Origin of the sequence: Viridibacillus sp. NPDC096237 (assembly GCF_050278625.1) — a bacterium.
Lineage (GTDB): Bacteria > Bacillota > Bacilli > Bacillales_A > Planococcaceae > Viridibacillus.
In genome coordinates this window covers 288,358-403,700 of the sequence record NZ_JBNNTI010000001.1, presented here as the reverse complement: position 1 = coordinate 403,700, position 115,343 = coordinate 288,358, and the positions used below count along the sequence as shown (strand labels likewise).

115 protein-coding genes (2 of these 115 only partly in view) are annotated in these 115,343 nt (G+C 37.3%); all 115 read left to right on the top strand.

The window, feature by feature from the left end; translation table 11 throughout:
• Positions 1-267: the final stretch of a DAK2 domain-containing protein gene (locus tag ACQKMD_RS02095; RefSeq protein WP_427749011.1), read on the top strand. It extends 1,395 nt beyond the left edge of the window; 267 of the gene's 1,662 nt are visible here — the last part of the coding sequence; its start codon lies off the left edge, out of view; the stop codon is at positions 265-267.
• 177 nt (positions 268-444) lie between these two features.
• The gene (gene sdaAB, locus ACQKMD_RS02090) at positions 445-1,107 is read left to right on the top strand and encodes an L-serine ammonia-lyase, iron-sulfur-dependent subunit beta (RefSeq protein ID WP_427749009.1); all 663 of its coding nucleotides are present in this window, start codon (positions 445-447) and stop codon (positions 1,105-1,107) included.
• An 11-nt stretch (positions 1,108-1,118) separates the two neighbouring features.
• On the top strand, positions 1,119-2,015 hold the full coding sequence (gene sdaAA, locus ACQKMD_RS02085; RefSeq protein WP_427749008.1) for an L-serine ammonia-lyase, iron-sulfur-dependent, subunit alpha: 897 nt from the start codon (positions 1,119-1,121) through the stop codon (positions 2,013-2,015).
• Positions 2,008-4,056, top strand: a complete 2,049-nt coding sequence (gene recG / locus ACQKMD_RS02080) for an ATP-dependent DNA helicase RecG (protein ID WP_427749006.1) — start codon at positions 2,008-2,010, stop codon at positions 4,054-4,056. The genes sdaAA and recG overlap by 8 nt, the downstream gene beginning before the upstream one ends.
• 128 nt (positions 4,057-4,184) lie before the next feature.
• Complete coding sequence (fapR, locus tag ACQKMD_RS02075) at positions 4,185-4,760, top strand: transcription factor FapR (protein WP_427749004.1); 576 nt, start codon at positions 4,185-4,187, stop codon at positions 4,758-4,760.
• Positions 4,761-5,747 (top strand): phosphate acyltransferase PlsX, encoded by a 987-nt coding sequence (gene plsX, locus ACQKMD_RS02070; protein WP_427749002.1) that lies wholly within the window; start codon positions 4,761-4,763, stop codon positions 5,745-5,747. It begins immediately after the preceding gene.
• A 2-nt stretch (positions 5,748-5,749) separates the two neighbouring features.
• Entirely contained in the window at positions 5,750-6,712 is a 963-nt protein-coding gene (gene fabD, locus ACQKMD_RS02065) for an ACP S-malonyltransferase (protein ID WP_427749000.1), read from the top strand.
• Positions 6,693-7,439, top strand: coding sequence for a 3-oxoacyl-[acyl-carrier-protein] reductase (gene fabG, locus ACQKMD_RS02060; RefSeq protein WP_427748998.1), 747 nt, complete (start codon positions 6,693-6,695; stop codon positions 7,437-7,439). Before fabD ends, fabG begins: the two co-directional genes overlap by 20 nt.
• Before the next feature lie 58 nt (positions 7,440-7,497).
• The gene (locus ACQKMD_RS02055; RefSeq protein ID WP_038183995.1) at positions 7,498-7,734 is read left to right on the top strand and encodes an acyl carrier protein; all 237 of its coding nucleotides are present in this window, start codon (positions 7,498-7,500) and stop codon (positions 7,732-7,734) included.
• A 130-nt stretch (positions 7,735-7,864) separates the two neighbouring features.
• The gene (gene rnc / locus ACQKMD_RS02050; RefSeq protein WP_427749309.1) at positions 7,865-8,626 is read left to right on the top strand and encodes a ribonuclease III; all 762 of its coding nucleotides are present in this window, start codon (positions 7,865-7,867) and stop codon (positions 8,624-8,626) included.
• Between the two features lie 2 nt (positions 8,627-8,628).
• The gene (smc, locus tag ACQKMD_RS02045; protein ID WP_427748997.1) at positions 8,629-12,195 is read left to right on the top strand and encodes a chromosome segregation protein SMC; all 3,567 of its coding nucleotides are present in this window, start codon (positions 8,629-8,631) and stop codon (positions 12,193-12,195) included.
• Between the two features lie 14 nt (positions 12,196-12,209).
• Positions 12,210-13,484 carry a signal recognition particle-docking protein FtsY gene (ftsY, locus tag ACQKMD_RS02040; RefSeq protein ID WP_427748995.1) on the top strand — a complete coding sequence of 425 codons (1,275 nt, stop codon included), beginning with the start codon at positions 12,210-12,212 and terminating at the stop codon, positions 13,482-13,484.
• A 167-nt stretch (positions 13,485-13,651) separates the two neighbouring features.
• A complete protein-coding gene (locus ACQKMD_RS02035) occupies positions 13,652-13,987 on the top strand; it encodes a putative DNA-binding protein (protein WP_427748993.1) in 336 nt (111 codons plus the stop codon).
• 12 nt (positions 13,988-13,999) lie between these two features.
• Positions 14,000-15,355 (top strand): signal recognition particle protein, encoded by a 1,356-nt coding sequence (gene ffh, locus ACQKMD_RS02030; RefSeq protein WP_427748991.1) that lies wholly within the window; start codon positions 14,000-14,002, stop codon positions 15,353-15,355.
• Positions 15,356-15,459: 104 nt separating this feature from the next.
• Positions 15,460-15,732, top strand: a complete 273-nt coding sequence (rpsP, locus tag ACQKMD_RS02025) for a 30S ribosomal protein S16 (RefSeq protein WP_427748989.1) — start codon at positions 15,460-15,462, stop codon at positions 15,730-15,732.
• Between the two features lie 14 nt (positions 15,733-15,746).
• A complete protein-coding gene (locus ACQKMD_RS02020) occupies positions 15,747-15,980 on the top strand; it encodes a KH domain-containing protein (RefSeq protein ID WP_427748988.1) in 234 nt (77 codons plus the stop codon).
• Positions 15,981-16,089: 109 nt separating this feature from the next.
• A complete protein-coding gene (gene rimM / locus ACQKMD_RS02015; RefSeq protein WP_427748986.1) occupies positions 16,090-16,605 on the top strand; it encodes a ribosome maturation factor RimM in 516 nt (171 codons plus the stop codon).
• Positions 16,605-17,336 carry a tRNA (guanosine(37)-N1)-methyltransferase TrmD gene (trmD, locus tag ACQKMD_RS02010; protein WP_427749307.1) on the top strand — a complete coding sequence of 244 codons (732 nt, stop codon included), beginning with the start codon at positions 16,605-16,607 and terminating at the stop codon, positions 17,334-17,336. The genes rimM and trmD overlap by 1 nt, the downstream gene beginning before the upstream one ends.
• 125 nt (positions 17,337-17,461) lie before the next feature.
• The gene (rplS, locus tag ACQKMD_RS02005) at positions 17,462-17,806 is read left to right on the top strand and encodes a 50S ribosomal protein L19 (protein ID WP_038184017.1); all 345 of its coding nucleotides are present in this window, start codon (positions 17,462-17,464) and stop codon (positions 17,804-17,806) included.
• A 108-nt stretch (positions 17,807-17,914) separates the two neighbouring features.
• Positions 17,915-18,478, top strand: coding sequence for a signal peptidase I (gene lepB / locus ACQKMD_RS02000; protein ID WP_427748985.1), 564 nt, complete (start codon positions 17,915-17,917; stop codon positions 18,476-18,478).
• An 18-nt stretch (positions 18,479-18,496) separates the two neighbouring features.
• Positions 18,497-19,357: a ribosome biogenesis GTPase YlqF gene (gene ylqF, locus ACQKMD_RS01995; RefSeq protein WP_427748983.1), complete on the top strand. Its 861-nt coding sequence runs from the start codon at positions 18,497-18,499 to the stop codon at positions 19,355-19,357.
• A 98-nt stretch (positions 19,358-19,455) separates the two neighbouring features.
• Positions 19,456-20,229 (top strand): ribonuclease HII, encoded by a 774-nt coding sequence (locus ACQKMD_RS01990; RefSeq protein WP_427748982.1) that lies wholly within the window; start codon positions 19,456-19,458, stop codon positions 20,227-20,229.
• 6 nt (positions 20,230-20,235) lie between these two features.
• Positions 20,236-22,350 (top strand): hypothetical protein, encoded by a 2,115-nt coding sequence (locus ACQKMD_RS01985; protein WP_427748980.1) that lies wholly within the window; start codon positions 20,236-20,238, stop codon positions 22,348-22,350.
• Positions 22,347-22,637 (top strand): EscU/YscU/HrcU family type III secretion system export apparatus switch protein, encoded by a 291-nt coding sequence (locus ACQKMD_RS01980; protein ID WP_427748978.1) that lies wholly within the window; start codon positions 22,347-22,349, stop codon positions 22,635-22,637. The genes ACQKMD_RS01985 and ACQKMD_RS01980 overlap by 4 nt, the downstream gene beginning before the upstream one ends.
• A gap of 180 nt (positions 22,638-22,817) precedes the next feature.
• Positions 22,818-23,978 carry an ADP-forming succinate--CoA ligase subunit beta gene (sucC, locus tag ACQKMD_RS01975; RefSeq protein WP_427748976.1) on the top strand — a complete coding sequence of 387 codons (1,161 nt, stop codon included), beginning with the start codon at positions 22,818-22,820 and terminating at the stop codon, positions 23,976-23,978.
• An 18-nt stretch (positions 23,979-23,996) separates the two neighbouring features.
• Complete coding sequence (gene sucD, locus ACQKMD_RS01970) at positions 23,997-24,899, top strand: succinate--CoA ligase subunit alpha (protein WP_427748975.1); 903 nt, start codon at positions 23,997-23,999, stop codon at positions 24,897-24,899.
• 70 nt (positions 24,900-24,969) lie between these two features.
• Positions 24,970-25,860 carry a DNA-processing protein DprA gene (dprA, locus tag ACQKMD_RS01965; RefSeq protein ID WP_427748974.1) on the top strand — a complete coding sequence of 297 codons (891 nt, stop codon included), beginning with the start codon at positions 24,970-24,972 and terminating at the stop codon, positions 25,858-25,860.
• Between the two features lie 188 nt (positions 25,861-26,048).
• On the top strand, positions 26,049-28,124 hold the full coding sequence (topA, locus tag ACQKMD_RS01960) for a type I DNA topoisomerase (protein ID WP_427748972.1): 2,076 nt from the start codon (positions 26,049-26,051) through the stop codon (positions 28,122-28,124).
• A 28-nt stretch (positions 28,125-28,152) separates the two neighbouring features.
• Positions 28,153-29,466, top strand: coding sequence for an FADH(2)-oxidizing methylenetetrahydrofolate--tRNA-(uracil(54)-C(5))-methyltransferase TrmFO (gene trmFO / locus ACQKMD_RS01955; RefSeq protein ID WP_427748970.1), 1,314 nt, complete (start codon positions 28,153-28,155; stop codon positions 29,464-29,466).
• A gap of 347 nt (positions 29,467-29,813) precedes the next feature.
• Positions 29,814-30,713, top strand: a complete 900-nt coding sequence (gene xerC / locus ACQKMD_RS01950; protein WP_427748968.1) for a tyrosine recombinase XerC — start codon at positions 29,814-29,816, stop codon at positions 30,711-30,713.
• A gap of 20 nt (positions 30,714-30,733) precedes the next feature.
• Positions 30,734-31,276 (top strand): ATP-dependent protease subunit HslV, encoded by a 543-nt coding sequence (hslV, locus tag ACQKMD_RS01945; RefSeq protein ID WP_427748966.1) that lies wholly within the window; start codon positions 30,734-30,736, stop codon positions 31,274-31,276.
• A 2-nt stretch (positions 31,277-31,278) separates the two neighbouring features.
• Positions 31,279-32,673, top strand: coding sequence for an ATP-dependent protease ATPase subunit HslU (gene hslU, locus ACQKMD_RS01940; RefSeq protein WP_427748965.1), 1,395 nt, complete (start codon positions 31,279-31,281; stop codon positions 32,671-32,673).
• A gap of 88 nt (positions 32,674-32,761) precedes the next feature.
• Positions 32,762-33,541 carry a GTP-sensing pleiotropic transcriptional regulator CodY gene (gene codY / locus ACQKMD_RS01935; RefSeq protein WP_427748964.1) on the top strand — a complete coding sequence of 260 codons (780 nt, stop codon included), beginning with the start codon at positions 32,762-32,764 and terminating at the stop codon, positions 33,539-33,541.
• A gap of 701 nt (positions 33,542-34,242) precedes the next feature.
• Positions 34,243-34,635 carry a flagellar basal body rod protein FlgB gene (gene flgB / locus ACQKMD_RS01930; protein WP_427748962.1) on the top strand — a complete coding sequence of 131 codons (393 nt, stop codon included), beginning with the start codon at positions 34,243-34,245 and terminating at the stop codon, positions 34,633-34,635.
• 2 nt (positions 34,636-34,637) lie between these two features.
• Positions 34,638-35,099, top strand: coding sequence for a flagellar basal body rod protein FlgC (gene flgC, locus ACQKMD_RS01925; protein ID WP_038184088.1), 462 nt, complete (start codon positions 34,638-34,640; stop codon positions 35,097-35,099).
• A gap of 69 nt (positions 35,100-35,168) precedes the next feature.
• The gene (gene fliE / locus ACQKMD_RS01920) at positions 35,169-35,429 is read left to right on the top strand and encodes a flagellar hook-basal body complex protein FliE (protein WP_427749305.1); all 261 of its coding nucleotides are present in this window, start codon (positions 35,169-35,171) and stop codon (positions 35,427-35,429) included.
• A gap of 62 nt (positions 35,430-35,491) precedes the next feature.
• The gene (gene fliF, locus ACQKMD_RS01915) at positions 35,492-37,093 is read left to right on the top strand and encodes a flagellar basal-body MS-ring/collar protein FliF (protein WP_427748960.1); all 1,602 of its coding nucleotides are present in this window, start codon (positions 35,492-35,494) and stop codon (positions 37,091-37,093) included.
• Between the two features lie 14 nt (positions 37,094-37,107).
• On the top strand, positions 37,108-38,121 hold the full coding sequence (gene fliG, locus ACQKMD_RS01910; RefSeq protein WP_038184093.1) for a flagellar motor switch protein FliG: 1,014 nt from the start codon (positions 37,108-37,110) through the stop codon (positions 38,119-38,121).
• Entirely contained in the window at positions 38,105-38,893 is a 789-nt protein-coding gene (gene fliH / locus ACQKMD_RS01905; RefSeq protein WP_427749304.1) for a flagellar assembly protein FliH, read from the top strand. The genes fliG and fliH overlap by 17 nt, the downstream gene beginning before the upstream one ends.
• Complete coding sequence (gene fliI, locus ACQKMD_RS01900) at positions 38,893-40,218, top strand: flagellar protein export ATPase FliI (RefSeq protein WP_427749303.1); 1,326 nt, start codon at positions 38,893-38,895, stop codon at positions 40,216-40,218. The genes fliH and fliI overlap by 1 nt, the downstream gene beginning before the upstream one ends.
• Positions 40,219-40,668 carry a flagellar export protein FliJ gene (gene fliJ / locus ACQKMD_RS01895; protein ID WP_427748958.1) on the top strand — a complete coding sequence of 150 codons (450 nt, stop codon included), beginning with the start codon at positions 40,219-40,221 and terminating at the stop codon, positions 40,666-40,668.
• The gene (locus ACQKMD_RS01890; protein ID WP_427748956.1) at positions 40,625-41,266 is read left to right on the top strand and encodes a MotE family protein; all 642 of its coding nucleotides are present in this window, start codon (positions 40,625-40,627) and stop codon (positions 41,264-41,266) included. The genes fliJ and ACQKMD_RS01890 overlap by 44 nt, the downstream gene beginning before the upstream one ends.
• 30 nt (positions 41,267-41,296) lie before the next feature.
• Positions 41,297-42,637 carry a flagellar hook-length control protein FliK gene (locus ACQKMD_RS01885; protein WP_427748954.1) on the top strand — a complete coding sequence of 447 codons (1,341 nt, stop codon included), beginning with the start codon at positions 41,297-41,299 and terminating at the stop codon, positions 42,635-42,637.
• 4 nt (positions 42,638-42,641) lie between these two features.
• Complete coding sequence (flgD, locus tag ACQKMD_RS01880; protein ID WP_427748952.1) at positions 42,642-43,355, top strand: flagellar hook assembly protein FlgD; 714 nt, start codon at positions 42,642-42,644, stop codon at positions 43,353-43,355.
• Between the two features lie 14 nt (positions 43,356-43,369).
• A complete protein-coding gene (locus ACQKMD_RS01875) occupies positions 43,370-43,756 on the top strand; it encodes a TIGR02530 family flagellar biosynthesis protein (RefSeq protein WP_427748950.1) in 387 nt (128 codons plus the stop codon).
• A gap of 81 nt (positions 43,757-43,837) precedes the next feature.
• On the top strand, positions 43,838-44,632 hold the full coding sequence (gene flgG / locus ACQKMD_RS01870; protein WP_427748948.1) for a flagellar basal body rod protein FlgG: 795 nt from the start codon (positions 43,838-43,840) through the stop codon (positions 44,630-44,632).
• Positions 44,633-44,703: 71 nt separating this feature from the next.
• Positions 44,704-44,925: a flagellar FlbD family protein gene (locus tag ACQKMD_RS01865; RefSeq protein ID WP_427748946.1), complete on the top strand. Its 222-nt coding sequence runs from the start codon at positions 44,704-44,706 to the stop codon at positions 44,923-44,925.
• Entirely contained in the window at positions 44,915-45,340 is a 426-nt protein-coding gene (fliL, locus tag ACQKMD_RS01860) for a flagellar basal body-associated protein FliL (protein WP_427748944.1), read from the top strand. The genes ACQKMD_RS01865 and fliL overlap by 11 nt, the downstream gene beginning before the upstream one ends.
• A 30-nt stretch (positions 45,341-45,370) precedes the next feature.
• On the top strand, positions 45,371-46,369 hold the full coding sequence (fliM, locus tag ACQKMD_RS01855) for a flagellar motor switch protein FliM (RefSeq protein WP_427748943.1): 999 nt from the start codon (positions 45,371-45,373) through the stop codon (positions 46,367-46,369).
• The gene (gene fliY, locus ACQKMD_RS01850) at positions 46,362-47,543 is read left to right on the top strand and encodes a flagellar motor switch phosphatase FliY (RefSeq protein ID WP_427749302.1); all 1,182 of its coding nucleotides are present in this window, start codon (positions 46,362-46,364) and stop codon (positions 47,541-47,543) included. The genes fliM and fliY overlap by 8 nt, the downstream gene beginning before the upstream one ends.
• 22 nt (positions 47,544-47,565) lie before the next feature.
• The gene (locus tag ACQKMD_RS01845; protein ID WP_427748941.1) at positions 47,566-47,928 is read left to right on the top strand and encodes a response regulator; all 363 of its coding nucleotides are present in this window, start codon (positions 47,566-47,568) and stop codon (positions 47,926-47,928) included.
• A 5-nt stretch (positions 47,929-47,933) separates the two neighbouring features.
• Positions 47,934-48,611 carry a flagellar biosynthetic protein FliO gene (locus tag ACQKMD_RS01840; RefSeq protein WP_427748940.1) on the top strand — a complete coding sequence of 226 codons (678 nt, stop codon included), beginning with the start codon at positions 47,934-47,936 and terminating at the stop codon, positions 48,609-48,611.
• Positions 48,608-49,273, top strand: a complete 666-nt coding sequence (gene fliP, locus ACQKMD_RS01835) for a flagellar type III secretion system pore protein FliP (RefSeq protein ID WP_038184132.1) — start codon at positions 48,608-48,610, stop codon at positions 49,271-49,273. Before ACQKMD_RS01840 ends, fliP begins: the two co-directional genes overlap by 4 nt.
• A 13-nt stretch (positions 49,274-49,286) precedes the next feature.
• A complete protein-coding gene (gene fliQ, locus ACQKMD_RS01830; protein ID WP_427748938.1) occupies positions 49,287-49,556 on the top strand; it encodes a flagellar biosynthesis protein FliQ in 270 nt (89 codons plus the stop codon).
• Between the two features lie 4 nt (positions 49,557-49,560).
• Positions 49,561-50,337 (top strand): flagellar biosynthetic protein FliR, encoded by a 777-nt coding sequence (fliR, locus tag ACQKMD_RS01825; protein WP_427748936.1) that lies wholly within the window; start codon positions 49,561-49,563, stop codon positions 50,335-50,337.
• A gap of 1 nt (position 50,338) precedes the next feature.
• Positions 50,339-51,424, top strand: a complete 1,086-nt coding sequence (flhB, locus tag ACQKMD_RS01820; RefSeq protein WP_427748935.1) for a flagellar biosynthesis protein FlhB — start codon at positions 50,339-50,341, stop codon at positions 51,422-51,424.
• A gap of 23 nt (positions 51,425-51,447) precedes the next feature.
• Positions 51,448-53,481, top strand: coding sequence for a flagellar biosynthesis protein FlhA (gene flhA / locus ACQKMD_RS01815; protein ID WP_427748933.1), 2,034 nt, complete (start codon positions 51,448-51,450; stop codon positions 53,479-53,481).
• Positions 53,478-54,596, top strand: a complete 1,119-nt coding sequence (gene flhF / locus ACQKMD_RS01810) for a flagellar biosynthesis protein FlhF (RefSeq protein WP_427748932.1) — start codon at positions 53,478-53,480, stop codon at positions 54,594-54,596. Before flhA ends, flhF begins: the two co-directional genes overlap by 4 nt.
• Positions 54,593-55,468, top strand: coding sequence for a MinD/ParA family protein (locus ACQKMD_RS01805; protein WP_427748930.1), 876 nt, complete (start codon positions 54,593-54,595; stop codon positions 55,466-55,468). Before flhF ends, ACQKMD_RS01805 begins: the two co-directional genes overlap by 4 nt.
• A 51-nt stretch (positions 55,469-55,519) precedes the next feature.
• A complete protein-coding gene (locus tag ACQKMD_RS01800) occupies positions 55,520-56,617 on the top strand; it encodes a protein-glutamate methylesterase/protein-glutamine glutaminase (protein ID WP_427749300.1) in 1,098 nt (365 codons plus the stop codon).
• A 13-nt stretch (positions 56,618-56,630) separates the two neighbouring features.
• On the top strand, positions 56,631-58,694 hold the full coding sequence (locus tag ACQKMD_RS01795) for a chemotaxis protein CheW (protein WP_427748929.1): 2,064 nt from the start codon (positions 56,631-56,633) through the stop codon (positions 58,692-58,694).
• 26 nt (positions 58,695-58,720) lie between these two features.
• Positions 58,721-59,167, top strand: coding sequence for a chemotaxis protein CheW (locus ACQKMD_RS01790; protein ID WP_427749298.1), 447 nt, complete (start codon positions 58,721-58,723; stop codon positions 59,165-59,167).
• A gap of 16 nt (positions 59,168-59,183) precedes the next feature.
• Positions 59,184-59,816: a chemotaxis protein CheC gene (locus tag ACQKMD_RS01785; protein ID WP_427748927.1), complete on the top strand. Its 633-nt coding sequence runs from the start codon at positions 59,184-59,186 to the stop codon at positions 59,814-59,816.
• A 1-nt stretch (position 59,817) separates the two neighbouring features.
• Positions 59,818-60,315 (top strand): chemotaxis protein CheD, encoded by a 498-nt coding sequence (locus tag ACQKMD_RS01780; RefSeq protein WP_427748926.1) that lies wholly within the window; start codon positions 59,818-59,820, stop codon positions 60,313-60,315.
• Positions 60,312-60,656: a hypothetical protein gene (locus ACQKMD_RS01775; protein ID WP_427748924.1), complete on the top strand. Its 345-nt coding sequence runs from the start codon at positions 60,312-60,314 to the stop codon at positions 60,654-60,656. Before ACQKMD_RS01780 ends, ACQKMD_RS01775 begins: the two co-directional genes overlap by 4 nt.
• 92 nt (positions 60,657-60,748) lie before the next feature.
• Positions 60,749-61,519 carry a FliA/WhiG family RNA polymerase sigma factor gene (locus tag ACQKMD_RS01770; protein WP_427748923.1) on the top strand — a complete coding sequence of 257 codons (771 nt, stop codon included), beginning with the start codon at positions 60,749-60,751 and terminating at the stop codon, positions 61,517-61,519.
• A 15-nt stretch (positions 61,520-61,534) separates the two neighbouring features.
• Positions 61,535-61,846 carry an RNA polymerase subunit sigma gene (locus tag ACQKMD_RS01765; RefSeq protein WP_427748922.1) on the top strand — a complete coding sequence of 104 codons (312 nt, stop codon included), beginning with the start codon at positions 61,535-61,537 and terminating at the stop codon, positions 61,844-61,846.
• 8 nt (positions 61,847-61,854) lie between these two features.
• The gene (locus ACQKMD_RS01760) at positions 61,855-62,427 is read left to right on the top strand and encodes a hypothetical protein (protein ID WP_427748921.1); all 573 of its coding nucleotides are present in this window, start codon (positions 61,855-61,857) and stop codon (positions 62,425-62,427) included.
• A gap of 155 nt (positions 62,428-62,582) precedes the next feature.
• A complete protein-coding gene (gene rpsB, locus ACQKMD_RS01755; protein ID WP_427748919.1) occupies positions 62,583-63,302 on the top strand; it encodes a 30S ribosomal protein S2 in 720 nt (239 codons plus the stop codon).
• Positions 63,303-63,401: 99 nt separating this feature from the next.
• A complete protein-coding gene (gene tsf / locus ACQKMD_RS01750; protein ID WP_427748917.1) occupies positions 63,402-64,286 on the top strand; it encodes a translation elongation factor Ts in 885 nt (294 codons plus the stop codon).
• 86 nt (positions 64,287-64,372) lie between these two features.
• Positions 64,373-65,098 (top strand): UMP kinase, encoded by a 726-nt coding sequence (pyrH, locus tag ACQKMD_RS01745; protein WP_038184190.1) that lies wholly within the window; start codon positions 64,373-64,375, stop codon positions 65,096-65,098.
• Positions 65,098-65,655: a ribosome recycling factor gene (gene frr / locus ACQKMD_RS01740; protein WP_427748915.1), complete on the top strand. Its 558-nt coding sequence runs from the start codon at positions 65,098-65,100 to the stop codon at positions 65,653-65,655. The genes pyrH and frr overlap by 1 nt, the downstream gene beginning before the upstream one ends.
• A 139-nt stretch (positions 65,656-65,794) precedes the next feature.
• On the top strand, positions 65,795-66,580 hold the full coding sequence (locus tag ACQKMD_RS01735; RefSeq protein ID WP_427748913.1) for an isoprenyl transferase: 786 nt from the start codon (positions 65,795-65,797) through the stop codon (positions 66,578-66,580).
• 3 nt (positions 66,581-66,583) lie between these two features.
• Entirely contained in the window at positions 66,584-67,378 is a 795-nt protein-coding gene (locus tag ACQKMD_RS01730; protein ID WP_427748911.1) for a phosphatidate cytidylyltransferase, read from the top strand.
• A gap of 17 nt (positions 67,379-67,395) precedes the next feature.
• Positions 67,396-68,541, top strand: a complete 1,146-nt coding sequence (locus tag ACQKMD_RS01725; protein ID WP_427748909.1) for a 1-deoxy-D-xylulose-5-phosphate reductoisomerase — start codon at positions 67,396-67,398, stop codon at positions 68,539-68,541.
• Positions 68,542-68,588: 47 nt separating this feature from the next.
• Positions 68,589-69,848 (top strand): RIP metalloprotease RseP, encoded by a 1,260-nt coding sequence (rseP, locus tag ACQKMD_RS01720; RefSeq protein WP_427748907.1) that lies wholly within the window; start codon positions 68,589-68,591, stop codon positions 69,846-69,848.
• A gap of 37 nt (positions 69,849-69,885) precedes the next feature.
• Complete coding sequence (locus ACQKMD_RS01715; protein ID WP_427748905.1) at positions 69,886-71,592, top strand: proline--tRNA ligase; 1,707 nt, start codon at positions 69,886-69,888, stop codon at positions 71,590-71,592.
• Between the two features lie 71 nt (positions 71,593-71,663).
• Positions 71,664-75,998, top strand: coding sequence for a PolC-type DNA polymerase III (locus ACQKMD_RS01710; RefSeq protein WP_427748903.1), 4,335 nt, complete (start codon positions 71,664-71,666; stop codon positions 75,996-75,998).
• Positions 75,999-76,131: 133 nt separating this feature from the next.
• On the top strand, positions 76,132-76,614 hold the full coding sequence (rimP, locus tag ACQKMD_RS01705) for a ribosome maturation factor RimP (protein WP_427748901.1): 483 nt from the start codon (positions 76,132-76,134) through the stop codon (positions 76,612-76,614).
• 20 nt (positions 76,615-76,634) lie between these two features.
• A complete protein-coding gene (gene nusA / locus ACQKMD_RS01700; RefSeq protein ID WP_427748899.1) occupies positions 76,635-77,777 on the top strand; it encodes a transcription termination factor NusA in 1,143 nt (380 codons plus the stop codon).
• A gap of 83 nt (positions 77,778-77,860) precedes the next feature.
• Positions 77,861-78,139 (top strand): RNase P modulator RnpM, encoded by a 279-nt coding sequence (rnpM, locus tag ACQKMD_RS01695; protein ID WP_427748898.1) that lies wholly within the window; start codon positions 77,861-77,863, stop codon positions 78,137-78,139.
• Positions 78,136-78,447 (top strand): YlxQ family RNA-binding protein, encoded by a 312-nt coding sequence (locus ACQKMD_RS01690; RefSeq protein ID WP_427748897.1) that lies wholly within the window; start codon positions 78,136-78,138, stop codon positions 78,445-78,447. Before rnpM ends, ACQKMD_RS01690 begins: the two co-directional genes overlap by 4 nt.
• 14 nt (positions 78,448-78,461) lie before the next feature.
• On the top strand, positions 78,462-80,954 hold the full coding sequence (gene infB / locus ACQKMD_RS01685; RefSeq protein ID WP_427748895.1) for a translation initiation factor IF-2: 2,493 nt from the start codon (positions 78,462-78,464) through the stop codon (positions 80,952-80,954).
• Positions 80,951-81,229: a DUF503 domain-containing protein gene (locus ACQKMD_RS01680; protein ID WP_038184231.1), complete on the top strand. Its 279-nt coding sequence runs from the start codon at positions 80,951-80,953 to the stop codon at positions 81,227-81,229. The genes infB and ACQKMD_RS01680 overlap by 4 nt, the downstream gene beginning before the upstream one ends.
• 19 nt (positions 81,230-81,248) lie before the next feature.
• Positions 81,249-81,599 carry a 30S ribosome-binding factor RbfA gene (gene rbfA, locus ACQKMD_RS01675; protein WP_427748893.1) on the top strand — a complete coding sequence of 117 codons (351 nt, stop codon included), beginning with the start codon at positions 81,249-81,251 and terminating at the stop codon, positions 81,597-81,599.
• 86 nt (positions 81,600-81,685) lie between these two features.
• Positions 81,686-82,600, top strand: a complete 915-nt coding sequence (truB, locus tag ACQKMD_RS01670) for a tRNA pseudouridine(55) synthase TruB (protein ID WP_427748891.1) — start codon at positions 81,686-81,688, stop codon at positions 82,598-82,600.
• Between the two features lie 15 nt (positions 82,601-82,615).
• Positions 82,616-83,563 carry a riboflavin biosynthesis protein RibF gene (gene ribF, locus ACQKMD_RS01665; protein ID WP_427749296.1) on the top strand — a complete coding sequence of 316 codons (948 nt, stop codon included), beginning with the start codon at positions 82,616-82,618 and terminating at the stop codon, positions 83,561-83,563.
• Positions 83,564-83,720: 157 nt separating this feature from the next.
• Positions 83,721-83,990 (top strand): 30S ribosomal protein S15, encoded by a 270-nt coding sequence (rpsO, locus tag ACQKMD_RS01660; protein WP_038184240.1) that lies wholly within the window; start codon positions 83,721-83,723, stop codon positions 83,988-83,990.
• 182 nt (positions 83,991-84,172) lie between these two features.
• Complete coding sequence (gene pnp / locus ACQKMD_RS01655) at positions 84,173-86,284, top strand: polyribonucleotide nucleotidyltransferase (protein WP_427748890.1); 2,112 nt, start codon at positions 84,173-84,175, stop codon at positions 86,282-86,284.
• A gap of 149 nt (positions 86,285-86,433) precedes the next feature.
• Positions 86,434-87,666, top strand: a complete 1,233-nt coding sequence (locus ACQKMD_RS01650; protein ID WP_427748889.1) for a M16 family metallopeptidase — start codon at positions 86,434-86,436, stop codon at positions 87,664-87,666.
• A gap of 103 nt (positions 87,667-87,769) precedes the next feature.
• Positions 87,770-88,039: a YlmC/YmxH family sporulation protein gene (locus ACQKMD_RS01645; protein ID WP_427748887.1), complete on the top strand. Its 270-nt coding sequence runs from the start codon at positions 87,770-87,772 to the stop codon at positions 88,037-88,039.
• Positions 88,036-88,851, top strand: coding sequence for an NAD(P)-dependent oxidoreductase (locus tag ACQKMD_RS01640; RefSeq protein WP_427748886.1), 816 nt, complete (start codon positions 88,036-88,038; stop codon positions 88,849-88,851). Before ACQKMD_RS01645 ends, ACQKMD_RS01640 begins: the two co-directional genes overlap by 4 nt.
• Positions 88,844-89,431 carry a dipicolinate synthase subunit B gene (locus tag ACQKMD_RS01635; RefSeq protein ID WP_427748885.1) on the top strand — a complete coding sequence of 196 codons (588 nt, stop codon included), beginning with the start codon at positions 88,844-88,846 and terminating at the stop codon, positions 89,429-89,431. The genes ACQKMD_RS01640 and ACQKMD_RS01635 overlap by 8 nt, the downstream gene beginning before the upstream one ends.
• A 75-nt stretch (positions 89,432-89,506) precedes the next feature.
• On the top strand, positions 89,507-90,550 hold the full coding sequence (locus tag ACQKMD_RS01630) for an aspartate-semialdehyde dehydrogenase (protein WP_427748883.1): 1,044 nt from the start codon (positions 89,507-89,509) through the stop codon (positions 90,548-90,550).
• 13 nt (positions 90,551-90,563) lie between these two features.
• The gene (gene dapA, locus ACQKMD_RS01625; protein WP_427748882.1) at positions 90,564-91,457 is read left to right on the top strand and encodes a 4-hydroxy-tetrahydrodipicolinate synthase; all 894 of its coding nucleotides are present in this window, start codon (positions 90,564-90,566) and stop codon (positions 91,455-91,457) included.
• A 113-nt stretch (positions 91,458-91,570) separates the two neighbouring features.
• Positions 91,571-93,238, top strand: coding sequence for a ribonuclease J (locus ACQKMD_RS01620; protein ID WP_427748881.1), 1,668 nt, complete (start codon positions 91,571-91,573; stop codon positions 93,236-93,238).
• A gap of 141 nt (positions 93,239-93,379) precedes the next feature.
• Entirely contained in the window at positions 93,380-95,629 is a 2,250-nt protein-coding gene (locus tag ACQKMD_RS01615; protein WP_427749295.1) for a DNA translocase FtsK, read from the top strand.
• A 180-nt stretch (positions 95,630-95,809) separates the two neighbouring features.
• Complete coding sequence (locus ACQKMD_RS01610; RefSeq protein ID WP_427748879.1) at positions 95,810-96,538, top strand: GntR family transcriptional regulator; 729 nt, start codon at positions 95,810-95,812, stop codon at positions 96,536-96,538.
• 48 nt (positions 96,539-96,586) lie between these two features.
• On the top strand, positions 96,587-97,654 hold the full coding sequence (locus tag ACQKMD_RS01605; protein WP_427748877.1) for a BMP family lipoprotein: 1,068 nt from the start codon (positions 96,587-96,589) through the stop codon (positions 97,652-97,654).
• Positions 97,655-97,840: 186 nt separating this feature from the next.
• On the top strand, positions 97,841-99,388 hold the full coding sequence (locus ACQKMD_RS01600) for an ABC transporter ATP-binding protein (protein WP_427748875.1): 1,548 nt from the start codon (positions 97,841-97,843) through the stop codon (positions 99,386-99,388).
• A 1-nt stretch (position 99,389) separates the two neighbouring features.
• A complete protein-coding gene (locus tag ACQKMD_RS01595; RefSeq protein ID WP_427748873.1) occupies positions 99,390-100,433 on the top strand; it encodes an ABC transporter permease in 1,044 nt (347 codons plus the stop codon).
• A 1-nt stretch (position 100,434) separates the two neighbouring features.
• Positions 100,435-101,394 carry an ABC transporter permease gene (locus ACQKMD_RS01590; protein WP_427748871.1) on the top strand — a complete coding sequence of 320 codons (960 nt, stop codon included), beginning with the start codon at positions 100,435-100,437 and terminating at the stop codon, positions 101,392-101,394.
• 171 nt (positions 101,395-101,565) lie between these two features.
• Complete coding sequence (yfmF, locus tag ACQKMD_RS01585; protein WP_427748869.1) at positions 101,566-102,837, top strand: EF-P 5-aminopentanol modification-associated protein YfmF; 1,272 nt, start codon at positions 101,566-101,568, stop codon at positions 102,835-102,837.
• Positions 102,834-104,165 carry an EF-P 5-aminopentanol modification-associated protein YfmH gene (gene yfmH, locus ACQKMD_RS01580; protein WP_427748867.1) on the top strand — a complete coding sequence of 444 codons (1,332 nt, stop codon included), beginning with the start codon at positions 102,834-102,836 and terminating at the stop codon, positions 104,163-104,165. Before yfmF ends, yfmH begins: the two co-directional genes overlap by 4 nt.
• Positions 104,165-104,893: an elongation factor P 5-aminopentanone reductase gene (gene ymfI, locus ACQKMD_RS01575; protein WP_427748865.1), complete on the top strand. Its 729-nt coding sequence runs from the start codon at positions 104,165-104,167 to the stop codon at positions 104,891-104,893. The genes yfmH and ymfI overlap by 1 nt, the downstream gene beginning before the upstream one ends.
• 42 nt (positions 104,894-104,935) lie before the next feature.
• Positions 104,936-105,193, top strand: coding sequence for a DUF3243 domain-containing protein (locus tag ACQKMD_RS01570; RefSeq protein ID WP_427748863.1), 258 nt, complete (start codon positions 104,936-104,938; stop codon positions 105,191-105,193).
• Positions 105,194-105,308: 115 nt separating this feature from the next.
• Positions 105,309-106,109 carry a DUF3388 domain-containing protein gene (locus ACQKMD_RS01565; RefSeq protein WP_427748861.1) on the top strand — a complete coding sequence of 267 codons (801 nt, stop codon included), beginning with the start codon at positions 105,309-105,311 and terminating at the stop codon, positions 106,107-106,109.
• A 7-nt stretch (positions 106,110-106,116) separates the two neighbouring features.
• A complete protein-coding gene (locus tag ACQKMD_RS01560) occupies positions 106,117-107,022 on the top strand; it encodes a helix-turn-helix domain-containing protein (protein WP_427748860.1) in 906 nt (301 codons plus the stop codon).
• A 49-nt stretch (positions 107,023-107,071) separates the two neighbouring features.
• Positions 107,072-107,650: a CDP-diacylglycerol--glycerol-3-phosphate 3-phosphatidyltransferase gene (pgsA, locus tag ACQKMD_RS01555; protein ID WP_427748858.1), complete on the top strand. Its 579-nt coding sequence runs from the start codon at positions 107,072-107,074 to the stop codon at positions 107,648-107,650.
• Between the two features lie 133 nt (positions 107,651-107,783).
• On the top strand, positions 107,784-109,040 hold the full coding sequence (locus ACQKMD_RS01550) for a competence/damage-inducible protein A (RefSeq protein WP_427748856.1): 1,257 nt from the start codon (positions 107,784-107,786) through the stop codon (positions 109,038-109,040).
• 175 nt (positions 109,041-109,215) lie between these two features.
• Entirely contained in the window at positions 109,216-110,277 is a 1,062-nt protein-coding gene (gene recA / locus ACQKMD_RS01545) for a recombinase RecA (RefSeq protein ID WP_427748854.1), read from the top strand.
• Between the two features lie 212 nt (positions 110,278-110,489).
• Entirely contained in the window at positions 110,490-112,046 is a 1,557-nt protein-coding gene (gene rny, locus ACQKMD_RS01540) for a ribonuclease Y (RefSeq protein WP_427748852.1), read from the top strand.
• Positions 112,047-112,184: 138 nt separating this feature from the next.
• Positions 112,185-112,982 carry a TIGR00282 family metallophosphoesterase gene (locus ACQKMD_RS01535; protein ID WP_038184310.1) on the top strand — a complete coding sequence of 266 codons (798 nt, stop codon included), beginning with the start codon at positions 112,185-112,187 and terminating at the stop codon, positions 112,980-112,982.
• Between the two features lie 90 nt (positions 112,983-113,072).
• On the top strand, positions 113,073-113,339 hold the full coding sequence (locus tag ACQKMD_RS01530) for a stage V sporulation protein S (protein WP_427748850.1): 267 nt from the start codon (positions 113,073-113,075) through the stop codon (positions 113,337-113,339).
• Positions 113,340-113,663: 324 nt separating this feature from the next.
• A protein-coding gene (locus tag ACQKMD_RS01525) for a 2-oxoacid:acceptor oxidoreductase subunit alpha (RefSeq protein ID WP_427748849.1) crosses the window boundary here: on the top strand, positions 113,664-115,343 show its 5' portion. The gene runs 72 nt beyond the window's last position; only the first 1,680 of its 1,752 coding nucleotides appear in the window; it begins with the start codon at positions 113,664-113,666; its stop codon lies off the right edge, out of view.

Here is a 115,343-nt window from a genome sequence, read left to right as displayed (position 1 = left end):
GTTGAAATCCATAAAGACGACTTTATGGCTATTTCTGAAGGTAAAATTGTAGAAGCAACAACTTCACTTGCATCAGCTTCGGAGACTTTAATTCGATCAATGATTGATGAGGATTCGGAAATTGTAACAGTTCTTTATGGACAAGATGCTGATAAAGCAGCAGTTGATACATTTACAAGTTTTATCGAAGAAAACTATCCAGATGTAGAAGTGGAAGTTTATAATGGTAAACAACCATTATATCCATTTATTATTTCTGTTGAATAATATATTTCGAGACGTTTCTTATAAAGTTTGAGTTTTTTATTTGAAGAATTATGCAAAAGTAGCGCGCTATTAAAGTGTGCTACTTTTTTGCGCTGTATCAAATACTTGGTACGGACTTAAATTATCATGTAGAATGGTGATACGACTAACAACGACTATGCAAGGGGGCAAATTTTTATGAAATATACATCGGTATTCGATATTATCGGCCCGGTTATGATTGGGCCGTCTTCGTCACATACGGCCGGTGCTGCACGAATTGGTCGCGTGGCACGTGATTTGTTTGGCCGCCAACCAAAATGGGCGAAAATACACCTATATGGCTCTTTTGCAGAGACTTATAAAGGGCATGGGACAGATGTTGCAATTATCGGAGGTCTACTAGACTACGATACCTTTGATGAACGTATTAAAACAGCTTTTGCAGATGCTGAAAAAGCTAACTTAACGTTTGAGTTTATTCCAGAAACTGCGCATACAGAACACCCAAATACAGCTCGTCTAGTAATTGGAGACGACGAAACAGAAATGTCGATGGTAGGTATTTCAATTGGTGGAGGAAGCATTGAAATTATAGAATTAAATGGCTTCCCACTTAGGTTATCTGGGGGGATGCCGGCAATTCTTGTTGTGCATGATGACCGAGCAGGCTGTATAGCAGCAGTTGCAAACTGTTTAGCAGGTTATAACATTAATATTGGTCATATGGAGGTTTCACGAAAAGAACGTGGCAATATGGCATTAATGGTTATTGAAGTTGACCAGAATATCGACAAATCCATTTTAGATGAAATGTCAACTCTACCGAATATTACTAAAGTAACGCGCATTAAAAACTAGGAGGTAGAAAAATGGAAGTATTATTTCATAATGTTAGAGAATTAGTAGCATTATCTGAGAGCGAAAACAAGCAAATTTCAGAAATTATGATAGAGCAAGAGATGATAATAACTGAACGTACACGTGAAGAAATTATGACTCAAATGACACGCAACTTAACTGTCATGGAAGAAGCTGTTGAACGCGGTCTAAAAGGTGTGCATTCTGTAACGGGATTAACTGGAGGAGATGCAGTTTTACTTCAGAAATACATTGCAACAGGAAAATCTTTAGCGGGGGATCTTTTATTAGATGCTGTTAGTAAAGCAGTTGCAACGAACGAAGTGAATGCAGCGATGGGTACTATTTGTGCAACACCTACAGCAGGCTCTGCAGGAGTTGTGCCAGGTACACTTTTCGCTGTAAAAAATAAATTGAATCCTACGAAGGACCAAATGATTCGTTATTTATTTACTTCAGGGGCATTCGGTTTTGTCGTAGCAAATAATGCATCCATCTCAGGTGCAGCAGGTGGATGTCAGGCAGAAGTAGGTTCTGCTGCCGCAATGGCTGCAGCTGCAATCGTTGAAATGGCAGGAGGAACTCCTCAACAAAGTGCGCATGCTTTTTCAATTTCATTAAAAAATATGCTTGGACTTGTTTGTGATCCTGTAGCAGGATTGGTAGAAGTACCTTGCGTTAAACGTAATGCTATGGGGGCAGCTAATGCAATTGTTGCTGCTGATATGGCATTAGCTGGTGTAACAAGTCGAATTCCAACGGATGAAGTCATTGATGCTATGTACCGTATTGGTCGTACTATGCCTTCTGCACTAAGAGAAACTGGACAAGGTGGCCTAGCAGCTACTCCAACAGGAAGAGCATTGGAGGCTAAAATCTTCGGAGGGGCAGTGCTGCAAAGTGAATGATCTTTTGCTCCAGCCTGTTACGAATTTAAAAGGTGTCGGAAAAGGAATGGGAGAAGCGCTTCATAGTATGGGTATTGAGACTTTCAATGACTTGCTATGGACCTTTCCTTATCGACATGAAGATTTTCGATTAAAGGATTTAGCAGAAACACCACATAATGAACGTGTTACGGTTGAAGGGCGTATTGAAAGTGAACCAGCTGCCCTTTTTTTAGGCAAAAACAAATCGCGCCTACAAGTGCAAATGCTTGTAGGGCGTCATTTAATAAAGGTCGTTTTCTTCAACCAATTATACTTAAAAAATAAAATGATACCTGGTTCTATTGCAACAGTAACAGGGAAATGGGACCGCGGTCGCCAAGTCATTAACGGCACCCAAATTACATTTGGTCCGAAAGTAGATCATGCTGACTTTGAGCCAGTTTATAGTTTGAAGAGCGGTATGCATCAAAAAAAATTCCGTAATTATATGCGTCAAGTACTAGATGAAGCGACGTCAGAAATTGTAGAAACTTTGCCAAATCGTTTACGTGCAGCCTATAAATTATTACCTATTGCAGAAGCGTTGGAAGGAGTACATTTTCCTGTAGATGCAAACCATTCTAAGCAAGCGAGAAGGCGATTTGTATATGAGGAGCTGTTGCAGTTTCAATTACGAATACAAGCACTACGTAAAATTCGTAAAGAACAAGAGCACGGTTTATCAATTCACTATGATTTGGAGAAACTAAAAGAATTCTTTCAAACTTTACCATATGAATTAACGAATGCGCAAAAACGTGTTGTCAACGAAATATGTCGAGATTTATTAGAGCCTCATCGCATGAATCGCCTGTTACAAGGGGATGTTGGTTCTGGGAAAACAGTTGTAGCGGCCATTGCATTATACGCTGCTGTGACAGCGGGTTTCCAAGGTGCTCTAATGGCTCCAACAGAAATTTTAGCAGAGCAACACGGAGAGTCACTCGATGAATGGCTGAGACCATTAGGAGTGGAAGTGGCGCTTCTATCTGGCTCAACGAAAACAAAGGCTCGTCGAATACTTTTGGAACAATTAAAAAATGGTGATATTGATATTTTAATTGGAACACACGCCTTAATTCAGCCTGATGTAGAATTTTATAAGCTTGGCCTAGTAATTACCGATGAACAACATCGATTCGGTGTAGAACAACGTCGTATTTTACGTGATAAAGGAGAAAGTCCGGATGTGCTCTTTATGACAGCAACACCGATTCCTCGGACTTTGTCGATTACTGCGTTCGGTGAAATGGATGTATCGATAATTGACGAATTACCTGCAGGGCGAAAAGAAATTCAGACAAATTGGGCTAAAAAAGAACAATTTAATCAAGTGTTGTCTCAGATGACTAAAGAACTGGCTATGGGGCGCCAAGCATATGTTATCTGCCCCTTAATTGAAGAATCAGATAAGCTAGATGTGCAAAATGCAGTTGATGTATACACGCAACTGACAACATTATTCCGCGAGAAATATAAAGTCGGACTTATGCATGGGCGTTTACCGGCAGAGGAAAAAGATGCGGTAATGCGAGAATTTAGTGAAGGAAAGTTGCACGTTCTAGTGTCAACAACAGTTGTAGAAGTTGGTGTGAACGTACCGAATGCAACATTCATGATAGTCTATGATGCAGAACGTTTTGGTTTAGCTCAGCTTCATCAACTTCGAGGTCGTGTTGGTCGAGGAGAATATCAATCCTATTGCGTGTTATTAGCAGATCCGAAGTCCGAAGATGGCAAAGAGCGAATGATTTCAATGACGGAAACAAATGACGGTTTCCGTTTGGCGGAAAAAGATTTAGAATTACGTGGCCCAGGTGATTTCTTTGGTAAAAAACAAAGTGGTCTGCCTGAATTTAAAATGGCCGATCTCGTACATGATTACCGAGCGTTAGAAGTAGCGAGACAAGACGCAGAGAAGCTCCTATCAACTGAAGAATTTTGGCAAGCAGATGACTGTGAACAGCTACGTATTATGTTAGCGGAGTCTGGTGTATTAAATGGCGATCGTATCGATTGATATGAATTTTTTATGTTGAAAAAGGAGAGAATGCTAAAAAGAGTTAAAAACAACTCTTGCATTCTCTTTTTTTAATTTATATACTGATGTTAGTACCAAGTGCTAATTTTTGAAAGGTGGCGAAAAAAATGAAGTACTCTAAAAAAGAACGACAAAAATTATTGCAGCAAACAATAATCGATAATCCATTCGTCACCGATGAACAGCTAGCTAGTCAATTTAATGTGAGCGTACAAACGATTCGGTTAGATCGAATGGAATTATCGATACCGGAATTACGAGAACGAATTAAAGGCGTGGCTGCTCATAATTTTGAAAATGATGTAAAATCTTTACCAATTGATGAAGTGATTGGTGACATAATAGATATCGAATTAGATGAAAGAGCCCTTTCCATTTTTGACGTAAAAGAAGAGCATGTCTTCCAGCGTAATGGCATTGCAAGGGGGCATCATCTGTTTGCCCAAGCAAACTCACTTGCAGTAGCAGTGATTGATGATGATTTAGCCCTTACTGTGCATTCAGAAATCCACTTTGTAAAACCAGTGCGAGCAGGTGACAGAGTAATTTCAAAAGCACTTGTCACAGGCAAGGATGACAGCAAAAGTCGAACATTTATCGAATTAACCTCTACTGTTGAAAACGAAGTTGTTTTCGCTGGGAAGTTCGAAATGTACCGTACGAAAGAAAAAGGTGAAAAATAAATGAGAATCGCAATAGACGGCATGGGTGGAGACAATGCACCACAAGCCATTATCGAAGGCGTATATAAAGCGTTAGAAGCTTCTGCAGATATCGAAATCCAATTATATGGTCAACAACAGGCGATGCAACCTTTCTTAAAAGGTCATGCACGCTTAACTGTAGTTAACTGTGAAGAAGTAATTGAAGGTGACGACGAACCAGTTCGTGCAGTACGCCGTAAAAAAGATGCTTCAATGGTTAAGATGGCGGAGGCAGTAAAAAATGGTGAAGCAGATGCTTGCGTATCAGCAGGGAATACAGGTGCTTTAATGGCTGCTGGATTATTTGTAGTTGGTCGTATTAAAGGTATTGATCGGCCTGCATTATCAACAACTTTGCCAACTTTAGATGGTAAAGGGTTTGATATGCTAGATCTTGGCTCGAATGCCGATGCAAAACCTGAAAACTTAGCTCAATTTGCAATTATGGCTAGTATTTATGCACAACAAGTACGTGATATTCCAAATCCAACTGTCGGATTATTGAATATTGGTACTGAAGATAAAAAAGGGAACGAGCTTACGAAAGAGGCTTTTGGTTTATTACAAGAAGCACCAATTAACTTTATCGGTAATGTAGAAGCGCGTGAATTATTAAATAGTGCCGCAGACGTTGTCGTCACTGACGGATTTACGGGTAATATGGTGTTAAAGACAATCGAAGGTACAGCTGGTAGCATCTTTTCTATGCTAAAAGAAGCATTTATGGCTTCTGGTAAAACTAAAGTTGCTGCGTTAATGATGAAAAGTAATTTAAAAGAAATTAAAACAAAAATGGACTACACAGAGTATGGTGGAGCCGCGTTATTCGGTTTGAAAGCACCAGTAGTAAAAGCGCACGGTTCATCAAATGCCAATGCTTTTGCAAGTGCTATTCGCCAAGCAAATATTATGGTTAAACACAACGTATGTGCAACGATTGATTCTACAATTTCAAAGGAGAACTAATCATGACGAAAATCGCTTTTATCTTTCCAGGACAAGGTTCACAATCAGTTGGTATGGGGGCAGAATTTGTAGCTGAGCAACCAGCATGCAAAGCCTACTATAACAAGGCAGATGAATTATTAGGTTATTCATTATCAAAGTTAATGCTCGAAGGACCGGCCGAAGATCTGACGTTGACATACAACGCCCAGCCTGCATTGTTAACGACAAGTGCTATGATAGTAGATAAACTAACAAGAGCAGGGATTACACCAGATTACACAGCAGGACATAGCTTAGGTGAATATACAGCACTAGTGGCATCTGGTGTAATGTCATTCGAGGATGGCGTACAAGCCGTACATAGTCGAGGAATGTTCATGAACGAAGCGGTACCAGCAGGTAAAGGCGCTATGGCTGCTATTTTAGGCTTAGATCGCGATGCGCTGAAGGCTGTGACGGATGAAGTTACGGCATCAGGAGAAGTTGTACAGCTTGCCAACTTAAATTGCCCAGGGCAAATTGTTATTTCTGGTACAAAGGCTGGGGTAGATGAGGCAAGTGTGAAGGCGAAGGAAGCAGGTGCAAAACGTGCTCTTCCTTTAGTTGTAAGTGGACCTTTCCATTCGGAATTAATGCGTCCAGCGGCTAGCAAGTTGCAGGAAAATTTACAACGAAAAGAAATGAAAGATGCTGAAATACCAGTAATCTCAAATGTTACGGCTAAACCTGTGACAAAACAAACTGAAATTCAACAACTATTAGTTGAACAATTATACTCACCTGTATTGTGGGAAGATTCTATTCGAAAAATGATCGACTTAGGTGTGGACGTATTTATCGAATGTGGTCCTGGAAAAGTATTAAGCGGACTTGTAAAAAAAGTAGACCGTCAAGTGAAAACGTATTGTGTATATGATGAAGTAACGTTTGAACAGGTTGTAGAAGCGTCGAAGGAGTGGGCTCATGAAGAAGCTAGAGGGTAAAACAGCTGTTGTAACAGGTGCTTCAAGAGGAATAGGTCGTGCAATTGCATTAACATTAGCAGAACAAGGTGCACGAGTTGTTGTCAACTACAGTGGAAGCCAATCAAAAGCTGAAGAAGTAGTAGCAGAAATTACTGAAAATGGTGGAGAAGCAATTGCTGTACAGGCAAATGTGGCTGATGCTGACGAAGTAACAGCTTTAATGAAAGTTGCAACAGAGACATTTGGTTCATTAGATATTCTCGTAAATAATGCTGGGATAACACGCGATAATTTATTAATGCGTATGAAAGAACAGGACTGGGATGACGTGATGAATACTAACCTAAAAGGTGTATTCTTATGTACGAAGGCTGTCTCACGTCAAATGATGAAGCAACGTGCAGGTCGCATTATTAATGTTGCATCAATTGTTGGTGTTTCTGGTAATGCTGGTCAAGCGAACTATGTTGCAGCAAAAGCAGGTGTTATTGGTTTAACAAAAACATCTGCAAAAGAATTAGCAGCACGTAATATTTATGTTAATGCTGTAGCACCTGGTTTTATTGCGACAGAAATGACAGATGAACTGCCAACTGAAGTAAAAGATCAAATGCTTGGACAAATTCCATTAGCGAAACTAGGGGATCCAAAAGACGTTGCAAAAGTTGTACTATTTTTAGCGTCGGATGATGCAAGTTATATTACAGGACAAACAATCCATGTAGATGGTGGAATGGTTATGTAATTTATATCTATGAACAAACGGGCTTTTTATGTATAATCATTGAGGGGAGGTGACAGATTTGGCAACTGTTATAGAACGTGTAACTAAAGTTGTTGTTGACCGTTTAGGTGTCGACGAGAGCGAAGTGAAATTAGAAGCTTCTTTCCGTGATGATTTAGGTGCGGATTCACTAGATGTAGTAGAACTAGTTATGGAACTTGAAGAAGAATTTGATATGCAAATTGACGACGAGGATGCAGAGAAAATTGCAACTGTTGGTAACGCGGTATCATTCATCGAAAGCAAAATTGGCTAATTATACATTGCTAGGGGCACTTCTTTCATATTTTTGAAGGAAGTGTCTCTTTTTGCTTTTGCACATTGTTGTAGAAAAAGGTAAACTAAACAGGAGTATCAAAAGGAAAATAAGAAGGTTGATGACGATGATGAAAAAAAAGGGACTCTCACACAAAAATGGTGCAATTTCAGAGAAAGCACGCCTCCAATTTGAGGAGTTATTAAATAATTTAGGATTGCATTTTGAAAATGCAAGTTTACTTTACAATGCATTTACGCATTCATCATATGTGAATGAGCATCGTCGTAAACTATTTGAAGATAACGAACGACTAGAGTTTTTAGGAGATGCAGTGTTAGAACTATCTGTCTCTAAATTTCTTTTCCTTAAATTCCCGAAAATGAGCGAAGGTGAACTGACAAAATTGCGTGCAGCAATCGTTTGTGAACCATCACTAGTTATTTTTGCAAATGAATTAAATTTCGGGAAATACGTTTTACTAGGAAAAGGTGAAGAATTAACAGGTGGCCGAGAAAGACCTGCTCTTCTTGCAGACTGTTTTGAAGCATTTGTTGGTGCACTATATTTAGACCAAGGATTAGAAACAGTCGTTGGATTTTTAGAACGTGTCGTTTATCCAAAAGTAGAAATCGGTGCTTTTTCGCATGTGATGGATTTCAAAAGTCAGCTACAAGAAATGGTGCAACAAGCCAATTCTGGTGCGCTTCAATATGAGATTATTAATGAAAACGGACCAGCACATAACCGCACATTCGTATCACATGTTTTATTGGATGAACGCGAATTAGGCGTTGGTCATGGAAAATCGAAGAAAGAAGCTGAACAAAGAGCTGCTCAAAGCGCAATGATTAAATTGCAAAAACAGTCAGCTGACAATCAGGAGGTATAATTTTGTTTCTTAAACGGCTTGAAGTGATTGGTTTTAAATCTTTCGCCGATCGTATTGGTATTGATTTTGTGCCTGGAGTTACTGCTGTCGTTGGTCCAAATGGCAGTGGGAAAAGTAACGTAACGGATGCAATTCGATGGGTACTCGGGGAACAATCCGCAAAATCTCTTCGTGGTGCAAAAATGGAAGATGTCATTTTTGCTGGAAGTGACTCGCGCAAACCGCTTAACTTTGCAGAAGTATCATTGGTATTAGACAACGAGGATGAACGATTACCAATCCCGTATAACGAAGTAAATGTCACTCGTCGAGTATACCGGTCGGGCGATAGCGAATATCTATTAAACAAACAACAATGTAGATTAAAAGATATAACGGATTTGTTCTTAGACTCAGGTCTAGGAAAAGAAGCTTTCTCGATTATTTCACAAGGTCGAGTAGATGAAATTTTAAACAGTCGTCCGGATGATAGACGCTCTATTTTCGAAGAAGCTGCTGGAGTATTAAAATATAAGCAACGTAAGAAAAAAGCTGAGCATAAATTATTCGAAACAGAGGATAACTTGCATCGAGTGCATGATATATTGCATGAGTTAGACAATCGTATTGAACCTTTAAAAATACAAGCGTCTGCTGCAACAGATTATTTAAAGATGTCCAAAGAATTAAAAGACATTGACATAGCGGTTATCGTCCATGATTTACGTGTGTTGCAACAAGCACTTGAAACAATCATAGAGGATAAAAAGCAATTTACTGTAACTGAGCAAGAGCATATACACAATATGGAGAGTAAAGAGGCGCAAGTAGCTTCTATTCGAAAACAAATTACTAAGCTAGATGATTTGTTAGATCAAGCCCAACACCAACTTGTTGAAGCAAGTTCTGAAGTAGAGCGATGGGAAGGCCGTAAAGTATTGATGGCTGAAAAACGCCATAATGCTAGTGCTCAATTAGAAAAATTACAGCAATCACTTGAAAAAGCTCAAATCGCGGAGCGAGAGTGGCGTGTACAACAAGTAGATAAACAAGAACAATTAAAATTAAGACAAAGCACATTCCAATTATTAAAAAAAAGTGTAAAACAGCTTGAAGATAACTTAAATCGTTCTTCAACGGACATTGAAAAAGATATCGAAAATTGGAAGAACACATATATTGATCGCCTCAATGAGGAAGCGTCGGTTAAAAATGAATATAAAAATATTACACAACAGCTGGAGCAACAAGAACAAGCTTCGTTCAAAATTACTAACCAATCTTCAGAAATGGCTGAAGAATTAGCTCAGTTAACGAAAGAACAGCAGGTAATTGAAAGTAAATTAAACGTTGTGAAGAAACAGCTGGAAGAAAAACTGGCTGCTTATTCAGCTTGTCAATTAGAACTAGCGAGTGCGACGAAACAATTTGAAAGTAAACAAGATATGCTTTTTAAAGGTTATCAACATTTACAGCAATTAAAGTCACGTAAAGAAACGTTAGCGGAACTTGAGGCAGACTTCTCAGGGTTTTTCCAAGGTGTAAAAGAAATTTTAATTGCCAGAGAAAACAAAAAGCTATCTGGAATTCACGGAGCGGTTGCCGAGCTTATTCAAGTAAGTGGTGAATATACAAAAGCACTTGAAACAGCATTAGGTGCAACTTCGCAACATATTGTAACCGAGACACAACAGGATGCTCAAAAAGCAATTGCTTGGCTAAAAGAAAAACGAGCTGGCCGCGCAACGTTTTTACCGAAAAATGTTATGAAGTCCCGTAAAATATCTCGGGATGCGCTTGGAGCCGCTGCAACACATCCTTCGTTTATTAATACAGCAGATGAATTAGCGACATTTGACCCGGCATTCAAAACAATTGCAGAAAACTTATTAGGTAATGTATTAGTTGCAAAGGATTTACAAAGTGCAACACAAATCGCTAAATCATGTAATTATCGATATCGCGTCGTAACTTTAGATGGTGATATAGTAAATGCCGGCGGTTCACTTACAGGTGGTTCTACTAAACAACAAACATCGTTATTTAGTCGTAAAGCAGAACTTGAAGATCTAACTAGCCAGCTTGAGCAAATGCAAACTACAATCGAACAAGCTGAAAAAGTTGTTGCTGAGCAAAAAAACTCTGTTTCTGCTAGAACGGTAATGCTTGAAGACTTACGTAAGCAAGGTGAAGTATTACGTGATGAAGAGTTTGAACTTAGTGGGCATTTCCGTGAATTAGAAGCAACGACAAAACGACTTGCTCTACGTGTTACTTTAGTGGCTACTGAACAAGAAGATGCTACTGACCGTTCTTCAAACCTACAAGAAAATCAAATTTCTGCTAAGAAGCGTTTACAAGAATTAACAGAAGAACTAGCTGAGATTAATACTACAATAGAACAATTAAACAGACTTAAAGTACAAAGTGAAACAGCTCAAGATGCATTGAAAGAACAATATGCAGAGAAACGTTCAGAGCTTGCCGTAATTCAAGAACAAGTATCGCAATTAAAACAAGCTTCCGAAGAAGTAACAGTGCAATATGACAAGGCGAAACTGGAAGTCAATAATATCAGTCAAGAAATCAAATGGTTAACGAATGACGAAAGTCAAAATGGACCATCTGATGAAGAAATAACAACAAGTATTACTACTTGGCAGCTTAAAAAGACTGACCTAATTACGACCATTGCTGTAAGCAAGGAAGAAAGAACTCAGCTACAAGTTACTTTGGATAGCTGTGAAGTGGAACTGAAGGAATTGCAACGAGTGCATAAAGGCTTATTAGATGGCTTGCGCAATTATGATGTAAAACTTTCTCAACTTGAGTTTTCGAAGCAAGCTTTGTTAAATCAGTTAGCTGAAGATTATGAGCTTTCTTTAGACGAAGCTATACGGGGAGTAAATGAAGATATAGATGTTGAGATATCCAGAAGAAAAGTAAAATTATTAAAGCAATCTATTATAGAACTTGGTCCCGTTAACTTAAATGCTATAGAGGAATTCGAAACCGTTTCAGAACGACATACTTTTTTAACAGATCAAAGAACAGATCTTATGGAAGCGAAGGAAACGTTACATGAGGCGATTCGTGAAATGGATGAAGAAATGTCAGCACGCTTTAGTGAGACATTCTTGAAAATCCGTGAACACTTCCAAATTGTTTTCCGAGAATTATTCGGAGGTGGGCATGCAGATTTACAACTAGTTGATCCTGACGACTTGCTTGAAACAGGAATTGAAATTGTTGCACAGCCACCTGGTAAGAAGTTGCAAAGTCTGAGTTTACTATCAGGTGGAGAACGTGCTTTAACTGCAATTGCGCTACTCTTTTCTATTTTAAAAACTCGTCCTGTACCATTCTGTATACTAGATGAAGTAGAAGCTGCTCTTGATGAATCGAATGTTACTCGCTATAGTCAGTATTTGAAAAAGTTTAGCCAAGAAACACAATTCATCGTAATTACGCATCGCAAAGGTACGATGGAAGGTGCGGATGTATTGTATGGTATTACGATGCAAGAATCGGGTGTATCAAAACTAGTATCTGTAAAATTAGAACAAGAAGAACCTGTTCTAGTAGGATAAAGGAGCGAATAACAATGAGCTTTTTAAAGCGTATGAAAGAAAAACTAATGGGTACTAAGCCTGAAGAGATTGAAGTAAAACAGACAGAAAAAAAAATTGGAAATCAGGTTGATGATGTAGTCGAGACTACAGAGCAAGAATCGACTGTTCCATCTGTAGAATCTTCTAAAATTGTGGAAGAGCCTATAGTATCTGAACAATCTCTTCAGGTAGAGAAATTGCAACCTAGAGAACTGACTGCAGTTGAAGAAACAACTACTGAAGTTGTAGAATGCGTAGAACCTCAAGAAGAGAAAAAGACAAAATGGGGATTCTCAGCACTTTCAATTACAGAGAAATTTAAAGCGGGCTTAGAAAAAACACGTGATTCATTCACGTCAAAAGTTAATGATTTAGTAGCGCGTTACCGTACTGTTGATGAAGATTTTTTTGAAGAGTTGGAAGACTTGTTACTGCAAGCGGACGTTGGTTTTGAAACTGTGATGGAGCTAATGGATAAATTACGCTTTGAAGTTCAGCGCCAAAACATTAAAGATACGGCTGGTATCCAATCTGTTATTTCAGAAAAGCTTGTTGAAATTTACGAATCCAACGATGAAGAATCAATAGAGCTAAATATACAAGATGGTGAGTTAACAGTTATTCTTTTTGTTGGAGTTAATGGTGTTGGTAAAACAACGACAATTGGGAAATTGGCTCATCGCCTAAAACAAGAAGGGAAATCAGTAATACTTGCAGCGGGTGATACGTTCCGTGCTGGTGCAATAGATCAACTTCAAGTTTGGGGAGACCGCGTCGGTGTGGAAGTTATTAAGCAGGCAGAAGGATCAGATCCTGCTGCAGTAATGTATGACGCCATTCGTGCAGCCAAAAACCGTGGAGCGGATGTCCTTATTTGTGATACAGCCGGACGACTGCAAAATAAAGTTAATTTAATGAATGAATTAGAAAAGGTACATCGTGTGATTTCCCGGGAAATTCCGAATGCTCCGCATGAAGTTTTATTAGCGCTAGATGCAACTACCGGTCAAAATGCACTAGTACAGGCACAGACATTTAAAGAAGCAACAAATGTGACCGGTATTGTATTAACAAAACTAGACGGTACTGCAAAAGGCGGTATAGTACTTGCTATTCGTAACAAATTGCATATTCCAGTAAAATTTGTTGGTTTGGGTGAGAAAATGGATGATTTACAACCGTTTGATACAGAACGCTATGTATATGGTTTATTTGCGGATGCACTTGATCAACAGCTAGCAAAAGAAGAAGAATCAAGCGAGCAATAAATAGATAGATGAAGGATGCGTAGCTATTTTGGCTATGCATTTTTCGTCAATGCATATTTGTAATAAAAAAGAGTTTAAATGCATTTGGACAAGTATTTTTACTTGACAGAAAACCGATTATTCCTTATGATACTAAAAGAATGTGTAAAACAGGGGAGAGATTTCTTATGCTACTTGAAAAAACGACACGCATGAACTTTCTCTTCGACTTTTATCAAGCATTGTTGACAGATAAACAACGTAGCTATATGCAACTTTATTACCTAGATGACCATTCACTTGGTGAAATTGCTGAAGCTTATGAAGTATCGCGTCAAGCAGTTTACGATAATATTCGTAGAACAGAAGCTATGCTTGAAGAATATGAAGACAAACTTCGATTATTCGAGAAATTTCAAAACAGACAACAAATAATTGCAGAGCTATCAAAAAAAATTACTGATAATAGTTCCCCGCAAACTGTGTGGCTAGAACTTATTGAACAGTTAAAGCAATGGGATTAGGAGGCGGCATGCATGGCATTTGAAGGATTAGCGGAGCGACTCCAAGGTACGATTTCGAAGATTAAAGGCAAAGGGAAAGTGACGGAACAAGACGTTAAAGAAATGATGCGTGAAGTCCGTTTTGCCTTGATAGAAGCGGACGTTAACTTAAAAGTTGTAAAATCTTTTATTAAGCGCGTTAGTGAACGAGCAATCGGTCAAGACGTCATGAAAAGTCTAACACCCGGTCAACAAGTTATTAAAATCGTAAAAGATGAACTGACAGAATTAATGGGAGGAGAACAAAGTCCTATTAAGTTCTCTCAAAAACCACCAACTGTTATCTTAATGGTAGGTTTACAAGGTGCCGGTAAAACAACAACTACTGGTAAAGTTGCCAATGTTTTACGCAAAAAATACAATCGTAAACCATTGCTTGTAGCAGCGGATGTCTATCGTCCAGCAGCGATTAAGCAATTGCAAACATTAGGTGATCAGTTATCTTTGCCAGTATTTGCTCTTGGTACGGAAGTATCTCCGGTGGATATTGTCCGCCAAGCGCTGGAACACGCAAAAGAAGAGCATCATGATGTCGTATTAATTGATACAGCAGGTCGACTTCATATTGATGAAAACTTAATGCAAGAGTTGAAAGATATTCGCGGATTAAGAGAACCAGATGAAGTCTTCTTAGTTGTCGATTCTATGACAGGTCAAGATGCTGTAAACGTAGCTAATAGCTTCAATGAAGCAGTAGGTATTACGGGTGTTGTTCTAACGAAGTTAGATGGGGATACACGTGGTGGTGCGGCTTTATCAATCCGCTCTGTTACAGAAAAACCAATTAAATTTGTCGGTATGGGTGAGAAAATGGATGCTTTAGAGCCATTCCATCCAGAACGTATGGCTTCTCGTATTCTTGGTATGGGAGACATGATGTCTTTAATTGAGAAAGCGCAAGCGAACGTCGACGAAGAAAAAGCAAAAGAAATGGAAGAAAAGTTCAGAACACAGAGCTTTACTTTCGATGATTTCTTAGATCAAATGAGCCAAGTAAAAAAAATGGGACCTTTGGATGAAATTTTAAAAATGCTTCCAGGTGCCAATAAAATTAAAGGCTTAGAAAATGCGAAAATCGATGATAAACAAATTGGTCATATAGAGGCCATTATTCTATCGATGACTCCAGCTGAAAAAACGAATCCTGAGATCATCAACTCAAGTCGTAAAAAACGAATTGCAAAAGGGTCGGGTTGCTCTGTTCAAGAAATAAATCGACTTTTAAAACAATTTGAAGATATGAAGAAAATGATGAAACAAATGACGGGTATGACGCAAAAAGGGAAGAAAAAAATGAAACTTCCTGGCTTAGATTCATTGTTTAAATAATTTTTCAAACTAAAAATTAGTGTGTTAAGAAAAAACACTTTACAAACAATCCAAAGCTTGCTATTATACTATCTTGTGTGAAACTATTCGGAGGTGCAATTAAAATGGCAGTAAAAATTCGCTTAAAACGTATCGGGGCAAAAAAAGCTCCTTTCTATCGTATTGTAGTAGCAGACGCTCGCGCACCACGCGACGGCCGCTCAATTGAAACAATTGGTACATTCAATCCTTTAACTACTCCAGAAGAAGTTAAGATTGATGAAGAAAAAGCATTAGCATGGTTAGCAAATGGTGCAAAACCATCTGATACAGTACGTAACTTGTTCTCATCACAAGGCATTATGGAAAAATTCCATAACTCAAAAATGAGTAAATAATCGGAGGTGACAGCATGAAGCAGCTGATTGAAACAATCGTTAAACCTTTAGTCGATTATCCAGAAGAAGTTCATATTACAACCGAGGAGAGTACGAATCGAATTGTATATAAACTTTCTGTTCACCCTAGTGATATGGGAAAAGTAATTGGTAAACAGGGCCGTGTTGCAAAAGCAATGCGTACAATTGTTTATTCAGCAGCGGGCAGTCATCATAAGAAGAAGACATATGTCGATATTCTAGATTAGTCAAAAAGGAGGGAGCTTTTGTTCCTTCCTTTTTTGTTACGATTAAAATCAAATTCATCCTATAATAATGTATTAAGGATGTTCACATATTTATAAAGAGGTGATTTAGATGGAATGGTATAACGTAGGTAAAATCGTTAATACACATGGTATAAGAGGTGAGGTGCGTGTTATCTCACAAACGGACTTCCCTGAAGAACGCTATGTAGTAGGAGAACAAATTGCACTTTTTAAAAAAGATTCTAAAAAACCATTAAGACTAACAATCGCATCAGCACGTGCTCATAAAAATTTTATTCTACTATCATTTGAGGGATATCCAAATATTAATGATGTAGAAGACTTCCGTGACGGTATTTTAAAAGTATCTGAAAAGCAACTAAGTGAATTAGAAGATGATGAATACTATTACCATGAAATCATTGGCTGTACTGTTTTTGATGAAGAAGGTACAGAAATTGGACAAGTAAAAGAAATTTTCGAAACTGGTGCCAATGATGTTTGGACACTAAAAGGTGTCAATGGTAAGGATCAGTATATTCCGGTAATAGACGACGTCATTAAAGAAATCGATGTTGATGAGAAGAAAATCATCATTCATGTCATGGATGGTTTGTTATCATGATGAATATCCAAGTACTATCGCTATTCCCTAATATGTTTGAAGGCGTATTTGGTTCTTCTATTTTAAAAAAGGCTCAAGAAAAAGGGGCCGTTACGTTAGGTGTAACAGATTTTCGCGAATTTTCGATTAACAAGCACAACCAAGTGGACGATTATCCGTACGGCGGTGGAGCAGGTATGATATTAAAGCCGGAACCCCTTTTTAACGCCGTAGAAGCGCTTGTAAGCGAAGGTAAAAAGCCGCGTATCATTTTGATGTGTCCACAAGGAGAACGCTATACACAAGCTAAAGCAGAGGAATTAGCGCAAGAGGAAGACTTGATCTTCCTTTGTGGTCATTATGAAGGTTATGATGAGCGAATTCGACAGCATCTTGTAACGGATGAAATTTCTATTGGGGATTATGTCTTAACAGGCGGTGAGTTGGGGGCGATGACAGTGATTGATAGTGTCGTTCGTCTATTGCCTGGAGTTTTAGGAAATAACGATTCACCAGTATTGGATTCTTTTTCAACCGGTTTACTAGAGCACCCACATTATACTCGTCCTGCTGAATTCCGTGGTATGAGAGTACCGGATGTTTTACTTTCTGGTAACCATGCGAAAATTGACGAATGGCGTGAGCAACAATCTATTAAAAGAACGTTTGAGAGACGCCCGGATCTGCTTGATAAAATGGAGTTAAATCCAAAGCAACAAAAATACTTGAATATATTGAAATCGGGTAAATAATTATTGCACAGTAACGCAATTTATGATAATATTTAAAATGCATTTCTATGAGAAATGCCGAATTACGGTGTTCCGCTGTTTCATCAAGAAGAGTTACAAGAACATCTGTCTAAGGAGAGAAAATAATGTCAAACATCATTACAGAAATCACTAAAGAACAACTTCGCACAGACATTCCTGCGTTCCGCGCTGGAGATACTGTAAAAATCGACGTTAAAGTAGTCGAAGGAACTCGCGAACGTATTCAAGTATACGAAGGAGTAGTTATTAAACGTCGTGGTGGCGGTATTAGCGAAACTTTCACAGTTCGTAAAATTTCTTACGGCGTAGGTGTTGAGCGTACGTTCCCAGTTAACACTCCAAAAATCGCTAACTTACAAGTAGTACGTCGCGGTAAAGTACGTCGCGCTAAATTATACTACCTACGTAACTTACGCGGTAAAGCGGCTCGTATTAAAGAAATTCGATAATACATTTTTTTGCCGAAGAGAGAGCTTGTTTTACAAGCTCTCTTTCTTTTTGCTTGAAATGATAAATCCTTGTACAATAAGAACAGAATAGTCAAGGGGGACATCGAAATGGAAAAAACAAAAAAAGAGAAAAATGAGTTATGGGAATGGACAAAGGCATTAGTCATTGCTTTTGCATTAGCTGCAATTATCCGTTATTTTTTATTCACTCCTATTGTAGTAGATGGCGACTCTATGATGCCAACCCTTGAAAATGGCGACCGCATGATTGTAAATAAGATTGGCTATAAAATCGGTGACTTGCACCGTTTTGATATAGTTGTATTCCACGCACCGGAAAAGAAAGATTATATTAAACGTATTATTGGTTTACCAGGAGATCAGCTAAAATATAAAAATGATCAGCTTTATATCAATGGCAAGGCAATTGCGGAGCCTTACTTACAACAATATAAAGATGAACTTACAGATGAAGGTACATTAACTGAAGACTTTACACTTGCGGATATCGAACAGCTGGATAAAATTCCAGATGGTTATGTTTTTGTAATGGGAGATAATCGTCGTTATAGTAAAGATAGTCGTGTCATTGGGGTTGTATCAGTAGATGAAATTATCGGTAAAACAAGTATTGTTTTTTGGCCTTATGATCAAATTGGTACCGTGAAATAACGAATAGGAGTGAAACAAATGACCATTCAATGGTTTCCGGGACATATGGCGAAGGCTCGTCGTGAAGTAACTGAAAAACTGAAATTGGTTGATATTATTTTTGAATTGATTGATGCACGCTTGCCATTATCTTCAAGAAATCCAATGCTAGATGAAGTAATTCATCAAAAAACACGTTTACTTATTTTGAACAAAGCGGATATGGCTGATGAAGTTCAAACACGTAAATGGATAGATTATTTTGAATCAAAAGGGCACCGTGCTGTAGCTATTAATTCATTAGATGGTAAGGGACTTAACAAAGTAACAAAAGCTGCACAAGAGTTATTAGCTGAGAAATGGGATCGTATGCGCTCAAAAGGTATGAAACCACGTGCAATTCGTGCGATGATTGTGGGTATACCGAACGTAGGGAAATCGACATTGATTAATCGACTTGCCAAAAAGAATATTGCTAAAACAGGCAATACACCTGGTGTAACAAAATCGCAACAGTGGATTAAATTTGGCAAAGAACTTGAACTATTAGATACACCAGGAATTCTATGGCCGAAATTCGAAGATCAAGAAGTAGGCTATAAGCTTGCCTTAACTGGTGCTATCAAAGATACCATTACAAATATGGACGACCTAGCTGTATACGGGTTAAACTTCTTGAGTAAGCATTATAAAGGTCGTATGGAAGAGCGTTATAAATTTTCAGAAGTCAGCGAAGATCTTGTAGAGACATATAATCATATCGGTCAATTACGTAGAGTATATACAACAGGCGGTGAAATTGACTACGACCAAGTTGCTGAACTAATTGTACGAGATATTCGTAATCAGCAATTAGGTAAGCTGACATTCGACTTTGTAGAAGATATAATCGAAGAATAAAAAAGAACCTTTTTTACCTTATGGTGAAAAAGGTTTTTTTCTAGATTTTTTAGCAATAGTGCCGATAGTATAAATAGATACAAAAGGGAGTTCTAGTTTTGAAAACAATAAAAGACATTAAAGAAGTATTAAATAATGAGCAGCAATACCAATCTTGGATGGCGGAGGTAGAAGCGGATGAACGCTTGGGTGTACAAAAAGTGTGGCAACAATGGCTTAGAAAAAAAGCGAAGCTAGACAAACTATTAGCCGAGCATCAAGAGAAACTACAATTTGATAACTCTTATCGTACTCATCCATCTGCCTATATTGCAGGTACAGATGAAGCAGGTAGGGGTCCATTAGCGGGTCCTGTTGTTACCGCAGCGGTTATTTTACCAAATGATTGCCCAGAGCTTGTTGGATTAAATGATTCCAAACAGTTATCGAAAGAAACAAGAGAGTCATTTATTGCGAAAATTATGGAATGTGCTATCACGACTTCTATTCATTTTCAGTCTGCAGAAGTAATTGATAACCTCAATATTTACGAAGCGACAAAACAGTCCATGAAGGCCTCTATAGAAACGCTACAAGTGAAACCTGATTTTGTTTTAGCAGATGCAATGACTTTGCCAATTGATATTCCTCAAGATTCCATCATTAAAGGTGATGCTAAAAGCTTAGCTATCGCAGCTGCTTCTATATTGGCGAAAACTGCACGTGATTACTACATGGAAGAAATGGATGCTAAATACCCGCAATACGGTTTTGCGCAACATGCGGGTTACGGTACAAAACAACATCTAGAAGCTTTACGTGAATTTGGACCTACAGACATTCATAGAACAACATTTGAACCAATCAAATCAATGATTCTTGAGAAAGGGTGAAGAGTATTGGCTTATACTTCGTTTTCGTCCATACAAATGCAACAAAATCAAAGTATAAATACACAACAGCCAGTGGCCTTAAAACAAGGTCAAGTATTTCACGGCACGATTAAACAGCTTTTTCCTGACAACCAAGCAGAGGTACAGTTGGGTGGGCATCGTTTTATGGCAAAGTTAGAAGTGCCAATGCAAGCTGGCAATGCACATTATTTTCAAGTCACTGGCATAGAGCCGGACTTACAACTGAAAGTCGTATCTGGCCCAATCAATCAAACAGGTACATTAACACAACAAATTAATCAATTATTAGATTCTATGCAACTTCCGAAAACATCCGAAATGCAACAAATTGCTGCCTATTTCTTAAAAGAAAACGTACCGATGTCTAAAGAACAGCTAACGCAAGCAGAACAGTTAGTAAAACAATTACCTGCGGGTATTACGATGAAAGATGCCTTACAAGCCTTGCAAAAAATAATTGACTTAAAAATGCCTATGCAACAAGACACATTCCAAGCGCTAATACAAGGTGGGATGAAAGAAGGTTTCACTCAAACGTTAGATGCTTTACGGCAACTATTACAACAGGATACATCTTTATCGCCAGCTGTTCGTGAGAAATTGCTACAACAACTTCAATTGCTAGCTAAACCATTTGAAACTGAAACAGGTGGTGCAATTTTAGCGAAAATTATTCAATCTCTAACAGACGCAAATGCATCACCGACTGATAAGAACATTTTAATCCAAATGCTAAAAGAAGTGGGTATATTACCGAAAAACGCCAATATTTTTAACTGGACGACTAATGCTATGCAAGGGCCATCTGTATCAAATTTCAACTCACTAGGACAATTATTACAACAAATACAAATGGCAACACCAAAAGAAGCAGTGGTACTAATTCAGCAATTACAAACTGCCATTACGAAAAATGATAATTTGACAGATACACAAAAAGCAGAACTGCAACAGATTTTGACTAAATTCAATGCTGGTCAAACTTCACAGCAGACGTTACAAACGCTTGTGAAGGATGTTCAGGGACAATTAGGGAGAATGAGTCAAACACACTTTACAGAACCTTCTACGACGCAATTACTGCAAAATATTCAGCCTGGTAGTCAAAAGGACATGCCAGAGTTCATTGCACAGCTAAAAGGATCAATTGAATCACAAAGTTTAATGTCAGCACCACAGAAAGAAGCGCTTATTAATACCCTTGCAAATAGTACACAGCAATCTATGCAAGTCTTAGTTAAGGAATTACATGGTCAACTTATGAAAGTATTTAGCCAAATAGCTGAGCAACAGCCCTTCAAAACCGATGAACAAAATATAACAGCCAAACAACATTTAATGACATTAATGAATGTGGCTAATGCAACGGATGATATGAAACTTAGAGAATTAACACAAATCGCAAGTAAATCAGCAGAGCCTTTCATTCAGCAATTAGTATCACAAGCTGAGCAGAATGTTCATAATGCAATAGATAGTAAAGCTTTAGAATCAGCTATGAAACAAACTTTGCAACATCTAGGATTAAGCTATGAAGCAAAATTACTTAATAAAACAGCGGATATTCAGCAGCTTGCTGGGCAATTGAAACCGCAGTTATTATCATTACTACAAGATCCATCAGCTTCAGATACTACAAAAGCTGTGGCTGAGCAAATTGTTGCGCGTATGAATGGAATGCAATACTTATCTGGAGAAAATGGACCACAACATCAAATAATCATGCAAATTCCTTTGGAGTTTTTTGGGCGTAAAACAGATGCCACGTTACAATGGAATGGCCGTATGAAGGACGATGGTAAAATTGACGCAGATTATGCGAGGGTTTTATTCTATTTGCAATTGAATTCTCTACAAGAAACGGTAATTGATATGCAGGTTCAGAGTCGCGTCGTCACAGTAACTATTTATAACGAGAAAAATCAGTTGAAAGAATTAGCAGAGCCTCTTAAAAATGCGTTAAAAAAAGGATTATTATCTCATGATTATCAATTATCTGGTGTCTTTATGAAAAAATTCGCAGAAAATCAACCGATGAAATCAACGCTAACTGCAAAAAACTCAAAGGATGATAACGGGGGAGTTGATATTCGCATATGATTGAAGAAAAACAGTCACATGAACGCAAAGAAGCTGTTGCTCTTTCCTTTAATCCAAATGGGTTTGAAGCCCCAAAAGTGATTGCGAAGGGTAAAGGGAAAATAGCAGAAAATATTTTAGAACAGGCAAAAGATAATGATATTCCTATTCAAGAAGATCCAACCCTTGTCCAATTATTGGGACAGCTAGATTTAAATGAGTCGATTCCTGAGGAACTTTATCAGGCGGTTGCTGAGGTATTTGCGTTTATTTATCATTTAGATAAAAATTATGAAAATTCTAAATAATAGTCAAAAAAAGTCGATATTAGTCGCATTAAATCCGTTGGTACATGTATATTTCGAGCATATTTGCGGATAATTAAAGCGGAAAGTCGAAATAACAAGAATGTAGACATAGAGGATCAGATTATATACAATGGTTATGTAGTAGTAAAACTCTATGGGATTTTGATAGGAGGAAGTTAGATGAATATCCATGAGTACCAAGGAAAGGAAATTCTAAGACAATACGGGGTGTCAGTTCCAAATGGCCGAGTAGCGTTTTCACCAGAGGAAGCTGTAAAAGTAGCAAAAGAATTAAGTACAAGTGTAGTAGTTGTTAAAGCACAGATCCATGCAGGTGGAAGAGGTAAAGCAGGTGGCGTTAAAATTGCCAAAAATTTGGACGAGGTACGTTCGTATTCGAAAGAATTATTAGGTAAAATCCTGGTCACTCACCAAACTGGTCCAGAAGGTAAAGAAGTAAAGCGCCTCTACATAGAAGAAGGCTCTGATATTAAAAAAGAGTACTACTTAGGCTTTGTAGTTGATCGTGCAACTTCTAGAATTACTTTGATGGGATCTGAAGAGGGCGGAATGGACATTGAAGAGGTTGCTGAAGCAACCCCTGAGAAAATTTTCAAAGAAGTAGTTGATCCAGCTATTGGACTAACAGGTTTCCAAGCACGTCGTCTTGCGTTTAATATGAATATTCCAGACAAATTAATAAATAAAGCTGCATCACTTATGCTTGGAATTTACAAAGCATTTACTGAAAAAGATGCATCTATTTTAGAAATCAACCCACTTGTCGTGACAGGTGATGGTAATGTAGTGGCGTTAGATGCAAAGTTCAACTTCGATGGAAACGCTTTATATCGCCATAAGGATGTTGTTGAATTACGAGATTTCGAAGAAGAAGATCCAAAGGAAATTGAAGCTTCAAAATATGATTTAAGCTATATTTCATTAGAGGGTAGCATTGGTTGTATGGTCAATGGTGCTGGACTTGCTATGGCTACAATGGACACCATTAGTTATTATGGCGGATCACCCGCAAACTTCCTGGACGTTGGGGGCGGTGCAACTGCTGAAAAAGTAACAGAAGCCTTCAAAATCATTCTTTCTGATGCAAGTGTAAAAGGTATATTCGTTAACATTTTCGGGGGTATCATGAAATGTGATATTATCGCAGAAGGTGTTATTACAGCGGCCAAAGAGGTTGGCTTAAATGTACCATTAGTTGTTCGCTTGGAAGGTACGAATGTTGAACTTGGTAAAGCATTGTTAAATGAATCGGGTATTAATATCGTTACAGCAGATTCAATGGCTGATGGTGCAAGAAAAATTGTAGAACTTGTAGGCTAAGAAGGGCAGGGACTTGAAATGAGCGTTTATATTAATAAAGAAACTAAAGTGCTTGTACAAGGGATTACAGGGTCAACGGCTCTATTCCATACAAAGCAAATGCTAGAATATGGTACGAAAGTTGTAGCGGGAGTTACGCCTGGTAAAGGTGGTACAACTGTTGAAGGCGTATCGGTTTTTAACACGGTGGTTGACGCTGTTGAAGCAACAGGCTGTAATGTTTCTGTCATCTACGTACCAGCACCATTTGCAGCAGACGCAATTTTAGAAGCTGTAGATGCTAATTTAGATTTAGTTATTTGTATTACTGAGCATATCCCAGTATTAGATATGATTAAAGTGAAACGTTATATGGAAGGTAAGAAAACACGTCTTATTGGTCCGAACTGTCCAGGTGTTATTACTGCAGATGAATGTAAAATTGGTATCATGCCAGGTTATATCCATAAAAAAGGCCATGTAGGGGTAGTGTCACGCTCTGGTACTTTAACATATGAAGCAGTTCATCAACTTTCTCAAGAAGGTATCGGTCAAACAACGGCTGTTGGGATTGGTGGCGACCCAGTTAATGGTACAAACTTCATTGATGTTTTAAAAGAATTCAATGAAGACCCTGAAACTTATGGTGTCGTTATGATTGGTGAGATTGGCGGTACGGCAGAAGAAGAAGCAGCAGAGTGGATCAAAGCAAATATGACAAAACCAGTTGTAGGTTTCATTGGTGGACAAACTGCACCTCCTGGAAAGCGTATGGGCCATGCTGGTGCTATTATTTCAGGTGGTAAAGGTACAGCTGCTGATAAAATTAAAGCAATGAATGCAGCTGGAATTCAAGTAGCAGAGACACCATCTGTTATCGGTGAAACATTTATTAAAGTTATAAAAGAACAGGGCTTGTACGAAAAATGTAAAACTCATTAATATTGAAGGTGTAGCAAAGTCCTAATAGACAATGCTACACCTTTTAAGTAGTTATGAATGGAGGGCAATGATGAATGAAGCACTATTGACTCAGAGACTCTTGGCATTGCATTATGTATTTCCTGTACCTCTTAACAGGTTAGCACCCTTATTCAAAGAGGATATAGAACTTGTAGATATTGAACAAATGTCCACACAACAAATTGCAAAATTATTAAAACTCTCCTATGAAAAAGCTAATAGTTTAAAAACCGCTTATATAGAAGCAATGGAAACCCCCTTACTCCAAGCGTATGAGCAAAAGTCGATAACTCCTATCCCGTTCTTTCATCCCTTATTCCCTAAAACGTTATTCGAACTATATGATTCTCCTACATGTCTCTATGTAAAAGGAAAAGTAGATTTATTAGCTAATAAAAAGAAGATAGCTATAGTTGGCTCTAGAAAGGCGACGGTTTATACAGAAAATGCATTACAGTATATTATGCCAGCATTAGTGGAACATGATTATATCATCGTCAGTGGCCTTGCAAAGGGAGCCGACCGAATGGCCCATGAAAGTGCAATTGCAAACGGAGGAAAAACAATCGCAGTACTTGGACATGGATTATTTCACCTATATCCGAAAGAAAATGCAAAATTAGCCGAAATAATTGGCAAAGATCATTTGTTAATTACAGAATATCCGCCATATATCGAGCCGAAACGATGGTATTTTCCAATGCGAAATCGTATTATTAGCGGTATATCAAAGGCAATACTAGTCACAGAAGCTGCTGAAAAAAGCGGTACATCCAGCACAATGGACCACGCCTTAGAGCATGGGAAAGAAATTTTCATAGTTCCTGGAGATATTACATCAAAACTTTCTTTAGGACCTCATAAATTGCTTGCAGAGGGTGCTACACCAGTCTGGAATGGTTATCAAATAATTGCAGAATTAGAAAGATATTTTATTTGAAGATGAAATATAACTTGCAAAAATTTCTTTTCTGTTATACATTTTGCAACAGGTATTCTTTTGTAAACGCTTAGAAAAAAAGTTATAGTTGAATGGTAAGGTTTTTAACCATATTTACATGCACCTATTCAATTTTAACAAGTGAAACTAAAGAAAATGAAACTTCACCTCTATAAGGGGGAACTCACATGTCGGATTATTTAGTAATAGTAGAATCGCCCGCAAAAGCAAAAACTATCGAGCGATATTTAGGAAAAAAATATAAAGTGAAAGCGTCAATTGGTCACGTTCGTGATTTACCTAGAAGTACAATGGGAATTGACACGGAAAATAATTTTGAACCAAGATACATTACCATTCGTGGTAAAGGTCCTGTTTTACAAGATTTAAAATCCGCAGCTAAAAAAGCTAAGAAAATCTATCTCGCGGCCGATCCAGATCGCGAAGGAGAAGCTATTGCTTGGCATTTAGCAACAGCACTTAACATTGATATAAAATCGGACTGTCGTGTATTATTTAACGAAATCACGAAAGATGCTATAAAAGAGTCATTTAAGCATCCACGTCCAATTGATATGGATTTAGTTGATGCTCAACAAGCACGTCGTATATTAGACCGTCTTGTAGGATATAACATTAGTCCTCTTCTATGGAAGAAAGTCAAGAAGGGTTTATCTGCTGGGCGTGTACAATCAGTAGCACTACGTATGATTATCGACCGCGAAAACGAAATTAAAAATTTCCAGCCTGAAGAATATTGGACTATTGAAGGCAATTTTGAAAAAGGTAAAAAGCAATTTGATGCTATTTACTATGGAAATAGTAAAGAGAAAATTAAATTGTCCAATGAAGCGCAAGTAAAAGATGTCTTGAAGTTAATGAAGGGTGAAGATTTCGAAGTCGCAAAAGTAGTGAAACGCGAACGTAAGCGTAATGCAGCTCCCTCTTTTACAACGTCATCTCTACAACAAGAAGCAGCGCGTAAATTAAACTTCCGTGCAAAAAAGACTATGATGCTTGCACAACAATTATACGAAGGTATAGATGTCGGTAAAGAAGGTACTGTGGGTTTAATTACGTATATGCGTACAGATTCTACACGTATATCTGAAACGGCGAAAAAAGAAGCATTTGAATACGTTCAATCAACGTATGGTAACGAATATACAACGCCTCTTGATCAACAAGCAAAAAAATCTGAAAAAGCACAAGATGCACATGAAGCAATTCGTCCAACAAGCACAATGCGTACGCCAGATCAGTTAAAGGCCGTTTTATCAAGAGATCAACTTCGTTTATATCGTCTAATCTGGGAACGCTTTATAGCGAGTCAAATGGCATCTGCTGTATTAGATACAGTTACAGCAGACTTACAAAATGGTGAGGTATTCTTTAGAGCAACAGGCTCTCAAGTGAAATTCCCTGGTTTCATGAAACTTTATATTGAAGGATCAGATGACCAAAAAGAAGAAAAGGATAAACTATTGCCACCGATGGAAAAAGGCGATATTGTAAAATCCTTGAATATTGAACCGAAACAACATTTCACACAGCCACCGCCGCGCTTCTCGGAGGCACGTCTAGTGAAGACGATGGAAGAAATAGGGATCGGTCGACCATCAACTTATGCTCCAACTTTAGATACAATCCAAAAGCGTGGGTATGTCACATTAGACGCAAAACGATTTGTACCAACTGAATTAGGGGAAATTGTACATTCACTAGTATTGGAATTTTTCCCTGATATTATTAATATCGAATTCACTGCGAAAATGGAGCACGATTTAGATAGTATCGAAGAAGGAAATACAAAATGGGTAAATATAATAGATGAATTTTATCAAGATTTTGAAAAACATGTACAACATGCTGAAGTAGCAATGGAAAAAGTTGAAATAAAAGATGAACCCGCCGGTGAAGACTGTGAACATTGTGGCTCACCAATGGTTTTCAAACTTGGTCGCTATGGTAAATTCATGGCATGTAGTAACTTCCCTGATTGCCGTAATACAAAAGCTATTGTCAAAGCAATAGGCGTTACATGTCCAACATGTAAAGAAGGCGAAATCGTAGAACGAAAAAGTAAGACAAAACGTATTTTCTACGGTTGTAATCGTTATCCTGACTGTGATTTCGTATCATGGGATAAACCAATTAACAGACCTTGTCCAAAATGTAGTGAATTATTAGTCGAGAAGAAACTGAAAAAAGGCGTACAAATCCAATGTACGAAATGTGACTATAAAGAAACAGCATCACAATGATGAGTATAAGAAAGAGGTATATATTAGCATGACAACAATCGTAAATGTAATCGGTGCAGGTTTAGCAGGTAGTGAAGCAGCTTGGCAAATTGCAAAAAGAGGAATTCAAGTTCGCTTGTATGAAATGCGTCCAGTAAAACAAACGCCTGCTCACCACACAGATAAATTTGCAGAATTAGTATGTAGTAACTCTCTACGTGCCAATAATTTAACAAATGCAGTTGGCGTTATTAAAGAAGAAATGCGCATGTTGGATTCGGTTATTATCGAAGCCGCGGATCGCAGTTCAGTTCCAGCAGGTGGAGCGCTAGCTGTGGATCGCCACGAATTCGCCGGCTATGTAACAGAAAAAGTAAAAAACCATCCACTGATTGAAGTAATTAATGAAGAAGTAACGGAAATTCCTGAAGAAGGTATAACAGTTATTGCTACAGGTCCATTAACTTCAAAAGCATTAGCAGAACAAATTCAAGCTTTAACAGGAGAAGAATATCTTTATTTCTATGATGCAGCTGCACCAATAATAGAAAAAGACAGCATTGATATAAATAAAGTATATTTGAAATCTCGTTATGATAAAGGTGAAGCGGCATACTTAAACTGCCCAATGACAGAAGAAGAATTCAATCGTTTCCAAGAAGCATTGATTAACGCTGAAGTTGCACCATTAAAAGAATTTGAAAAAGAAAAGTACTTTGAGGGCTGTATGCCAATTGAAGTAATGGCAGCACGTGGTCCTAAAACTATGCTATTTGGTCCTATGAAACCAGTAGGCTTAGAAGATCCTAGAACCGGTAAACGTCCACATGCAGTTGTACAACTTCGTCAAGATGACGCTGCTGGTACACTTTATAACTTAGTGGGATTCCAAACACATTTAAAATGGGGGGCGCAAAAAGAAGTATTTAGTATGATCCCTGGTTTGGAAAATGTAGAAATCGTTCGTTATGGTGTTATGCATCGAAACACTTTTATTAACTCACCTAAAGCATTAGCGCCGACTTATCAACTGAAAAGTCGACCAAACATTTTCTTTGCTGGTCAAATGACGGGGGTAGAGGGTTATGTTGAGTCAGCGGGTAGTGGTTTAATTGCTGGTATTAATGCCGCACATCTTGCAATGGAAAAAGACTTATTAATCTTCCCTGCAGAAACAGCATTAGGAAGTATGGCGCGTTATATAACAGAAGCAGATTCAAAACACTTCCAACCTATGAATGTGAACTTCGGTTTATTCCCTAAATTAGGCGAGAAAATTAAATCGAAGCAAGAACGCGGTGAAAAACACGCAGAACGTGCTTTGGCTGCTATTCAAAACTTCAAAAATTCAACAAATATATAATTGTTTTAGCCCTTAAAATTGTTACAATTTTAAGGGCTTTTTTGTTTACAAATGAAGATGATTTCTCATAATTGAAAAGAAGATACAAATAGTGGTAATTTAGAAATAAGAATAATACATTTAAGTGTAACAAAGTTACCCAAAAGACGTGAATAAACCTTTCGATAAAAACTTTATGTTGACTTATGAACTGAAGTGTCGAACAATTCACATGAGTGTGTTATACTCATATGTGCCTTAAACAACTAGGATTAACATTAGCTCTAGTTTAGTAAGCGTTTTTGCTTTTTAAAAATGCTTAGAGTTAGATGGTTAAATTTGGAGCTTTTCATTAACGAGGTGTTCAAATGAACATACGATCTGAACAAGTACTTGAGCAATTTGTTATCTATATTCAATTAGAAAAAAATTTTTCACCATTAACAGTGCGAGAATATCAATCTGATTTACATGAATTTTTATCTTTCTTAAAAGTAGAAAGCGTAGAAGATTTAGCTGCTGTTGAATATATACACGCCAGACTTTACGTAACAAAATTGTACGAAGAAAAAAAAGCGAGAACAACTATCTCAAGGAAAATTTCTTCAATCCGTTCTTTTTTTCGTTTTCTAAATAAAGAATACGGATTAGATGATACAGGCTTTCAAGCTCTTTATCATCCAAAAAAAGAAGATAGATTACCGCGCTTTTTTTATGAAGAAGAGCTTGCCAGATTGTTTCAGGCAAACGAAGGGGAAGATCCGAAATCTTTACGAGATACAGCCATTCTTGAATTGTTGTATGCCACAGGAATTCGGGTTAGTGAATTGACATCTATTGAAATGAAAGATGTTGATTTTTCAATATGCATTTTACGTGTGATGGGGAAAGGGAGAAAAGAACGTTATGTACCATTTGGGCATTTTGCTTCGGAAGCATTGCAACAATACCTAGCAAATTCACGTCCTAAACTTATGAAAGGCCTTCAAAACCCTCAACTATTTGTCAATATGCGAGGTGGAGCCCTTACGGCAAGAGGTGTTCGTTATATTTTAAATGATATGATGAAAAATGCAGAGTTACATTCTAATATTTATCCTCATATGTTAAGACACACCTTTGCTACGCATTTATTAAACAACGGAGCAGATTTACGTACCGTGCAAGAATTACTCGGACACGCAAATTTATCTTCTACGCAAGTTTATACGCATGTGACAAAAGAACATCTAAGAAACACATATATGAATGCTCATCCAAGAGCGTAACAATTGGGAGGAGGGTTATTATGGTTGAAATGCACGCAACCACAATTTTTGCAGTACAACATAAAGGGCAGAGCGCGATGGCAGGTGACGGACAGGTGACTCTTGGTAATGCAGTTGTGATGAAACATACAGCTAAGAAAGTACGTCGTCTTTACAACGGTAAAGTATTAGCAGGGTTTGCCGGATCGGTTGCCGATGCGTTTACATTGTTTGAAATGTTTGAAGGGAAACTTATGGAGTTTGATGGGAACCTTCAACGTGCTTCAGTCGAAGTAGCAAAGCAGTGGCGCGGAGATAAAATGTTGCAAAAGCTAGAAGCAATGTTACTTGTAATGAATAGTGAAACACTACTACTTGTTTCTGGTTCTGGTGAGGTCATTGAACCTGATGACGGTATCTTAGCAATTGGCTCGGGAGGTAACTATGCGTTATCAGCTGGTAGAGCGTTAAAGCAGTACTCTGGTGATACATTAACAGCAGAGGAAATTGCGAAAGCATCGCTTGAAATTGCAGCAGATATTTGTGTATTTACGAACCATAATATTATCGTGGAGGCACTGTAACTATGACACAACAACAAACGCCTAGACAAATGACCGAGTATTTAGATCGTTATATCGTTGGGCAACGTGATGCTAAGCGTGCAGTAGCTGTTGCGCTTCGTAATCGTCATCGTCGTCAACTCTTAGATGAAGAGATGAAAAATGAAGTCATCCCAAAAAACATCTTAATGATTGGACCAACTGGAGTTGGTAAAACGGAAATTGCTAGACGTATCGCACGTTTAGTAAAAGCGCCATTCATAAAAATAGAAGCGACAAAATTTACTGAAGTAGGTTATGTAGGTCGTGATGTGGAATCGATGGTACGTGACTTAGTAGAAGTGGCTAACCGACTCGTGAAAGAAGAAAAACATGAAGAAGTAAAGGATCAAGCAGAGCGACTAGCTAATGAACAAATTGTGAAATTACTTGTGCCAAGTATGCGTAAAAAGCAATCAGCGTCAAATCCTTTTGAAATGTTTTTCGGACAAAATTCCGAGAAGGAAGAAGAAACAACTACAGATGATACAGAAGTACGTTTAAAACGTACACAAATTGCAGATGATTTAAAAGCAGGCAAGCTTGAAGAAGAGTGGATATCGGTGGAAGTGACGGAGCAAGCACCATCAATGTTTGGTGGTTTTCCAGGAGCTGGCATGGATATGGGTGGCAGTAACATGGGTGATATGTTATCAAGCTTAATGCCGAAACAAAAGAAAAAGCGACGTCTACAAGTAAAAGATGCTAGACGAATACTTATAATAGAAGAAGCTAATAATTTAATTGATTCTGATGAAGTTTCTCAAGAAGCGATTACGCGTGCTGAGCAAACAGGCATCATCTTTATCGATGAAATTGACAAAATTGCCAATAAGAATGGTAATTCTGGTTCTGCGAATGTATCAAGAGAAGGAGTTCAACGTGATATTTTACCAATAGTTGAAGGTTCTACTGTTAATACGAAGTATGGTCCTGTCAAAACAGATTATATGCTATTCATCGCTGCAGGTGCATTCCATATGTCTAAGCCATCAGATTTAATCCCTGAGCTACAAGGGCGCTTCCCAATTCGTGTAGAATTAGAAAAGCTTACGAAGGAAGACTTTGTTCGTATTTTAAAAGAGCCAGACCATTCATTAATTCTTCAGTATAAGGCATTATTAAATACTGAAGGTGTTGAAATTGAGTTTACAGAAGAAGCGATTGATCGTATTGCGGAAATTGCAACATTTGTAAACCAAGAAACAGATAATATCGGAGCACGCCGTCTGCATACGATTTTGGAACGTCTTTTAGAAGAGTTATCATTTGAAGCTGCAGATATCGCACCAGCTCACATCGATATTACACCATCATACGTAGATCAAAAACTTGGAGAAATTGCGAAGAACAAAGATTTGTCTCAATTTATTTTATAGTTTATAATCTAGGTTATTGTATGAAAATTTTAAAAGTTATGAAAATTAAATAAACTACGCAGAAAATATTACAGGAGGCTAAATAAACATGAATTTATTAGCTAAAACACGAAAAATTAACTCAATGCTTCAAGCATCTGCTGGGAAACCAGTTAACTTTAAAGAAATGGCGGACACATTAGGAACAGTCATCGAAAGTAACGTATACATCGTAAGTCGTAAAGGTAAATTACTAGGTATTTCAATTAATCAACAAATTGAAAACGATCGTCTTAACAAAATGTTTGAAGAGCGCCGTTTCCCTGAAGAATATACTCAAAATTTATATGACTTCTCTGAAACTGCTCCAAACCTTGATGTACATGACGAACATAGTGCATTCCCTGTTGAAAACAAAGAGCTTTTCAAATCGGGTCTAACTACAATTGTGCCGATTATTGGTGGTGGCGAACGCCTAGGAACATTGATTTTAGCTCGTCTAGCTGGTACTTTTGAGGATGATGATTTAATCCTAGCTGAATATGGTGCAACTGTAGTAGGTATGGAGATTCTTCGTGAAAAAGCTGAAGAAATCGAAGAGGAAGCTCGTAGTAAAGCTGTCGTACAAATGGCTATCAACTCATTATCATACAGTGAATTAGAAGCTATTGAGCATATCTTCGAAGAATTAGATGGTAGCGAAGGGTTGCTAGTCGCTTCTAAAATTGCTGACCGAGTAGGTATTACACGTTCAGTTATCGTTAATGCTTTACGTAAACTTGAATCAGCTGGTGTCATTGAATCACGCTCTTTAGGTATGAAAGGTACTTATATTAAAGTATTAAACGATAAATTCCTAAATGCATTAGCAGAAATCAAAATGCGCTAATAATTTCGAACTAACTATCCCGATGTCTAACATAGACTTTGGGGTAGTTTTTTTATTGCTATTAATCAACATTTGTACCTAATAAATAATGAACCTGTATTTGAAAAATCTTTAGAAAAAGATCGAAAATGCAAAAATATTGTGGAATCAAATGATGAATTTGAGAAATTGACTGAAAATGAATAATTCTTTTGTATGGAGTGGATACACAATGTATGGTTACCATTTCTCTGTTAAAAAGGACGGAAAGTGATAAAAAGGTAGTTATCTATAGAATATTTTAGTAAATTACTATTAATGTAAGTGAAGTCTGTTATAGTAATATTAAGTTAGATTAGTTGGGAATTGTACAAAATATATCAAATAAATATATACCTACATGGTATTATTAGGAGAAATTAACTTTCTAATATTATTGGAAAACTAAGAAATCCCTATATTCGCAATAGATGCACAAGTATTAGATAGTATAAATAATTAACCTCATTAACACTATTTTTATAGTGAATATTACCTTTACCCCTTATAGGATAAGGGGTTTAGAAGTTTTGGAGGAAAAGGGGAGTAAAGTTATAAAAATGGGTTTTTGTACCTATCAAAAAGACTCTAATACAGATAGACACTAGGTTACATCTCTAATACAATTAGATAGTGAAAATAAAATTGAAATTTGGTAGTTTATATCGAATTGGGGTGAAGTTTTGGATTTATTTAGTGGAACGATAAGTAATTTGGAAAGTGGCCTCTCTTATGCTGCGGTGAAAAATAAAACAATCGCTCAAAATATAGCGAATAATGACACACCAAACTATAAGGCTAAAGACGTTAGTTTCAAAAAGATGTTAACTGAGGCACAAAATACATATATACAAGCGAACAGAACAGATCAAAGACATTTTGATTTTACTACGAAGAATTCGACACCTGGTGTTTATAGCTATTCTAATCTACGTTACCGAGAAAATGGTAACGGAGTAGATATGGATAAAGAACAAGCAAGTTTGGCTGAAAACACAATTTTCTACAATGCCTTGATTGACCGCATTAACGGTAAGTTAAATACATTACAAACTGTCATTAAAGGGGGTAACTAATTTTGTCTATCTTCCATAGCATGAATACCACAGGCTCAGCGCTTACTGCTCAGCGTTTAAGAATGGACGTCATTTCGTCTAATATGGCAAATGTCGATACTACACGAGCAACAATGGAGAATGGCGAGTGGGTTCCGTATCGTCGTAAAACAGTAACACTAACGTCGAAAGAAGGACAATTTTCTAATTATCTAAATACAGCAATGGGTTCAACTAGTAAACAAGGAGTTGGCAATGGCGTTAAAGTAACAGGGATTAATAATGATACTGAAACACCATTCAAACTTATTTATGATCCAACACATCCAGATGCTAATGACGAAGGTTACGTACAAACTTCAAATGTTGATCCTTTAAAAGAAATGGTAAACCTAATATCTGCTACACGATCGTATGAAGCGAACGTAACGGTTTTTAATGCAAATAAATCGATGTTAACAAAAGCACTAGAAATAGGTAAATAATTTCAAAGAAGGAGGATGGGTTAATTGCCAGTATCACAAGTAACGGTAGCGCAACCAGTTCAACCAACCATGACACAAAGAGTGGCTGAATCAATGCCTACAGAATCAAAAGAGAGTTTCGGAACAATGTTAAAAGATGCTATCCAATCTGTAAACGATAGTCAAGTCGCTTCTGATGATATGACGACTAAGTTAATAAACGGTGATAATGTTGAACTTCATGATGTTATGATTAGCTCTCAAAAAGCAAGTATAACATTGAATACAGCATTACAAGTACGTAATAAAGTCGTAGAGGCGTATCAAGAAATTATGCGAATGACAGTTTAATTCGAACGGTTAGTGCGGATTTAACCACGTATTAGAACATTCACTATAACCGGAGGCTTAAAATGAATGAAAGACTGACAAAAATCAAAACCGACTCCACAAGGTTTTGGGGAAGTCGTACAAAAGCACAAAAAGGTACTTTAATAGGTTCTCTTCTTGGAATCGTTATTTTGGCAGCGGTTATTACATACTTTGCAACTCGAGTGTCGTATGCGCCACTTTATTCAGACTTATCGACTGCTGAAGTAGGGAAAATTAAAGAAACCCTTGATGCTCAAGGGACGAAATATAAGATTGCACCAGGCGGAACATCTATCTTAGTTCCAGAAAATCAAGTAGATCCACTATTAGTACAACTTGCGTCAGAAGGTTTTCCGCAATCTGGCAAAATAGATTACTCATTTTTCTCTCAAAACGCTGGGTTTGGGATGACTGATAATGAATTTAGCGTTCTGAAGTTAGCTTCTACACAAACAGAACTAGCAAACTTGATTAAAGGCATTAAAGGTGTAAAAGACGCGAAAGTAATGATTACTTTACCTGAAGCAGGTGTATTCGTAAGTGATACACAGCAGCCGGCAAGTGCATCTATAGTCTTGAACACAGAACCAGGTTATCAATTTACTGAAGCACAAATTCAAACACTATATAATCTGGCATCTAAAAGTGTTCCGAACTTAACTCCAGAAAATATCGTAATCACAAATCAATACTTTGAATATTACGATTTAAAGTCCACTAATACTGCAGCAGCGGGAGCTAATGGAGCGGATGTCAACCAACAATTGACACTTAAAAAGCAAATTGAACGTGATTTGCAACGCCAAGTACAAACAATGTTAGGTACTTTAATGGGAGCAGATAAAGTTGCCGTTGTTGTTACAACTGATATTGATTTTACCCAAGAGCAACGTGAAGAAAATTTAGTTGAACCAGTGGATAAAGAGAATATGGCTGGTATCCAAATTAGTGCACAGCGTATTAGTGAAACATTTACAGGTACTGGAGCAGCGGCCTCTGGTACACCAGAAGCTGAAAATGAAACTGATAATTTTACAAACTATCAATCTGGATCATCAGGTGATGGAGATTTCGAGAAAACAGAAGAGACGATTAATAACGAAGTGAATCGTATTAAACGTCAAATCGTAGAAAGTCCTTACAGAATTCGTGATTTAGGTATTCAAGTAATGGTAGAACCACCGACTGCTGATGACGCAACAACTTTACCAACGAATGTACAAAAAGATATTCAAAGTATGCTTGCATCTATCGTTCGTACTTCAATTGATAAAAACGAAGCAGGACAATTAACAGATACTCAAATCGATCAAAAAATTAACGTTACCGTTCAACAATTGAATGGTAAAGCCCAAATAGCTTCAACTGAAACAAGTAAAATTCCATGGTGGGTATATGTTATTGGCGGTATTTTAGTAGTTGCAATTATTTTACTAGCGTTCTTTATCTTACGTTCTAGAAAACAAAAAGAGATAGAAGAAAATATAATTCTTGAGGATCAAGATGAAATAGTTGAAATAGAAGATATCTCTACAGAAAAAGAAACAGAATCAACCGTACGACGTAAACAGCTTGAAAAGATGGCTAAAGACAAGCCAGATGATTTCGCGAAATTACTGCGTACTTGGATAACTGAAGATTAATGGGGGGAAAAGCTGTGTCAAGGAAAGAAAAAGGTTTATCTGGTAAACAAAAAGCAGCACTCCTGTTAATATCACTTGGACCAGAAGTGTCCGCTGCGGTATATAAACACTTAAGCGAAGAAGAAATAGAGCGTTTAACGTTAGAAATTTCAGGAGTTAAAAAAGTTGAACCAGAAATAAAAGAAGAAATTATCGAAGAGTTCCATAATATTGCACTCGCACAAGACTACATTTCTCAAGGTGGTATTGGCTATGCGAAAACAGTATTAGAAAAAGCTCTTGGATCGGATCAGGCTCAAACAATTATTAATCGATTAACATCTTCTCTACAAGTAAGACCTTTCGATTTTGCGAGACGCACAGATCCTGCTCAAATTTTCAACTTTATTCAAAATGAACATCCGCAAACAATTGCTCTAATACTTTCATACTTAGAGCCACAGCAAGCAGGTATTATACTTTCATCTTTACCTCAAGAGGTACAAGCTGATATAGCGAAGCGTATTGCAATGATGGATTCAACATCACCAGAAGTCATTAGTGAAATTGAATCAGTATTAGAACGCAAATTATCATCAACTGTAACCCAAGATTACACTGAAACTGGTGGCGTTGACGCAGTTGTAGAAGTCCTTAATGGTGTTGATAGACAAACTGAAAAAACAATTCTGGACGCACTCGAAATCCAGGATCCAGAACTTGCAGAAGAAATCAAAAAACGTATGTTTGTCTTTGAAGATATCGTTACACTGGATAACCGCTCAATTCAACGCGTTATACGTGATTGTGAAAACGAAGATTTACTCCTTGCAATGAAGATTTCAAGCGAAGAAGTAAAAGAAATCATTTTCAAAAATATGTCCCAACGTATGGCTGAGACATTTAGAGAAGAGATGGAAGTGATGGGACCAGTTCGTCTAAGAGATGTTGAAGATGCACAAATGAGAATCGTTGCAGTAACACGACGCTTAGAGGATGCAGGTGAAATCATTATCGCTCGCGGTGGAGGAGATGACGTCATTGTCTAGAATCATTCGATTCGATGATACTCTATCATCCAAAGAGAAAATTAGAACGATTAAAATACGCGAGCTAAGATTGTCCGATAACCAAGAAGAAGTTGTTGAAGACTATTCCTTAGAAGAAGTTTTAGCTGAAAGAGAACGTATTATCACTGAAGCACAATCTGAGATAGCTATTCAACAACAACAATTTATCGCTCAATGCGAAGAACAACAGAAGGCTCTTAATTTTGCGGAAGAGCAATGGGAACAAGATAAGCTCGTTCTTCAACAACAAGCATATGATGAAGGATTTCAACAAGGCTTAGAAGAAGGACGACTAAAAGCTGAAGACAATATGTTAGAAGCAGTTCATACGGCTAATGAAACTATTATCAGTTCAAAAGAAAATGCTCAACAATATTTAGAAAGTCAAGAAAGAGTCATTTTAGAACTGGCAATGAATGCAGCGACTCGTATTTTAGGAACAGCGTTAGAAGAGAATAGTGAACTATTTTTGAATGTGGTCCGCCGAGGTTTAAAAGAAGCCAGGGAGATGAAAGAGATTAAGTTGTATGTGTCACTTGCCTATCACAAACTTGTCTCAAACCATCGCGAAGAATTAGCCTCCATTTTCCCAGTGGATGTACCATTTATGATTTTCGTGAATGAAGAATTAAATGATACTGACGGCTATATCGAAACGAATCATGGGAGAATTGTCGTGAGTATAGATGAACAACTTAATGAATTACGATTAAAACTAATAGAAATATTAGAAAGCGTGGATCAGAAATGATGAAAGCGTCGAATTTAATTGAGCATATTCCATCAGTACAAACATTTAAAAAGTATGGTCGTATAACGCGTGTAGTCGGGTTGATGATTGAGTCTCAGGGTCCTGAAAGCTCTGTTGGCGATGTTTGTAAAATTCATGTGCAATCTTCAAAAAATGGACATTCAGAGATTTTGGCAGAAGTCGTCGGTTTTAAAGATGAAATAGTTGTTCTCATGCCATTTACATCAATTAGAGAAATTTCAATAGGTTGCTTAGTTGAAGGAACTGGATCTCCATTAGAAGTAAAAGTAGGGCCTGAACTAATTGGTAAAGTATTGGACTCAATGGGAATGCCAATTGATGGCCATAACTTACCAAAGGGTCTTGCTACTGTACAAACAGAGGAAAATCCACCAAACCCTTTAACTAGGCCACCGATAAATGAAACACTTGAAGTGGGTGTAAAAGCAATTGATGGCATGTTAACGGTTGGAAATGGCCAGCGTGTCGGTATATTCGCCGGTTCAGGAGTCGGTAAAAGTACACTCCTAGGAATGATTGCTAGAAATACAGAAGCTGATTTAAATGTTATCGCGCTTATTGGAGAACGTGGTCGTGAAGTACGTGAATTCATCGAACGAGATCTTGGCCCCGAAGGCTTGAAGCGCTCAATCGTTGTCGCAGCTACATCTGATCAACCTGCTCTGATGCGTATTAAAGGGGCATTTACAGCTACAGCCATTGCAGAGTACTTCAGAAATAGAGGACTAAATGTCATGCTTATGATGGATTCTGTTACTCGTGTAGCTATGGCACAACGAGAAATTGGGTTGGCAGTTGGTGAACCACCAGCAACGAGAGGTTATACACCTTCTGTATTCTCTATTTTGCCAAAGTTATTAGAACGAACGGGTACAAATGAACATGGTTCTATAACAGCGTTTTATACGGTTTTAGTAGACGGCGATGATATGAATGAACCAATCGCAGATACTGTTCGAGGTATTTTAGATGGACATATCGTGCTAGATCGTACACTTGCAAATAAAGGACAATATCCAGCTATTAACGTTCTAAAAAGTGTCAGTCGTTTGATGAATCATATCGTCTCCAAAGAACAGGTACAAGCTGCAGAACGGCTACGAGAACTTTACTATACTTATAACAAATCAGAAGACTTGATAAATATAGGTGCCTATAAGCGAGGAACTTCCAAAGAAATTGACGAAGCTATCCATTTTGAGCCACTAATTACAGCATTTTTGAAACAAGGCTATTTAGATAATGTTAGTATGCAGCAAAGTGTGAATGAATTAGTCAGATTATCAAATGGTGGTGGGCTATAAATGAGCGCATATACATATCGCTTTGAAAAAGTAATGACAGTAAGAGAGCAAGAAAAAAATGAAACAGAAATTGCTTATAAAGAATCTGTCAGAGTTTTTGAAGAAGTAGCAAGCAAACTTTATAATTTGCTAAAGAAAAAAGAAGATCTTATTGGTTTTCAACAACAACGAATGTCTACTGGTTCTAGTATCGATGAAATTCATCATTATTCAAGGTTTATTGATAGCCTTGAAAAAACAATTATGGATGCCCAGCAAAAGGTTATTCAAACTCGCTCTAAAATGGAGTGGCATGAACAGAAGCTGCTTGAAAAGTCATTGGAATTTCGAAAGTATGAAAAGATGAAAGAAAAAGACTTTGAAACTTTTAAAGAAGAACAAGAGAGACTTGAAGCAATTCGACTAGATGAATTATCATCAGTCGCATATTACAACAAAGAAATCAGGTGAGGGCATGGCGAAAAAAAATTTGGAGCGTACAAAAGCTCCGGAAATAAAAGCACCTAGTACGCTTCAAAGGCTATTTTATTGGGTGATTATACCATTACTATTTACAACCGCCGTTCTCCTGATCATTGCGCATTTATACAACGTAAATGTTTTTGAAAAAGCAAAAGAATGGACTAGTGGTACGGCCCAAAGTTCTAACGAGAAAGCGTTAAATGAAAAAGATACAAAAGAAAATGCTAAACAAATGGTAGACCTTAAAGCCCAAATTAAAGAAAAAGAAGCCCAAATTGCTCAATTACAAGGCCAAATAGAAGATTCCAAAAACGAAAAATCTAAGCTTGTTATTGAACAAGATCGACTAATAGCTGAAATTGATAAGCTAGAAAAGGGCAAGGTAGAAACAAAAAAAGAGTTTAGTAGTGTAGTTTCGACATTTGAAAAAATGACACCAAAAGCAGCAGCTCCGGTTATCATCAATATGAGTGATTCTGAAGCAATTAAAATCCTAGCTAGCTTAAAGCCTGAAACATTGGCGAAAGTTTTAGAGAAGATGCCAGCAAAGGATGCTGCCCGATACACTGTCTTGTTAGCAAAATAAAATTTCGTTTAGTTGGAAGGAGGTGAAATAATGAATATAGATTCGATACAAATAGAATCACCTAAAGCAAGTAGTCAATTAAATAATTCAAATGCTAGCTCGTCTGATACTAGATTTTCGGAATATTTGTTGTCTTCTAATAAAAATGTACCGCCAGCTTCATCTACAACAGATGCTAAGCAAAATAATGTGGATAAGTTGAATAGTCAGACCATTGAGTGTTCGACATTTAACTCAAATCGATTATCTATTGATTTATCAAGAGGTTTAGAAGGTTTGCTTGGACAAGTACTAAATAGTAAGAATGTTGAAAATCATGAACAAGCAATTACTATAGAAGACATGTCAAACATACTTAGTGTAACTTCTCTAACAGATTTAAATAAGTTACTAAAGAGCTCAATAGATGAAACTAGCTTAAGTTCTGAAGGAATTTCTCTAGAAAAGTTAGGTGAATTGTTAGGCGTAAATGTTGAAGATTTACAAACAACTATTCAGAAGTTAACAGGTGATGATACACAGGCAAAAGATGTTTGGGATTTACTTGCAGGTATTGATCAAAATGCCTTTGCATTTATGCAGAATTTGATGTCTTCTATTAGTGGAGATAAAGGTGCTACAGTCTCTCAAACCCATGCTTCAGATGTTCTTAAATTTTTGAAATTAGTTGAACTTGCAGCACCTAAAACGGATTTAGTATTAAATCAAGAATTACAAGTATTTCAAGTGAAAGAATGGACGTCTGCGATTTCTACAAAAGTAGAACAGCTTTTAACTCAAGCAAATAGCAGTCAACTTCCTCTCACGAAATCGAAAGATTTGCAACCATTAATGATTAATTTAACCGATGCTAGTACCAATACCAATGAAAGCGTCACAACAACTCTAGCAGAAACAAAAGGTACAGCTAACACAACTGTGACATTAACATTACCAACTAACAAAGCATCTCAAGCTGAAACTTTTGTAAAAGAGTTCCAAGCGATTATGAATCGTAGTCAAACTTCAAATGCACCAGGATTGACTAAACTATTAATCAAACTCTACCCAGAAAATTTAGGTACAATTCGTGTGGAATTAGTACAAAAAGATGGTGTTATGACAGCTAGATTGCTTGCTTCAACAGCTCTTGGTAAAGAGATGTTGGATAGCCAATTAAATTCATTAAAACAAGGTTTAGTCAACCAGAATATACAACTTGACCGCATTGATGTTACACAAGCTTTAAGTGATGCAAATCGTCAAGAAAAAGGGCAGCATCAATTCAACCAATCATTTAAGCAACAAGCACAAGATCAAGAAGATAAGAACAATGATAATCAGGAAGATGTACCCGCGTTTAGCGATTATTTAACGGAGATGGAGGTGTGAGTTTATGGCAGATACAACGAAAATTCCAGAAGGAAAGGGTATAACAGATGTTTATGGTGTTGATAATAAACCCTCTAAACAAAGGCAAACAGGTAATTCAACATTAGGTAAAGATGCATTCTTACACTTGCTAATCACACAATTACAAAATCAAGATCCAACAAACCCAATGGATGATAAAGATTTTATTGCACAAATGGCTCAATTCTCATCTCTTGAACAAATGACGAATATGACAAAAGCACTAGAGAATTTAACGCAATTACAACAACAATCGCAGTTGATTGAATTTAATTCATTCATCGGCAAAGATGTGAAATGGCATGAATTAACAGATGAAAAAGGTGAAGATGGTAAACCGATTATTAATGAAGGAACTGGTACTGTAGTTCGAGTTAAATACGATGGTGAGGGAGTTATCTTTGTATTAGCAGACGGAAAAGAATTAACACCTTCGAATATTTCAGAGGTTATCAATGGTGGTGCTACTGGTAGTGTTGGAGGATCGCTTGTAGAAGCGAGTATGTTAATAGGGAAAAATATTACGTACAAAGTGACTGAGGATAAAGATGATAATGAAGAATCTGAAGAAAAACCGAAAGAAATTACTATTGAAGCGACTGTCCAATCAGTTTCTAAAAAAGATGGACAAATCAAATATATCCTTAGTAACGGTGATGAAGTAACAGCTGATCAAATATTGTCTATATCTCAATAAGCTGAGGTGTTTTGATGGATAAAATAAGATTTCAGCAACATATACAACCGCTTCAACCAACATTAAGGCAACAACCGGTTAAAAGACCGAGTATTTCTACAAGTAAACAATCTTTTAGTCAAGAGTTAGAAAAAGCAACTAATCATCAGTTAAAAATAAGTAAACACGCATCAGCTCGTCTTAACGAACGCAATATTCATATTGATGAAAAACAATGGCAACGAATTACAGACAAAGTATTCGAAGCACGTTCAAAAGGCGTTATTGATTCACTTGTTTTAACTGATCAGGCTGCGCTCATAGTCAGTGCGAAAAACGCTACGGTTATTACAGCGATGGATCGTGATGAAGCACAAGATCAAATATTCACCAATATCGACGGCACAATTGTGCTGACATAAGGCAGGACCTTTAAAGGGTGCCTTAGTACTGCCAAATGACAGAAGCAGTACACTCTAAAATCGAAGGGAGAAAATTAAGTTATGCTACGTTCAATGTATTCAGGCATCAGTGGTCTTAAAAATTTCCAAACAAAATTAGATGTTATCGGTAATAATATCGCCAACGTAAATACTTATGGTTTCAAAAAAGGTCGTGTTGTGTTCAAGGATATGATGTCACAAACAGCTGCAGGAGCTTCAGGGCCAACAGGTACAACTGGTGGTACAAACCCAAAACAAATTGGATTAGGGTCTCAAATAGCAGCAATTGATACGATGCATGAAGGCGGGTCACTGCAAAATACTTACAGAGTTCTAGATTTAGCGATTTCTGGTGATGGGTTCTTTGTTGTTATGGATAAAAATGGGACGAATCAGAAATATACACGTGCAGGGAATTTCTATATGGATAAAAATGGTGATTTAGTTAATGCAGACGGTAAGTATTTAAAAGGAACTGGTGGAATAATAAATATACCTACAACTGCTCAAAGTATGTCTATCGGTAAAGATGGGACTGTAGATTATGTTGATGAAAATGGTGTATCGCAAAAAGCAGGTCAATTAGAATTAGCTAAGTTCCCAAATCCTGGTGGGTTGTCTAAGGAAGGTTCTAACTATTATAATGAAACACCAAACTCAGGGAAAGCGACAACAGGAACTGCTGGACAAAAGGGTATTGGTGAAATCGCATCAGGATCTCTTGAAATGTCTAACGTCGATCTATCAGAAGAATTTACTGATATGATCGTAGCACAACGTGGTTTCCAGGCGAATACGCGTATTATCACAACATCTGATGAAATTTTACAAGAGCTTGTTAACTTAAAACGATAAGTTTTAGCTAAAATAACTTTCATTAAAAGGAGGGGGCTGGGTCGGCTCTCTAGACTCGGCCCTTATTTCCTATGATTACAGTAACCAAATTAAATGGTAAACCATTCTCATTAAACGCTTTATACATAGAATCGGTCGAGGAGTTTCCTGATACGACGATTACGTTAACGACCGGACGAAAGTATGTTGTATTAGAGACTGAGAAAGAAGTGGGTAAACGTATGATTGCTTTTTATCACAGTGTACAACTCCTATCAAACCCGCACTTAAGAGGTGAAGAAGATGAAGAATAACAAGCTTTTAACCATTATGTTAATTATTTTAGTTTCGATTACACTGATTGGTGTGATTGCTTTGGTGACCGTCAATCAGTTGAACAAAGGAAGCGCCAAAGAACCAAGTATCGATGAAATCATCGAAGCTTCTGTAGATGTTCCTGAATTGACAACAAACCTTGCTGGAACAAATTTTGTTAAAATGTCATTGAAAATCCAAACTGATAGCAAAAAAGCAGGTAAAGAAATCGGTAAACGTGATTTCCAAGTGAAAAGTATTGTGATTGAAGAAATGTCAGAAATGACAAAAGAGGCTTTAGAAGGTAAAAAAGGAAAGAAAATGCTTGAAAAAACATTAAAAACAAGATTTAATGAACTGATGCAAGATGGTAAGGTACAAGAAGTTTACATTACTTCCTACATCATTCAGTAAAGTTAATTATTTTGAAAAGGAGGTGGGAAAATGGCAGGAGATGTGTTATCCCAGTCCGAGATTGATGCGCTTTTATCAGCGTTATCAACGGGTGAGATGACGGCTGATGATATTATGAAAGATGAAGAAGCTAGAAAAGTTAAAGTTTATGACTTTAAACGCGCCCTTCGTTTTTCAAAAGATCAAATCCGAAGTTTAACCCGAATACATGAAAACTTTGCACGTCTTTTAACAACATTTTTCTCAGCTCAGCTTAGAACATATGTGCAAATAACTGTAGCATCTGTGGATCAGATTCCATTTGAAGAGTTCATTCGTTCAATTCCGAATATGACACTCATAAATGTATTTGAAGTACCACCTTTAGACGGTAACATCCTGATGGAGATTAACCCTAATATTGCGTATTCTATGTTAGATCGTTTAATGGGTGGTTCAGGTGCAAGTCATAGTAACGTCGATAACTTAACTGAAATCGAAACGAAAATTATGACAAATTTATTTGAACGCTCATTCGATAACTTACGTGAAGCATGGGCAAATATCGCTGATATTGATCCAGCGTTATCGGAGCTTGAAGTAAATCCGCAGTTCTTACAAATGATTTCACCCAATGAAACGGTTGTTGTTATTTCATTCAATTCAATCATTGGTGAAACAAGTGGCATGATTAATATTTGTATCCCTCATGTCGTATTAGAGCCAATCGTACCGAATCTATCTGTTCGTTACTGGATGCAATCTAATAAAAAAGAAGTTTCGCCAGAACAAACTGCGATTCTTGAAAATAGTGTAAAACAATCTAATTTACCAGTAATAACAGAGCTTGGTAATGCGGAAATAACAATTGAAGACTTCCTTCTATTATTACAAGGTGATGTTATTCAACTGGATCAAAAAATTAGCCAACCACTTACACTAAAAGTTGGCGATGTACCTAAATTTACTGTTCAACCAGGGAAACTGAAGAAACGAATGGCTGTTCAAGTTATAGAGTCTTTGAAAGGAGGAGACGAAGTTGATGAGTGATGAAATGTTATCACAAGATGAAATTGAAGCCCTATTAAGAGGCGAATCTCCCGAACTAGAAAACAAAAAGTCTTCTCAAATTGAATATAAAGTAGAAGAATATTTAGATGCATTATCTCAAGATGCTCTAGGAGAAATCGGTAATATTTCTTTTGGTAGTTCTGCAACTGCGTTATCATCGTTGCTAGGCCAAAAAGTTGATATTACAACACCAACAATCAGCATGATTAATCGTGATAATTTGGAGGAAGAGTTTCCTCACCCATATGTAGCGGTTCAAGTAGAATATACTACAGGCCTTGTGGGTATGAACTTATTAGTCATTAAACAATCTGATGCAGCAATTATTGCTGATTTAATGTTAGGTGGGGATGGTGTTAGCCCTGCAGATGAACTTGGTGAGATCCATTTAAGTGCTGTACAGGAAGCTATGAACCAAATGATGGGTTCTGCTGCAACATCTATGTCTACGATCTTTAATAAAAAAGTTGACATTTCTCCGCCATCAATCGATTTGATGAATATTTCCAAAGATGAAGGTAAAGATAATATTCCTGAAGAAGATTTACTTGTTAAAGTTTCGTTCCGTTTAAAAATTGGTACTTTAATAGATTCAGATATTATGCAATTACTACCACTAGGATTTAGTAAGAAATTAGTCAATCAATTAATGAATCAAGATACTGATGAAGTTGCTTCAACTATGGTGGCACCAGCACCTGTACAACAAGCAGCACCAGTTCAAGCACCGCCGATACAACAAGAACCAGTAGCGCAACCTGCTCCGGTTCAAGAACAAATGTATCAACAATCTTATGCTATGCCTGAAAGACCAATGTATACACAACAGCCAGCAAATGTACAACAAGCACAATTTGCTAGCTTTGAAAATGCATCATTGAAACAAGCGGAAGCTAGAAATTTAAATATGCTACTTGACATACCACTGCAAGTTACTGTTGAATTAGGACGTACGAAGCGTTCCGTAAAAGAGATATTAGAACTAGCAAGTGGCTCTATTATTGAACTTGATAAACTTGCTGGTGAACCGGTTGATATACTAGTAAACAGCCGTCTCATTGCTAAAGGAGAAGTAGTTGTAATAGACGAAAACTTCGGTGTTCGTATTACAGATATTTTGAGTAAAGCGGATCGCTTAAACAATCTAAGATAGATAGTTATTGGAGGAGTTAAACATGTCTAAAAGGATTTTAATTGTGGATGACGCAGCTTTCATGCGCATGATGATCAAGGATATTTTGACAAAAAATGGTTTTGAAGTAGTGGGGGAAGCTGGAGATGGCGCTCAAGCTATTGAAAAGTTCAACGAATTAAAACCAGATTTAGTAACAATGGATATTACTATGCCTGAGATGGATGGAATTGCCGCATTAAAATCTATAAAAGAAAAAGATCCAAGTGCGATTGTTATTATGTGCTCAGCAATGGGACAACAAGCAATGGTAATCGATGCAATTCAAGCGGGTGCAAAAGACTTTATCGTTAAACCTTTCCAAGCTGATCGCGTTATCGAAGCAATCCAAAAAGCGTTAGGTTGATCAGAATGTTTTATAAAGCCTTATTGAAACTGATGTTGTGTGCATCATTAATTACCATTACATTTATCACCCCTATGTTAAACCCGACATCAGCTTTTGCTGATTCGGATGACAAGGTTGCTAAATGTTTAAAAGGCCCAGATGCATGTAAAGAGGATTCAACTACAGCTGTCGATAAAAACACACAATCGACAGCTGTCGGCTTGTCTCCATGGGATTATATTAAAATGATTTTAGCTCTTATTTTTGTTGTTGTGCTGCTATACGGAATGTTAAAATTCGTCAATAGTCGCAATCAAAAATATCAACATAATCAATTGATGCAAAATTTAGGAGGACTATCTTTAGGCCAACAGAAGTCTGTGCAGCTCTTAAAAGTAGGAGATTCGCTCTATCTGGTTGGTGTTGGTGAAGATGTACATATTCTTAAGGAAATCTCAAGTGATGTCGAAAAAGAGAGTCTAATGACCTTATACAACGATAAACAGGATCTAGCTAATCAAGTTCCATTTATCGCAGATCTTATTACTAGTTTAAAAGAAAAAGTACGACCTTCATCGAATGTAAATGCTAAGCCAAACGATGAATTTAAAGATATATTTCAAGAAAAAATCTCAAAAATAAAATCTGAACGTAGTAAAGATTTGAATGAGTGGAAGCAAAAGGAGAGCGATAAAGAATGAGTGATTTAGTTAATTATTTCTCAGACAGTAATCCATCCAATGTTTCTACCTCTGTAAAACTGATGTTAATGCTAACAGTCCTATCATTAGCGCCAAGTATTCTAATACTAATGACATCTTTTACAAGGATTGTTATAGTCCTATCGTTCGTACGTACAGCTCTAGCTACACAACAAATGCCTCCAAACCAAGTTATCGTTGGATTGGCACTTTTTTTAACATTCTTTATCATGGCACCAACATTCCAAGAGGTGAATAAAGAAGCATTACAGCCTCTTTTTGATGAAAAAATCACTTTGGATGAAGCTTACGACAAAGCTAGTGGACCATTTAAAGATTTTATGAGTCAGCATACAAGACAGAAGGATTTAGATTTGTTTTTAAAATATTCTGGTGCAGAACGTCCTGAAACGATTCAGGATATTTCATTAACTACTTTAGTACCTGCCTTTGCGTTAAGTGAGATTAAAACTGCTTTTCAGATAGGCTTCATGATTTTCATACCATTCCTCGTAATAGATATGATTGTCGCAAGTGTATTAATGTCTATGGGAATGATGATGTTACCACCAGTAATGATTTCTCTCCCTTTTAAAATCCTATTATTTGTTCTTGTAGATGGCTGGTATCTTGTAATGAAATCATTGCTGCAAAGCTTTTAGGGGATGAATCAATATGACAGGTGAAATGGTCATTTCAGTTGCAGAACGTGCCATAAAAGTTGTCCTACTAACTTCAGGGCCTTTATTACTAATTGCTTTGATTACTGGTTTAGCAGTCAGTATTTTCCAAGCAACAACACAAATTCAAGAGCAAACGCTTGCCTTTGTGCCGAAAATCATCGCTGTTTTAGTCGGTATTGTGTTTTTTGGGCCTTGGATGCTTACGCAAGTGACTTCGTATGCAACAGATATATTTGAAAATTTACTGCGATATGTAGGGTGAGTGAATGGAAGAACTAGTTCCTAAAGTAACGGTGTTCCTTCTCATTCTTGTGCGAATCTCAGCATTTTTTATAACGGTACCTTTGTTTTCTTATAAAACAATTCCGCCGAAAATGCGACTTACATTAGCGGCAGTACTTGCATGGATGATGTACTACACAATTGACGTTACTCCCTTGGAAGTAAACGGGGAATACATATTATTAGTTATGAAAGAAGCAATGGTTGGTTTAATAATCGGCTTAATCGCTTATATGATTATGTCAGCTATCCAAATAGCTGGAAGTTTTATAGACTTTCAGATGGGTTTTGCTATTGCGAATATAATAGATCCACAGACGGGGGCACAAAGTCCACTTTTAGGTCAATTCTTTAATACGCTAGCAATGCTTGTGTTACTTGGTATAAATGGGCATCATTTACTGTTAGATGGTATTTATTACAGTTATGAATATCTGCCGATTGGAGAAATGTGGCCATCCTTTGGCTCGGAAAACTCCACTGAATTTATCATTAAGATGTTTGCTACAGTATTTGGTATCGCTTTTCAAATGGCAATTCCAATTGTTGCAACTCTATTTTTAGTCGATATTGCGTTAGGGATAACAGCTAGAACCGTTCCTCAACTGAATATTTTTGTGGTTGGTTTCCCAATTAAAATCGGTGTGAGTTTTCTTGTACTTATAACAATGATGGGTGTAATGGTCTCAGTTATTCAAAAATTATTTAATATTATGATTGTTAGTATGCGTGACTTTATGGTTCTAATAGGTGGTGGATAAGATGCAATATATTCGTCTTGATTTACAATTTTTTGCGGGAGAAAAAACTGAAAAAGCAACACCGAAGAAAAGATTAGATGCCCGTAAAAAAGGTCAAGTTTTAAAAAGTCAGGATGTCACTAGTGCAATTGTCCTCCTATCAGTTTTTTTGTTTTTATTATTTGGCGCCGGATTTATGCGAGATAGCGTTATGGCATTTTTTAAACAAACATTTAGTCGATACTTGTTAGTTGAATCCATTTCGATTAGCTCGGTAATGGAAGTTTATAAAGAAGTTATGATTGAGATGGCAATTGTTTTATTACCGATTATGGTAATTGCGGTAATCGCTAGTCTCTCGGGAAACTTCTTTCAATTTGGATTGCTTTTTACAACGGAGTCATTAAAATTTGATTTAAAGAAGCTTGATCCCATTAAAGGGTTAAAGCGGATGTTCTCATTAAAAGCTATTATTGAACTACTAAAATCGGTTTTAAAAATAACCTTTATCGGATCGGTTACAACAGTTATTCTTCTCATGAACATAGATGATGTACTAAGTTTGTCTTTTAAATCACCATGGGTAACATTAATAACTGTTGGAAAATTAACAGTGATAATGGGGATTGCAGCTTCATTAACATTATTTTGTGTGGCAATCTTAGATTATTTCTATCAGAAGTTTGATTATGAAAAAAACTTAAAAATGTCCAAACAGGATATTAAAGATGAGTATAAAAATACAGAGGGTGACCCCCTCATAAAATCAAAAATTAAGCAACGTCAACGTGAAATGGCAATGCGCCGTATGATGTCAGAAGTGCCGAAAGCAGATGTTGTGATTACAAATCCAACCCACTATGCAATCGCACTACAGTATGATGAGGATAGTATGGATGCACCAAAAGTTGTTGCTAAAGGTACCGATTTTATCGCACAAAAGATTAAATTAATTGCTAAAGAAAATGATGTTGTGATGGTAGAAAATCGGCCATTGGCTAGAGCAATGTATGATCAAGTGGAAGTTGGGGGTCGCATCCCAGATGAGTTTTTCAAAGCGGTTGCAGAAGTTTTAGCTTATGTATACCGTATAAAACGCAAAATTTAAAGTTTTAAGCAGGAGGGACAAACATGAAAATTCGCGACATAGGGGTATTATCGGCAGTTATTTTAATTGTAGCGATGCTCATTATCCCTCTACCTCCGTGGATGTTAAGCTTTCTCATTATTGTTAATATATCGCTAGCATTATTGGTTTTATTAACAGCTATGAACATGCAAGAGGCACTTCAATTTTCAATTTTCCCATCATTACTTTTATTACTTACACTGTTTCGCTTAGGATTAAACGTTTCGACTACGCGAGCAATTTTAAGTGGTGGTGAAGCTGGGAATGTAGTTGAAACATTTGGGACCTTCGTTGTAGGTGGCAATATTCTTGTCGGTATAGTCGTATTCGTAATTTTAATTATTATTCAGTTTATTGTTATTACGAAAGGGTCTGAGCGTGTTTCTGAAGTTGCAGCTCGTTTTACATTAGATGCGATGCCTGGTAAGCAAATGGCGATTGATGCCGATTTAAATGCAGGTTTAATTTCTGAAACAGACGCTCGTCAAAGACGTGAAAAAGTAGGTAATGAAGCAGACTTCTACGGAGCTATGGACGGTGCCACAAAATTTGTGAAAGGGGACGCTATTGCAGGTATTATTATCGTCATCATTAACCTATTAGTAGGTATGATTATCGGTGTTGTGCAAATGGATTTAGAATTCTCTGAAGCAATACATTTGTTCTCTACTTTAACAGTAGGTGACGGTTTAGTATCACAAATTCCAGCTCTATTAATTTCTACTGCAACAGGTATCGTAGTAACGCGTGCAGCTTCTGATGGTAATTTAAGCGCAGATATTACTGGTCAATTACTTGCTAATCCGAAGTTGTTGTATATCGCGTCAGCTACAATTTTTCTGTTAGGAATTGTAACGCCAATCGAGTTAATCTTTACAGTTCCAGTGGCAGGGGTACTGGCATTCATTGCCTACCGTATTAGTCATCAAAAACAAGAAGAGATTGAAGAATTACAAGAAATTGAAGAAGAAGTGGCAACTGATAATCTGAAAAGTCCAGAAAATGTCATTAATTTATTAAATGTTGATCCAATTGAATTTGAATTTGGATATGGCTTAATACCATTAGTCGATACAGCACAAGGTGGGGACTTATTGGATCGGGTTGTAATGATTCGACGACAACTTGCTCTTGAGTTAGGGATAGTCATACCAGTTGTTCGTATTCGCGACAATATTCAATTACAACCGAATGAATATCGTATCAAAATAAAAGGAAACGAACTTGCGAATGGTGAACTGCTATTAGATCACTACTTGGCTATGAGTCCTGGAGATGATGATTCGATTGAAGGGATCGATACAGTAGAGCCATCATTTAGTTTACCTGCAAAATGGATTACGGAGCAAGTAAAAGAGGAAGCTGAAATGCTTGGTTATACAGTAGTGGATCCTCCGAGTGTCGTATCAACACATTTAACTGAAATTATTCGTGCAAATGCTTCTGACCTACTTGGTCGTCAAGAAACAAAACAATTAATCGATCATTTAAGAGAATCAGCACCAATTTTAGTAGAAGAATTAACACCAACACCATTATCAATTGGTGAGATTCAAAAAGTATTGGCGAAATTATTGGAAGAAAATGTTTCGGTTCGTAATTTACCAATCATTTTCGAGACATTAGCAGATTATGCGAAGTTAACATCGGATGTGGATGTGCTGACTGAGTACGTTCGCCAAGCTCTTGCTCGTCAAATATCTGCTCAGCATGCAGGCAATCAGCCGGAGTTAAAAGTATTAACTGTTGCTGCTAAAGTGGAAAAAATGATAGCAGACAGTATCCAACAAACGGATCACGGAAACTATTTGGCGATGGATCCACAAGATTCTCAAGCGATACTAGAATCGATTGCGAGAGAAATAGAACGTATTGCATTCTTTGAACAATCACCTGTGATTTTATGCTCACCTGCTGTTCGAATGTACCTACGACAATTGACAGAGAGATATTTCCCTCAAATTCCAATTCTTTCGTATAATGAACTGGAAGCATCAATTGAGATTCAAAGTGTTGGGGTGGTGAATGTTGAATGAAAATGAAAAAATATGTAGCACCGTCAATGCCAGCCGCAATGAAAAAAGTTCGTGCTGATTTTGGTGATGATGCAGTCATAGTCAATTCAAAAGTAGTGTATTCAAAAGGATTTTTAGGGTTATTTAAAAAGAAAAGTATTGAAGTGGTAGCAGGGCTAGATCGCGCAGAAGTAAGAGAATCTGCGCCTTTTCTAGCCCCAGTTCAGCCTGTGATTGAAAATAGTATTCATTCAGAACAAAATTCTGAAGAAATCAAAAAAGAAATAGCTGATTTGAAATTACTTATGCAATCAATGCAACGACACTCTGTAGGGGCCAAGTATCCAGATGAACTCTTACCTCTGATTGAACAACTAGAGAAACAGGAGCTAAATCAAGAGCTTGTCACACGTATTGGTGATGAGCTTTTTGCAATTATAAAAAATAGCAAAGGAGATTTATCGCAAGAGGAGCTTCTCAACCTAGCGAAAGAATCTCTAAAAGCTAGTATTGAGCAGCTTTCTTTCGGTGGTATTTCTTATGAAAAAAAATATATAAACGTTTTAGGACCAACTGGAGTTGGTAAAACCACGACAATTGCTAAAATGGCAGCTAGAGCGGTACTCGAAAAGAAACAAAAAATAGGTTTCATTACTACTGATACGTATAGAATTGCTGCGATCGAACAATTGAAAACATATGCGAATTTACTTCAAGCACCTGTAGAGATTGTTTACAACAAACAAGACTATGAGCAAGCACTGGAAAAATTTGATCATCTAGATTTAATCTTTATTGATACAGCTGGGCGAAACTATAAAGAAGTGAAGTACGTTGAAGATTTACAAGAATTAATAGACTTTGAAAAAGATATGGAAAGCTTTTTAGTCCTATCAATGACATCAAAAGAGCGTGATATGGAAACAATTATTCAACAATTTTTGGCATTTCCTATTACTAAATTGATATTTACAAAGCTTGATGAAACAAATTCTATTGGCTCAATGATTAATTTAATGGTTAAATATAATAAAGGACTTGCTTACTATACTACTGGTCAAGAAGTACCAGAAGATATTGAGGAGGCCTCATTTGAAAGTGTAGTTGAATTGTTCTTTCAAGGAGATAGGAAATGAGAGATCAAGCAGAATCTTTAAGGATGTATATGTTGCGTAGTCAAGGATTAATAGGGAAATCTATTGCAGTTGTAAGTGGAAAAGGTGGCGTTGGGAAAAGTAATTTTACAACGAATTTTTCTAATACTTTAGCCTCCCATGGAAAAAAAGTTGTTATTGTTGATATGGATATCGGAATGGGGAATATTCATATTCTTTTAGGTGAAAGCGCTCGGAAAAGTTTAAATGACTATTTACACGGAGATTGTTCATTACAAGATGTCATTTTTGAGGGGCCAAATGGTTTGCAGTATATTTCCGGTGGCACGGGGATGATTGGACTTATGGAATGGTCTGAAAAAATGTTTAATCGGTTGATTGAAGCATTTGAAATGTTGCAAAAGTCATTTGATTACATAGTATTCGATATGGGAGCAGGAGCAACTAATTGGTCTTTAGATTTGTTAGTGTCAGTTGAAGATATTATAGTTATTTCCACAACTGAGCCGACATCCATAACAGATGCGTATTCCATGATGAAGTATATTCATTATAAAGACCCGGAAAAAAAGTTTTACCTTCTGTGTAATCGTACTATGGATCAAGAAGAAGGTCCTGATGCTCTTAGACGATTAAGCCATGCTATGTCAAGATTTTTGTCAAAAGAAGTCACTATATTAGGGTCTTTACCCGAGGACCCACTTGTAAGACAAGCTGTGCGCAAACAAGTTCCCTTTTCAATTTTATTTCCAAATGCTCCAATTACAAAAACGTTACGAGATATAACTTATCGTTATATGGAAGATTGCATTGAAGAAGCACATGTACCGGCTAGGACGAATAACTTTTTGTCTAAATTGAAAAGTATTTTTTCGAAAGGTCGTGATGATTAGTTGAACATTTCTCAAACAAAAAAGTTACTCATCGTTGATGACTCTGCTTTTATGAGGAAGCTCATTTCAGATTTTTTTACGGATAGTAGTAAAGTACAAGTTATAGGCACTGCTCGTAACGGTAATGATGCAATACGCAAGATTAAAAACCTTAAGCCTGATGTTGTGACTTTGGATGTTGAAATGCCAGAAATGAATGGTTTAGAAGCTCTTAAAAAAATCATGGCAGAATCACCGGTACCTGTAGTTATGCTATCAAGTACGACAGAACGGGGTGCTGAATCGACATTAGAAGCAATGGCGAATGGGGCGGTTGATTTTATTGCTAAACCAAGTGGTACAATTTCGCTAGATTTACATAAAATCAAGAAAGACCTTGTATATAAAGTTGAGCATGCTGCTAATGTACAAGTTTCAAAACTTCGTCAACCAGTTGCCAAACCAAGTAAAACTAAAATAACTGGAGAATTGAGTAATTCTGGTCTTTTATCACGAAGGATGCCGAGAGTGCAGCAACAGGAAAGCATGGCTGAAACAGCTGCAACTCAAGTCAAAAAAGAATGGTCAGCACATTCTAAGAAAATGGTACTTATCGGTACTTCAACTGGAGGACCAAGAGCTTTACAAGAAGTCATAACTAAAATACCAGCAACCACCAAAGCACCAATCCTAATTGTACAACATATGCCTGCAGGTTTTACAAAGTCACTATCAAATCGTTTAGATCAACTGTCTGGTATTACTGTGAAAGAAGCTGAAAATGGTGATGTTTTGCAAAATGGAGTTGCTTACATAGCTCCAGGTGGCTATCATATGAAGCTTCGTAAAATAGGTATGTCTTATGGCATTGTATTAGATGATCAAGAGCCACCTCGTGGGGGGCATAGACCATCTGTCGACGTGCTATTTGAAGATATATGTCAATTCAGTGAGGTTGATAAAGTGGCTGTTATTATGACGGGAATGGGCGCTGATGGAACAAAAGGTTTAATTCAATTAAAGAATACTGGAAAAGTAATTGCTATAACTGAATCTGCTAATACATGCATTGTTTATGGCATGCCTAAAGCAGCTTTTGAAACAGGTTTAGTTGATGAAGTAGCGGATGTAGATGATATTGCAGAAACAGTAATGAAATATTTGCCTTAAAGGGGGCCATTCTATGGATACAAATCAATATTTAGAAGTGTTTATTGACGAAAGTAAAGAGCATCTTCAGTCTTGTAGTGAAAGTCTACTAGAATTAGAGAGAAACCCAGAAGATTTAGCAATTGTGAATGATATTTTCCGTAATGCGCATACATTAAAAGGTATGTCAGCGACAATGGGCTTCGAAGATTTAGCTGATTTAACTCATAAAATGGAAAATGTTTTAGATGCAATTCGTAATGAAAAGATTAAAGTAACTCCTGAAATTTTGGATGTTGTCTTTGAATCAGTAGACCATCTTGAAGAAATGGTTAACGATATTGCTAGTGGCGGAGATGGAAAAAAGGATGTAAGTGCAACTGTTGAATCTCTTAAGAAAATAGAATTGGGTGAATCACTTACTAATTCTACGTCAAATAACGAAGTGGCAGCAACGACAATTGTTGAATCCACAGTGTTACTTGAATACGATGATTTTGAATTAACAGTCATTCAACAATCACAAGAACAAGGCTTTATCACATATGAAATTTCAGTTCATCTACGTGAAGATTGTTTATTAAAAGCAGCACGCGTATATATGGTGTTTGAATTACTTGAAAAAATGGGTGATGTTATCAAGTCTTCCCCTTCTGTTGAAAAGCTTGAAGAAGAGCAATTTGATAATGACTTCTATATAGCCCTTATTTCAAAAGAGCCAGCTGAAGATATAGAGAAGAAGTTGTTGAAAGTATCTGAAGTAGATCGCGTTATTGTACAACCATTCGATTTCCAAGCCTTAAATCAAGCGATGGTTGGAGCAATAGAACCTCCACAAGTTGAACAATTCATTGTCGAACAACCACAGCAACAGGTAGTGAAGAAAGAATCAGATGATGCTCCTGCTGCCAAAAAGACTCCAGCCAAAAATAGCGGTGGTCACGCAACTAGTAAAACAATTCGTGTAAATATTGAACGACTTGATATTTTAATGAATCTGTTTGAGGAGTTAGTCATTGATCGCGGGCGTTTACAATCAATCGCGTCAGAGTTAAATCATAGCGAACTAAATGAAACTGTTGAAAGAATGTCCCGTATTTCTGGAGATCTACAAAATATTATTTTAACAATGCGTATGGTACCAGTGGAAACTGTATTTAATCGTTTCCCTAAAATGGTGCGCCAGTTAACGCGTGAATTAAATAAAAAAGTAAATCTAGAAATTGTCGGAGCTGAAACAGAACTAGATCGTACAGTTATTGATGAAATCGGTGATCCTCTTGTTCACTTAATTAGAAATGGCTTAGATCATGGTGTTGAAAGTCCTGAAGTACGTCGTGCAAAAGGTAAACCCGAAGAAGGTACAATAGTCCTTCGCGCATATCATAGTGGCAATCATGTATTCATCGAATTAGAAGATGACGGTGCGGGTATTAACCGTGAAAAAGTATTGTCTAAAGCAATTTCTAAAGGTGTCGTAACACCTGAAATTGCAGCAGCAATGACAGACAATCAAGTTAATGAATTAATCTTATCATCTGGGTTCTCAACAGCAGACGTTATTTCAGACGTATCAGGTCGTGGTGTAGGCCTAGATGTTGTTAAATCAACAATTGAATCTTTAGGTGGGAATATTACAATCGAATCGACTGAGGGTAAAGGTTCATTATTCTCGATTCAATTACCTTTAACATTATCTATTATTTCCGTAATGCTTGTGGAAATTGAAAAAGAAATCTATGCAATTCCTTTATCATCAATTATCGAAACATCAATTATTCGCTCTTCTGATATTATGAATGCGCATAATCAAAAAGTAATTGATTTCCGCGGTAAAGTTGTACCTTTAGTATTTTTAGAGGAAATCTTTGAAGTACCACGCAATGAAGCAATGGATGAAGAATTCCATTCGGTGGTTATCGTCCGTAAAGGTGAGAAAATGGCTGGATTAGTTGTTGATTCATTTATTGGTCAACAAGAAATTGTACTGAAAGCTCTAGGGAATTATTTAACAAATGTCTTTGCTATTTCTGGTGCAACAATTCTCGGTAACGGAAAAGTGGCTTTGATTGTAGATTGTAACGCGCTTATTAAATAATGAAATGATCGAAAGAGGTGTAAATGATGGTAAATACGCTCGATGTAGAAAGTTTGAAAGTAATTGTTTTTCAATTAGCAGATAAAGAGTACGCAATTCCCGTTAGTCAAGTTCAAGGAATTGAAAAAACAATGCATATTACACGTGTTCCAAAAACACCGAGATACGTGAAAGGTGTTATCAACTTACGAGGTGTTGTAACGCCAATCATTGATTTACGCGAACGCTTTGACTTGAATACTTCTTCGGATAATGAAACTACTAGAATCATTATTATTTCACTAGATGAAATGGAAGTAGGATTTATCGTTGATGCAGCAAATGATGTAATGGATATTCCGAAAGAATCCATTGAGCCACAACCTGAAGTGGTAGGTTCTTTAGAAGAGGAATTCATTTCAGGTGTTGCGAAAGTCGGTAAGCGCCTTCTTATTTTGCTTCATTTAGATAAAGTACTAAATACGTTAAAGTAAAGAAAGGTATGGACCTATGACATTTCATAATAAAATCACGTCATTACATTTAGATGTTTTAAAAGAGATTGGTAACATTGGAGCAGCGCATGCTGCTACCGCTCTTTCATCTTTATTAAATACAAAAATAGATATGCGTGTACCGAAAGTTGAAATGGTGTCATTTAATGAAATGATGGAAAGAGGTGGCGGTGCGGAACAAGTCGTCGCTGGTATCTATTTGAGAATTGAAGGAGATGCAAAAGGTGGGATGTTCTTTATTTTACCGATTGAACAAGCAAATCACTTCATTCAAAAATTAATTCGAGATGAAGGCTTTGATTTCCGTCAATCACCTATTCCAGAATTAGGTTTTTCCGCAATGCAAGAGCTCGGTAATATTTTATCAGGCTCATATTTATCAGCACTCTCGGATTTCACTAGTTTAAAAATTTATCCAACCCCACCTGCGTTAAGTATAGATATGTTTGGTGCTATTATCAGTTTTGGATTAATCGAAGTATCTCAAGTGAGCGATCATGTTATCGTGATTGATACAACGATTTATGAAGAAAGTATGGGAGATACAGAGACGGTTAGAGGACATTTCTTCTTGTTACCTGATCCCGACTCCTTTGAATCTATTTTTAAAGCATTAGGAGTTTCCTAATATGATAGATAGCCCTAGTGTAGTCAAAGTAGGAATAGCTCAGATGGATGTTGCAAAAGCACCTAATACAATCCGGACATCCGGATTAGGTTCGTGTGTAGGGGTAGTATTATATGATGAATCAAAAGGGGTAGCGGGGTTAATTCACGTGATGCTTCCAGATTCCCAACTTGGTAGAACAGACTCGATTAATGTGGCGAAATTTGCCGATACAGGTATTCCTGCCATGGTAAATCTACTGAAACAAGAAGGAATCCAACCTTTTAAGCTAAAAGCAAAAATAGCTGGAGGAGCGCAGATGTTCCAATTTACATCGAGTAGAGATTCTATGAGAATTGGACCTCGTAATGTAGAGGCAGTGAAGCTACAACTAAAAAAACTCTCGATACCTCTTATTGCGGAAGAGACTGGTGGTAGTAGTGGTCGAACGATTGAGTTTGATTTACAAACGACCAAATTAAATATTCGAACAGTAAATCAAGGAGTGAAAGATATATGATGGTTGGCTCAATTTTATGGAATTGTTGGGCTGCTTTGATTGGATTTTCGATTTATTTTTTCATGACATTCCAATCCTTTAAGACGCCAACGACGATATTATTTAACTCATTTATTATTGCTTTTGTCGTATTTTTAATAGCGTTTTTAGTACGTTTTATCATTGGATTTGTCTTTTTTTCACCACAATCAGAAGAATTTAACCTTTCTGAAGGTGAACTTGTAGTGAACAATGAACAAACAAAAGAGCAGCAGGCAAGTCAAATGAATAATAATATTGAAGAAAATGCTGAAGAAGTGGCAAAAGTAGTTCAATCCATGATGTTAGAAGACATCAAATGATCATGAATTGCTTGAAATAGCGGATTTTATACAGTAATGGATTGATATAATAGAGTTACAAATTGTACTTTACTAAATGGGAGGATTCGGCGATGCAACCAACTGTAAATGAAGAGCAGAAGCTTTGGAGTAGCTGGACTGCTGAACGAGATCCTCGTGCAGGAGACTTGCTAATACGAAAGTATATCCCATTAGTATCCTATCACGTACAGCGTATTAGTACCGGCTTACCTAAAAATGTTTCAAGGGATGAATTAACAAGCCTTGGAATGATGGGACTCTTCGATGCATTAAATAAATTTGATCCAACTCGAGATTTGAAATTTGATACATATGCATCATTCCGTGTTCGTGGTGCCATTATTGATGGTCTTAGAAAAGAAGATTGGCTTCCGCGTTCTGCCCGTGAAAAGGCGAAAAAATTAGATGCACAAATTGAATCGTTAGAGCAACGTTTAATGCGTCATGTAACACCAGAGGAAATTGCTGTTACTTTAGACGTACCTGTCGATGATATTTATCAAACAATGCAGGAACACTTTATTTCAAATGTATTGTCAATGGACGAGCAATCTCAAGAACAGGATGAACAAGAAGGGAAATCATTTGTTATCCGTGATGATTCTGTTAGAACACCTGAACAAGAAGTTGTGAAAATGGAATTGTTAGGGGATCTTGCGGACAATATATTAAAATTAAATGAGAAAGAGCAACTTGTATTAAGTCTGTTTTATACAGAAGAAATGACTCTTACAGAAATTGGGGAAATGCTAGAGCTTTCAACTTCGCGTATTTCACAAATCCATTCAAAAGCATTATTTAAACTGAGGAATCTATTATCATCTGAAATGCAAAATGCATAAATGGGGGCATGTTGTATGAGTTTAAAAGGTGTCGAGCTTCAAATAGCAATTCCAAAAACATTTGAAGCTGGTAAAATGGCTGATCAAGCACAACAACAAGTAAACACAAACCAAGACTTAGCTAATGCTGCTTTGCAACGCCAAATTGAACGCAATCGTACTTCTGTATTGGAATCCGAGAGTACAGATGAGATTAAAGATGAAGATCCATCTACGAACAGTCAAACAGGTAATGCCAAGAATGGTAAGAAGAAGCATGAGTCAGAAGAAGAGAACGAAAAAGCTAAACATCCATATAAAGGTCAATTTGTGGATTTTAGCGGTTAGGAGCAACAATGGTAGCTGCAATACTTGTCTTTTTATTTATGGCGCAAATCATCAGCTTCTTTTTAATTATCATGCTATATACTAAGCTTTCTCGTTTTAAAGATATCGAAATAAAACAAGAGCGCTTAAAAGATGATATGGATAACGCTGTTGGTGCCTATTTGGCTGAAATGCGTGATGAAAACAATCGATTAATCGAAGAACTTTCCAATATTAATATAATGGAAAAAGCAATCAATAGTGAACCGGTAGTACAGCTGATGGAAGAAAAAAAAGATGCAGTTGTACCTGTAAGCGGACAAGAGAAAAAAAGCGAAGAAGCTATTTTGCTACCAACATTTAGTGCATCAAAAAACGTTGCAGCAAAAGCATACATGCAGAACCAATCACAACCAACAAAAAAACAGCAACCTTTTGAAGAAGTTCATCGATCCGTAGAAGGGACCGCATCAAATATAGAACTTTCGGTAGAAGAACAAGTCCAAGAACTATATTCTCAAGGACGATCAATCGAAGAAATTGCAAAATACTTGCAAAAAGGTAAAACTGAAATCGAACTGTTACTTAAGTTTAAACGCTAAATTTGTTGCAGTTGAAAATAATGTGTGATATAGTAGCAAGTGGTGTTACAATACACACGTATTCTGATGTATGGAGCAGGTGCTCTTTTAATAGAGTTACTCTTACAAATGACGAATACGGAGGACAAAAAAACCATTTTCAGGAGGAAACACAAATGTCAGTAATTTCTATGAAACAATTACTTGAGGCTGGTGTACATTTCGGTCACCAAACTCGCCGTTGGAACCCAAAAATGAAAAAATTCATTTTTGTTGAACGTAACGGTATCTACATTATCGATTTACAAAAAACTGTTAAAAAATTAGAGGAAGCTTATGACTTCATGCGCCAAGTTGGTGCTGATGGCGGTAAAGTGCTTTTCGTTGGTACGAAAAAACAAGCACAAGAAGCTATCAAAGAAGAAGCAGAGCGTTCTGGTAACTACTATATTAACCAACGTTGGTTAGGTGGTACTTTAACTAACTTCGGTACAATTCAAAAACGTGTTGCACGTATGAAACAAATCGAAAAAATGGAAGAAGATGGCACTTTCGAAGTTCTTCCTAAAAAAGAAGTTGTTCAACTTAAAAAACAACACGAACGTTTAGTTAAATTCTTAGGCGGTATCCGCGACATGCAAGGTATCCCTGATGTTATGTTCGTAGTAGATCCACGTAAAGAACGTATTGCTGTTGCTGAAGCACGCAAACTAAACATCCCTCTTGTAGGTATTGTTGATACTAACTGTGATCCAGATGAAATCGACTACGTTATTCCTGCAAATGACGATGCAATTCGCGCTGTTAAATTATTAACTGCAAAAATGGCAGACGCTTTAATTGAGTCTAAACAAGGTGAAGAAGAAGCTCCAGCTACTGAAGCTGCAGCAGAGTAATTCACAAGTAAGAAACAGGTGATAAGCGGCTAAACCCTCTTATCGCCTTTTTTTGAGAAAATAAAATTCATAACATGATTACACAAGGAGGAACTAACAATGGCAGTAACTGCACAAATGGTAAAAGAATTACGCGAAAAAACTGGTGCTGGTATGATGGATTGTAAAAAAGCATTAGTACAAGTAGACGGAGATATGGACGCAGCAATCGACTTCCTACGCGAAAAAGGTCTTTCTTCTGCAGCTAAAAAAGCGGATCGTATTGCAGCTGAAGGTACAACTTTCATTTTAGAAGAAGGAAACGAAGCTGTACTAGTTGAAGTAAATGCTGAAACTGACTTCGTTGCTAAAAATGTAGGCTTCCAAGTTCTTGTAAAAGAATTAGCAGCGCATCTTCTTGCTACTAAACCTGCTTCAGTTGAAGCGGCTGTAGAATCTACTATGGAAAACGGCTTAACAGTAGCTGATCACATTTCAAATGCGATTGCTAAAATTGGTGAAAAGATCACTCTTCGTCGTTTTGAAATTGCTACAAAAACTGATGCTGACTCATTCGGACCATACCTACACATGGGCGGTCGTATCGGCGTATTAACTGTAGTTGAAGGTACAACTGATTCTTCAATTGCTAAAGATGTAGCTATGCACGTTGCAGCTTTAAACCCTAAATACATTACTCATGACCAAATTTCTCAAGAAGAAATCGATCACGAGCGTAAAGTATTAACTGAACAGGCTCTTAACGAAGGTAAACCAGAGAACATCGTAGCTAAAATGGTTGAAGGTCGTCTTCGTAAATACTTTGAAGAAATCTGTGTTCTTGACCAATCATTCGTTAAAAACCCAGACCAAAAAGTTGGCGATTTCGTTAAAGCTGCTGGCGGTACTTTAAAATCATTCGTACGCTATGAAGTGGGCGAAGGTATTGAAAAACGCGAAGACAACTTTGCTGAAGAAGTAATGAACCAAGTTAAAGGTAACTAATTAATATACATTTAATATATCAAACTAGGGAGCACAGCTTTTCGTGTTCCCTATTTTTCAAGAAAAAAGTATGACGGAGGTTTCCAATGAGTGTGCCACAATACAAAAGAGTCGTCATCAAATTAAGCGGTGAGGCTTTAGCAGGGGATCAAGGCTTCGGACTTGTACCTAATATCGTAAAATCAGTAGCAGAACAAATTAAAGAAGTTGTGGATCTAGGTGTAGAAGTTGCCCTTGTTGTTGGCGGCGGTAATATTTGGAGAGGTAAAATCGGTAGCGAAATGGGTATGGAACGCGCAAATGCGGACTATATGGGTATGCTAGCTACAGTGATGAACGCTTTAGCATTACAAGATTCATTGGAAAATCTTGGTGTCGAAACACGTGTGCAGTCTTCAATAGTTATGACACAAGTAGCGGAACCTTATATTCGTCGTAAAGCAGTACGCCATTTAGAGAAAAAACGCGTAGTTATTTTTGCGGCGGGTACAGGTAACCCTTACTTCTCTACAGATACAACAGCTGCATTACGTGCTGCTGAAATTAATGCAGATGTAATTTTAATGGCGAAAAATAATGTAGATGGCGTCTATTCAGCTGATCCAAAAACAAATGCAGATGCAGTAAAATATGATAATCTGACATACTTAGAAGTTATTCAACAAGGATTGCAGGTAATGGATTCTACTGCTTCAACACTTTGTATGGACAATGATATCCCACTCATAGTATTCTCTATAATGGAGAATGGAAATATTAAACGTGCCGTTCAAGGTGAAACTATTGGCACAGTTGTTAGGAGGAATTCGTAATGCCTAAAGAAGTGATGACTCAAGCTAATGAGAAAATGATAAAAACTATTAACGCGTATTCTCGCGAACTAGCTTCAATTCGTGCTGGACGTGCGAACGCTTCACTATTAGACCGAATTTCAGTTGAATATTACGGTGCACCAACACCAATTAATCAATTAGCAGGTGTATCTGTTCCTGAAGCTCGTCTTTTAGTCATTCAACCATATGACAAAACCGTTCTAGGTGACATCGAAAAAGCACTAATGAAATCAGATATTGGTATTACACCAACTAATGATGGGAATGTTATTCGTTTAGCAATTCCTGCTTTAACAGAAGAGCGTCGAAAAGAGCTTGTAAAAGTCGTTAAAAAGTCTGCTGAAGATGCTAAAGTTGCAATCCGTAACGTGCGTCGTGATGCAAATGAGGATTTCAAAAAACTCGAAAAAAATGGCGATATTACAGAAGACGATTTACGCGGCTATGCTGATGATGTCCAAAAGGCAACAGACGAAAGCATTGTAAAAGTTGATGAACTTGCTAAAGAAAAAGAGAAAGAAATCATGGCAGTTTAATTTCAAGAACCTTGTTTTCTAAAAGACGTCCTAACTAAGGGGACGTCTTTTTTTTAACAAGATTAAGGAAAAGAATTCTTATTTTTGATATGATAGATGAAGTATACGTTCCGATTTGTAAGCTAGTGGAGGATTCTAAATGTTGAATAAACTCGTATGGAGAAAATCAGATAAACAAAATCGAAATTTACAGGAACGAATTTCGGATATGGCTGGAGAAATTGTACCCAAGCACATTGCTATTATTATGGATGGTAATGGTCGTTGGGCAAAAAAACGTGCAATGCCACGTGTAGCTGGTCACCATGAAGGTATGAAAAATGTTCGTAAAATTACAAGGGCTGCAGATGCGATTGGCGTGAAGGCTCTTACTTTGTATGCATTCTCAACTGAAAATTGGAAGCGACCGAAATTGGAAGTGGAGTTTTTGATGCGCTTACCTGAGGAATTTTTAACTTCGTTTTTACCCGAACTCATGGAACTGAATATTCGAATCGCGATGATTGGAGAAATGAACTCTCTTCCTGAACATACACAAAATGCTGTAAAAAAAGCGATGAAAGACACGGAAAAAAATACAGGTATGGTATTAAATTTTGCACTTAATTATGGTAGTCGATCTGAGATTGTATCAGCGGTACAACAATTAGTTCAGAAAGCTCAAAATGGTGAAATTGCTGTGGAAGATATTACAGAAGATAGTATTTCAACGCATTTAATGACTAATGAGTTACCAGAACCTGATTTATTAATTCGTACAAGTGGAGAGATTCGTTTAAGTAATTTTATGCTTTGGCAGCTAGCATATACTGAATTTTGGTTTACTGACACGCTCTGGCCGGATTTTGACGAACATTCACTTATAGATGCGGTGAACGATTATCAAAAACGTAATCGTCGATACGGAGGATTGAAAGGGGAATAAAACGTGAAACAGCGTATTATCACAGGCGTTATTGCTGCTGCGCTATTTATACCATTTGTTGTTTTGGGAGGACTTCCATTTTCGTTATTAGTATATGCGATGGCAGCAGTTGGTCTGTATGAAATTTTACGAATGAAAGGCATTTCGCTGTCTTCAGTGCAAGGCATTTTAACATTATTAACAATGTTTATTTTGCTAATGCCAAATGATTGGGAAGCAAAAGTTCTAGAAGTAACATCTTATTCGAAAATGGAATTTCTATTTCTAGGTGCGATTCTATTGCTAATTTATACAGTCCTAATTAAGAACAAGTTCACTTTTGATGATGTAGGATTTGTTATAATAAGCGTGCTTTATGTAGGTATGGGTTTCCACTATTTGATTGAAACACGAATAGAAGGGTTAGAATATGTTATCTATGCCTTAGTTATCGTGTGGACAACTGACTCAGGAGCTTATTTTGTAGGGCGCAAGCTTGGAAAAAATAAATTATGGCCAGAAATTTCACCGAATAAAACAATTGAAGGGTTTGTAGGTGGGATTGTTACAGCTATTCTCTTTGCAATACTATTCCAGCTGATTGTTGGTATTGAAACAACGTATGTCACATTAATTATGGTATCAATTATTGCTTCTATTTTTGGTCAAATGGGTGACCTAGTAGAATCAGCGATTAAACGTCATTATGATGTAAAAGACTCAGGTGAAATATTACCTGGACATGGCGGTATTTTAGACCGTTTTGATAGCTTATTATTTGTATTACCATTGTTGCATTTCTTGCACTTTGTTGGATGAAGAAGGAGATTATTTTGATGAAATCAATTAGTTTACTAGGCGCAACAGGATCCATTGGTATTCAAACTTTGGATATTGTGAAGGACCATAAAGATTCGTTTCAACTTGTAGCCTTCTCAGCAGGAAAAAATATCGAAAAAACACGTGAAATTGTAACGGAATTTAAACCTCTAATCGTTTCAGTACAGCTTGAGGAAGATGCAACAGCTTTGCAAAAAGATTTTCCAAAAACTGATTTTGTATTTGGGACACAGGGCTTAATAGACGTAGCTACTTGCCCAGAAGCTGATGTGTTAGTCAATGCCGTATTAGGAAGCGTTGGTTTAGAGCCTACACTCGCAGCGATTAGAGCTAGAAAGAATATTGCTATTGCTAATAAGGAAACATTAGTAACCGCGGGTCATATAGTAATGTCGGAAGCTAAAAAATATGGCGTGGCAATTCTACCAGTAGACAGTGAACATTCGGCTTTATGGCAATCAATGCACGGCGAGAATCGCAAAGATATCTCTCGTTTAATATTAACTGCTTCAGGTGGTAGTTTCCGAGATCAAACGCGTGAAGATTTGAAGAATGTTTCTTTAAAAGAAGCCTTAAATCATCCAAACTGGTCAATGGGAGCTAAAATTACAATTGATTCAGCAACATTGATGAATAAAGGGCTTGAAGTCATTGAAGCGGCAGTGTTATATGATGTGGATTATGATAATATTGACGTGTTAATACATAGAGAAAGTATTATTCACTCAATGGTTGAATATCATGATACTAGTATTATGGCTCAACTAGGGACAACTGATATGCGAACACCAATTCAATATGCACTTAGTTTTCCAGAGCGATTACCACGTTCAACCGCAGAACGTCTTGATTTGGCGAAGATATCTCAATTACATTTTGAAAATGTAGATTTAAAACGTTTCCGCTGCCTTGATTTCGCATATCAAGCAGGTCGAATGGGAGGGACAATTCTTACAGCCATGAATGCGGCAAACGAAGCAGCTGTTGGAGCATTTTTGCAAGAGAAGATTAAATACTTGGAAATTGAAGATCTTATTGAACGAATTATGGACAAACACGTAAACATTTTACAACCTGATTTAGAAACTATTTTACACGTAGACAAAGAAACGAGAAAATCAGTTCAAAGCATGATAAAATAACTACAGGATTGAATGATATTTTTTCAAGCTGAAGAAGGTGGGATTCCATGCAATCAATTATTGCATTCATAGTAGTGTTCGGCTCAATTGTATTCTTTCATGAGCTAGGTCACTTTATTTTTGCCAAACGTACAGGGATTTTAGTTAGAGAATTTGCAATAGGCTTTGGTCCTAAAATTTTATTTATTACAAAAGGTGAAACACTGTATACGATTCGATTACTTCCACTTGGAGGTTATGTACGTATGGCTGGCGACGATATGGATAATATCGAGTTACAGCCTGGCTACAGAATCGGTATGCAATTGAATGACAAAGATGAAATTGAAAAAATCGTTTTAAATCAAAATAAGCAACTACCAGATATGCTGTTCTTGGAAGTTGAAAAAGCAGATTTACAAAAGGAATTGTGGATTGAAGGCTATGACGAAGACGAAAATCTTGTGCGTTATGTAGTAGCACGCGATGCAGTTATTAATGAAAACGGCACTGAAACAATTATTGCCCCTTATGATCGCCAGTTCAATTCAAAATCATTAGGTAAACGTGCAATCACAATTTTTGCAGGTCCATTATTTAACTTTATTCTTTCGTGTGTAATCTTCATTGTTATTGGATTAGTACAGGGTATTCCAACTAATGAGCCAATTATTGCTGATGTAGTAAAAGGTAGTCCAGCTCAAACTGCTGGTATAGCAAAAGGAGACATCGTTACAGCTATAAATGGTAAAGAGATTGATACTTGGCAAGAACTATCTGAAGCTATTCAAAATAGCCCGGAAAAAGAAATGACTTTGGATGTACAACGCGGGGAAGAAAAAGCTCGAATTACATTAACTCCAAAAGAAGTTGTAGTTAATGAACAAAAAATGGGACAAATAGGTGTACAATATTCAAGTCCAATGGAAAAGAATCCACTTAAAGCATTCTCATACGGTGTGGAACAAACTTATACATGGACAATGAAAATCTTTGAATTATTAGGTATGCTTGTAACTGGTAAATTTACACTGGATGCATTATCTGGACCTGTAGGTATATACAAAGCAACTGAAGAAGTAGCTAAATATGGTTGGACAAATGTCATGAACTGGGCAGCTATTTTAAGTATCAACCTAGGAATCATGAATTTATTACCATTACCAGCTTTAGATGGTGGACGACTATTATTCTTCGGTTTTGAAGCTATACGTGGTAAACCGGTTGATCGTCAAAAAGAAGGTATGGTTCACTTCGTTGGTATAATGTTGCTAATGATTTTAATGATTGTCGTTACTTGGAACGATATTCAAAGGTTCTTCTTTTAATAAGTAATTATAAATAACGCAAAAAGGTGTGGTTTTTATGAAACAAAGCAAAACATTTATTCCAACCTTACGTGAAATACCTGCTGATGCTGACGTTAAGTCTCATCAGCTATTATTACGCGCAGGTTTTATACGTCAAAATACAAGTGGTGTCTATTCATATTTACCACTAGGTACAAAAGTACTTAAAAAAATAGAACAAATTGTTCGCGAAGAAATGGAAGCAATCGATGCTGTCGAACTGTTAATGCCTGCTTTGCAACAAGCTGAGCTATGGCAAGAAACTGGACGTTGGGAAGCATACGGGCCAGAGTTAATGCGTTTAAAAGACCGTCATAACCGTGATTTTGCATTGGGAGCTACACACGAAGAAGTTATTACTTCTTTAGTTCGTGACGAAGTAAAATCTTATAAAAAACTACCATTAACACTTTATCAAATTCAAAATAAATTCCGTGATGAAAAGCGCCCTCGTTTTGGATTATTACGTGGTCGTGAATTCGTTATGAAAGATGCATATTCATTCCATGCTACACGTGAAAGTTTAGATGAAACATATAATGATATGGTAAAAGCTTATACGAATATTTTTACTCGCCTTGGCTTGAACTTCCGCTCAGTTATCGCAGATTCAGGTTCAATAGGTGGTAAAGATACACATGAATTTATGGTATTATCTGAAATTGGAGAAGATACAATTGCTTTCTCAGATGAATCAGGTTTTGCTGCGAATATTGAAATGGCTGAAGTAAACGTAGAGTATAGTCATTCAAATGAAGATATGAAAGAACTTGAAAAAGTTTCTACACCTGACCAAAAATCAATCGATGAGATTGTTGAATTCTTAAAAGTATCACCTGAATCTTGTATTAAATCATTAGTATTTAATGTAGATGACGAACTAGTTGTTGTATTAGCTCGTGGAGATCATGAAATTAACGATATTAAATTAAAAAACGCACTTGATGCACAATCTGTTGAATTGGCAGATGACAAAGTTATCTTCGATTTATTAGGTAGTCATGTTGGTTCTCTAGGACCTGTAAAACTACCGATTAATGTAAAAGTTATTGCGGATAATGCTATTAAATCTATTCGTAACGGGGTATGTGGTGCAAATGAAGATGGCTTCCACTATATCAATGTAAATCCAGGGCGTGACTTTGCAATTGATCGTTATGAAGATTTACGCTTTATCCGAGTGGGCGACCCATCTCCAGACGGTAAGGGGACAATAAAATTTGCCGAAGGTATTGAAGTTGGACATGTATTCAAACTAGGTACAACATACAGCGACTCAATGAAAGCAACTTTCTTGGATGAGAATGGACGAGCTCAATCATTTATCATGGGTTGTTATGGTATCGGTGTATCTCGTGCTCTAGCTGCAGTTGCAGAACAATTCCAAGATAGCTATGGTTTTGTTTGGCCAAAACAAATTGCGCCGTATGATATTCACTTAATTTCAGTGAATGAAAAAGATGAAGCACAAAAGAACTTAACTGAGGAAACGTACAAATTGTTACAATCATATCGTTATGATGTGTTATATGATGATCGTAAAGAACGTGCGGGCGTTAAATTCGCAGACGCAGATTTAATTGGTTTACCAGTACGTGTTACAATTGGTAAAAAAGCTTCAGAAGGTATTTTGGAAGTGAAATTTAGACAATCGGGTGAAACATTCGAATGGGCTAAAGAAGAGTTAGTCGATCGCTTGAATAACTTTTTTCACGCTGAGTAATGTCGAATGAGTCATGAGGGGAAGTACTTTAATGTACTTCTTTTCTTTTTTTACAGAAGGTAGGTGGGAATATGACGAATGAGCAAGATGCAAAGTTGAAATTTCAACTACTGCTCCAACAAATTGATTTAACTGAAGACGTGTATATGCCTTATTTTGAAGCTGCAGAATTAGCTAGAATGACCGTACACAAAAAAGAACGCGTTTGGCGATTTTCGCTCAAACTGGCTGCAATCTTACCATTTCGTGTATATCGCGAATTTGAAACACGCTTAACAAAAGCATTTTCGCAAATTGCACAAATTGAATTAGATATTGAAGCTCCGCAACAAACAATTATAAAAGAATTAGTGACAGATTATTGGTTAAAAGTAATCGAAGACATCGATGAACTATCACCACCATTACGGGAAGGTCTAGTGAAACAGCTGCCGGAGTGGAATGGTCAGAAAATGATGATCACATGTCAGCAAGAACTAGAAATGATGACACTTAAGAAGAAATATACAGATATTATTGCAGACGCTTATGAAACATACGGATTCCCGCATATGGCAATTGATTTTCAACTAAATGAATCAACTGAAGCTTTAGCAGAAGCTCAAATTGCCTTTTTAGAACAGCGCCGTCTAGAAGAGGAAGCTTTTGCTAAAAAAGCGGTTGAGGATATGCAAAAGCGTGAAAAAGAACGCAAGGATAATCCGAGTGGTGTAGACGTTTCAGACCGTCCATTCCAACTAGGAATTCCAATAAAGCCGGATGAAGCAATGATGGAGATTCAACAAATTCAAGATGAAGAACGTCGTATCACTATTGAAGGATTTGTTTTCGATGCAGAAGTGAAAGAGTTACGTAGTGGTCGATCTCTTTTGACATTGAAAATTACTGACTATACGGATTCTATTTTAGTGAAAATGTTCTCTAGAGATAAAGAAGACGCTGCACTTATGCAGCAGGCTAAAAAGGGAATGTGGGTAAAGGCACGTGGATCCGTTCAAAATGATACATTTGTTCGTGATTTAATTGTTATGGCACAAGATATTATGGAGATAAGCCCTATCTTACGTAAAGATACTTCCCCAGAAGGTGAAAAGCGTGTCGAGCTACATCTTCATACGCCGATGAGCCAAATGGATGCTGTTACATCTGTTGAAGCGCTAGTCGCGCAAGCTGCAAAATGGGGACACCCTGCAATTGCAATCACAGATCATGCTGTTGCTCAATCTTTTCCAGATGCTTATAATGCGGGTAAGAAGCATGGAATTAAAATTTTATACGGTTTAGAAGCCAATTTAGTAGATGATGGTGTACCTATTGCATATGATGAACAGCACCGCTTACTTGAAACAGATACATTTGTTGTTTTTGACGTAGAAACAACCGGGTTATCTGCTGCATACGATACAATTATCGAGCTTGCCGCTGTTAGAATCGTGAATGGTGAAGTTGTTGATACCTTTGAGAGTTTTGCTAACCCTCATCATCCCCTTTCTGCAACAACCATCGAACTAACAGGTATTACTGATGATATGGTCAGAAATGCACCAGAAGTTGTAAATATGATAAAGAAATTCCATGAATTTATTGGTGATGGAATTGTTGTTGCTCACAATGCATCATTTGATATAGGTTTCTTATATGAGGCCTATAAAAAAGCGGGTATTGATGAGATGCATCATCCTGTTATTGATACGTTAGAGTTAGCGCGTTTCTTACATCCTGAAATGAAGAACCACAGATTAAATTCTTTATGTAAAAAGTTCAATATAGAACTAACGCAACATCACCGTGCCATTTATGATACAGAAGCCACTGGATTTCTACTTTTACATCTCTTAAAAGAAGCAGATGAAAAAGGGATTAAGTATCACGATGATTTTAACAAAAACATCGGTGGAGGCGATTCATATAAACGAGCTCGTCCTACACACTGTACAATTTTAGCTACTGATAATATCGGTCTGAAGAATCTCTTTAAACTGATTAGCTTTTCACATACGCAAACTTTTTACCGTGTCCCTCGTCTTACACGATCAATGTTAACGAAGTACCGAGAAGGTTTAATTATTGGTTCTGCTTGCGATAAAGGGGAAGTTTTCACAACAGTTATGCAAAAATCAATGGAAGAAGCAGAACAAGTTGCAAAATTCTATGATTATTTAGAAGTGCATCCAAAAGCTGTGTATTCACATTTGATTGATAGTGAGCTTGTACGTGATGAATGGAATTTAGAAGATATCATCCGTAAAGTAGTTAAGTTAGGGAAAAAATTAGACAAGCCTGTTGTAGCAACAGGAAATGTCCACTATTTAAATGAGAATGATGCTATATTCCGTCAAATTTTAATACGTTCACAAGGTGGGGCAAACCCATTGAATCGTCATACGTTACCAAAAGTGCATTTCCGTACGACTAACGAAATGCTAGATGCATTTGCTTTTTTAGGTGACGACATTGCAAAAGAGATTGTAGTAACAAACCCTCAGAAAATTGCAAAAATGATCGGTGATGTGAAACCAGTAAAAGATGATCTTTATACACCTAAAATTGAGGGTGCTGATGAGGAAGTACGTAATATGAGTTATGATATGGCACATTCAATTTACGGGCCTAACTTACCAGAGGTTGTTGAAGCTCGTCTTGAAAAAGAATTAAAATCGATTATTGGCCACGGATTCGCTGTTATTTATTTAATTTCCCATAAGCTTGTAAAGAAATCATTAAATGATGGTTATCTGGTAGGTTCAAGGGGGTCGGTCGGTTCATCACTTGTTGCAACAATGATGGAAATTACTGAAGTAAACCCTTTACCACCACACTATGTATGTCCTAATTGTCAGCATGCAGAATTTTTTGATGACGGTTCGGTTGGTTCAGGTTTTGACTTACCAAATAAGGATTGTTCTGAATGTGGTAAACCTTATCAAAAAGACGGCCACGATATTCCTTTCGAAACCTTCCTTGGATTTAAAGGAGATAAAGTTCCCGATATCGACCTTAACTTTAGTGGTGAATATCAACCACAAGCCCACAACTATACGAAAGTATTATTTGGTGAAGAATATGTGTATCGTGCAGGAACAATTGGTACTGTCGCAGAGAAAACTGCTTATGGCTATGTAAAAGGATATGCAAGTGACCATAACTTAAATTATCGTGGTGCAGAAGTTGATCGACTTGTACAAGGGTGTACGGGAGTTAAACGAACAACAGGGCAACACCCTGGCGGTATTATCGTAGTGCCTGATTATATGGATATTTACGATTTCTCGCCTATTCAGTTCCCAGCAGATGCACAAGATTCTGAATGGAAAACAACTCATTTCGACTTCCACTCAATCCATGATAACGTCCTAAAACTGGATATACTTGGGCATGATGATCCGACAGTTATTCGTATGTTACAAGATTTATCAGGGATTGATCCTAAAACAATCCCTACTGATGACACAGAGGTTATGCAAATTTTCAATGGTCCAGAGTCACTTGGGGTAACAGCAGAGCAAATTAATTGTAAAACAGGTACTTTAGGTATTCCTGAGTTTGGTACACGATTTGTTCGTCAAATGTTAGAAGAAACAAAACCGTCTACATTCTCAGAACTTGTCCAAATTTCTGGATTATCTCATGGTACCGATGTTTGGTTAGGAAATGCTAGTGAGTTAATCCAAAATGGTACTTGTGTGTTATCAGAAGTAATCGGTTGTCGAGATGATATTATGGTGTATTTAATCTATCAAGGATTAGAGCCATCATTAGCCTTTAAAATTATGGAGTCAGTGCGTAAAGGGAAAGGCTTATCAGAAGAATTTGAAGCAGAGATGAAAGCAAATAAAGTACCTGGATGGTACATTGACTCATGTAAGAAAATCAAATACATGTTCCCAAAAGCTCATGCTGCTGCGTATGTATTAATGGCAGTGCGTATTGCATACTTTAAAGTACATTTACCAATTCTTTATTATTGTGCATACTTTAGTGTCCGTGCTTCAGATTTCGATCTTATCGCTATGGTGAATGGTTCGCAGATGATTAAGTCAAAAATTGATGAAATTGATGCAAAAGGGTTAGAAGCTTCTACGAAAGAAAAGAGCTTGCTAACTGTCCTTGAACTTTCTTTAGAAATGTGCGAACGCGGTTATCATTTCCAAAAGGTTGATTTGTATCGTTCAAATGCAACGGAATTTGTTATCGATGGTGATAGTTTAATCCCTCCTTTTAATGCAATTCCAGGTCTTGGTAACAACGTTGCATTTGCCATTGTAAAAGCTCGGGAAGATGGCGAGTTCTTATCAAAAGAAGATTTACAATTACGTGGACGTGTATCGAAAACATTAGTTGAATATATGGATAAACTAGGTTGTTTAGAAGGTATGCCAGATGCTAACCAACTCTCTCTGTTCTAGGGTTTATTTGCATTTTAGGCTATAATGTGCTATCATTTATTTAATTAATTTGTTGATAGAACACCAGCAAAAGAGTGGGATTTCCCGCTCTTTTCTGTTGTTATGACAACATGAAGTGAGTCAGGAGGATTGTATGAGCAAAGTTATCTCAGCAGTGGAACAACTTGCAACGCCTATAGTAGAAGGGTTAAACCTTGAATTAGTCGAAGTTGAATTCGTTAAAGAGGGTCGCGATTGGTTTTTGCGCGTTTACATTGATACTCCTGAAGGAAGCATTGACATTGAACAATGTGCTCAAGTAAGTGAATTATTAAGTTTAAAATTGGATGAATCTGACCCAATTGAACAAAATTATTTCCTTGAAGTGTCATCGCCAGGAGCAGAAAGACCGTTAAAAAAAGAAGCTGATTTTGAAAAAGCTATCGGTCAATTCGTGCATATTAGATCATATGAAGCCATTAACGGTATGAAAGTATTTGAAGGTTATTTAAGATCTTATACAGACGCAGGTGTTGAACTTGACGTTAAGATTAAAACAAGAAAAATTAAGGTCGTTATCGATAAAGATAAAATAGCATTAGCTCGTTTAGCAATCGATTTTTCCGCAGAAAGTTAATAGTAGGAGTGAAATAGACAATGAGTAAAGAATTGGTTGGTGCGTTAAATGCACTTGAAGCAAAAGGTATCTCTCGTGATATCATTATTGAAGCAATCGAGGCGGCACTTATTAATGCATATAAAAAGAATTACAACCAAGCGCAAAACGTGCGTGTTGATTTAAACCTTGACCGCGGTACAATGCACTTGTATTCAAGAAAAGATGTAGTAGAGGTAGTAGAAGACGATCGCTTACAAATCTCTGTAGAAGATGCGCAAGTTATCAACCCTGCGTATGAAATCGGTGATATCGTGGAACAGGAAGAAACACCACGTAATTTCGGACGTATCGCTGCAACTACAGCGAAGCAAATCGTTACTCAACGATTCCGTGAAGCAGAACGTGGCATTGTCTATGAAGAATATGTGGATCGTGAAGATGATATCGTAAATGGCGTTGTAGAGCGTTTAGACCCTCGTAATATTTATGTTGGTTTAGGTAAAGTCGAAGCGGTATTACCTCAGAATGAACAGATTCAAGGTGAATCTTATGCACCTCACGATCGTATCAAAGTGTATATCACGAAAGTAGAACGTACTTCACGTGGACCACAAGTATACGTATCACGTACTCACCCAGGTTTACTTCGTCGATTATTTGAATTAGAAGTTCCTGAAATTTTCCAAGGTACAGTAGAAATTAAATCAATAGCTCGTGAAGCTGGCGATCGCTCTAAAATCTCTGTCTTTGCACATAATGAAGAAGTGGATCCAGTAGGTTCATGCGTAGGTACAAAAGGTGCACGCGTACAAACAATTGTTAACGAATTAAATGGTGAGAAAATCGACATCGTTGAATGGTCAGAAGATCCTGTCGTATTCGTTGCTAATGCACTAAGTCCTTCAAAAGTTCTCGATGTGCAAGTTGACGAAGAAGAAAAGTCAACTACAGTAGTAGTTCCTGATTATCAATTATCTTTAGCTATTGGTAAACGTGGTCAAAATGCTCGACTGGCTGCGAAATTGACTGGCTGGAAGATTGATATTAAGAGTGAAACAGATGCTAGAGAGTTAGGAATCTACCCAAGTCAAACTTCAACTGTTGTCTATGAAGAAGCTCAAGACGATGAAGAAGTAGATTTTGATGTTGAGGTTGATTTATATAAAGACGACGAAGAATGAGTAAAAGCAATTGGTTGTATGTGAAATCTTCTATTGAACTAATATGGCCAAAAGTTCTTACGCTATAGGGAAGGTGTGTTCTTATGTCGATAAACAGAAAAATTCCTTTAAGAAAATGTGTAGCAACGGGTGAAATGTTTCCTAAAAAAGAAATGATTCGGGTTGTTCGTTCTAAAGAAGGCGAAGTTTCCGTTGATATTACTGGCAAGAAATCAGGTCGCGGTGCATATGTTTCAAAATCTGAAGCAGCCGTTGCGGAAGCGAAAAAGAAAAATGTCCTGAAACATCAGTTAGAAGTGGAAATTCCAGAACAAGTATATGAAGACCTTTTAAAAGTCATTCGCAAGGAGACGTTAACATGACGCCGGAGCAATCTATTTTAAATTTACTTGGATTGGCTGCAAGAGCTCGTAAAATCGTTTCTGGCGAAGAACAAGTTATTAAGGAAGTGCGCAATAATGGTGCAAAGCTTGTTGTATTAGCAACGGATGCATCTGCCAATACGCGCAAAAAAATGCAAGATAAATGTCATTCTTTCAACGTTGAGTTGCAGGAGTTCGGGACTAGATATAATCTCGGACATGCCACGGGGAAAGACGCAAGGGTCTCATTAGCCATCGTGGATGACGGTTTTGCAAAAAAACTGTCCGAGCTTCTCAACGAAATCTAACCGGGGGTGAATACATGACAAAATTACGCGTCCATGAATATGCGAAACAAGTAAATAAGTCAAGTAAAGAAGTTATTGATCAGCTTTCAAAGCTACAAATAAACGTCACAAACCATATGTCTACGTTAGAAAAAGATGCAGTTAGCAAACTAGATGGTGTATTTAAAATGAAAATTAACGCACAATCATCACAAGGACCAAAAAAAACTGAGCACCAAAACAGAGGACAACAAGGGAATCGTCCGAACGCTAGAAAAGACGAAAAAGCACAACAAACTAGCGCTGCTCAACCAAAACAAAATACTAACCAAGGAAGTACTATGAATAACAATTCAACTTCAAAAAATAACTCAAACTCAAATTCAAACAATCGTTCTAATTCAAATTCAAGACCAAACACAAACACTAGTTCAAGACCAAACACAAACACTAGTTCAAGACCAAACACAAATACTAGTTCAAGACCAAACACAAACACTAGTTCAAGACCGAATTCAAATACGAACACAAACTCAAGACCAAATACAAGTTCAAACAATAAACCAAGTACGAATTCGAACACTAGAACTGGCTCTAATGCAAATTCAAGCCAAAATCGTGGTGCAAACCGCGGCCCTGGTGGTCAATCCAACCAACAAGGTGGAAACCGTAACTTTAACCAAAGAAAAAAACCAGGTATTAACGGTGGGCAACGTCGTAAACACAGACCACAACCAGTTGTACCTGCAGTGAAAAAAGAATTACCAGAAAAAATCACTTTCTTCGAATCATTATCTGTAGGCGAATTAGCGAAAAAATTAGGTCGTGAACCATCTGAAATCATCAAAAAATTATTCATGCTTGGCGTTATGGCTACAATTAACCAAGAGCTTGAACAAGATGCTATCGAACTAATCTGTGCTGATTATGGTGTGGAAGTTGAAGAAGAAATTCGTATCGACGTAACAGACCTAGAAACTTATTTCGAGGGCGACCAAGAAGAAGTAAATACAGCTAATACTAAAGAACGTCCACCAGTTGTAACGATTATGGGTCACGTTGACCATGGTAAAACAACTTTACTAGATTCAATTCGTAATACAAAAGTAACTGCTGGAGAAGCTGGCGGTATTACACAACATATTGGTGCTTACCAAGTAGTCGTAAACGACAAAAAAATTACATTCCTTGATACACCTGGACACGCAGCGTTCACAACAATGCGTGCGCGTGGTGCTAGAATTACTGACTTAACAATTTTAGTAGTTGCTGCTGATGATGGTGTAATGCCTCAAACAGTTGAAGCAATCAACCATGCAAAAGCTGCAGAAGTTCCAATTATTGTTGCTGTAAACAAAATGGATAAACCAACTGCTAACCCTGATCGTGTAATGCAAGAGTTAACTGAGCATGGTCTAGTGCCAGAAGCTTGGGGCGGCGAAACAATTTTCGTACCAATCTCAGCATTAAAAGGTGATGGTATTGATTCATTACTTGAAATGGTATTATTAGTTTCAGAAGTAGGCGAATTAACAGCGGATCCTAAACGTAAAGCTATCGGTACTGTAATCGAAGCTCAACTTGATAAAGGTCGTGGTTCTGTCGCTACCTTATTAGTACAAAATGGTACACTTAACATAGGTGATCCAATCGTAGTTGGTCACGCTTACGGTCGTGTCCGTGCAATGGTTAATGATATTGGCCGTCGCGTAAAAACTGCAGGTCCTTCTACACCAGTTGAAATTACTGGATTAAGTGAAGTTCCTCAAGCTGGGGATCGATTTGTAGTATTCGAAGATGAAAAAACAGCTCGTCAAGTAGGGGAAGCACGTGCAATGACTGCTATTCAAGCACAACGCTCTGAAAAACAACGAGTAACTCTTGATAATTTATTTGAACAAATGAGCCAAGGCGATATGAAAGAATTAAACTTAATCGTTAAAGCTGATGTTCAAGGTACAGTAGAAGCAATGGCAGCTTCGTTAATGAAAATCGATGTAGAAGGTGTAAACGTACGTATCATCCATACGGGTGCTGGTGCAATTACAGAATCCGATATTTCATTAGCAGCCGCATCAAATGCGATTGTCATCGGTTTCAACGTACGTCCAGATACTAATGCCAAACGTGCAGCAGAAGCTGAAGGCGTAGATATTCGTCTACACCGTGTTATTTATAAAGTAATTGAAGAAATCGAAGCGGCAATGAAAGGTTTACTAGATCCTGAATTCCGTGAAAAAGTAATCGGTTCAGCAGAAGTTCGTGAAACATTCAAAGTATCTAAAGTCGGCACAATTGCTGGTGGATATGTACTTGAAGGTAAAATTACTCGCGATAGTGGCGTCCGTGTTATTCGTGAAGGTATCGTTATTTTCGAAGGCGAATTAGACTCTTTAAAACGTTTCAAAGACGATGCAAAAGAAGTAGCTAAAGGTTATGAATGTGGCTTTACAGTGAAAAACTTCAATGACATTAAAACAGAAGATGTAATTGAAGCATTCATTATGGAAGAAATCATCCGTAAATGATTGTCTACGCAGAGTGTGAATTCTTCATCCCTGCGGCCCATTCATTAAAAGAAAAACGTGCTGTCTTGCAAAGTATGATTACGCGTACAAAACAACGCTACAATGTTTCCATTGCAGAAATCGACCATCAAGATGTTTGGCAAAGAGCATTGCTCGCGATTGTTACTGTAGCCTCTTCCAAGGATGCAGCAGATCGTGAGCTCACTCGTGCTCTTCAACTTCTGGAATCAAATCCTGAATGGGAACGTCTAAACATACAAAGAGAGTACTTATAAAAATTGAGGTGAAACGATTATGAGTATGCGCGCGAACCGTGTTGCAGAACAAATGAAAAAGGAACTCGGCGATATTATCGTTCGTAAACTAAAAGACCCTCGTGTCGGATTTGTTACTGTAACAGATGTGGAAGTAACAGGCGACTTACAACAAGCAACAATTTATATTACTTGCTTAGGTACTGAGAGAGAGCGTCAAGCCACATTAAAAGGACTTGAAAAAGCAAAAGGCTTTATTCGTTCTGAAATTGGTCAACGTATTCGTTTAAGAATTACACCAGAATTATCCTTTGAGTTTGACTCATCGGCTGAATATGGTAATAAAATTGACACGCTTTTACGTCAACTACATGAATCAAAAGATCAATAATTGAAACAAGCCTGCAAACCTAATTATTTGCAGGCTTTTTCTGTCCTTAAAATAAAATTATTTATATTAAAAAGGAGTTGGCGTGAATGCAACATGGCATTCTTCCTCTATGGAAAGAACGGGGAATGACTTCTCACGATTGCGTATTTAAATTACGTAAAATACTACAAACAAAAAAAGTAGGACATACAGGAACACTAGACCCGGGTGTAGAAGGTGTTTTGCCTATTTGTATAGGTAATGCAACACGTCTAGCAGAATATTTGACTAACGCAGGTAAAACATATGAAGCTATTATTTCCATTGGTGCTTCTACAGCAACTGAAGATGCTGAAGGGGAAATAGTAGCAGAAGATAGTAGTATCAAAATGATAACTCGCGAACAGTTGCTACAGGTACTAGCTAACCTTACTGGAGAAATTTCTCAAACACCTCCAATGTATTCTGCTGTGAAAGTAAATGGTCGGAAATTATATGAGTATGCGCGTCAGGGACAGATTATAGAACGTCCGTCTCGTAATGTAATAATCTATGCATTAGAGTTACTTGACGAGGAATTGGTTTACGAAGGTACTACAATCACTTTCCCAGTTCGCATCGCATGTAGTAAGGGGACATATATTCGTACTCTAGCTGTACAAATAGGTGAGAAATTAGGATATCCTGCGCATATGGCTTCGCTAGTTCGCACATCTTCGGGCAATTTCAAGAAGGAAGATTGTGTTACAATTTCTCAATTACGTGAAATTGCTGAGGCAGGAGAATTAGATAAAGTAATAATGCCAATTGAGCAAGCATTAACAGGATATCCAACTTTTCAAATTACTGAAGATAACCATAAGCAAATTGCAAATGGACAAGTACTTCCTATGCACCCTTCACTAGAAGAACATGATAAAATAGTATTTGTAGAAAGTGGGAAAGCGGTTGCTATTTATATTAAGCATCCAACAAAAGATGGGCTTATGAAGCCAGAAAAAATGTTCCCAGCTGTTGATTAGGAGGCAGTCTTTATGATGAAAGTGATTCAATTAATGTATCCCCACCAAATTAGTCATCCAGATATTGAGGGACCCTATTCTCTTGCAATCGGCTTTTTTGATGGAGTTCATCGAGGGCATCAAGCGGTGATTGAGCATGCGAAAAAGCAAGGGCAGCAGAAAAATTTGAAAACAGCTGTGATGACGTTTGATCCACATCCTTCGATTGTATTAGGCCAAAGAAAAGAACAAGTATTTTATATTACACCTATAAAGCAAAAGTTAGATATCCTTGAAAGAATGGGGATCAATACGGTATTCGTTGTACGATTCACCTCGGATTTCGCTCAACTAAGCCCTAGTGACTTTGTAGATGTATTTATTCGTAATTTAAATGTAAAACATGTGACAGCCGGCTTTGACTTTACATTTGGAGCATTTGGTAAAGGTACGATGGAAGATATGAAGTCACTCAGCAACGGAGACTTTGATGTTACTGTAACTGACAAGCAAGTTCAAAAAAACGAAAAAATCAGCTCTACTCGAATTCGTAAGTTGTTACAAGCGGGTGACATGGAAGAGGTTCATAGTCTTCTAGGAAGACCATTCCAAATTCCGGGAATTGTAGTACATGGGGATAAACGTGGACGTCAGATTGGTTTTCCAACCGCGAATATTCAAGCTCATGAAGGAACATTCATTCCGGCGAATGGTGTTTATGCTGTAAGAATGCAAATTCAAAATGAATGGTTTGATGGTGTTTGTAATATAGGCTATAAACCAACATTCAAAAACCCGGATGAAAAAAGCTTAACAATAGAAGTACATATTATGGACTTCAACAAAAATATTTATGCTGAAGAAGTGCAAATAGATTGGTATAAGCATTTAAGATCAGAACAAAAATTTGATGGTATCGATGCGCTGAAAGTACAAATCGAAGTAGATAAGGCAAATGCAATGAAATATTTACGTGAACGTTAGATAATAGTTGATTCTATTAGGCGCTTATGTTACTATTTCATAAGTGAGTTGCTCTATATGAATTCCTTCATTTGCAACCACGGAACCATTGCTTGGCTTTCGAATCACCAACGTTTGCTCAGCATTTGGGGATATTTCAATTTAGGAGGTGAATAGGATGGCACTAACACAAGAACGCAAAAACGAAATCATTTCTGAATTCCGTGTACACGAAAGTGATACTGGTTCACCAGAAGTTCAAATCGCTATCCTTACGGAAGAGATTAACAACTTAAATGAGCACTTACGTACTCATAAAAAAGACCACCATTCTCGTCGCGGTTTATTCAAAATGGTTGGACGTCGTCGTAACTTATTAAAATATTTACGTGAAAATGACGTACCACGCTACCGTGAAATCATTACTAAACTCGGCTTACGTCGATAACATGCAATTTTGTGAAAGCGGGCTTGTCCCGCTTTTTCTTTATGCTTCAATAAACTAACCTCCTACAACAATTTGAATATAAAGAATTGAAATGTTTCGCATAAGCCTCCCTTTTTTGATAAACTAATAGTACTACATAAATACATGAATAGATGTTTTCTTTGAGAGAGGAGTTCAAATAAATGAACGAAAAAAAGGTTTATACCTATGAATGGGCCGGAAGACCTTTACAAATCGAAGTAGGTCAGCTCGCAAAGCAAGCTAATGGATCGGTATTAGTACGTTATGGAGAAACAGTTGTACTATCAAATGCAACTGCTTCAAAACACCCAAAACCATTAGACTTCTTCCCATTAACAGTTAACTATGAAGAAAAATTATATGCAGTTGGTAAGATCCCTGGTGGGTTTATCAAACGTGAAGGACGTCCTTCAGAAAAAGCGGTATTAACATCTCGCTTAATCGACCGTCCAATCCGTCCATTATTCCCAGATGGCTTCCGTAATGAAGTACAAGTAATCTCTATGGTTATGTCTGCAGATCAAGATTGCCCTTCAGAAATGGCAGCTATGCTCGGATCATCACTTGCACTAATGGTTTCTGATATTCCATTTGACGGACCAATCGCAGGTGTCCAAGTTGGGCTTGTTGAAGATGAATTTATCGTAAACCCAACAGTAGCACAATGGGGAAAATCAACAATTGACTTAACAGTCGCTGGAACAAAAGATGCAATTAACATGGTTGAAGCAGGTGCATTAGAAGTTCCTGAAGAAAAAATGTTAGAAGCCATTATGTTCGGTCACGAAGAAATCAAAAAAATAATTGCTTTCCAAGAAACAATTGCTGCTGAAGTCGGCAAAGAAAAAATGGAAGTAATATTACACGGAATAAATGAAGAATTATATGCTGAAATCAATGCAGAATTCGGAACTAAGATGGTTGCGGCTATCCAAACTTATGAAAAGCATGCTCGTGAAGAAGCAATTAATGCTGTAAAAGCTGAAGTTATTGCTAAATACGAAGAAGCTGAAGCAGAAGATGCAACTCTAAAACAGGTTAGCGAAATTCTAGATAAAATGGTGAAAGAAGAAGTTCGCCGTTTAATCACAGAAGATAAAATTCGTCCTGATGGTCGTAAATTAGATGAAATTCGTCCACTGTCTTCGGAAGTAAGTTTACTTCCAAGAGCACATGGATCTGGTTTGTTTACACGTGGACAAACTCAAGCACTTTCAGTTTGTACTCTAGGTGCACTAGGCGATGTTCAAATTATCGACGGATTAGGTGTTGAAGAGTCTAAGCGCTTCATGCATCATTATAATTTCCCACAATTCTCAGTTGGGGAAACTGGACCTATTCGTGGACCAGGCCGTCGTGAAATCGGACATGGTGCATTAGGAGAACGTGCTATAGAAGCAGTTATTCCAAATGAAAAAGACTTCCCATACACAATCCGTTGCGTATCAGAAGTATTAGAATCTAACGGTTCTACATCACAAGCAAGTATTTGTGCTTCAACTCTTGCAATGATGGACGCCGGTGTTCCTCTTAAAGCACCAGTTGCAGGTATTGCGATGGGGCTTATTAAAAAAGATGAGCATTATTCAATTCTAACTGATATCCAAGGAATGGAAGATCACCTTGGTGACATGGACTTCAAAGTAGCAGGTACTGCAAAAGGTGTTACTGCACTTCAAATGGATATTAAAATTGATGGTTTATCAAACCAGATTTTAGAAGAAGCATTAACTCAAGCTAAAATTGGTCGTATGCATATACTAGAGTCTATGCTTGCAACTATGCCAGAAAGACGTGAACACCTTTCTAAATATGCTCCGAAAATTATCATGGTTAAAATTAACCCAGATAAAATTCGCGACGTAATCGGACCTGGTGGTAAACAAATTAATAAAATCATCGAAGAAACTGGCGTGAAAATTGATACTGAACAAGACGGTACAATATACATCTCTTCAGTAGATGAAGCAATGAACGCACGTGCAAAAGAAATCATTGAAAATATTGTACGTGAAGCAGTTGTAGGCGAATATTACATGGGTAAAGTAAAACGTATCGAAAAATTCGGTGCATTTGTTCAAATATTCCCAGGTAAAGACGGTTTACTACACATTTCTGAAATTCAAGAAGAGCGCACTAAAGCGGTAGAAGATGTTCTAAAATTAGAAGATGAGCTACTTGTTAAAGTTATTGAAATCGACAATCAAGGTCGCGTAAACCTTTCTCGTAAAGTAGTATTAAAAGAAGAAAAAGAACGCGCTGAGCAAAAGTAATCTGAGGACGCCCGAAGCTGGGTATTCCAATTCAATACTCCACGCTCACAACCTGAGTGTCTAAACATCGTAAACGTTAAAATTATTGAGGTCGTCCGTTTCCAACAAAACGGCGACCTCTTTTGTATGTATTTTAAGGAGGAAATTATTTGGTAACAAAACATATATGTGCTAATGGAGTACGTATCGTTGCAGAAGATATTCCGCATGTACGTTCAGTAGCAATGGGTATTTGGGTAAATGTCGGTTCTCGATGCGAACAACCACATGAAAATGGAATGACACATTTCATAGAACATATGCTTTTTAAAGGGACTAATACACGATCTGCTAAGGATATTGCTGAGGCATTTGATCGTATAGGCGGGCAGCTTAATGCCTTCACGTCAAAGGAAAATACATGCTATTATGCAGTAGTTCTTGATCATCATGCTGAAAAGGCGATTGAGATACTAGCAGATATGTTCTTTCATTCTAAATTCGCTCCTGAAGATATTGATAAGGAAAGACAAGTGATTTTAGAAGAAATTGCAATGACTGAAGATGCACCAGATGATGATGTAGATGAAAGGCTATGGCAAGCGATGTTCCCTAATAATCCATTAGGTTCACCAATACTAGGGACAGCAGAAACACTACAAACATTTAATCGTGAAAATGTTCTATCATATATGCACAAGCACTATCGTCCTGAGCAAATAGTCGTTTCAATTGCAGGGCATTTATCACCAACGCTTATTCAAACAATTGAAAGATTATTTAATCATTTCCCAACAGCGACAACTCAAGAACCTACAATTTTCACTTTACCAACTTTTGTTCCAGCTAAAATAGAAAAAAAGACTCATGTAGAACAGTCTCATATCGCATTAGGTTATCCAGGATTAAGTATGCGTTCTCCTAATCTATTAAGCTTAGTTGTATTGAATAGTATACTCGGAGATTCTATGTCTTCACGTTTATTTCAGGAAGTAAGAGAGGAAAAGGCGCTTGCTTATTCTGTATACTCCTATTATTCTGCTTATCAAGATGCCGGTGCATTTGTGATTTATGCAGGTACTTCGCCACATCAACTACCTTTATTACAGCAAACAATTAATCACTCTGTCGATACGATTTGTAGAGAAGGTATAACTGAAAAAGAATTACTATTTGCAAAAGAACAGCTTGAAAGTAATTTGCTTCTTGGGCTTGAAACAGCTTATGATTCTATGAGTAGAAATGCTAAAAACGAACTTGTTTTTGGTTATGATCGTACTATTGAAAAAGCACTAGCAGAATTACAAGAGGTAACTGTGCAATCAGTAAATCAAATTATCAAAGACCATTTAAAACAACCATTTGCAAGTTCCATCATTACACCAGCTAAGGGAAGCAACTAATGCCCTTAGCTTTTTCTTTTGTGTATAATTCTCTTGAAGCAAAAAATCACTAAAAACAAGGCAAAAGCATATACATAATATACATGCGAAAAGGAGGGGAAGCATGCTCTTATCAGAGTTAGCTGAAAAAGAATTAATTCAAATGAATGATGGAATACGTTTCGGTATTTTAGCTGAGACCGAATGTTTACTTGACCCGAAAACAGGTCAAATTTATGGTTTTGAAATGATTCATAAAGGGCATCGAATTCCATTTAAAGCAAAATCACCAAAAATGCATGAATATATCCCGTGGGATGAAATTGTTCTCATTGGAGAAGATCGAATTCTTTTTAATAATGTAAAGCCAATGAATTCGGGGTTAACAGAATGACAGAGGAAAGATGGCTACTCATAGGAACGGACGCACGTTTTAAAAAACTAGCGGTGCAGCTTTCAAAACCTCATCGAACTGTTTTATACAAATATACAGATGAATGGAATGAAGAGCTCTTAACATTGAGCAAAAAGTTTCAACCAAATCGCATTGTTTTACCTATTCATCCGCCAAAATGGACTGCAGATATGAATAGCTTTCTAAATACAGCAGAAAATGCAATGTTGTTTGTCGGAAGAACAACTCCAGACTTTAAGCAACAGTTGTCTACTGAACAAACGGTTTACTACCTAGAAGATGAACAATTTATTTGGCAAAATGCGAAACTCACTGCAGAAGGGATGCTCAGATCATTTTACGATCATGAACAACGATCGATGGATGGGCAACATCTCATTATTACAGGCTTTGGAAGAGTCGCGAAGATGACGGCTGCATTATGTAGAGATCTAGGTGCTACAATCCATGTTATGGCACGTTCAGCAACTCAAATATATGAGGCAGAAGCTTTCGGCTATAAAGCTTCTGTTTTAGAGCCGGCTGCTTTTGAAGGTAAACTAGACTACATCATTAACACTATCCCCGTAAAATGGCTAACATCGGCCTTCAGTGAAATGTTACAATCGGCTACTACATTGTTTGACTTAGCATCTGCTCCAGGATGTCTTGCATTTGATGAACAACCTGATTTTGACTATATACAATTACCAGCATTACCCGGGAAATATTTCCCCCAAGATGCAGCTGATTTATTAATTCAAACGATTGAACTGCATAATGAAAAATATAAGGAGGAACATCATGCTTGATGGAAAGCGCATCGGTTTTGGCATAACTGCATCACATTGTACGTATGAAGAAGTTGTACCGAAAATTAAACTTCTTAGAGAAGAAGGCGCTATTGTAGTGCCAATTATTACGAATTCAGTATTACATGCGGCAACTAGATTCGGTACAGGGGAAGAATGGATTGCAAAAATCGAGGAAGAAGCAGGGCATGAAGTTATTAAGACAATCACGGAGGCGGAGCCACTTGGGCCGAGAAATCCGTTAGACTGCATGGTGATTGCTCCGATGACGGGAAACTCACTCAGTAAATTTGCTAATGCCGCAACAGAATCACCAGTTCTAATGGCTGCAAAGGCGACACTACGTAACGGTAGCCCAGTAGTCATCGGTGTTTCTACGAATGATGCATTAGGGTTAAATGGTTTAAATCTCATGAAACTTCTAAATACAAAGAACATCTTCTTTATCCCATTTGGTCAAGATGATCCATATAAAAAGCCAAATTCACTAATTTCAGATTTCACTCAAATAAATCAAACAATTATAAATGCATTAGAAAAGAAGCAATTCCAACCATTATTGATTCAATATACTAAATAATTTAATTTTTATACACAATTATGAAAAATTATGATACAATAGCGCCAATATCAATGTTGAGTTGAGGAGAGATGTATGGTGACTAAGCAATATACAGTAGCTGTCGTAGGAGCTACAGGAGCAGTAGGAACGAAAATGATGGAGCAGCTTGCTAAGCGTAAGTTTCCCATTGGTAAGATTAAATTACTAGCTTCCAAAAAATCAGTTGGAAAAGATATAACATTTAACGGTCAGTCATACACGATTGAGGAAGCAACGCCAGAAGCATTTGAAGGTGTCGATATTGCCCTATTCAGTGCTGGTGGTGCTGTATCAAAAGTGTTAGCACCAGAAGCTGCAAAACGTGGTGCTGTGGCAATTGATAACACAAGTGCTTTTCGAATGGATCCAGAAGTACCGCTTGTTGTACCTGAAGTAAATCCAGGTGATCTTGCAAAACACAAAGGAATCATTGCTAACCCTAACTGTTCAACAATTCAAATGGTCGCAGCATTAGAACCAATTAAAAAAGCATTTGGTTTATCCAATGTAATCGTATCTACATATCAAGCAGTGTCTGGTTCAGGTATAAATGCCATCGAGGAACTTAAAACACAAAGTGGTGAGTGGGAAAAAGGTAAGGAAGTAGAAGCGAATGTATTACCAGTAAAAGGTGATAAAAAGCATTACCCAATCGCTAGAAACGTTATTCCACAAATCGATGTCTTTACTGAAAATGGCTTCACTTACGAAGAGATGAAAATGATTAATGAAACTAAGAAAATTATGCATATGCCAGAGCTTCCAGTGGCAGCAACTTGTGTACGTGTACCAGTTGTATCTGGACACTCTGAATCTGTATATATTGAAATAGAAAAAGAAAATGTAACAGTAGAAGATGTAAAAAAAGTGCTTGGAAATGCTTCTGGTATTGTGCTAGTTGACGATATTACAACGCAAGGTTATCCAATGCCGATCTATGCAGAAGGTGAAGATGAAGTATTTGTAGGCCGTATTCGCAAAGATTTAGCGAAAGATAATGGCTTCCATTTATGGATTGTTGCTGACAACCTATTAAAAGGTGCAGCACTTAATTCTATCCAAATCGCAGAAGCTATGATTGACGAAGGTATAATCTAAGGGGGCTTCACTGATGAATATAGGGAATGTAGCAACAGCGTTGATTACTCCATTTCACCAAGATGGCTCTATCCATTATGAAATGGTGGCTAAAGTAGTAGAGCATTTAATTGCAACAGGGACTGATTCAATTGTTGTTTGTGGTACAACGGGGGAATCACCAACATTAACACATGAAGAGAAAATGCATCTTATTCAATTCGTTGTTGAAACTGTACGTAAACGTGTGCCAGTAATTGCTGGTACAGGAAGTAATAATACGGCAGAGTCGATTCAAGTTACGAAGGATGCAGAGGCGGCAGGTGTTGATGGTATTATGCTAGTAACTCCATATTATAATAAGCCTAGTCAACGTGGAATGTATGCTCACTTTGCTACGATTGCAAAGGAAACATCATTACCTGTTATGCTTTACAATATTCCAGGACGTTCAGTAGTAAATTTATTACCTGAAACGATTCTAGAATTAAGTAAAATACCAAACATCCAAATTGTGAAAGAAGCAAGTGGGAGTCTCGATCAAATGGCTGATATTCTAGCGGGTGCACCTGAAGGATTCAAAGTATACTCGGGTGATGATGGTTTAACTTTACCTCTTTTAGCAGTTGGTGGATCAGGTATTATTTCTGTAGCAGCGCATGTTGTTGGTGAAGATATGCAAAAAATGATTCAAGCATTTAAAGAGGGGCGTCATGGGGACGCAGCGTTCATACATCAAGCATTACTACCTTTAATCCGTGCCTTGTTCGCAACTCCCAACCCTACGGCAGTTAAATATGCTCTTAGCAAATTAAATATTTCATCTGAAACAGTTAGACTACCAATAGTGGAGATGACTGAACAAGAAAAAGCACATTTTGATATAGTTTGGGAACATTATCTAGCAAAACAAAAACAGTTCCAATAAAAAAATGGAATGGGTGATAAAACCCATTCTTTTTTTGTTTGTGAAAACGGTCTACTACCGATATAATAAAAACAAGTGGATGCTGTTCGGGATTATTTTTAGGAGGAAAACAAGTGGTTAAAACAAAAAATGAAGTAATACGAGTAATACCTCTAGGTGGGGTTAGTGAAATCGGCAAAGCAATGTATGTCGTTGAAATTGATGACGAGCTATTTGTAGTCGATAGTGGACTAATGTTCCCAGAGGATGAAATGCTAGGAATCGATTTTGTTATTCCAGACATTTCATATTTAGAAGAAAACAAAACAAGAGTAAAAGGAATTTTCTTAACACATGGTCATGAAGATGCAATTGGTTCAATTGCATACCTATTACAGAAAGTTAGTGCACCGGTTTACGGTTCAAAATTAACAATTGCTTTAGCAAAAGAACATTTAAAAGAATTGCCCGCTCCACAACAAGTGAAATTCTTTGAAGTAACCAGCAAAAGTCGTATGAATTTCCAAACGACGTATGTAACATTTTTCCATACAACGCATAGCATTCCTGATTCACTTGGCGTTGCGTTCCATACATCTGAAGGTGCAATCGTACACACCGGCGAATTTAAATTTGACCAATCTGCACAAGGTAAATACAAGCCTGATATCGCTAAAATGGCTGGACTTGGTGAAGAGGGCGTCTTCATCTTAATGTCTGATTCAACAGAAGCAGAGCGCCCAGGATATACAATCTCAGAATCGATTATTCGCGAAAGATTATCAAAAACATTCCACCGTGCAGAAGGAAGAATCCTTGTAGCACTATATGCATCAAACTTTATCCGTATTCAACAAGTATTTGACGAAGCGGCAGCAACAAATCGTAAAATCGCTGTTGTAGGACGTAGCCTAGAAAATGTGTTTGAAGTAGGTATGCGTTTAGGCTATCTTTCTGTTGATCCGGAAAGAATTATTCCAGTAAGTAAAATCAATGATTACCCTGAAAATGAAATTGTTGCAATTGTAACGGGTAATCAAGGTGAGCCTTTAGAAGGTCTTGAGAAAATCATCCGTAAGCACCATCGTGATATTCGCATTAAACCTAGTGATACTGTATTAATTACGTTTACACCTTCTCCAAGTATGGAAGTACAAATTTCCGAAACAATGAATAGCCTTGCCAAAGCAGGTGCAAAAGTAATGTCAGCGGATAAAAAGGTACATGTATCTGGTCATGGTTCGCAAGAAGATCTTAAATTAATGCTTAACCTTATGAAACCAAAGTACTTTATTCCTATACAAGGGGAATATCGTATGTTAATAGCCCACTCTAAACTCGCACAAGAAACAGGTTTATCGAAAGCACAAATTTTCATCGCAGATAAAGGCGATATCGTAGAATACAAAAACGGCAAAATGCGTATGAGCGGTCGAGTGACAGCTGGTAATGTTTTAATAGATGGTATCGGTGTTGGTGATGTAGGTAACATCGTTTTACGTGATCGTAAATTATTAAGTCAAGATGGTATCTTTATCGTTGTTGTGACTATTGACCGTCAACACAAAAAAATTGCTTCAGGTCCGGAAATTTTATCAAGAGGATTCGTTTATGTTCGTGAATCAGAAGAACTAATGGAAGAGTCTGCAGCACTAGTGAAGAATGTTGTCGAAAAATATGTGAATAAAGGTACGTATGAATGGACAAACATTAAACAAGAAATCCGTGACACGCTCAATTCCTATTTATTCCAAAAAACGAAGCGCCGCCCAATGATCATCCCGATTATTATGGAATATTAATGCGTAGCGGATACAAAGGATTTCCTAGCCAGTTTGTGGTGGGAAATCCTTTTTTCCTTTAAAAGAGAAAGGAGGGTCAGGAAATTGGCTACAAAAAAGAAAAAAGAAACAAAACCTAAAAAGCCAGAACAAAAACTATCAATGCATCCCTTGATGTATGAAATTATTGGTCTCCTTTTAATCGGCATTGCCATCATGACATTCTTTGAATATGGATTAGTTGGACGATTCATACAAACAGCTGCTTTGTTTTTATTTGGCAATTGGTCAATTGCTGTATCATTTATGCTTATTCTTAGTGCCCTTATTTTAATGGTTCGTAGAACAATTCCGAATATGAAGAATCGAACAATTCTTGGTTGTGCTTTTATACTAGGGAGTCTGACTTTGTTTAGTCATATTGCACTGTTCGAGCAATTACTGAATGGGAATGGAATTGGAAGTAATTCTGTTTTAAGAGAGACATGGCGTATACTCATAACGAGCGGTGGTATTCAAGAACGTAGTCAGTCTCTTGGTGGTGGCATGATGGGCGCTATATTATTTGCATGCTTCTATATTTTATTTGACTCTGCAGGCGCATCTATTGCTAGCTGGTTACTGTTATTTATAGGGTTGATTTTATTGACTGGTAAGGCATTAGTTCCTTACTTACTGCAAAAGACGCCTGAATGGCAAACAAAATGGAACGAACGTCGCTCACAAGCGAAAAGAGCGAAGCAAGCAAGAAAGACTCCGCAAAGACAAGAAGAGCCTAAAGCTTCGTCACGTCGAGCTCGTAAATCTGCAAAAGCTGAGGCAACGCAACAAATTGAAGAAAATCTTGAAGCAGCCACAGATGTAGAGCTTCCTGCCCATACGGAACCAATTATTTCAGCTTTTACACAACGGGTAGTAGAAAACGAAGAAACACCACAAGAACTAGAGCCAGAAGTGGAAATAGAGATGCAGCCAATGGCGGGTGATGAGGTTGTTGAAAATGTTAATTATCAATTACCAACAATGTCTCTATTGAAAGCACCACCACATGTTGATCAAAGTGGCGAATTTACATTGATACAAGCGAATGCTCGAAAACTTGAACAAACTTTCCAATCGTTTGGTGTAAAAGCAACAGTTACACAAGTTCACTTAGGTCCTGCTGTTACGGAGTATGAAGTTCTACCAGATAAAGGGGTTAAAGTAAGTAAAATTGTTGGATTGCAAGATGATTTAGCATTAGCATTAGCAGCTGAAGATATTCGTATTGAAGCACCTATTCCAGGTAAATCTGCTGTCGGTATCGAAGTGCCAAACAAAGAGGTAGCGATTGTAAGCTTGCGTGAAGTGTTAGAAGCAAAAGAAAATAATCAACCAAATGCCAAGTTACTAATTGGTCTAGGCAGAGATGTTACGGGTGAAGCGAAGTTGGCCCAGTTAAATAAGATGCCACATTTATTGGTAGCTGGTTCAACAGGTAGCGGAAAAAGTGTATGTATTAATGGCATCATTGTAAGTATTTTAATGCGTGCAAAACCACATGAAGTGAAACTTATGATGATTGACCCGAAAATGGTGGAGCTAAATGTTTACAACGGTATTCCGCATCTTTTAGCACCAGTTGTTACAGATGCACGTAAAGCTTCGCAAGCTTTGAAAAAAGTTGTATCTGAAATGGAGCGTCGTTATGATCTGTTTTCGCATACAGGAACGCGTAATATTGAAGGCTACAATGGACATGTTGAAGCATTTAATGCTGAAAATGATGAAAAGCATCCAAAGTTACCATTTATCGTGGTTATTGTAGATGAGTTAGCTGACTTGATGATGGTCGCCTCGAGCGATGTTGAAGATTCTATTACAAGACTTGCACAAATGGCACGAGCAGCGGGTATTCACTTAATTATCGCGACACAAAGACCGAGTGTTGATGTCATTACGGGTGTCATTAAAGCGAATATTCCCTCGCGGATTGCTTTTGCTGTATCCTCTTCAATCGATTCTCGTACAATTTTAGACATGGGGGGAGCAGAACGTCTTCTTGGAAGAGGAGATATGCTGTTTTTACCAGCTGGACAATCGAAACCTGTTCGAGTTCAAGGGGCATTTTTGTCAGATAATGAGGTACAGGATGTTGTTGATTTTGTTATTAGTCAACAAAAAGCACAGTATCAAGAAGAGATGATACCCACTGAAGAGGATGATTTAAAGAACTTAGATGATACAGATGACTTGTATGAAGAGGCAGTACAATTGGTAATTGATCAAGAAACAGCATCAGTCTCGTTTTTACAAAGAAAGTTAAAAGTTGGATATGCTAGAGCTGCTCGGATAATGGATCAGATGGAAGAAAGAGGGGTTGTGGGACCTGCTGAAAAAAGCAAACCACGTCAAGTTCTTATCGGAAAATGATGGCGGTAAAATTTTCCTTATCAAAAAAATAACAAAACAACTACAGATATAAAAAAAAAAAACTGTTTTAGCACAGTTTTTAAAGAAATTCTATTTATTTACCCAAATAATAATGGTATAGTAACGAATTAGTAGGAATGTTTTACGTCAGATGTCTGATCTCTCTAGGCGGTGGTATGTATGACGATTAAAACAGATAGTCGGCATTTGTATCTCCAAGTAATCGATCGTTTGAAAGAAGATATTGAAAAAGGTGTTTTTAAAGAAAAAGAAAAACTCCCATCTGAATTCGAATTATCAAAAAAACTTGGAGTCAGTCGTGCCACTCTACGTGAGGCACTTAGACTGTTGGAAGAAGAAAACATCATTGTCCGTCGACATGGAGTGGGAACATTTGTGAATCCAAGACCTGTATTTACATCAGGAATTGAACATTTATCAAGTATTTCCTCGATGATCCAAAATGCTGGAATGGAACCCGGAACAAACTATTTAAGTTCATTCGGGGTGCCAGCTTCTGAGGATGATGTAAAACGCTTTCATTGCAAAGAAGATGAAACTATCATAACAATTGAAAGAGTTCGTACTGCAAACGGAGAGCCCGTTGTCTATTGTGTGGACCAAGTACCGTCAAAGTATTTGCCTTCTGATTTTTCAAATGGAGAAGATTCTTCAATCTTCTCTGCAATAGAAGAATCAGGTGATATTCATGTCGCGTATGCAATCACATTTATCGATCCGGTTGGTTATCATAACCAAGCATCTCCAATTTTAGGGTGTGAGTCTGAAACAGCTCTCCTAGTACTAAAACAGCTCCACTATGATGATAACGATCAAGTGGTGTTATATTCTAAAAACTATTTTAGAGCTGATAAATTCAGCTTCCATGTAGTTCGAAAACGTGTTTAAAACTGTATGCATTCCTGCTAACATCAAACACTTTTGGGGGGACTCCAAATGAAAAAACGTAAATTTGGCTTAGCACTTTCAGTTGTATTAGCTGCTGGTACTTTATTAGGTGCATGTGGTTCTAAAGATGATACTTCTAAGGGTGACAAAGAAGACAAAGGCAACTTCTCACTTGCAATGGTAACTGACGTTGGTGGTGTGGATGACAAATCATTCAACCAATCAGCTTGGGAAGGTATCCAAAAATTTGGTAAAGACAATGGTTTGAAAAAAGGTGACGGTGGTTATGACTATAAACAATCTTCGTCTGATGCTGATTACAATCCAAACTTAACTAGTATGATTCGTCGTAACTTCGACATAATATTCGGTGTTGGTTTTATGATGGCTGATTCTGTAAAAGAAGTTGCTGAACAAAAACCAAATGCTCAATTCTCAATTATTGATGCTGAAGTTAAGGCTCCAAACGTAGCTTCTATCTTGTTCAAAGAGCAAGAAGGCGCTTTCCTTGCAGGTGTAGCTGCAGCTAACGTTACAAAATCTAACAAAATCGGTTTTGTAGGTGGAATGGATATTCCAGTTATTAACCGCTTCCATGCTGGATTTGTTGAAGGTGTTAAAGCAGTAAACCCAGATATTAAAGTTGATGCTCAATATACTGGTGCTTTTGATAAAGCTGAGCTTGGTAAAACTACTGCTAATCGTATGTATTCTACAGGCGTAGATGTAATTTTCCACGCTGCTGGTGCAACAGGTAATGGTGTATTCACTGAAGCAAAAGAACGTAAAGCTAAAGATGCTAACGCTAATGTATGGGTAATCGGAGTAGATGCTGACCAATACAAAGAAGGACAAGTTAACGATAAATCTAACGTTACTTTAACTTCTGTTCTGAAACGTGTTGATGTTGCAGTACAAGACGTTGCAAAACAAGCAAAAGAAGGTAAATTCCCAGGTGGAAAAAAAGTAGTATACGGTTTATCAGATAATGGTATGGCATTAGCAGATTCACATGGTGCTATTTCAGAAGATATTATGAAAAAAATCGATGATTATGCTAAACAAATTGCTGACGGTACAATTAAAGTTCCAGAAAAAGTAGAGAAAAAGAAATAATTTAACTTAAGTCGTCATCATAAAGACTAGTTAAGTGCAAGTCTTTATGATGACTTTTATCTGAAAAAAATTAATAGATAAAAGTTTTTGATAATTTCAAAATCTTTCCTGTGTTAATTTTTTTAACCTATGTTAATTTATTAATAACAACAAATATAATTTACAGTGTCCAAGGGAGTGAACACATTGGAATATGTGATAGAAATGCTAGGTATTCGAAAGCAATTCGGATCTTTTGTAGCAAATGATAATATCACCCTTCAGCTGAAAAAAGGCGAAATTCATGCATTGCTTGGAGAAAATGGTGCAGGGAAGTCGACTTTAATGAACGTGCTTTTCGGACTTTATCAACCTGAAGCTGGCGAAATTCGTGTGAATGGAAAGAAAGAAAAAATTTCTAATCCTAACATAGCGAATGACCTAGGTATTGGAATGGTTCATCAACACTTCATGTTAGTTGAAAATTTTACAGTAACAGAAAATATTATTTTAGGTAGTGAGCCTACTAAAAATGGCATCGTTAATATCAAAGATGCTGCGAAAAAAGTACAAGCTCTATCTGAAAAATATGGATTGAATGTAGATCCATATGCGAAAATAGAGGACATTTCTGTCGGTATGCAACAACGTGTAGAAATTATTAAAACGTTGTATCGTGGGGCAGAAAATATTATTTTCGATGAACCTACAGCATCATTGACACCACAAGAAATTTCAGAATTGATTCAAATTATGAAACGTTTGATTGCAGAAGGTAAATCTATTATCTTAATCACTCATAAATTGCAAGAAATTATGGAAGTTTCAGATAGAGTGACTATTATCCGTAAAGGACAAGGCATTGGAACTGTAACAACTTCTGAAACAACGCCAAATCAATTAGCAGAGTTAATGGTTGGACGTCAAGTTGAATTTAAAACTAAAAAAATAGAAGCCAATCCTAAAGAGGAAATTTTGAAAATTGAAAACTTAGTCGTAACCGACTACCGAAATATTGAAAAAGTGAAAGGATTGAATCTTTCGATACGCAGCGGTGAAATTGTCGGTATTGCTGGTATTGATGGTAACGGACAGTCCGAATTAATCGAAGCGATAACAGGACTTCGTAAAGTGAAGTCAGGTACAGTTTCATTAAATAATCAAAATATCACTAATCTAAAACCACGTGATATTACGGAATCTGGTGTTGGGCATATCCCACAAGATCGTCATAAACATGGTTTAGTATTAGATTTCCCAATCGGTCACAATATCGCACTTCAAACTTATTACAAGTCTCCAATCGCAAAAGGTGGAATAATAGATTATAGCAAAATCTCTGAACTTGCGCAAAAGATAATTAAAGAATACGATGTTCGCTCAGGTCATGGTGAAGTTACACCAGCTCGTGCATTATCAGGTGGTAATCAACAAAAAGCAATTATCGGTAGAGAAGTAGATAGAAATCCAGATTTACTAATTGCTGCATTGCCAACACGTGGCTTGGATGTTGGAGCCATTGAGTTTATACACCAACGCCTAATTGAACAACGCGATAAAGGTAAGGCAGTATTATTAATTTCATTCGAATTGGATGAAGTTATGAATGTTTCTGATAGAATTGCAGTTATATATGATGGTCAAATTATCGATACTGTGAAGCCAAATGAAACGACTGAACAAGAGTTAGGTCTATTAATGGCAGGACAAGGTCGACAATCTAATAATGGACAAGTAAAGGAAGGTGACGAATAACATGTCGAAGAAATTGACTAATATCCTCGTCCCTGTGATTTCAGTAATTCTAGGCTTAATTGTCGGTGCAATTGTTATGCTTGTAAGTGGTTATGATCCTGTAGAAGGTTATATTGCTCTTTGGGAAGGTATCTTTGGGGATATGTTTACGCTTGGCGGCACTATCCGTCAAATTACACCGTATATATTGGCAGGTTTAGCGGTAGCTTTTGCGTTCCGTACAGGTTTATTTAATATTGGTGTTGAAGGTCAATTAATTATGGGGTGGTTAGCGGCTGCATATGTAGGGTACGCTTTCGAACTACCCGCTATTATTCACCTTCCGTTAGCTATATTAGCAGCTGCAGTAGCAGGAGCTCTGTGGGCGTTTATCCCAGGTATATTAAAGGCTAAATTACAAGTGCATGAAGTTATCGTCACAATTATGATGAACTATATTGCTCTACATGTAGCAAATGCAGTGATTAAATCACTTTCTGATAATGGAGAAAAAACACCGATGATTCATGAATCGGCATCATTACGATCGACTTTTTTAGATACGTTAACTGATTATTCACGTATGCATTACGGTTTTGTAATCGCTTTAATAATGGTTGTCATTATGTGGTTCATTTTAGAGAAAACAAAACGTGGTTTCGAGCTTAAAGCAGTTGGTTTCAATCAAAATGCTTCTGAGTATGCTGGTATGAATGTTAAAAATAATATTATTCTTGCTATGGTTATTTCGGGTGCATTTGCCGGTCTTGCAGGTGCAATGGAAGCGCTTGGAACATTCGGTAACATTTCAGTTAAAGGTGGCTTTACTGGTATCGGATTTGATGGTATTGCGGTAGCTTTACTCGGTGCCAATACACCATTTGGAGTATTATTAGGTGCAATATTATTTGGTGCATTGAAATTCGGTTCATTAAATATGCCAAACGTCGGCATACCTTTGGAAATAGTTTCGATTGTAATAGCATTAGTTATTTTCTTTGTAGCGTCAGGTTATATCATTAGATTATTCCTTGAACGATTGAGCAAGAAAAAGGAGGCGAAATAACATGAGCTTTTTGGAAGTGTTATATTTCCTTGTTCCTACTGCGATCTTCTATGCAGCGCCTCTTATTTTAACGGCTATCGGTGGTGTATTCTCTGAACGTTCCGGCGTAGTTAATATAGGACTTGAAGGTTTAATGGTTATAGGTGCTTTTGCTGGGATTGTATTCAACTTAACGTATGTTGATACATTTGGAGCTTGGACACCTTGGATTGCATTATTAGTAGCAGGACTTGCTGCTGGTATTTTCTCAATGTTACATGCAGTAGCAGCTATTTCATTCCGTGCCGATCAAACGATTTCAGGGGTAGCCATCAATTTGCTTGGTCTTGCAATAGCATTATTCTCTGTAAAAATGCTTTACGATAAAGGGCAAACAGATATGATTAAAGTTCGTTTCCCACGCTTTAATATTCCTTATCTAGAAGATATTCCGTTAATCGGTCCTATGTTCTTTAAGGATGTTTATGGTACTTCAATTCTAGCAATTGCAGTAGCAATTCTTGCTTGGATGATTATTTATAAAACACCATTTGGTTTACGTTTACGTGCAGTTGGGGAGCATCCAACTGCGGCAGATACGATGGGTATTAATGTAACGAAAATGCGTTACATCGCCGTTATCATTTCAGGTGTTTTAGGTGGTATTGGTGGTGCGATCTATTCGCAAACAATTTCTGGTGACTTTGGTCACGGAACAATTAATGGGCAAGGGTTCATGGCTCTTGCGGCGATGATTTTCGGTAAATGGCATCCACTAGGTGCCTTAGGAGCTGCAATTTTCTTCGGATTTGCGCAATCTTTAAGTATAGCAGGGAACTCGATTCCATATATTCAAAACATTCCATCTGTATACTTACACATTTTACCTTATGTGTTAACAATCTTCGCTGTAGCTGGCTTTATTGGTAAAGCACATGCACCAAAAGCAGTTGGTAAACCATATATTAAAGGTAAGCGTTAATTTTTCATTTAAAAGAAAGGACTGGGCATGAGCCTAGTCTTTTTCTTTGTGAATAAAGACTCTTTAATAGCAAGACTTAATACTCACTTTTCCTGAAGTTGCTTTTTTATTTAAAAGGCATGTATAGTGAGTGTAATGGTTTGTTATATTAAAGAGATAGGAGGGGTCTACATGTTTCAAACAATTCAAGTGGCAAAAGGTGTCAATATTCATACAAGAACGACTGATCAATTCAAAACTGTAAATTTTTCAGTGAAATTTAAAAGACCTTTAACTGTCGAGGATGCATCTGAAAGAACGGTGTTAACAAATGTACTGCAACATAGCTGTGCCAGATATCCATCTACTGCTGCTATGCGTATGTATTTAGATGATTTATATGGAACAGTATTGTATTTTGATACTACAAAACGTGGTGATGAACATACTGTGTTATTAAATGTTGAAACAGTCAATGATCAATATTTAAAAAATGGGGAAGTTTTAGACAAAGTGCTAGAGCTAATGCAATCAGTTCTATTTGAGCCAAACTTCGATAACGGTGTATTTCGTGAAAGTATTGTTGGGCGTGAAAAAGAAATGGTGATTGAGCGAATTCAATCTGTTTTTGATGATAAATCACGCTATGCTCAACAGCAGTTGTTGAATATAATGCGCCCAAATCATCCAGCATCTATCTCTGCTAACGGTACAATTGAAAATGTTAAAAAAGTTACACCAGCTTCATTAGTCGAAACATACGAAGCTATGTTGGCTGATGATTTAATCGATATCTACGTAGTAGGTGATATTGATGAGAAAACAATTGTTGAAAGCTTGAAAAAGGCATTACCATTTGCTGATCGTGCAGTGGACCATGCTACGCATCCAACTAAAGAGAGTAAGCCTACTGAAACGTTTGTCAGTGAACAGCAAGATATGAAGCAAGGTAAATTACATATCGGCTATCATACACCTGTCACTTTCACGCACCCTGATTTTCCTAAAATGCAAATTTTTAATGGCATTTTTGGAGGATATCCACATGCAAAATTATTTATGAATGTACGTGAAAAAGAAAGTATGGCTTATTACTGCTCGAGCTCATATTCTTCCCAATATGGGTTAGTATTCGTCATATCAGGAATTGATGCCAACAAAGAGAAAAAGGCAATTTCATTAATCGATGAACAACTAGTTGCGGTTCAAAAAGGCGACATTACAGATTTAGAATTAGCGCAAACAAAAGCTATGTTAACAAACCAATTAAAAGAAGCACTTGATTCATCTAGAGGACAAATTGAAATATATGATCAATATAAAGAATTATCAACAGAGTTCTCGGTAGAAAATATGGCCGCGAAATGGCAAGCTGTAATGAAAGAAGATGTAGTTGATATGGCAAAACTAGTAGAAAAAGAAACAGTATATTTCTTAAGGGGTAAGGAGGATGCTGCAGAATGAAAACAATCCAATTCGATCAATTAGATGAAACACTTTATTATGAGAAGTTAGATAACGGATTAGACGTTTATATTTTGCCTAAAAAAGGCTTCTCTAAAACGTTTGTCACTTTTACTACAAAATACGGTTCCATCGATCGTTCATTCATACCGATTGGTGAAACTGAAGCAATTACAGTACCAGATGGAATTGCACATTTTCTAGAACATAAAATGTTTGAAAAAGAAGATGGTGATGTATTTCAAAAGTTCGGTGAAAAAGGTGCTTCAGCTAATGCTTTCACATCTTTCACAAGGACAGCGTATTTATTCTCAGCGACAGATCATTTATATGAGAGTACGAAAACTTTGCTTGATTTCGTACAACAACCTTATTTCACAGAGCAAACTGTGGAGAAAGAAAAGGGAATTATCGGTCAGGAAATTACGATGTATGATGATCAACCTGATTGGCGTCTATACTTTGGAACGATTGAAAATATGTTCCATGAGCACCCTGTGAAAATTGATATAGCAGGAACTATTGAATCAATCGATGATATTACTGCCGACCATTTATACACTTGCTATAATACGTTTTATCATCCATCTAATATGCTGCTATTTGTCATCGGCGCTGTTGAGCCAGAGAAAATGATGGATTTTATTCGTGCTGATCAAGCTGACAAAACCTTTGAAGAACCAACTCCGATACAGCGCATTGAAGTGACTGAACCTACGGATGTAGCAGTAAAAAGTAGCACATTAGAAATGGATGTATTAAAACCAAAAGTAATTGTTGGTATAAAAGCAAAAGAAACAAGCCTATCTGGTAGAGACATGTTAAAGCATGAGCTGTCTATACAGTTAGCTCTGGATGTTTTATTTGGTAGATCTTCAGATTTCTATACGGATGTATATGAAAAGGCCATGATTGATGAATCGTATTCATATGACTTTTCATTAGAAAAAGGTTTTGGTTTTGCCTTAGTTGGTTCAGATACAAATCAAGCAGATGAATTAGTTGAAGCTATTCAAAATGTATTAAAAAAAACACAAGAAAAATGGCCATTTGGTGCTGATGAGTTAGAACGGGTAAAACGTCGTAAAATTGGCTTTTATTTAAGAGCGTTAAATTCAATTGAATTTATCGCAAATCAATTCACGAGATATGCCTTTAATGATATGAATTTATTTGACGCAGTTCCTGTCATTGAAGAATTGACAGTAGAAGATGTGCAACAAGCTTTCGCTTCACTACAAGGAGAATCGCAGCAAACAGTATTTAAAATTTTACCGGTAGGAAACAAGGCGAAAACAAGTAATTCTAAAGAAGGTCAAGAGCAATAATGAAAAAGTTTTGCTTAGTGCTTGGTGCGTCTGGTACAATTGGGCGCGCCATAAGTACGCAGCTTGCCAAAGATGGCTGGTCTTTATATATGCAATACAATCAAGGTGAAGCGGTAGCTGGCGAGCTTGTAAATGATCTTTCAATTACCTACCCAGAACAGGAATTTATGATGATTCAAGCTGATTTAATAGATCCTCTTGCAGCAGAACGCATTACTCATTCTGTATTTACATTACAAGCGATTGTGGTAGCTAGCGGTCAAGCGCTATATAAGCTAGTGGAGGATACCACTGCTGATGAGATGGATGCACTTTGGAAAGTCCATGTACAAACCCCAATTAGACTGATTAGCCTCCTAGCTTCAAAATTACGCCATAACGAAATAAGTCATATTACTATGATTGGTTCTGTTTGGGGCGAAGCAGGGGCATCAGGAGAGGCTTTGTATGCTACTGTGAAAGGTGCACTCCATGCTTTTGTGAAATCGTATGCACAAGAAGCAGCAGGAAATGGTATTCTTGTTAATGCGGTAGCACCAGGATTAATTAATACTAAAATGAACGGGCATTTGACGGATGTTGAAGAGCAGAATCTAATAGATGAAATTCCATTAGCAAGAGCTGGAGAGCCAGCTGAAGTTGGTCATCTAGTATCATTTTTGTTATCAGGACGTGCTAATTATATTACAGGTCAAATTCTTCGCATAAATGGTGGATGGTACATATAAAATTCTTTTTTACACATACTAAATGTGAAAAGGAGGAGTTTTATGGATATCATTGAAAACTGGCAAAAGTGGACGAGCTTTTTGGGACAAAATGTTGCAAAAGCGGAATCTGCTGGAATGTCACAAAAAGTAATACAAGAAGCCGCTGTACAAATTGGTGAGTATTTGGCTAACAACGTTGATCCGAAAAATGAACAAGAGAGAGTGCTTTCAGAGTTATGGTCGGTGGCAACCGATAATGAAAAGCAATCACTAGCTAATTGTGTTGTAAAATTAGTGCAGAATAGGAAGGTACAATAGGAAAAATGGGGTATTAGCCCCTCTTTTCCTTTTTTTCTTTCCATATGTACAAAAATCGGCTATTATGGAACTTATAAATGTTTTAAGCGTCGTATAATAGAAGGGATCGTTGTATGTGAAAGAATGGTATTTTGAATATGAAATACAAATCAATCGCCCCGGCTTATTAGGAGATATTGCTTCCTTATTAGGTATGCTTCGTGTGAATATTGTGACGATTAATGGTGTCGATCAAGTTCGAAGAGGAATGCTTTTACGAGCTGAAAAGGACGAACAGATTGAACGATTTGAGAATATCGTTTCTACTATGGAAATGATACGTGTAACAAAATTTCGCGAGCCAACAACACGTGATCGCCTAGCGATTCGACATGGACGTTATATACAAAGAGAAGCTGATGAGAAAAAGACGTTTCGCTTTGTACGTGATGAACTAGGTATTTTAGTAGATTTTATGGCAGAACTTTTCAAAAAGGATGGTCATAAACTTATTGGAATTCGAGGAATGCCTCGTGTCGGTAAGACGGAGTCAGTTGTAGCAGCTAGTGTTTGTGCAAATAAGAGATGGTTATTTTTATCATCGACTATGATTAAACAAACTGCACGCAACAAGTTGATTGGAGACGAATTTAATAGCAATAATATATTCATTCTGGATGGGATTGTCACAAGACGATCTTCTGACGAAAAACATCAACAACTCGTACGTGAAATGATGTGTATGCCATCTATTAAGGTAGTAGAGCATCCTGATATGTTTGTGCAACATTCTGAATATACAATTGAAGACTTTGATTATATTATCGAATTAAGACATCATCCAGATGAAGAAATTACATACGAAATCATGGAGAAACATAACAGTATACTTCAAGATTCGAGTGGTTTCGGCGGCTTTGGAGGATTTAATTTTTAACAGGTAGGTGTTACAATTGACAGAATTAGGAACTCGTTTAAAAGAAGCGAGATTGTCAAAAGGGTATAGTCTGGATGACTTACAAGAAATTACGAAAATTCAAAAACGCTATCTTTCTGCTATTGAAGAGGGAAATTATAGCATAATGCCTGGAACGTTTTATGTTCGTGCATTTATTAAACAATATGCAGAAGCGGTGGATCTAAGTGCCGATGAATTACTTGAGACGTATAAATCTGAAGTGCCTGCAAACAAAACAGTTGAAAGTACAACGACAGCAACAATTCAACAACCTCAATCACGTAGAAGTTTGTCTAAAATGCCATCAAAAGGTTTTATGGACTTAATGCCGAAACTTGTTGTTGCTTTATTTATCATAATTGCAATCGTAGTAATCTGGATATTGTTCCAAAAGAAAGCTGATAACTCAACACCAGATGTTAATAAAGAGCCCCCAGTAACTGTGGATACAAAAACTCCAGTTACAAAAAACGATAATAAAGACAAAGACGTACCAGGATCTAAAGATCAAGATAAGAACGATAAAGAAGTAACTAAAAAAGAAAAAAAACAACAACAAAAACTTTCTAAGGGTACACTAGTGAACGATAATGCGACTACTAATTATACTTTAACAGGTACAGAGGAGTTTAAAATCCGTGTAGAGGTTACCGGCGATACATGGGTTGGTGTACAAGATGAAAATCGTACAGAAATCTCTGACAAAGCAGATGTTTACCATGCTAAAGATGTAGTTGAAGTTGATGCGAAGGGTAAGCAAAGCGTTCGTATTCGACTAGGTGCAGCAGCAAATGCAAAAGTTTTTGTCAATGACGAGAAAGTGAAACTTGCAGCTTCACCAAGTGAGCGCACTACTCAAAATATCGTCATTAATTTTTCAGAGAAAGAATAGTCATCTAGAGAAAGATGGCTATTTTCTTTGAAAGAAGGGTGAGGAAATCGTGAATATACCAAATAGAATTACAGTTTCAAGAGTTTTGCTAATTCCAGTTTTCGTACTTTTGATGTTAGTGGACTTTGGATGGGGAAGAATAACTGTGCTTGGCGCAACGATGTCGATTGAGCAATTTGTTGGTGCGGTGATTTTCATTGTAGCTTCTATCACTGATTGGGTAGATGGCTACTACGCACGTAAATATAATTTAGTAACGAATATGGGGAAATTTTTGGACCCATTAGCGGATAAATTGTTAGTTTCTGCTGCATTTATTTTGCTTGTTGAATTAGGAACTGCACCTGCATGGGTTGTCATTATTATTATTAGCCGTGAATTTGCAGTAACTGGCTTACGACTGATTTTAGCAGGTGGTGGTGAGGTAGTCGCTGCAAACCAACTTGGTAAAATCAAGACATGGGCACAAATTGTTGCAATTGCTGCGCTATTGCTAAATAATATTTTCTTTACCATGTTCGGTATTCCTTTTGATGATATTGCATTATACGTAGCTCTATTCTTTACAGTTTGGTCTGGAGCAGATTATTTCTACTTGAATCGTCGTGTATTATTAGATTCAAAATAAAGATAAAATGAATTTTAGTTGGCGAGGATGTAAGTATGGAGGAATTTCTCCTACATTATATGCCTCGCCTTTTGCAACTTTTTGCTTTTTAAGAACCATACATAATACGAGATAAAGGAAGGGACCGTTAGAGATGAATGCTGAAATTATTGCAGTAGGATCAGAGCTTTTGCTTGGCCAAATTACGAATACAAATGCACGTTTTATTTCAGGTCAATTATCGGAGTTAGGTATTAATGTGTATTATCACACTGTTGTTGGAGATAATGTTGATCGTTTAGTAAAAGCGATTGAAATAGCTGAGTCACGTGCAAATCTCATTATTTTCTCGGGTGGTTTAGGTCCAACAAAAGATGATTTAACGAAGGAAACTATCGCAAGACATTTAGGAACTGTACTGGAAACAGATAATTTTGCTATGCAATCGATTGAAGAATTTTTTACTCTTCAAAATCGTATTATGACCGAAAATAATCGTAAACAAGCACTTGTATTAAAAGATTGTGAAGTACTTATAAATCGCCATGGTATGGCACCTGGCATGCTGTTAGAAAAAAATAACCGTATGTATATGTTGTTACCAGGGCCACCGAAAGAATTGGAGCCTATGTTCCAATATGAAGCAAAGCCGAAGTTAGCAGTAAGAGTATATGATGGAGCCCAAATTATGTCGCACGTTTTACGCTTCTATGGCATTGGTGAGGCGGAGTTAGAAGTAAAGGTACAAGATCTATTAGACAACCAAACAAACCCGACTATCGCACCCCTAGCTTCAGATGGAGAAGTAACTCTACGTATTACAGCAAATGCATATAGCCTAAAACAGGCTGAACAATTAATAGCTGGAGCAAAGGATGAAATATTACGTCGAGTTGGCCAATTTATGTACGGTGTTAATGATGATTCTCTTTCTTCTAAAACAGCTGAAATTCTTATCGAAAATAATTTAACTATCGCGGCAGCTGAAAGTCTAACTGCAGGGCTCTTTCAATCTGAATTAGCAGAAAATCCTGGTATCAGTCAATCCCTAATTGGGGGAGTTGTTACATATACGGAACAGGCTAAACGTGATCATCTAGGGATTTCAGCTGATTTATTAGAAAAGTACGGTGTTGTAAGTTCACAATGCGCAGCAGCAATGGCCAGTAAAGTAAAAGAAAAGTTCGGTACAGATATAGGTGTCGGTTTAACAGGGGCAGCAGGACCTGAAGGGCATGATAATCAACCTGCGGGTACTGTATGGATAGCTGTATGTATTGGTGATAATGAACCTCAAACCTATCAATTACATTTAACAGGGCAACGCAATACAAATCGTTTACGCGCAGTGAAACGTACTTTTGCTTTTGTTATTCAATTATTAACGGAACAAGGTTATCGTAAAATATAAAATTGTCTATTCAAATTGGGTTAAATTCAGCTTTTGAGCGATAGATTGGGCATTATTTTTGATTTCGCTCAAATTTTTCCGAATAAATGTTCGCTTTTTTCTTGTGTATTTCTCAAAAAAGAAGTATAGTAGATACAGATATAAAAGAGACAATGTTTTCGAAGGAGGAACAAGATTGAGCGATCGTAAAGCAGCATTAGATATGGCTCTTAAACAAATTGAAAAGCAATTTGGTAAAGGTTCAGTTATGAAATTAGGCGAAAAAACAGACATCGAAATTTTGACTTCTTCAAGTGGTTCTTTAGCACTTGATACAGTACTTGGAGTAGGTGGTTATCCACGAGGTCGAGTTATTGAAATATATGGACCAGAGAGTTCTGGTAAAACAACTGTAGCACTTCATGCGATTGCAGAAGTACAAGCTAATGGTGGCACAGCAGCGTTTATTGATGCAGAACATGCACTTGACCCTGTCTATGCACAAAAACTAGGCGTTAATATTGATGAATTATTACTATCGCAACCAGATACAGGGGAGCAAGCGCTAGAAATCGCTGAAGCTCTTGTACGTAGTGGCGCAATTGACATCATTATTATCGATTCTGTAGCAGCCCTTGTACCAAAAGCCGAAATTGAAGGTGACATGGGTGATTCACATGTTGGTCTACAAGCACGTTTAATGTCTCAAGCATTGCGCAAATTATCAGGGATTATTAACAAGTCTAATACAATTGCTATTTTCATTAACCAAATTCGTGAGAAGATTGGTGTTATGTTCGGTAACCCGGAAACAACACCAGGTGGACGTGCGCTGAAATTCTACAGTTCTGTACGTTTAGAAGTACGTCGCGCAGAAACAATCAAACAAGGTAATGATATGGTAGGTAACAGAACTAAAATTAAGGTCGTTAAAAACAAAGTGGCACCACCATTCAAAACAGCTGAAGTAGATATTATGTATGGTGAAGGGATTTCTAAAGAAGGCGAAATCATCGATATCGGTGTAGAAAAAGAAATCGTGCAAAAGAGTGGTTCTTGGTATGCTTATGAGGAAGAACGTTTAGGCCAAGGGCGCGAAAATGCAAAACAATTCTTAAAAGAAAACCCTGAAATTAGCAATGAAATTGCACATAAAATCCGCGTAGCTTCTGGGATTGCAACTGATTCTTATACAGTTGAATCTGAAGAAGATGAAGCAATGGATGCAGAATTATCATCATTATTAAATGAAGAGTAAGATTTTCTGAGGGTCTTTCAATGTCAATTGAAGGGCCCTTTTGACTATAACTATAACTGTGAATCCTTGACATTGTTTTTTTTCAACTATACAATTAAACTTGTATAATTTCTTAAATTGAAATGAAATAGGCAGTATATTGAGAGCTCCTAGAAATACTTAATGTATAGCCGACTAAAAATGAAAACAATACAGCAAGAGGAGGTGTTCGAATGACTGGAAACATCATCTCCGCTTTGCTTGGACTCATCGTCGGTGCCGCTGTTATCTATTACGTCAATAAAAGAGTGAATGATTCAAAAGTGACAGGTGCAAAGAGTTCCGCAGAGCTCATCATAGATGAAGGTAAAAGAGAAGCGGAAGCTCTAAAGAAAGAAGCACTTCTTGAAGCAAAAGATGAAACTCACACACTTCGAACTGAAGCAGAAAACGACATCCGTGAACGCCGGTCTGAGCTTCAGAAACAAGAAAACCGGTTATTGCAAAGAGAAGAAAATCTTGATCGCAAGGATGAAGCTCTGAACAAGAGGGAAGCAGGTTTAGAGCGCAAAGACGATGCTCTAAACGATAGACAACAGCATATTGAACAGATGGAAAGCAAAGTGGAAGAACTCGTAGCTAAACAGCAATCTGAAATCGAACGTATCTCAGCATTAACTCGTGAAGAAGCAAAAGTCATTATTCTAAAACAAGTAGAAAACGAGTTATCAACTGATATAGCAGTTATGACGAAAGAATCTGAAATGCGAGCGAAAGAAGAGTCTGACAAAAAAGCACGAGAAATTTTATCACTAGCCCTTCAGCGCTTTGCAGCTGATCACGTTGCAGAAACGACAGTTTCAGTCGTCAATTTACCAAATGACGAGATGAAAGGTCGTATTATTGGACGTGAAGGCCGTAACATTCGAACACTTGAAACGCTTACAGGTATTGATTTAATTATTGATGACACACCTGAAGCAGTCATTCTATCAGGATTTGATCCAATTCGCAGAGAAACAGCACGTCTAGCACTTGAAAAGTTAGTTCAAGACGGCCGTATCCATCCAGCTCGTATCGAAGAAATGGTTGAGAAATCTCGCCGTGAAGTGGACGAGCAAATTCGTGAAACAGGTGAACAAACAACATTCGAAGTGGGTATCCACAATTTACATCCGGATTTAATGAAAATTTTAGGTCGTATGAAATATCGTACAAGTTATGGTCAAAATGTACTTAAACACTCTGTGGAGGTTGCTCACTTAGCGGGCTTACTGGCAGCAGAGTTAGGTGAAGATGTACTTTTAGCAAAACGAGCAGGATTACTGCATGATATCGGTAAAGCGATTGACCATGAAGTAGAAGGAAGTCACGTAGAAATTGGTGTAGAATTAGCTACAAAATACAAAGAACATCCTGTTGTTATTAACAGTATTGCTTCTCACCATGGTGATACTGAACCAACTTCAGTTATTGCTGTATTAGTAGCTGCTGCTGATGCTTTATCTGCAGCCCGCCCAGGTGCACGTAGTGAAACACTTGAAAACTATATTCGTCGACTAGAAAAACTGGAAGAAATCTCTGAATCATATGAAGGCGTTGAGAAATCATTCGCTATTCAAGCTGGTCGTGAAATACGTATAATCGTACGTCCTGATCAGATCGATGATTTAGCTTCACATCGTCTAGCACGTGATATTCGCAAACGCATTGAGGATGAACTGGATTATCCAGGGCATATTAAAGTGACCGTTATTCGTGAAACACGCGCAGTCGAATATGCGAAATAGTTAAATTCAAAATAAGAAGTAAGTATACGCCAAATGTAAAGTAAGAAAACTGAATTAAAAAATTCAAATATTTTATAAAGAAGGCTTCTTAGAACCTCGGTCGAGAAGCCTTTTTTGTTGGAAAAGAGTGAATCAATAATGAAAGTACTATTTATCGGAGACATTGTCGGCTCAATTGGCCGTACAGCTGTTGAAACATATTTACCAAGATTAAAGAGAAAATATGCACCAGATGTTGTCATTGCAAACGGAGAGAACGCCGCTGCTGGACGTGGGATTACAAGAGCTATTTATCAAGAGTTATTAATGACGGGCGTAGATGTCATTACAATGGGTAACCATACATGGGATCAAAAAGAAATTTTCGATTTCATCGACGATGCTGAATTCCTAATTAGACCCGCAAACTTCTCGGACGAAGCACCTGGCAAAGGGATGACGACTATTTCAAAAAATGGTCATACTTTATCGGTAATCAATTTACATGGACGTACTTTCTTACCACCACATGGCGATCCATTTGCTAAAGCAGACGAATTAATTGAAGAAGCAAAGAAAGTTTCGCCACTTATTTTCGTAGATTTCCATGCCGAAACAACGAGTGAAAAAATTGCAATGGGCTGGTATCTAGATGGCAGAGTATCAACTCTTGTAGGTACGCATACACATGTTCAAACAGCGGATGCTCGAATTTACCCTGGAGGAACAGCATATATTACCGATGTTGGGATGACTGGACCTTATGATGAAGTACTTGGAATGAATAAGGAAAGTGTAATCTATAGATTTAAAACAAATATGCCAACACGTTTTGAAGTACCAAAGCAAGGTCGAGAAGTGTTAAGTGGCTTCTTTGTTGATCTTGATGATAAAACGGGCTTAGCAAAATCATTTGAACGCATATATATTAACGCAGATTATCCATTTAAAGCCTAATTGCAAGTCTATATCCAAAACCTACTGCATACAATAATTCATGGACAATAGAGATGTCCCACATTTTTTCAAATTAAGGGAGGAATTGTTGTGGATTCATTGAAAGTATCTTCTCGCTCAAACCCTAACTCAGTCGCTGGCGCATTAGTAGCAGTCATCAGAGAGCAAGGCTTTGCAGAGATGCAAGCAGTTGGAGCAGGCGCACTAAATCAAGCTGTTAAAGCAGTTGCAATTGCAAGAGGATTTGTTGCACCAAGTGGAACGGACTTGACTTGTTCGCCTGCATTTACGGATATTTTAATTGCAGGTGAAGACCGAACGGCTATGAAGCTTTTAGTTGAAAAGCGTACTAGATAAATAGAAAAACCAAAATACCGGGAAACCGGTATTTTTTTATGGGAAAAATAATGAGATTTTGTATTTTTGCTTATTAAAAATGTAGCTTTAGGTTGCCCTTTGTACGATGAAGTGAGCAAACTAAGCTTTTTACTATACATAGAAAAGTATGTTAACATAGTGAGTATTGTCAGTGATTGTTTTTACAACTTATTGAACGAGCTTTTCCGTCAAAGGTCTGAATTTCAAAGAAATCGCTTATAAACAATAGTTTACATCGGGTCTTCGTGATAAACTGATGAAGGATAAAAAAGCTTAAAACCTGTAATTAAGGAGATGTTATACATGTTACATCAGCTTTCATGGAAAGTCGGTGGGCAACAAGGGGAAGGTATTGAGAGTACGGGAGAAATTTTCTCTACGGCTATGAACCGTCTTGGATACCATTTATATGGATACCGTCACTTCTCTTCCCGCATTAAAGGTGGCCATACGAACAATAAAATTAATGTACGCACATCTGTCGTACACACGATTCCAGATGATTTAGATATATTGGTTGCATTTGACCAAGAAACAATCGATGTCAATTATAAAGAGTTGACAACCGAAGGTGTTATTTTAGCAGATGCTAAATTTAAGCCTGTAAAACCAGAAGATTGCCCTGCAACACTTTACGTTGTACCATTCACAGAAGTAGCTGCTGAGTTAGGAACTACTTTAATGAAAAACATGGTGGCAATCGGTGCAACCGCTGCATTATTAAACCTTGAAGATGAAGTTTTCCAGAGCGTCGTTGATGAAATCTTCGGCCGTAAAGGTGAAACAGTTGTCCAAAAAAATATGACAGCAATCGCACAAGGACATGAACTAATGAATGGCATGCTTGGTGATAATGTCGGAAAATTCGAATTAGAACCAGCTGACGGAAAACACCGCTTGTTTATGATCGGTAATGAAGCTATCGCACTAGGTGCATTAGCAGCAGGCTCCCGCATTATGGCAGCATACCCAATTACTCCAGCGTCAGAAATAATGGAATACTTAATCAAAAAATTGCCGAAATTCGGTGGTACTGTTATCCAAACAGAAGATGAAATCGCAGCTGCAACAATGGCAATCGGCGCAAACTATGGTGGCGTACGTTCATTTACAGCGTCTGCAGGTCCTGGTTTATCATTAATGATGGAAGCAATCGGGCTTTCTGGAATGACAGAACAACCACTTGTTGTTGTTGATACACAACGAGGTGGTCCATCAACAGGTCTACCAACAAAACAAGAACAATCTGATTTAATGGCAATGTTATATGGAACACATGGTGAAATTCCTAAAGTTGTTATCGCACCAAGTACTGGTGAAGAAGCGTTCTACGATACAATTCAAGCGTTCAACATTGCAGAAGAACTACAATTGCCAGTTATCTTATTGTCGGATCTTCAATTATCACTTGGTAAACAAACTGTTGAACCATTTGATTACTCAAAAATCGAAATTCGTCGTGGCAAATTAGAACTTGGCGAATTACCTGAAGCAGAAGATAAAGCATACTTCAAACGCTATGAAGTAACAGAAGATGGCGTGTCAACTCGTGTCGTACCAGGTCAAAAACATGGTATTCATCACGTTACAGGTGTCGAACATGATGAAACAGGTAAACCATCTGAAGCAGCGGGCAACCGTAAAGCGCAAATGGACAAACGATTCCGTAAAATAGATCATGTAAACTTTAATATGCCTGTATTTAAAAACACACCTCATGAAGAAGCAGATGTTTTATTAGTTGGCTTTAACTCGACTAAAGGTGCGTTGGAAGAAATTCAGCCAATGTTAAATGAAGAAGGCATCAAAACAAATCATGCTCATATTCGTTTAATTCACCCATTCCCAACAGAGGAAATGAGAGAATTGATCGACAATGCGAAAAAAGTAATTGTCGTTGAGAATAATGCTACTGGTCAATTAGCTAATGTAATGAAAATGAATATTGGCGCACACGATAAAATTATTAGCTTAGTGAAATAT

Excerpts from the sequence above, each read along its gene's own strand:
- sdaAB (WP_427749009.1), top strand. The coding sequence starts at position 445 with ATGAAATATACATCGGTATTCGATATTATCGGCCCGGTTATGATTGGG.
- sdaAA (WP_427749008.1), top strand. The coding sequence starts at position 1,119 with ATGGAAGTATTATTTCATAATGTTAGAGAATTAGTAGCATTATCTGAG.
- fapR (WP_427749004.1), top strand. The coding sequence starts at position 4,185 with ATGAAGTACTCTAAAAAAGAACGACAAAAATTATTGCAGCAAACAATA.
- plsX (WP_427749002.1), top strand. The coding sequence starts at position 4,761 with ATGAGAATCGCAATAGACGGCATGGGTGGAGACAATGCACCACAAGCC.
- fabD (WP_427749000.1), top strand. The coding sequence starts at position 5,750 with ATGACGAAAATCGCTTTTATCTTTCCAGGACAAGGTTCACAATCAGTT.
- fabG (WP_427748998.1), top strand. The coding sequence starts at position 6,693 with ATGAAGAAGCTAGAGGGTAAAACAGCTGTTGTAACAGGTGCTTCAAGA.
- rnc (WP_427749309.1), top strand. The coding sequence starts at position 7,865 with ATGAAAAAAAAGGGACTCTCACACAAAAATGGTGCAATTTCAGAGAAA.
- ftsY (WP_427748995.1), top strand. The coding sequence starts at position 12,210 with ATGAGCTTTTTAAAGCGTATGAAAGAAAAACTAATGGGTACTAAGCCT.
- ACQKMD_RS02035 (WP_427748993.1), top strand. The coding sequence starts at position 13,652 with ATGCTACTTGAAAAAACGACACGCATGAACTTTCTCTTCGACTTTTAT.
- ffh (WP_427748991.1), top strand. The coding sequence starts at position 14,000 with ATGGCATTTGAAGGATTAGCGGAGCGACTCCAAGGTACGATTTCGAAG.
- rpsP (WP_427748989.1), top strand. The coding sequence starts at position 15,460 with ATGGCAGTAAAAATTCGCTTAAAACGTATCGGGGCAAAAAAAGCTCCT.
- ACQKMD_RS02020 (WP_427748988.1), top strand. The coding sequence starts at position 15,747 with ATGAAGCAGCTGATTGAAACAATCGTTAAACCTTTAGTCGATTATCCA.
- rimM (WP_427748986.1), top strand. The coding sequence starts at position 16,090 with ATGGAATGGTATAACGTAGGTAAAATCGTTAATACACATGGTATAAGA.
- trmD (WP_427749307.1), top strand. The coding sequence starts at position 16,605 with ATGAATATCCAAGTACTATCGCTATTCCCTAATATGTTTGAAGGCGTA.
- rplS (WP_038184017.1), top strand. The coding sequence starts at position 17,462 with ATGTCAAACATCATTACAGAAATCACTAAAGAACAACTTCGCACAGAC.
- lepB (WP_427748985.1), top strand. The coding sequence starts at position 17,915 with ATGGAAAAAACAAAAAAAGAGAAAAATGAGTTATGGGAATGGACAAAG.
- ylqF (WP_427748983.1), top strand. The coding sequence starts at position 18,497 with ATGACCATTCAATGGTTTCCGGGACATATGGCGAAGGCTCGTCGTGAA.
- ACQKMD_RS01980 (WP_427748978.1), top strand. The coding sequence starts at position 22,347 with ATGATTGAAGAAAAACAGTCACATGAACGCAAAGAAGCTGTTGCTCTT.
- sucC (WP_427748976.1), top strand. The coding sequence starts at position 22,818 with ATGAATATCCATGAGTACCAAGGAAAGGAAATTCTAAGACAATACGGG.
- sucD (WP_427748975.1), top strand. The coding sequence starts at position 23,997 with ATGAGCGTTTATATTAATAAAGAAACTAAAGTGCTTGTACAAGGGATT.
- dprA (WP_427748974.1), top strand. The coding sequence starts at position 24,970 with ATGAATGAAGCACTATTGACTCAGAGACTCTTGGCATTGCATTATGTA.
- topA (WP_427748972.1), top strand. The coding sequence starts at position 26,049 with ATGTCGGATTATTTAGTAATAGTAGAATCGCCCGCAAAAGCAAAAACT.
- trmFO (WP_427748970.1), top strand. The coding sequence starts at position 28,153 with ATGACAACAATCGTAAATGTAATCGGTGCAGGTTTAGCAGGTAGTGAA.
- xerC (WP_427748968.1), top strand. The coding sequence starts at position 29,814 with ATGAACATACGATCTGAACAAGTACTTGAGCAATTTGTTATCTATATT.
- hslV (WP_427748966.1), top strand. The coding sequence starts at position 30,734 with ATGGTTGAAATGCACGCAACCACAATTTTTGCAGTACAACATAAAGGG.
- hslU (WP_427748965.1), top strand. The coding sequence starts at position 31,279 with ATGACACAACAACAAACGCCTAGACAAATGACCGAGTATTTAGATCGT.
- codY (WP_427748964.1), top strand. The coding sequence starts at position 32,762 with ATGAATTTATTAGCTAAAACACGAAAAATTAACTCAATGCTTCAAGCA.
- fliE (WP_427749305.1), top strand. The coding sequence starts at position 35,169 with ATGACACAAAGAGTGGCTGAATCAATGCCTACAGAATCAAAAGAGAGT.
- fliF (WP_427748960.1), top strand. The coding sequence starts at position 35,492 with ATGAATGAAAGACTGACAAAAATCAAAACCGACTCCACAAGGTTTTGG.
- fliH (WP_427749304.1), top strand. The coding sequence starts at position 38,105 with ATGACGTCATTGTCTAGAATCATTCGATTCGATGATACTCTATCATCC.
- fliI (WP_427749303.1), top strand. The coding sequence starts at position 38,893 with ATGAAAGCGTCGAATTTAATTGAGCATATTCCATCAGTACAAACATTT.
- fliJ (WP_427748958.1), top strand. The coding sequence starts at position 40,219 with ATGAGCGCATATACATATCGCTTTGAAAAAGTAATGACAGTAAGAGAG.
- ACQKMD_RS01890 (WP_427748956.1), top strand. The coding sequence starts at position 40,625 with ATGAATTATCATCAGTCGCATATTACAACAAAGAAATCAGGTGAGGGC.
- ACQKMD_RS01885 (WP_427748954.1), top strand. The coding sequence starts at position 41,297 with ATGAATATAGATTCGATACAAATAGAATCACCTAAAGCAAGTAGTCAA.
- flgD (WP_427748952.1), top strand. The coding sequence starts at position 42,642 with ATGGCAGATACAACGAAAATTCCAGAAGGAAAGGGTATAACAGATGTT.
- ACQKMD_RS01875 (WP_427748950.1), top strand. The coding sequence starts at position 43,370 with ATGGATAAAATAAGATTTCAGCAACATATACAACCGCTTCAACCAACA.
- flgG (WP_427748948.1), top strand. The coding sequence starts at position 43,838 with ATGCTACGTTCAATGTATTCAGGCATCAGTGGTCTTAAAAATTTCCAA.
- ACQKMD_RS01865 (WP_427748946.1), top strand. The coding sequence starts at position 44,704 with ATGATTACAGTAACCAAATTAAATGGTAAACCATTCTCATTAAACGCT.
- fliL (WP_427748944.1), top strand. The coding sequence starts at position 44,915 with ATGAAGAATAACAAGCTTTTAACCATTATGTTAATTATTTTAGTTTCG.
- fliM (WP_427748943.1), top strand. The coding sequence starts at position 45,371 with ATGGCAGGAGATGTGTTATCCCAGTCCGAGATTGATGCGCTTTTATCA.
- fliY (WP_427749302.1), top strand. The coding sequence starts at position 46,362 with ATGAGTGATGAAATGTTATCACAAGATGAAATTGAAGCCCTATTAAGA.
- ACQKMD_RS01845 (WP_427748941.1), top strand. The coding sequence starts at position 47,566 with ATGTCTAAAAGGATTTTAATTGTGGATGACGCAGCTTTCATGCGCATG.
- ACQKMD_RS01840 (WP_427748940.1), top strand. The coding sequence starts at position 47,934 with ATGTTTTATAAAGCCTTATTGAAACTGATGTTGTGTGCATCATTAATT.
- fliP (WP_038184132.1), top strand. The coding sequence starts at position 48,608 with ATGAGTGATTTAGTTAATTATTTCTCAGACAGTAATCCATCCAATGTT.
- fliQ (WP_427748938.1), top strand. The coding sequence starts at position 49,287 with ATGACAGGTGAAATGGTCATTTCAGTTGCAGAACGTGCCATAAAAGTT.
- fliR (WP_427748936.1), top strand. The coding sequence starts at position 49,561 with ATGGAAGAACTAGTTCCTAAAGTAACGGTGTTCCTTCTCATTCTTGTG.
- flhB (WP_427748935.1), top strand. The coding sequence starts at position 50,339 with ATGCAATATATTCGTCTTGATTTACAATTTTTTGCGGGAGAAAAAACT.
- flhA (WP_427748933.1), top strand. The coding sequence starts at position 51,448 with ATGAAAATTCGCGACATAGGGGTATTATCGGCAGTTATTTTAATTGTA.
- flhF (WP_427748932.1), top strand. The coding sequence starts at position 53,478 with ATGAAAATGAAAAAATATGTAGCACCGTCAATGCCAGCCGCAATGAAA.
- ACQKMD_RS01805 (WP_427748930.1), top strand. The coding sequence starts at position 54,593 with ATGAGAGATCAAGCAGAATCTTTAAGGATGTATATGTTGCGTAGTCAA.
- ACQKMD_RS01800 (WP_427749300.1), top strand. The coding sequence starts at position 55,520 with ATGAGGAAGCTCATTTCAGATTTTTTTACGGATAGTAGTAAAGTACAA.
- ACQKMD_RS01795 (WP_427748929.1), top strand. The coding sequence starts at position 56,631 with ATGGATACAAATCAATATTTAGAAGTGTTTATTGACGAAAGTAAAGAG.
- ACQKMD_RS01790 (WP_427749298.1), top strand. The coding sequence starts at position 58,721 with ATGGTAAATACGCTCGATGTAGAAAGTTTGAAAGTAATTGTTTTTCAA.
- ACQKMD_RS01785 (WP_427748927.1), top strand. The coding sequence starts at position 59,184 with ATGACATTTCATAATAAAATCACGTCATTACATTTAGATGTTTTAAAA.
- ACQKMD_RS01780 (WP_427748926.1), top strand. The coding sequence starts at position 59,818 with ATGATAGATAGCCCTAGTGTAGTCAAAGTAGGAATAGCTCAGATGGAT.
- ACQKMD_RS01775 (WP_427748924.1), top strand. The coding sequence starts at position 60,312 with ATGATGGTTGGCTCAATTTTATGGAATTGTTGGGCTGCTTTGATTGGA.
- ACQKMD_RS01770 (WP_427748923.1), top strand. The coding sequence starts at position 60,749 with ATGCAACCAACTGTAAATGAAGAGCAGAAGCTTTGGAGTAGCTGGACT.
- ACQKMD_RS01765 (WP_427748922.1), top strand. The coding sequence starts at position 61,535 with ATGAGTTTAAAAGGTGTCGAGCTTCAAATAGCAATTCCAAAAACATTT.
- ACQKMD_RS01760 (WP_427748921.1), top strand. The coding sequence starts at position 61,855 with ATGGTAGCTGCAATACTTGTCTTTTTATTTATGGCGCAAATCATCAGC.
- rpsB (WP_427748919.1), top strand. The coding sequence starts at position 62,583 with ATGTCAGTAATTTCTATGAAACAATTACTTGAGGCTGGTGTACATTTC.
- tsf (WP_427748917.1), top strand. The coding sequence starts at position 63,402 with ATGGCAGTAACTGCACAAATGGTAAAAGAATTACGCGAAAAAACTGGT.
- pyrH (WP_038184190.1), top strand. The coding sequence starts at position 64,373 with ATGAGTGTGCCACAATACAAAAGAGTCGTCATCAAATTAAGCGGTGAG.
- frr (WP_427748915.1), top strand. The coding sequence starts at position 65,098 with ATGCCTAAAGAAGTGATGACTCAAGCTAATGAGAAAATGATAAAAACT.
- ACQKMD_RS01735 (WP_427748913.1), top strand. The coding sequence starts at position 65,795 with ATGTTGAATAAACTCGTATGGAGAAAATCAGATAAACAAAATCGAAAT.
- ACQKMD_RS01725 (WP_427748909.1), top strand. The coding sequence starts at position 67,396 with ATGAAATCAATTAGTTTACTAGGCGCAACAGGATCCATTGGTATTCAA.
- rseP (WP_427748907.1), top strand. The coding sequence starts at position 68,589 with ATGCAATCAATTATTGCATTCATAGTAGTGTTCGGCTCAATTGTATTC.
- ACQKMD_RS01715 (WP_427748905.1), top strand. The coding sequence starts at position 69,886 with ATGAAACAAAGCAAAACATTTATTCCAACCTTACGTGAAATACCTGCT.
- ACQKMD_RS01710 (WP_427748903.1), top strand. The coding sequence starts at position 71,664 with ATGACGAATGAGCAAGATGCAAAGTTGAAATTTCAACTACTGCTCCAA.
- rimP (WP_427748901.1), top strand. The coding sequence starts at position 76,132 with ATGAGCAAAGTTATCTCAGCAGTGGAACAACTTGCAACGCCTATAGTA.
- nusA (WP_427748899.1), top strand. The coding sequence starts at position 76,635 with ATGAGTAAAGAATTGGTTGGTGCGTTAAATGCACTTGAAGCAAAAGGT.
- rnpM (WP_427748898.1), top strand. The coding sequence starts at position 77,861 with ATGTCGATAAACAGAAAAATTCCTTTAAGAAAATGTGTAGCAACGGGT.
- ACQKMD_RS01690 (WP_427748897.1), top strand. The coding sequence starts at position 78,136 with ATGACGCCGGAGCAATCTATTTTAAATTTACTTGGATTGGCTGCAAGA.
- infB (WP_427748895.1), top strand. The coding sequence starts at position 78,462 with ATGACAAAATTACGCGTCCATGAATATGCGAAACAAGTAAATAAGTCA.
- ACQKMD_RS01680 (WP_038184231.1), top strand. The coding sequence starts at position 80,951 with ATGATTGTCTACGCAGAGTGTGAATTCTTCATCCCTGCGGCCCATTCA.
- rbfA (WP_427748893.1), top strand. The coding sequence starts at position 81,249 with ATGAGTATGCGCGCGAACCGTGTTGCAGAACAAATGAAAAAGGAACTC.
- truB (WP_427748891.1), top strand. The coding sequence starts at position 81,686 with ATGCAACATGGCATTCTTCCTCTATGGAAAGAACGGGGAATGACTTCT.
- ribF (WP_427749296.1), top strand. The coding sequence starts at position 82,616 with ATGAAAGTGATTCAATTAATGTATCCCCACCAAATTAGTCATCCAGAT.
- rpsO (WP_038184240.1), top strand. The coding sequence starts at position 83,721 with ATGGCACTAACACAAGAACGCAAAAACGAAATCATTTCTGAATTCCGT.
- pnp (WP_427748890.1), top strand. The coding sequence starts at position 84,173 with ATGAACGAAAAAAAGGTTTATACCTATGAATGGGCCGGAAGACCTTTA.
- ACQKMD_RS01645 (WP_427748887.1), top strand. The coding sequence starts at position 87,770 with ATGCTCTTATCAGAGTTAGCTGAAAAAGAATTAATTCAAATGAATGAT.
- ACQKMD_RS01640 (WP_427748886.1), top strand. The coding sequence starts at position 88,036 with ATGACAGAGGAAAGATGGCTACTCATAGGAACGGACGCACGTTTTAAA.
- ACQKMD_RS01635 (WP_427748885.1), top strand. The coding sequence starts at position 88,844 with ATGCTTGATGGAAAGCGCATCGGTTTTGGCATAACTGCATCACATTGT.
- ACQKMD_RS01630 (WP_427748883.1), top strand. The coding sequence starts at position 89,507 with ATGGTGACTAAGCAATATACAGTAGCTGTCGTAGGAGCTACAGGAGCA.
- dapA (WP_427748882.1), top strand. The coding sequence starts at position 90,564 with ATGAATATAGGGAATGTAGCAACAGCGTTGATTACTCCATTTCACCAA.
- ACQKMD_RS01615 (WP_427749295.1), top strand. The coding sequence starts at position 93,380 with ATGCATCCCTTGATGTATGAAATTATTGGTCTCCTTTTAATCGGCATT.
- ACQKMD_RS01610 (WP_427748879.1), top strand. The coding sequence starts at position 95,810 with ATGACGATTAAAACAGATAGTCGGCATTTGTATCTCCAAGTAATCGAT.
- ACQKMD_RS01605 (WP_427748877.1), top strand. The coding sequence starts at position 96,587 with ATGAAAAAACGTAAATTTGGCTTAGCACTTTCAGTTGTATTAGCTGCT.
- ACQKMD_RS01595 (WP_427748873.1), top strand. The coding sequence starts at position 99,390 with ATGTCGAAGAAATTGACTAATATCCTCGTCCCTGTGATTTCAGTAATT.
- ACQKMD_RS01590 (WP_427748871.1), top strand. The coding sequence starts at position 100,435 with ATGAGCTTTTTGGAAGTGTTATATTTCCTTGTTCCTACTGCGATCTTC.
- yfmF (WP_427748869.1), top strand. The coding sequence starts at position 101,566 with ATGTTTCAAACAATTCAAGTGGCAAAAGGTGTCAATATTCATACAAGA.
- yfmH (WP_427748867.1), top strand. The coding sequence starts at position 102,834 with ATGAAAACAATCCAATTCGATCAATTAGATGAAACACTTTATTATGAG.
- ymfI (WP_427748865.1), top strand. The coding sequence starts at position 104,165 with ATGAAAAAGTTTTGCTTAGTGCTTGGTGCGTCTGGTACAATTGGGCGC.
- ACQKMD_RS01570 (WP_427748863.1), top strand. The coding sequence starts at position 104,936 with ATGGATATCATTGAAAACTGGCAAAAGTGGACGAGCTTTTTGGGACAA.
- ACQKMD_RS01550 (WP_427748856.1), top strand. The coding sequence starts at position 107,784 with ATGAATGCTGAAATTATTGCAGTAGGATCAGAGCTTTTGCTTGGCCAA.
- rny (WP_427748852.1), top strand. The coding sequence starts at position 110,490 with ATGACTGGAAACATCATCTCCGCTTTGCTTGGACTCATCGTCGGTGCC.
- ACQKMD_RS01535 (WP_038184310.1), top strand. The coding sequence starts at position 112,185 with ATGAAAGTACTATTTATCGGAGACATTGTCGGCTCAATTGGCCGTACA.